The organism is Rahnella sp. 1L-D-7-B-C2, assembly GCF_057290995.1.
The window spans coordinates 1-93,507 of record NZ_JBXAVQ010000016.1 but is presented as its reverse complement, the minus strand read 5'-3'; the positions used below and the strand labels follow the sequence as shown (position 1 = coordinate 93,507).

Genomic DNA, 93,507 nt, shown 5'->3' with positions numbered 1-93,507 from the left:
GAGGGTAATCGCGTTGTGTGCGTTTAACATATTGGTTCATCACATTTTCCTCAGTATGCGAGTTAAATGTGTCAACGTTATTTAGGACGGGTCACCATAAACAAAAAAGGCGCGGCAAAACTGCCCGCGCCCTTCTTCTCACTGAATGCGAATTACGCGCTCAGCCAGCCCAGCTTAATCACAAACAAAATCGACAGCACGATCAGCGCGGAATTCAGCTCACGCCAGCGGCCGGTCAGCAGTTTGCACAGTGTCCAGGTAATAAAACCGAACGCGATGCCGTTAGCAATGGAGTACGTGAATGGCATGGTGAGCGCCGTCACGGTGACCGGCGCGGCGACGGTGATGTCTTTCCAGTCAATCTCTGCCAGACCTGATGTCATCAGCACCGCGATGAACAGCAGCGCCGGAGCGGTGGCGAAGGCCGGAACGCTTCCCGCCAGCGGTGCGAAGAACAGACTCAACAGGAACAGAATGGCAACCACAATCGCCGTCAGCCCGGTACGTCCACCGGCGCTCACGCCCGCAGCAGATTCGATATAACTGGTGGTGGTTGACGTCCCGAGTAAAGAACCAAACAGCGCAGCGGCACTGTCAGCCACCAGCGCGCGGCCCATTTTCGGAATGTTGCCGTCTTCGTCCGCCAGCCCTGCGCGTTTGGTCACGCCAATCAGCGTACCGGAGTTATCGAACACATCCACGAACAGGAACGCGAAGATAACGCTAATCAGCGACACGTTGAACGCGCCTTTGATATCCAGCTGCATGAAGGTTGGCGCGATAGACGGCGGCATCGACATGATCCCACCGAAGGCCGAATAACCCAGCGCGATAGCCAGTACGGTCACGGCCAATACGCCGATAAGCACAGCACCGGTGACTCTGCGCGCTTCCAGTACCACGATCAGAATGAAACCCAGCATGGCGAACAGCGGCCCCGGTTTGGTCAGGTCGCCCAAACCTACCAGCGTGGCCGGATTTGCAATCACGATACCGGCGTTTTCCAGCGCGATCAGCGCCAGGAATAAGCCGATACCCGCGGCAATCGCCGAGCGCAACGGCAACGGGATACTGCGGATGATCCATTCACGGATTTTAAAAATGGATAACGCGAAGAAAATACAGGCGGAAAGGAACACTGCACCCAAAGCGATCTGCCACGTATAACCCATGTGCAAAACAACGGTGTAGGTGAAAAAGGCGTTTAATCCCATACCCGGTGCCAGCGCGATCGGGTAGTTTGCAATGAAGCCCATCAGCGCGGAACCGATTGCGGCAGCAAGACACGTCGCAACAAAAACGGAACCTTTATCCATACCCGTCGCGCCCAAAATAGACGGGTTAACGAACAGAATATAAGCCATTGCTAAAAATGTAGTCAGTCCTGCCACAATCTCCGTGCGCACGTTAGTGCGGTGAGCTTTTAACTTAAATATTTTTTCTAACATGAGAAGGAATCTCTTGGTCGCGTGATCACTTTTCATCTGGCGATCAAATAGCGCACGCTTGTTATTAGTATTGTTTTTCAAAACACGCCCGCGCGCCCGCAGTGAGGGATGCCACAATTCGCCCCACTGCCTGTACTGATAGCGGAACACGAGCTAAAAACGTGTTTTGACGAACCCTGTCATTGCCACTTTGTACGTAAAACAACCTGAGGACATTGTTTTACAAAGGGGCATTGCACAATCTAGGAAAAATGAGTGATGCAGTCCATAATAGATATCTCACTTATTCACTGCATAAATTAGTACACCTATGTCACCCTTCTCCCGTTTTTCGCAATATTTTACGGAAGTGGCCCGAACAGGAAGTTTGCGCAAAGCGGCCGAAGTGCTTCACGTCTCGGCTTCGGCTATCAACCGGCAGATTTTGCAGGCGGAACAGACGCTGGAAACACCGCTGTTTGAGCGTCTCCCCACCGGTCTGAAACTGACCTCGGCGGGTGAAATCTTGTTCGATGACATTCGTCGCTGGCGAAAAGAATTTTCACGCACCCGTGAAAGATTCGATGAGATCCAGGGATTACGTCGCGGGCACGTCACCATCTCAATGATTGCCGCGCTCAGCGAAGGCATGGTGGCGGAGCTGATTGCCGAAGTGGGTAAAGAACATCCCTATCTCACCTTTGATATCCGCATCGAAGACAGCCGCAATATCAGCGAGCAGGTCAGTTCAGCAGAAGTGGATTTCGGTCTGCTGCTCGATCCGGTCGAGCATACAGGGCTGGAAGTGCGCGCCTTCGCAGAATTGCCGATTGGCATCGCCATGCCGGTCGGGCACGAGTTGTCGCGGCAGGTATCGTTGTCGTTCAGTGATATCGCGGCTTACCGGCAGATCATTCCGTCGGAACCGCTGATGGTCAACGCCCGTGCCAAACTGCTGTATAACCGCTATCAGCTGCTGGAAACGCCGTCGATTGTCTGCAATGACGTGCGGATGATGCGTGAACTGATCCGTAAAGGCGCAGGTGTCGGTGTGCTGAGTTTGCTGGATGTCTTACCCGATTTACAAGAAAACCGGCTGGCGTTTGTCCCCTTGCAGGGCCGCACGGCGAAACCGCTGACGCTGGCGTTGTGCGTCGCCCCGCGCCGTCAGCTTTCACGCGCAGCGCAGATAGTCATTCAGAAAGTGATCGTGATGATGGAACGTTTATCGCAGTAGTTTATCGTATTAAGAGTTTATCGCATTAAGCGGCTTTCCAGCCCGAAACGATGATAAGCATTCCTGCCAGTGCTACGCAGGCACCGAGCCAGTCAGTAGTGCTGAGTTTCACGCCGTCGACAAAACGCAGCCACAGCATGGCGGTCATCACATAAACCCCGCCGTAAGCCGCATACACCCGCCCGCTGGCCGCGGGATGCAGCGTCAGCAGCCAGACGAACGCCGCCAGACTCAGCGCCGCAGGCAACAGCAGCAGTGCGCTGCCCCCTTTGCGCAGCCAGAGATAAGGCAGAAAGCAGCCGATGATTTCCGCCAGCGCCGTCGCAAAGAACAGTAAAGACGTTTTGAGCATGATCATTTTCAGGTTTAGAGTCCGAAGTTCAATAAGAAATCAACCAGTTTCCTGTCAGAGGATGACGTGAATTGGCGGGATGTTATACTTGCTATATTCGCCTGAGCGATGTGTAAACTATAAGGATGAGCTAATGAATACAACGTTTATGTCCCGACTGACCCGCAGCGTATTGCCGGTCGCCCTGCTGGTCATGACAGCAGCCTGGCAAGCGCCTGCACTGGCCGCCACCAACTGCGCGGGCGGGACCTGTGTTTTTGGCGGTAGCGGCAATGATGCCATGAGCAACGAAGAAGCACGCCAGAGCAAAGAGCAGTGGAATGAAACCCAGCGCCTGCGCGCGTTAAAAAATCAGCGTGCAGAGAAAGATTATTCCAAATATGACAACTCGGTTGATTTGCGTGATAAATGCAACGCCAGCCAGAACGTCAATGCCTATTGGGAAGAAAACACTGAGCGCTGCCTCGACCGCCGTACAGGCCGTCAGTTACTCGCGCCGTAATCTGCTAAACTCATTAATACTGTGATTTTCATAAAAGGAATGAATGATGAAAAAGACACTATTAGCCGGACTTGCCGTTGTGATGCTGGCTCCGCTCGTCGCACAGGCTTCCTGTGATACGGTGAAAGCGGATATCACCCAGAAAATCGTCGCTAACGGTTTACCGGAGTCAGGTTTCAAACTCGACATCGTGCCAAACGATCAGGCCGATCAGGCCGGTGGACAAGTCGTCGGGCATTGCGGGAATGATAGCCAGAAGATCATCTATACGAAGACCGCTGGCGCAGGGGATGAGAGCAATTCGAATCCTAAAACCGGGACGAGTCAGGACAGTAATTAATTGTGCAGATGCCGCTGCACTGGCGGCTTAAATCTGAACGAGAGTGTTTAAATCTGACCGAGAATATTTATATCTGACCGAGAATATTTCGGTTTCTCACGTGCAGTGATCACTTAGCTCACCCTGCCGAAACCGCCAAAGAGGGAGGAAAGCGCCTCCCTCTTTGATCTCCCACGCTTTTCCAAACACGCGCTATCGCGAAAACGATGGACATGTTCTGTGACTCCCGCGTGTGGCGCAAAACCCTGCCGCTGCGCGGTTCCCTCATTCGGTCCTGAAGCCTAAGGTCTTCAGGCCGCTCCGTTCGGCAGGATTTTTGATCGCGCCATCTCACCATTTTTTAAAGACAAAAAAGAAAATTGGCAAAACGTAGTTGGTTTTTGAAATGATCCGAGTGGGTGATGTTGTGACCTAAAAAGTTTCTGGCCGCGTTCAAAAACACGCCGGAGGAAGAGGTGGAAAACCGCGCGGCTTTTTGCGCGGGTTGTAACCCGACCGGAGGGCACCGCGCAGCGGCGGGATTTTGCGGCAATAACGCAACTATCTGAAACAGAGCCCGTCTGCATGGCACGTGTTTTAAAGAGCCTGGGATTCTTAAGGGCGGCGGCGATAAGCCGCCCTTAAGGCCAGTGTGGGTGGCAACCCACGACCTTGATCTTGACTGTGAATTTAAAACAATCCCACTCATTCCCCCGCCTGGCACCTACTAAGCCGATTCCCTCTCCACCAACTCCGGTGCCACAATAATATTTTGCGCTTCCAGATTCTGTCCGCCGATCCTCATCAATAACCGCCGGGCAGCGGCATAGCCAATTTCCCTCGCCGAGTTAGCGATCGAGGTTAGCGGCGGTTCGGTCAGGGCGGATTCCGGGGCATCTTCCATGCCAATTAGCGCGACTTTTTGCTGGAAGAAGTTGTCTACCGCACCGCCGCCGACCTGCGTGCCGGTGCGCATGACGCCGAAATAGGCCCCCATCGCGACGGAGGCTTTATGGCACACGATGGCGCTGATTTTCGGGTAATGCGATAACAACGCTTCTGCCGCATCGGCGGCACATTTCTGCGGGTAATCACATTCGATAATCCATTCGCTGCGAAACGGCAGGCCGTATTGCAAAAGCGTGGCGCAGAACCCGCCAAGACGTTCGGCACGGGTGAGTGAATTGCTCAGACCACCGAGGTAGGCTATCTGCTTATGGCCGCGTTTGATCAGATATTCGGTGGCCATTTTTGCGGCCAGCATGTTGTCCGGGCGCACGACGTCAACGCCTTCAATACCGCCCGAGCGCGCCGCACAAATCAGCGGGACGCCCTGCTCTTCGGCTTTTTCCTTCAGTCCGGCAATCGAATTCACACCGCCTGCGATAACAATCCCGTCAACACCGTGCGTCAGCAACGTGTCAAAACAGCGTTCCAGGCCTTTGCCTGTCGGGCCGCTTTGCAGCAGGAACAACACTTTGCCCTGTGCTTCAAACATCTCGCTCAGACCGGCGGTCATTTCGGCATAAAAGGGTTCGCAGATATCGCGGACAATCAGCCCGACCACGCCGGATTCGCCACCGCGCAGCGTACTCGCCTGACGGTTTCGTACAAAACCTAACTCATCCACGGCACGGTTTACCCGCTCAGACGTGGTTTGTGAGATACGGCCTTTGCCGCTCAGCACCAGGGACACCGTGGTGACGGAAACCCCCGCGTGCTGCGCAACGTCAATAATCGTTATTTTTTTATGGCTCATCCGACGTTTTCGTTCATTTCAAACTCCGTTTAACGGGTTGCTTCCCGCCCACTTTATTCCAGATTGCAAATAATTAGCGTGGTCAAATAGTTATACCGAATTTGGGTATTTTAGTAAAACGTTAAACCTGATTAAAACCCCTTCAGACTGGTGATGTTCAAATATTGTGATATGTGGCACGTATTAATTAGGTAAAACGTTTTATCTTAGCCGCCGTCAATACACAGCCAACACCAAAAATTTCGGGGAGCAGTTATGCCTGCCAATAAAAAACAAAAAGTCACACTTTGGGAATTCTTCCAGAGCCTGGGTAAAACCTTCATGCTGCCAGTCGCCCTGTTGTCGTTTTGCGGCATCATGCTGGGTATCGGCAGCTCGTTAAGCAGCCACGATGTCATCACGCTGTTGCCTGCATTGGGCAATCCTGTCCTCCAGCTGATTTTCGTCTGGATGAGCAAAGTCGGTTCGTTCGCGTTCAGTTTCCTGCCGGTAATGTTCGCCATCGCCATCCCGCTGGGTATGGCGCGTGAAAATAAAGGCGTCGCGGCGTTTTCCGGCTTTGTCGGTTTCGCGGTGCTGAATCTGGCGATTAACTTCTATCTGACCGCCAACGGTACGCTGCCTACGATGGATCCGCTGGTACTCAAAGCCAACAACATTCAGATGATCCTCGGCATTCAGTCCATCGACACCGGGATTCTGGGCGCGGTGATCGTTGGTATCATCGTCTACATCCTGCATGAACGCTATAACACTATCCGCCTGCCGGATGCGCTGGCGTTCTTCGGCGGTACCCGCTTTGTGCCGATCGTGACGACCGTGGTGCTCGGTTTAGTCGGCTTGCTGATCCCACTGATCTGGCCGTTCTTTGCGGCAGGCATCAACGGTCTGGGCCGTCTGATTCAGGGGGCGGGCGTCTTCGGGCCGATGATTTTCGGTTCCGGTGAACGTCTGCTGCTGCCTTTCGGCCTGCATCACATTCTGGTGGCGCTGATTCGGTTCACTGAAGCCGGCGGAACGATGGATGTCTGTGGCCGCGAAGTGAGCGGTGCGTTGACCATCTTCCAGGCGCAACTGTCCTGCCCGACCACCCACGGTTTCTCTGAAAGTGCCACGCAGTTCTTGTCTCAGGGTAAAATGCCCGCCTTCCTCGGCGGCCTGCCGGGCGCGGCTCTGGCGATGTACCACTGTGCGAAACCTGAAAACCGTCATAAAATTAAAGGCCTGCTGATTTCCGGCGTCGTGGCGTGCGTCGTCGGCGGAACCACAGAACCTATCGAGTTCCTGTTCCTGTTCGTCGCACCGGTTCTGTACGTGATCCATGCAATCCTGACCGGTCTGGGCTTCACCATTATGTCGGTACTTGGCGTCACCATCGGTAATACCGACGGTAACATCATCGATTTCGTGGTATTCGGGATCCTGCACGGCACGGCGACCAAATGGTATCTGGTCCCGGTTGTCGCGGCGATTTGGTTCGTGGCGTATTACGCAATCTTCCGCTTCTCCATTATGCGCTTTAACATCAAAACGCCAGGACGTGAATCTGACACGATGCCTGACACCGCGCCGGTGCCTTCTTCCAGCAAATCCGGTTACAACGTACCCGTCATTCTGAGCGCGCTGGGCGGCGCAGGAAATATCGTTTCTCTGGATAACTGTATCACCCGTCTGCGTCTGTCCGTGGCAGATATGTCGCTGGTCGATGACGCCACCCTGAAAGCTAACCGTGCGATTGGCGTGGTTCATCTCAACGACCACAATCTGCAGGTAGTGATCGGGCCGCAGGTACAATCTGTGAAAGATGAGCTGGATTACCTGATCCGTGAAGCGGCCAGCCAGGCCGTGCCGGAGCCAGTGACGGCGTAAAACTGAACACACAGGGCGACATCGTGTCGCCCTTTTCTGCTTTCTTCAGGGAGTGAAAAATGACCTCAGCTTCTTTTGATTTCTCCACCGTCGTTGATCGCCACGGCAGCTGGTGTACGCAGTGGGATTACGTCGCCGACCGTTTTGGCAGTGCCGACCTGCTGCCATTTACCATTTCCGATATGGATTTTGCCGCTGCGCCGTGCATCCTCGACGCGCTGCAAAAGCGTCTGCAACACGGCGTGCTCGGCTACAGCCGCTGGCATCATGATGATTTTCTCGGCGCTATCGCCCACTGGTATCAGCAGCGTTTTGGCAGCAAGATTGACCGTGACATGGTGGTTTACGGCCCTTCGGTGATTTACATGGTGGCGCAATTGATCCGCCAGTGGAGCCAGCCGGGTGACGGCGTGGTGACGTTTACCCCCGCTTACGACGCTTTTTTCAACGTGGTTGAAGGCAATCAGCGGCAGATGCTTAACTGCCCGCTGATTAAAAATGGCAACGACTGGGCGCTGGATGCAAAACAGCTGGAAAGCCTGCTGGCACAGCCCGCCTGCTCCCTGCTGCTGATGTGCAGCCCGCACAACCCGACCGGCAAAGTCTGGACGCGTGAGGAACTGACACTGATCGCCCAACTGTGCGAACGCCATAATGTGCGGGTGATAAGCGATGAAATCCACATGGATATGGTCTGGGGTGATAACCATCATACGCCGTGGAATGAGGTGGCGCGCGGCGAATGGGCGCTGCTGACTTCCGGCTCGAAGAGTTTCAATATTCCAGCGCTGACCGGTGCTTACGGGTTGATCAGCCATAAAGCACAGCGCGATGCGTATCTGCATCAGCTCAAAGCCTGTGATGGCTTATCTTCTCCGGCGGTGCTGGCTGTCCATGCCCATGTGGCGGCCTATCAGGCGGGCGAGCCGTGGCTGGACGCATTGCGTGATTATTTGCAGGGCAATCTGCGTTACGTCGCCGAACAGCTGAACGCCGCTTTCCCGCCTCTGAACTGGCAGCCGCCACAATCGACCTATCTGGCGTGGATCGATCTGCGCCCGTTGGGCATTGACGATAAACGGCTACAAAAAGAGCTGATCGAGCATCAAAAAGTGGCGATCATGCCGGGTTATACCTACGGCGCCGAAGGTGAAGGCTTCCTGCGGCTTAACGTGGGTTGCCCGCGCTCGAAAGTTGAAGCGGGTGTAGCGAAATTAATCAGCGGCATCAGGGCTTTACTCTAAGCTATGCCCCCTGATATTTCTTTAATCCCCCACCCCAACCCTCCTCTTCGCAGGGGAGGGAGCAAATTCAAAACCATTCTTGTTGCGCAACTAAATACAGTTATAATACCCCGCACATTTCTATAATAATGAGTGCACACCATGATCGATACCCGCCTTCCCCTGACTGATATCCACCGCCACCTTGATGGCAATATTCGCGCTCAAACCATTCTCGATTTAGGCCGTCAGTTCAATCTGACCTTGCCTGCCAATGAAATTGAAGCCCTGCGTCCGCACGTTCAGGTCATGCACGCTGAACCGGATCTGGTGAGCTTCCTGCAAAAACTGGACTGGGGCGTGAAAGTACTCGGCGATATAGATGCCTGCCGTCGCGTGGCGAAAGAAAACGTCGAAGATGCTGCGAAAGCCGGTCTGCACTACACCGAGCTGCGTTTTTCACCCTATTACATGGCGATGAACCACAAATTGCCGGTGGCAGGCGTGGTAGAAGCGGTGATTGAAGGTATCCGCGAAGGCCATAAAAATCACGATATCGACGTGCGTCTGATCGGCATTCTGAGTCGTACTTTTGGCGAAGACGCCTGTGTGCAGGAGCTGGAAGGTTTACTGGCGCACCGCGACGGCATTACCGCGCTGGATCTGGCCGGTGACGAACTGGGTTTCCCTGGCAGCCTGTTCCTTAGCCACTTCAACCGTGCGCGCGACGCCGGCTGGCGTATCACCGTTCACGCCGGTGAAGCGGCAGGCCCGGAAAGCATCTGGCAGGCCATTCGTGAGCTGGGCGCAGAGCGTATCGGCCACGGCGTGAAAGCCGCGCAGGATCCGCAACTGATGGATTTCCTGGCGAAGCACCAGATTGGTATCGAATCCTGCCTGACCTCCAACATTCAGACCAGCACGGTCGCCTCTTTCGAACAGCATCCGCTGGCTGTCTTCTTACGCCACGGCGTTCTGGCCTCGATCAATACCGATGACCCTGCTGTTCAGGGCATTGAGATCGCCAACGAATACAACATCGCTGCACCCGCCGCTGGCCTGACTCAAAACGAAATCCGTAAAGCGCAGGAAAATGGCCTGACCATGGCCTTCCTGACTGAAGCCGAAAAACAGGCGATCCGCGACAAAGTGTCCGCGTAACGGTTTGTGACGTAATAAAAAAGGGCGAGAATCATTCTCGCCCTTTTCTTTTCCTGACAGCAGGTTACGCTGATTTCACTTCTTCTTTCTTCACCTGTAACGCCGCTTCTTCCCGCGCCACACGCTTAGCGTAACGCGACGCCAGCACCGCACAAACCATCAGCTGGATCTGATGGAAAATCATCAGCGGTAACACCATCGCGCCGACGGCCGCGGCAGGGAACAACACATTTGCCATCGGAATACCGTTCGCCAGACTTTTCTTCGAGCCGCAGAAGACAATGGTGATTTCATCTTTAGTATTGAAACCAAACAGCCGCGCCACAAACGTATTAATAATCAGCACGATGGTCAGCAACACAATCGAACAGCCCAGCACCGCCAACAGCTGCCAGCCGTCGATCTGATGCCAGATACCTTCGACTACTGCGGCGCTGAACGCCACATATACCACCAGCAAAATCGAAGAGCGGTCAGTGACGTTGACGATTTTTTTGTGGCGCTGCACCCAGCCGCCAATCAGCGGACGGCACAGATGCCCGATAATAAACGGCACCATCAGTTGCAGAACGATGGATCCGATAGCGTGGAGTGTGTCAGTGGTGCCACCCTGCGTGTGCATCAGCAGGCCGACCAGCACCGGCGAAAGGAAAACACCGAGGATGCTGGAGGCGGACGCGCTGCAAATCGCCGCCGGAATATTTCCGCCCGCAACCGACGTATAGGCGATAGCCGACTGCACGGTGGCAGGCAGCGCACAAAGATACAGAAAGCCGTAATACAGCGTCGGTGTCAGAATCCCGACCGGCACCAGCCATTTCATGCCCAGCCCCAGCAGCGGGAACAGCGCAAAGGTGCTGAGAAATACCACCACGTGCAAACGCCAGTGGCTGATCCCCGCCATAATCGCTTCACGCGACAGCTTCGCGCCGTGCATAAAGAACAGCAGCGCGATAGCAAAGGTGGTCAGATGCTCGAAGACAGTCTTGTAAATCCCTTCACAGGGAAAGAACGACGCAAGCACCACCACGCAGATCAGAATCAGCAAAAACTTATCAATCTTTAACCAGGACATGAACCTTCCTTGCCATATAAACAGGTAGTGAAAAAGTATAGCGGTGACTTATTTTTTGACGTCCAGCGTCGCCCGCTGTTCTGAAGACTGCATGCCCAGCTCGATCATTTCCATTACGCGGATTGCATCCGCCGCCGGAACCGGGTTTTCGCCCTGTCCGTTAATTGCATCACGCACACCGGCATAATAAGCAGGATAGTTGCCGGGCAGCGTCAGCAGCGATTTTTCTGCCAGCACACCTTCGTGGCTCAGCGTCACGACACCGTCGCGCATGTCGTAACCCCAGTCGGTCTGCGGCAAACGCTCACCGGCTTTCAGACGATCTTCCTGCGGATCCAGCCCGAATTTTACGTAGCTGCCCTTTTCCCCCTGCACGATAAAGCGCGCCGTTTCCGCCACGGCATATACGGTGCTGTGCAGTACAACGCGACGACGCGGATAGGTCAGCACGGCATTGAAGTAATCCACCGCTTTGCCGCCGGGACGCAGCACTGCCAGATCGGCCTGCAAAGTGTCCGGCGTACCGAACAGCTGCAATGCCTGATCAAGCAGATGCGACCCTAAGTCATACCAGATACCGCTGCCCTGCGCCGCGCTCTCACGCCAGCGTTCCAGCACCTGCGGTTTGTAGCGATCGTAATGGGATTCGAAATAGACGATATCGCCCAGCGACCCTTCGTTGATCAGCGTTTTAACGGTCAGAAAATCGGAGTCCCAGCGGCGGTTGTGGAACACCGAAAGAACTTTACCTTGCGCCTGTGCCAGCGCGTCCAGCTCGCGGGCTTCTTCCAGGGTCACGGTGAAAGGTTTATCAACGATGACGTGTTTACCTGCTTCCAGCGCCAGTTTAGCCAGCGGGAAATGGGTGGTGTTAGGTGTAGGGATGACGACCAAATCGATGGAAGGATCGGCAAAGATTTTCTCAGATGAATCGACCACCGTGACGTTCGGCCAGTCAGCATGGACTTTACCGGCATCGCTGCTGGATACCGCTGCAAGCTCGAGCCCCGGCGTACCGTCGATCAGAGGTGAATGGAAGGTTTTGCTGGCGAAGCCATAACCGATGAGGCCAACTCGAAGGGATTGGGTCATGATGATTTCCTGTGATTTTTAACGGTCTTGCCCGTCAGGACGCTATTGGTTTGATTTGACACTAGCTTAGGGAGTGGGACAAGGGAAAAAATAGAATTTTATTTTTGCAGATGCCGCTGTAACGATGGACATGTTCTGTCACTTCCGCGTGTGGCGCAAAATCCTGTCGATCCGTTCAGCTGGATTTTTGATCGCACCATCTTGCCTTTTTTCAAATGATCCTGAGCGGGTGAAGTTGTGACCTAAGAAGCCTGTGGCCGCGTTCAAAAATCACGCCGAGGAAGAGGTGGAAAACCGCGCACATGTTTGCGCGGGTTGTAACCCGCCCCGAGGGAACCGCGCAGCGGCGGATTTTGCGGCAATAGGAGGAGTTTCTGAAACATAGCCCGTTTGCATGGCACATGTTTTAAAGAGCCGGAGATTCTTAAGAGGCGCGGCGACAGGCGCCTCTTAAGGCCGGTTTGGGTGGCAACCCAAGGTCTTGACCTTAAAGTCGAAGCCGAAATTGGAAACCGCCACCGCAGGCGGTCTCCTGCAAAAAAATTTCAGCCTTTGCAAAGCCTAAAAATGATATGCAATAGCATTATCCGCCGGTGCCTTATACGGTTTTGCCGGGTAGTTGATCTCCACGCTGCGGCGACGAAAATCACTCGGGCTTACGCCAACCCGCTTGCGGAATACCCGCGAGAAATACAGCTGATCGTCATAGCCTACGACGCGGCCAATGGTCGCAATCGACTCCTGCGTGGTTTGTAAGAGCAACTTGGCGCGAATGACTCGCTGATCTTCACGCCAGCGCAGAATATTGATCCCCACCTGTTCCCGAAATAAATGCGCCAGACGCGACGGCGACAGGCAGACGTGGCGGGCGACTTCGTCGATGCGCAACTCTCCGGCGAGATTACCGGTAATGAACTGACAGGCTTCGATAACGCGCGGATCCATAATTTTTTGCGGGCTCTGCGGGTCTTCTTCCATTGCGCGAAGCAACAGACGCTCCAGCAGATTCATCCCTAATTCTTCGCAGAAACGACGCCCTGACTTCTGCGTTTGCTCGATGTTGGCGAACAGACGGTCGAATTCCAGCAGCAGCGTATTGTTGGGCAGCGAAAGACGCCCCACGTCGCGGGTTTTAGTGTGCCATTCCAGCCAGTCGGCCCAGTAGGCGCGCGGGCGGAAATACACCCAGCGGTGATACCAGCAATCGCTGTTGGCGGAACGGCTGTAGAGATGACGCGCTTTAGGCGGGAACAATAATAAGTCGCCGGGATTGCAGTAAAAGGTATCCTCGCCGTCAAATACTTTGCCCTGACCTTTAACCGTCAGGTTGAGGATAAACCCTTTCATGCCACCCGGACGATCAATAGCGAAGTCCAGCGGCCCGTCAGCGAGGATCGGAGTCATTCCGGCGACCAGATAGGCATTGAAACTGTAACCCGGTAACAGCGGATTTTGCTGCTGATCCTGAATCATGCGGTGGTACATCGAACCTCCTGAAACATCACGTGGCTATGGACTTTTCATCTATTCTAACCATCAGTGAAAACGCTGCCAGCAAACGTTACAAAATTGTGAACAACCACGCGCTTTTACGGCATTTAACCTGTCAAAGCGTTAAATGCCGTGTGAAAGCGTTATCACTAAACAGGGTTAAACGGTCTTTTTAGCTTTCTGTTTGTAACGGTCGAAGATAACCGCCGCCAGCAGGATCAAGCCACGCACCACGTATTGCGAGAAGGGAGAAATGTTCAGCAGGTTCATGGCGTTTTCAACCGTACCCAAAATCAGGATACCGGAAACCACATAGGAAATTTTGCCGATACCGCCCTTCAGTGACACCCCGCCCAGCACGCAGGCGGAGATGACGATGAGCTCAAAGCCCAGCGAGGTCATCGGCTGGCCGCTGGTCATACGCGATGCCAGAATGATCCCCGCTGCCGCCGACACCAGCCCGGACAGCATAAAGATGATGATTTTGGTTCGCACTACCGGCACACCGGCCAGACGCGCCGCATCCTCGTTACCGCCGATCGCCAGCGTGTTGCGCCCGAAGGTGGTTTTGTTCAGCAGCAACCCGAAGATAATCAGGCAGCCGACCGTCAGCCAGATCGGCGCAGGCAGACCGAACCAGTTCGCATAGCCGAGGGCGAAGAAACGCTCGTCCTCGATGCCCACCGCTTTACCGTCGGAAATGATGTACGCCAGACCACGCACAATCTGCATGGTGGCCAGGGTGGTGATCAGCGCATTGATTTTCAGACGGGCGATCACGAAACCGTTGAGCAAACCGGTCAGCATCCCCAGCACCAGACCGGCACCCACACCAATCCACAGGCTTTCGGTCATGTTAATGACTACCGCCGTGGTGACGCCCGCACAGGCAATGACTGAGGCGACGGACAAGTCAAAGTCGCCGGACGCCAGGCAGAACAACATCCCGCAGGCGACCATCCCGGACATCGAAATCGCCAGCCCAAGACCTTTCATGTTGATGAAAGAACTGAAGTTCGGCACGAAAATACTACAGGCAATAAACAGTACGGCGAATACAACTAACATGCCGTAGCTGTCCCAGATACGCATCAGGCCCTGTCCGCCGCGCGAAGCGGCTGAAGGTTGATCCGGTTTGGCGGAATTGGTTGTCATACTGGACATAATATTGTGCTCCTCAGTCAGGCAGCGTCAGGGGCAGAAGTCAGGTCCGGGGTACGCAACATGGCGAGCCCCAGCGCTTTTTCTTCGGTGGCTTCATCATGGGACAGTTCGCCGGAGACAGCGCCTTCGCGCATCACGACAATTCTGTCCGCCAGACCCAGCACTTCCGGTAAATCACTGGACGCAAACAGCACCGCAATGCCTTGTTTTGCCAGAGAGTAAATCACGTTGTAAATTTCATGCTTGGCGCCAACGTCGATCCCGCGCGTTGGTTCATCAAGCAAAATGACTTTCATGTCTTCCGACAACCAGCGGCCAAGAATGGCTTTTTGCTGGTTACCGCCGGAGAGATTCATGATCAGTTGCTGATCGCTGGGGGTTTTGATGTTCAGCGCCTCGATGTGCTTGCGCGCATTTTTGGCTTCCCACGGGTTATTGATCAGGCACCCGGCAAACACCGATTTACGGCGGGCGCTGATATTGATGTTGTCGCGAACCGAATGCACAGGAATGATGCCGTCAGCCTTGCGGTCTTCCGGGCAAAGCATGATGCCCTGCCGGATAGCATCCGCCGGTTTACGGATGTTCATCACCACGCCGTCGAGTCTGAGCGTGCCGCCGGTAATGCGCGTGCCGCCGAATAATCCTTTCATCAGTTCGCTGCGCCCTGCGCCCACCAGCCCGAACAGGCCGACGATTTCCCCCTGACGCACCGTCAGGCTGATTGGCGTTCTAACACCGGGTGCTTTAACGTTTTCCAGCGCCAGTCGGACGTCACCGTGCGGACGCGGCGAGTAACCGTAAATATCATCCAGATTACGGCCCACCATTGCCTGCACCAGCTTGCTGTTATCCACCTGAGTCATATCGTCGAAGGTACGCACATAACGGCCATCCTTAAACACCGTGACAGCGTCACTTAACGCGAAAATTTCTTCCATGCGGTGCGAGACATATAAAATCACCCGCCCTTCAGCACGCAGCTCACGGATAACCCTGAACAGCTGCTCGATTTCACGGGCAGACAGCGAACTGGTCGGCTCATCGAAGGCAATAATTTTGGCATTGCGCGCCAGTGCCTTAGCAATTTCAACCATCTGCCACTGGCCGATGGAGAGATATTTGAGCGGCGTATCGGGGTTGATATCAAGCCCGAGATGCTCAAGCTGAATTTTGGCCTCATAGCGCAGCAGCTTACGGTTCACGAAACCGTGTTTGCTCGGCAACTGCCCGAGGTAGATGTTTTCTGCCACCGTCATTTCCGGTACCAGATGTAATTCCTGATAGATAATCGCCACGCCCGCATCGAGTGCGTCAGTCGTTTTATTGAAACTGACCGGCTGGCCTTTGATGTGAATAACGCCCTGTGAGGGCTGATAGTTCCCGCTGAGGATCTTCAACAGCGTGGATTTTCCCGCGCCGTTTTCGCCCATCAGTGCGTGGATTTGCCCGGCATAACAATTGAAAGAAATCCCGTCGAGCGCCTTCACGCCGGGGAAAACTTTGCCAATGTCATGGAATTCCAGATACGGCATGGCCGCATCAAACTCCGTCAGCGACGGTTTCAGCAAAGGCGTCTTGTTTAAAGATTGCTGAGTCATAGTGGCTACCTGGAAGATAAGTGAAAGGGTCAGACTCGCTGCTGCACCACAGAAAACAGTCGAATGTCTTAACCGTCGTCCGTGGTGCAGCAACTCAATTCAGATCAGGCAAAAAATTACATTAAGCCTTTCTTCTTGAGCTCTTCTTTAAAGTTGTCACGAGTGATCAACACCACGTCAGTCACTTCGGTGAATTTCGGTGGTTCAACGCCTTTGGTGACCCATTCATTCAGCATCTGGATACTTTTGTAACCGTGGATATCCGGGCTAGGTAACAGGGAACCGTAGAAACCGGTTTGCGCGCTTTTGGACAGCTCATTCACCGCATCCACACCGTTGATGCCGATGCCGATGACGTTAGCCGCTTTAAAGCCCTGACCTTCCGTTGCACGCACGCCACCGAGCACGGTGTTATCGTTCATGCCGATGATCAGCCAGTTTTTCACTTCAGGATGTTGCACTAACAGCGAGTTACCGGCATCGAGTGCGCCAGGAATATCGTTAGATTTGGTCGGCACTTTGTAAATTTGTTTTTCCGGGAAACCGGCCGCTTTCAGCGCGTCCATTGACCCGGAGGTGCGGCGACGTGCGGTATCCAGCTCGTCAGCGGTGATGGCCATCACGCCAGTTTCAGCCGGTTTCCAGCCGCGTTTTTGCATTTCTTTGTACAGTTCCTGCCCCTGACGTTCGCCGATTTTGGTCGCGGCCATCATCACTAATGGCACTTCTTCCATCGGTTTGCCTTTGGCATTCACAAACTGGTCATCCACCTGAATAACTTTCATGTCATAGCTGCGGGCTTTCGCCATGATGGCAGGCCCCAGACGCGGATCCGGCGTACAGATAACAAATCCTTTCGCACCGTTCGCCGCCAGGCTGTCGATCGCGTTCAGCGTTTTTTCGCCATCCGGCACGGCGATTTTAATCACCTCGAAGTTCATGTCCTTACCGGCTTTGTCCGCAAACCGCCATTCAGTCTGGAACCAGGGTTCTTCCGGCTGCTTAACCAGGAAGCCCAACTTCGGGTTCTCCGCTGCCATAGCTGAATGTGACATAACGGCAGCTAATCCTACCGCCGCTAACGCCTTAGTGAATTTATGCATGATGTTCTCCGACCTTTTATTGTTGTTTCTCGCGATTCCGGCTTTAAACCTGATGAATTGCCGTTCGCATGAAAACGTTATCAGTAGCGTAAAGAGACAAAGTGAGAGTGCGGCGGTGCCCTGTATTCAGACGATCCACGCCACTCCCTCTTGTAAGACGCGTTAAGTTTTAGCCGTAAATTAGCCACGGAAGATAGAGCGCTATCACACGCCGGGAAAACAGCAGGTTTGTGCATACATATAGCGAATTTAGCCAAACATTAACTTTTGACCAACCTCACAGAAACATCATGAGGAGCAGATTTGTGCATACTTCCAGCTAACGCCTCCTCACTCCCGCTTTTACATCCTCCTACTGTTAGAGCAATTCGATTCGCCGCCGTAATGACTACGGCAAACCTGAAGGAGTAAGAAAGAATGACGCAAGGTGCGATTGCTCTTGGTCTGGATTTTGGCAGCGATTCTGTCCGTGCACTGGCCGTGGATTGTCAGACCGGTGCTGAGATGGAAACTGATGTGGTGTATTACCCGCGCTGGAATGAAGGCCGTTACTGTGATGCGGCCATCAACCAGTTTCGTCATCACCCGCGCGACTATATAGAAGCGATGGAACAGGCGATTAAAAACGTCGTTGCCCGCCTCGGTCCTGAACGCAGCCAACGCGTGGTAGGTATCGGAGTGGATTCCACCGGTTCCACGCCTGCGCCGGTGGATAAGGACGGCAATGTTCTGGCGCTTCTGCCGGAATTCGCCGAAAACCCGAACGCCATGTTCGTGTTGTGGAAGGACCACACGTCGATAGAAGAAGCCGAAGAGATTAACCGCCTGTGCCGCAGCGGCGATTTCCCCGACTACTCCCGTTATATCGGTGGTGTCTATTCATCCGAATGGTTCTGGGCAAAAATTCTGCACGTTTCCCGCGCAGACAGTTCTGTGCGCGACGCAGCGGCTTCCTGGGTGGAGCTGTGCGACTGGGTACCCGCCCTGCTTTCCGGCACCACCGCACCAGATAAAGTCGTGCGCGGCCGGTGCAGCGCCGGACACAAAATGCTCTGGCATCCGTCCTGGGGCGGTCTGCCACCGAAAGCCTTCTTCGCGGCGCTCGACCCGTTGCTGGTCGAAAACCTGCCGTATCCCTTATTTACTGAAACCGTCACGGCCGAACAGGCCGTCGGCACGCTGACCGCTGACTGGGCGGAGCGTCTCGGCTTACCGGCAAGCGTCGTGCTTTCCGGTGGCGCGTTTGACTGCCACATGGGCGCAGTCGGTGCAGGTGCGCAGCCTTATACGCTGGTAAAAGTTATCGGGACATCAACCTGCGACATTCTTATCGCCGATAAAGACCGCGTGAACGACCGCGCGATTGCCGGGATTTGCGGTCAGGTGGAAGGCAGCGTCGTGCCGGACATGATCGGGATGGAAGCCGGTCAGTCAGCCTTTGGTGACATGTACGCCTGGTTCAGTCGTCTGCTCAGCTGGCCGCTGGTGCAGGCCGCGAAAGCGCATCCTGAACTGCAACCTCAGCTGACAGCTTTGCAAAAAAATCTGCTGCCGGATCTGACCGCCGCGTGGGCCGCCAATCCAAAGCTCGATCACCTGCCGCTGGTGCTCGACTGGTTCAATGGCCGTCGTACACCTTTCGCCAATCAGCGCCTGAAAGGGGTGATCACTGACATTAACTTAGGTACCGAAGCACCGGAACTGTTCGGGGGCTTTATCGCCGCCACGGCCTTCGGCGCACGCGCCATCATGGAGTGCTTCGAGCAGCAGGATATCCCGGTAGAAAACGTCCTTACGCTCGGCGGCATCGCCCGTAAATCGCCGGTCATCATGCAGGTGTGCGCTGACGCCATGAACCGTCCGCTGCAAATCGTTGCTTCCGATCAATGCTGCGCGCTGGGTGCAGCCATCTTTGCCGCCGTTGCCGCCGGTGAATTCAAAGACGTGCCTGCCGCTCAGGAAAAAATGGCCTGCAGCATCGAACGCACATTGCTGCCGGATCCGCAGCGCGTCGAGCAATATCAGCGCCTGTACGAACGTTATCAAGCCTGGTGTGCCACTACTGAACCGCTGTTTGCAGCGAAAACGGCGCATTAATCCCTATTTCTCTATCCCGACAATGACATTCAGGAGTTACAAATGGACGCGTTTAAACATCTCGAAGTGTGGTTCGCTATTGGCAGTCAGCATCTCTACGGACCGGAAACGTTACGTCAGGTAAAAGAAAATGCTGAAAAGGTCGTGAATGGCCTGAACTCGGAAGCCGGACTGCCGATCAAGCTGGTGCTAAAACCGCTGGTCACCACCCCGGATGAAATCACCGCGCTGTGCCGCGAAGCCAACTATCACAACCCGTGCGTGGGGATCATTACCTGGCTGCACACCTTCTCTCCGGCCAAAATGTGGATCGCCGGCCTGAGCATCCTGCATAAACCGCTGTTGCAGTTCCATACGCAGTTCAACGCCGAAGTGCCGTGGGAAACCATGGACATGGACTTTATGAATCTGAACCAGACCGCCCACGGCGGCCGTGAGTTTGGTTTCATCGGCGCGCGTATGCGTCAGCAACATTCCGTGGTCGCAGGTCACTGGCAGGATGGCGAATCCCATCGCCGCATCGCACGGTGGATGCGCGTTTCTGCGGCGAAAAACGAAAGTCAGCACCTGAAAGTGGCGCGTTTTGGCGATAACATGCGTGAAGTTGCAGTCACCGAAGGTGATAAGGTCGCTGCGCAGATCCAGTTCGGTTACACCGTCAGCGCGTACGGTATCGGCGATCTGGTCAGCGTGATCAATGAAGTCAGCAAAGGCGACATCGATACGCTGGTGGAAGAGTACGAAGCGACTTACCGTCTGACGGACACCGTGAAGCTCAACGGCGAACGTCGTGAAAACCTGTTAGATGCGGCGAAAATCGAACTGGGCATGACGCGTTTCCTCGAGCAAGGCAAATTCGGCGCGTTCACCACCAACTTTGAAGATCTGCACGGCATGAAGCAGCTGCCGGGGCTGGCGGTACAGCGTCTGATGCAAAAAGGCTACGGCTTTGGTGGCGAAGGCGACTGGAAAACCTCCGCCCTGCTGCGCATCATGAAAGTGATGGCCAGCGGCCTGAAAGGCGGCACGTCGTTCATGGAGGATTACACTTACAACTTCAAGCCGGGCAACGATCTGGTGGTCGGTTCGCACATGCTGGAAGTGTGTCCGTCGATTGCCAAAGAAGAAAAACCGCTGCTGGATGCGCAGTATCTCGGCATAGGCGGCAAAGCGGATCCGGCGCGTCTGATCTTCTCCACTCCGGCAGGCCCTGCGGTCAACGCCAGTGTCATCGACATGGGCGACCGTTTCCGTCTGCTGGTGAATCTGGTAGATACCGTCGAGCAACCGCATCCACTGCCAAAACTCCCTGTCGCCCGCGCGATCTGGAAAGCCCAGCCATCCCTGGCCACAGCAGCCGAAGCTTGGATCCTCGGCGGCGGCGCGCACCACACGGTATTCTCGCAGGCATTAGATATCGACGCGCTGCGGTTATATGCAGAAGTGACGGGGATTGAGTTGCTGGTGATTGATAACGATACGACGCTGGCGGACTTTAAGAATCAGATCCGGTGGAATGAAGTTTATTATAAGCTTTGCGCTCGGTGATGCAGAAGGCCGCTGCAAAGGCGGCCTTTATAAATGACCGGGATTTTTCGGTTTCTTACGAGAATGTTTCGGTTTCTTAATTGCAGTGATCACTTAACGCGCTGTGCCGAAACCGCCAAAGAGGGAGGAAAGCGCCTCCCTCTTTGATCTCCCACGCTTTTTCAAACACGCGCTATCGCGGAAACGATGGCCGTGTTCTGACAATTCCGCGTGTGGCGCAAAACCCTGCTGCTGCGCGGTTCCCTCTCTCGGTCTTCGAGCCGCAGGTCTCGAAGCCGCTCCGTTCGGCAGGATTTTTTGATCGCGCCATCTCACCATTTTTAAGTTTTAAGTTATTGGTTTCTTTTATTTTTTCTGAGCCGGTGAAGTTGTGCCGTAATGAGCTTGTGGCCGCGTTCAAAAATCACGCCGTAGGAAGAGGTGGAAAACCGCGCGTCTGTTTGCGCGGGTTGTAACCCGACCGGAGGGCACCGCGCAGCGGCGGGATTTTTGCGGCAATAGCGAAAGCCGCTGAAACATAGCCGGTCTGCATGGCACGTATTTTAAAGAGCCCGGGATTCTTAAGGGCGGCGGCGATATGCCGCCCTTAAGGCCAGTGTGGGTGGCAACCCACGGTCTTGACCTTGAAGTTGATTTAACAGTCACAAGCCTTCAGGCAAATAGCTGATCGTATACATGCTGCAAATGCCGCCCCATCCGCGCTTTCGCGCCTGCCCCATCCCGCGCCAGAATGGCGTCCAGAATCCCCTGATGGTCCGCATTCATCTCACGCGCGAAATCCACTTCGGTGTAATGGCTTTCAAGTCGCATGAATCGGCGTGACTGACGCTTATCCCACAGGTATCCCATCATGTCGTGCAGCACTTCGTTGCCGGTCATTTCACTGATCATCAGATGAAAACGACGGTCTGCCTCGAGAAATGCATCGTTATTGGCATTCAGCTCATTAAGCTCGCGGGCAATTTCTTTAAGCTTTGCGCGCTGGTCGTCTGTGCCATTGATAGCCGCAAGTTCAGCGGTCATGGCTTCATAAATCTGCCGCGCTTTCACCAGAGATTGCAGGCTGAATTCTTCTTCAGCAGGAACCACGTGAACCACCGGAGAACCGTCGGGCAGCGGATTACTCACGTATACGCCGTTGCCGGTGCGGATTTCCACCCAGCCGGTGATCTCCAGCGCAATCAGTGCCTCACGAATCGACGAACGGCTGACGCCTAACTGTTTAGACAGATCCCGCTCGGAGGGGATCATCGCGCCCGGCGCAAATTGTCCGGTATTAATGCAGTTAATCAGGACATTAGAAATCTGGCGATACAGCCGTTCCACTTTCAGTGTTGGTAATTCCATTGTTCTCTCCGCGCTGGTGCTGAATCCCAGATCTGTTATCGCGATCACATTAATGATCGGGTTGATACTGAATCATATAGCGGTCTGGTGGCCTGACCAGCAGACCACCAGACCATGCCGTGTCCTAAGATTGAACTTATCACCGGTCATGCGTCAACTGTATTGATAACATCAGCAAAAAATTTAAGGAAAACAGATGGAACAGACATGGCGTTGGTACGGCCCGAAAGACCCGGTATCACTTGATGATGTGCGTCAGGCTGGCGCAACCGGTGTTGTCACCGCCCTGCACCACATTCCCAATGGTGAAGTATGGCCGGTTGAAGAAATCAAAAAACGTCAGGCAGAACTTGCAGCCAAGGGGCTGACGTGGTCGGTGGTGGAAAGTATTCCGGTGCATGAAGAAATCAAAACACGCAGCGGCAACGTTGAGCAGCACATTGCCAACTATCAGCAATCCATCCGTAACCTGGCGGCCTGTGGCATCGATACCGTCTGCTACAATTTCATGCCGGTTCTTGACTGGACGCGCACTGATCTGGGCTATCTTCTGCCGGACGGCTCCCGCGCACTGCGGTTTGATCACATCGCGTTTGCCGCCTTCGAATTACACCTTCTGCAACGCGAAGGCGCCAAAGCGGATTACAGCGCTGAAGAACAAAAGCTGGCCGCTGAGTATTTCGCGGCGATGACGCAGGATGAGAAAAACACGCTGGTTGCCAACATTATTGCCGGTTTACCGGGTGCGGAAGAAGGTTATACGCTGGAGCAGTTCCGCGCGCGTCTGGCGACCTACGACGGCATCGACAAAGCCAAACTGCGTGAAAACATGGCGCATTTTCTACGCAGCATCGTGCCGGTCGCCGAGCAGTGTGGACTGAGTCTGGCGGTTCACCCGGATGATCCTCCCCGCCCTATCCTCGGCCTGCCGCGAATTGTTTCCACCCTCGAAGACATGCAGTGGCTGAAAGACACCGTTGACAGCATCCATAACGGATTCTGCTTCTGCACAGGTTCTTACGGGGTGCGCGAAGATAATGACTTAGTGAAGATGATGACCACCTTCGCCGACCGCGTTCACTTCATTCACCTGCGCGCTACCCAGCGTGAAGAAGTACCGGGCAGCTTCCACGAGGCCGACCATCTGGATGGTGATGTGGATATGGTCGCGGTGATCAAAGCCATTCTGACCGAAGAACAAACCCGCCGGAAGGCTGGCAATCTGCGGGCAATACCAATGCGTCCGGATCACGGACACCAGATGTTGGATGACCTGAATAAGAAGACCAATCCGGGTTATTCCGCCATTGGACGGTTGCGCGGGCTGGCGGAGTTGCGCGGTGTTGAACGGGCATTGAAGCAGACTTTCTTCACGGAATGATCGTGCGAGGCCGCGCACCGGGTGTGCGCGGCTTGTTATGGCCTTTCTGCTATTGAAGGGCCATCAGTATCATTAGAAAAACGTTTTTAGAAATTCAGACCGGCGTCATTACCGTACTGTGGCTGAGCGGTCAGCGGCGGCGCAACCGTCAGGGTTATCCAGTTCGACGTCACTTTCTGCGATTTACTGTCCTCCACCGTCACCGACAAGCGATAGCTGTTAGTCGCCTCCGGCGAATCATCCCACTGTGGCACGATCACGCTCCAGCCTTCGGCGTTACGGTTATTAGCAGGCGGCGTAAGACTCAGCGCCTGCGTATCGCCCTGCCAGCTCAGCGCCACCAACGGGTTCAGCGCGCGTAACTGTAATTTCAGCGGCACGGTTTCGCCAGGCTGTAATGTCCACGGCGGCGTGGCGAGGAATACCGACAACGTTTTGCGCTGTTTGAACTCCATCACCGGCATATTATTACGATCTACCATATCCATCCGACTGCCACGCAACGAGTGAGCCGCCGCAACGTTTCGCACCGACAGCTGCTGATCCAGCGGTACCCCGAGGCGGTAGTTCAGCGTCAGTTTCACTAAATCCTGATTGTCACCGTCCTGCCCTGCCTGATGTTCCGCCATCACCGTCACCAGCGGTACCGGCGTATAGTTCAGTCCAAACGATACCGCCGACGGATTACTCTGCCGTGTACCGTTGCCAAACAAATCCACCTGATCGCCGAAGTACTGCTCGTAGCTCAGTGAGGCACCGATCTGGCGGTAAAATGGCAGATAGCCTTTGGTGGTGATGTCGTAACCGCGCGCCTGACGACGCAGCTGGGCCGACGAGCTGCTGTCTGCTTTGTAGGATGAAAACGGATGATAATAGTTGGTGGAGAAGCGCAGATAATCTGACCACGCCTCTGCGCCGAGACTGCCACGCGTGAGCTGATGGTCAAAATCGTTATCGATAAAAGCGTTGTACCCGAGCATCCAGGCGCCAGTGTTGATCCGCTGACCGATGCCAAAATTCCCCACCGTGGCATCGCTCGCACTCTGTAAACCTATCTGGCTGTACACCAGATTGTTTTCGGAATTGTAGAGCGGGCTGAACAGCTGGCCTGAGCTGCCGTCAAGATTATGGCCGGTGACGTCCAGCGTAGTGCTGACGGTGCCGAGCGGTGACAATAAACTGCTGGTTTCCTTTTGCACCAGCTTTGCCGCCTGACTCAGAGCGATGTTTTCCGCCTGCAGGCGCAACGGGTCATCGCTGTCTGCGGTGGTGGTGCCGAGCTCTTTCAGCGTGGTCGCCAGCTGCGTTTCCGTGGCGGTCGGGCCGGTAGTGTTTTTAATGTACTGACTGCCGAGGCTCGGCAACTGCGCAGGTTTTCCGACTGCACCGGTGTTAAACGCGGACAGTTCATCGCTGGCAGGAAGGAAACCGGAAAGATCGTAACTGAGGGCTGAAACCGGGGACTGGGTTTCAGTGGATTCTGCCGTCAGCGCAGACGCGCTTACAGCATAAAAAGCAGATCCCCCTGCGATAAGCACAGAGAGGCAGGATGGCCCCGCGCAACGCTTCAATAATTTTCGAAAAAAATCTGTGACGTTTGTCATGCCTTACACATTTTACCAGTGAACAGTGATCTTACCTGACAGGCAGCATAATTCAACCTTCAGACCACGAAACGCCACATGGCAAAGCCCTGCCCTCTCTTTTATGTTTTTTTTAACGCCCTTTTATCCTCATCATTGACGCGGATAAAATGTAAACAAACATCAAATTAGAGGCTAAAATTACAACATAAAAAACCATTTACACACATTTCATAACATTTTTAACATCCATTGCATTTATCTTTACCGTCAGTTTTCACTTATCCTTAGCATGTTAACCATTATCACAACGCCACCCGACTGCTTTTGCAGCGCGTTGTTGATTGCACCATTTACCGCCCTCTATAGCGTTATATATCCCGAACAGGGAAAACAAACAGGGAAAACAAATGAGCAAAAAAACCTTGCCTGGGGTGACCCGCCGGCAAATTCTCTCGTTCACGGCAGCCTCAGCAGTACTCGGCGCGGCCAAGGCCGCAAACGCGGTGACGCTCAAAGGTACGCCCGTGTGGAGCCCCTTCGACGCCAGCCCGCCACCGCAAATAGACCACGACGGCTGGGCGTTCTTCACCGATGCCGAAGCCGCGACCATGGAAGCCATCGTTGACCGTCTGGTACCTGCCGACGATCTCAGCGTGGGCGGCAAAGACGCCGGATGCGCGGTGTTTATTGACCGTCAGCTGGCCGGTTTTTACGGCACCTACGCCCGCCTCTACATGGAAGGCCCTTTCCAGGAAGGCACGCCGGAACAAGGCGATCAGTCACCTCTGGTTCCCCAGCAGCGCTACCGGCTCGGTCTGGCGGCGCTGGATAAATATGCTCAGTCGCAACATCAGAAATTATTCAAAGATCTGCCCGGCAACCAGCAGGATGAAATTCTGTCCGGTCTGGAAAGCGGAAAAATGGCTCTCGATGGGATCGATTCCAAATTGTTCTTCGCCATTGCGCTGAAAAACACCATGGAAGGATTCTTTGCGGATCCGATTTATGGCGGTAACCGCAACATGGTGTCGTGGAAAATGCTGGGCTTCCCCGGCGCACGCTACGACTACCGTGAATATGTCGGCAAACATAACCAGAAACTCGATCTGGAACCGCTGAGTATTTCAGGCGGCGACGCATGGAAAATGAAGAGCTAAGGGCAGAACACTATTATGGCAAAGAAATTACCCAAAACTGATGTGGTGGTGATCGGGCTCGGCTGGGCCGGATCCATCATCGCCAATGAACTGTGCGACGAAGGTCTCAACGTGGTGGCGATCGAACGCGGCCCGTGGCGCGATACCGCACGCGATTTTAACGTGGCTACCGTAACCGATGAACTGCGCTACAACTCGCGCCAGGAACTGATGTTACGCACCCGCCAGAACACCATCACCATCCGTAACAATCCGGCGCAAACCGCGCTGCCGATGCGCGAATGGGGTTCGTTCCATCCGGGCAACGGTACCGGCGGTGCAGGCAACCACTGGGCGGGCATCACCTTCCGCTTCCAGCCGGATGAGTTCCGCCTGAAAAGCCATCTGACTGAACGTTACGGCGCAAATGCCATTCCCGAAGAGCTGGTGTTACAGGACTGGGGCACCGACTGGGACGAAATGGAGCCACACTACGCGTCATTCGAACGTCTGGCCGGGGTCTCAGGGAAAGCCAGCAACGTGAAAGGCGAGCATCACGAAGGCGGCAATCCGTACGAAGGTATGCGCTCGATTGAATATCCGACCCGCCCGATGGAACAACCTTATGGCCCGACGCTGTTCGCCGAAGCCGCGCGCAATATGGGTTACAAAGCGTTCCCGGTACCCTCTTCGCTAATTTCAGAGCCGTACACCAACCCGCTCGGCGTGAAAATGGGGCCCTGTACTTACTGCGGTTTCTGCACCAACTACGGCTGTGCCAACTACTCGAAAGCCAGCGCCATCACCACCGTGTTACCGGCATTGATCCGCAAAGAGAATTTCGAAGCGCGCACCAACTGTGAAGTCATGCAGGTACTGACCGATTCCACCGGCAAACGCGCCACCGGCGTGGTTTACATCGACTCCTCCGGCGACGAGTGGGAACAACCGGCGGATCTGGTTATCGTCAGCGCGTTCACCTTCGAAAACGTGCGCCTGATGCTGCTCTCCGGCATCGGCAAACCTTACGATCCGGTCAGCCTTTCCGGCACCACCGGACGTAACTACGCCTATCAGACTGCCAACGGTGTGCAGCTGTTTTTCGATGACAAAAACTTCAACCCGTTCATCGGCGCAGGCGCGGTCGGGATGGGCATCGACGATTTCAACAACGATAACTTCGATCACAGCGGTTTAGGTTTCTTCGGCGGCGGCAGCATCCGCGTTACGCCAATCGGCGGCGCGCCAATCGGCTATCGCCCTGTGCCACCGGGTACGCCGAAATGGGGATCCGAGTGGAAAAAGGCCACGGTGGCCAACTATCTCAGCTCGATGTCGATAGGTTGCGAGGCCAGCAGCTACACAACTAAAACCAACTATCTTTCACTCGATCCAAACTACAAAGATCGTCTTGGCCGCCCGCTGTTGCGCGTCACCTTCGATTTCCCTGAGAACGACCTGAAAATGGCCGCATATTGCACCGGTAAAGTCGCCGAGATCGCTAAAGCGATGAACCCGCGTCAACTGGTCGCAAACCCAATGAAAGGCCACTGGAACGGCACGCCTTATCAGTCTTCCCACGTGGTCGGCGGATTTGTGATGGGCGCGGATCCGTCTACCAGTTCGGTGAACAAACACCTGCAAGTCTGGGACGTACCCAACCTGTTTGTGGTCGGCGCCTCCGCCTTCCCGCAAAATCCGGGTTATAACCCGACCGGCACCGTCGGTGCGCTGGCATTTAAAGCGGCTTACGCGATCCGTAATTACTACCTGAAAAAGCCGGGAGAGATGATTGCATGAAGAACTTAACCTCATTCTCACTCGGATTACTGGCGCTGAGCGTGTCAGGTCTGGCGCATGCGGCGGGCGACGGCTCTTTTGAACAGGTTGAACGTGGTCGCTATCTGGCAACGGTCGGTGACTGCGCGGCATGCCACACGGCCTCGACGCCGGACGCCAAACCCTTCGCCGGTGGCGTGCCGATCGAAACGCCGTTTGGCCGTTTAGTCGGCGCGAACATCACGCCGGATGCGGAAACCGGTATTGGTAAATGGAGCTTTGATGACTTCCAGCGCGCCATGTCTGAAGGTATCGGCCACGGTGGCAAGCGTCTGTATGGCGCGATGCCGTTTACTGCGTACACCAAAGTGACCCGTGATGATAACGCCGCCATCTGGGCGTATCTGCAAACCCTGCAACCGGTGCATCACGAAGTTGAAACCAACCAGCTGCCGTTCCCGTTCAATGTGCGCACCAGCCTGATGGGCTGGAACTGGCTGAACTTTAACAAAGGCGAATTCAAACCGCAGATGGATAAATCCGCAGAATGGAATCGCGGCGCGTACATCGTTGAAGGACTGGGACACTGCGGCACCTGTCACACACCGAAAAACATGATCGGCGGTGACAAAGACAGCGAGTTCCTGCAGGGTGCGGTGGTCGAAAACTGGGTCGCACCGGATATCACCAGCAATAAGCACACCGGTATCGGCAACTGGACGCAGGAAGATCTGATGCAATATCTCAAAACCGGTGTAAACCGCTTTGATATCGCCTCCGGCCCGATGGCGGAAGAAGTGACCAATTCGTCGCAACACTGGACGGATGCGGATCTGAAAGCCGTCGCGGTGTATCTCAAAGACAGCGGCCATGACAGCGGCAACCGTGCGCCGGAACCGGTGAAAACCAATGACAGCGCCATGACTGCCGGTAAACATATCTACGCCGACCGTTGTTCTGCGTGCCACACACCAGACGGCAAAGGTCAGGAAGGATTGTTCCCGCGCCTGGCGGATTCTGCTCTGATTAATCAGACCAACGCGACGTCACTTATTCACGTGGTGCTCGCGGGCAGCCGCCCGGTCGCCACCGACACTAAACCGACGGCGCCATCGATGCCGTCGTTTGATGCCAATATGAGCGATGCAGACGTGGCAAATGTGCTGACCTACATTCGTAACAGCTGGGGAAATGCCGCTGCGCCGGTATCAGCTTCGGACGTGAAAGATGTGCGCGCCGATCTGAAGAAATAAAAACGTTTTAATCAACATGACAAAGGCCGCTTTCGCGGCCTTTCTTTTTGTCACTCATTTATCAATTAACTGTTACAGAGTATTTTCTCAATGCTGAGACGGCATCTGCATTATCTGCACAAGTAAATGATCATTATTCTGGCTGAGTTGTACCAGATGTTTACACTCGACTTTAATCGCCGTCAGCTGATCGTCAGTCAGGGAATACGGGAGCGTAATATCGATGTTGTACATGCCCTGCTGTTCTGCCAGTTCTATCAGACGAACGATATTGGTTTCATCGCTGACCTGAGTGGAAACCACCTGAAGTGCCAGCGCCCGCAGAGACTCTTGTTTCGATTTATCTTTTTGAGAGCGGGATTTCAATACCATGCCGAAAAACGGCATCACACCATAAATGGCGTCAACGAAACTCCATTTCTTTTTGCAGGATGCGGACAAATATTCCATATAGTCAAAGGATGCTTTCTGACTGCGCGCATCGGGTACCAGGCGGTTTTCATTCATCCCCTCTTCCTCTTCCTGGTCAGGGTCTAGCCATTGAACGTCTGAGTTGAACGTGCGAAGGTGTGCTCGGATTTATTCCGCAAATCAATGCATATAGACACAATTATTCCTCTGTATAATGGCATAGTTCACCGATACTTTTCCAGTCGGTTCAGGCGCTTTCATTGTGTGACTGTAGTAGGCTGAAAGCACAAACACCCAAAATTCAGATTTTGTCGCCAGAATCCCCCGAATTGTGGAATTCATGCCGCAAGAGTCATTACGTCCCATAGCGTCCGCCGCGCGCTCACGCTATGCTAACCACCGGATTTTTAACAGCAGCAAGCCAATGAATAAAATCGTTTTTGTAGAAGATGATGCTGAAGTCGGCAACCTGATTGCCGCCTATTTAGGCAAACATGATATCGACGTGCTGGTTGAACCCCGCGGCGATACGGCGCAGGCAAGAATAGAGAAAGAAAAACCCGATCTGGTTCTGCTGGATATCATGCTGCCCGGCAAAGATGGCATGACGCTATGCCGTGATTTGCGCCCGGTGTTTCCCGGCCCGATTGTCCTGCTGACTTCGCTCGACAGCGACATGAACCACATTCTGTCACTGGAAATGGGCGCCAGCGATTACATCCTGAAAACCACGCCGCCCGCTGTCTTACTGGCGAGACTACGGCTGCACCTGCGACAGAATCCGTCGCAATCTACGCAAAATGAACAACCGGTTCAGACGCTGACCAGCGGCAACGCCCTGCACTTCGGTCAGTTGTGTATTGACCCGGTCAACCGTCAGGTAACGCTGGTGGATGAAACCATTGTGCTGTCGACCTCTGACTTTGATTTGCTGTGGGAGCTGGCAACGCACGCCGGGCGCATTATGGATCGCGAAGCGCTGCTGAAAAACCTGCGCGGCGTGAGCTACGACGGGCTGGATCGCAGCATCGACGTGGCGATTTCCCGCCTGCGCCGCAAGCTCTACGACAACACCCTTGAACCTTTCCGTATCAAAACGGTGCGCAATAAAGGCTATCTGTTTGCCCCGAACGCCTGGGAGTCACTGACGGAATGAGAAAGCTTTTCGTCCAGTTCTTTCTGTTACTGCTGGTCTGTTTTATGGTCATGGCGATGCTCGTCGGGCTGGTGTACAAAGTCACCGCCGAGCGCACCGGCCGTCAGTCCATGAATGACCTGATGAAAAGCTCGCTGTATCTGATGCGCAGCGAACTCAGGGAAATTCCGATCAAAGACTGGAATAAGACCATCAATACGCTGGATCTTAACCTGTCATTCAAACTGCACATCGAACCGCTCGGCAAACGCAAACTCAGCCCCGAACTGGATAAACGCCTCAAAGACGGCGAAATCATTGCCCTCGATGATGAATACACCTTTATTCAGCGCGTGCCGCGCAGCCATTACGTACTGGTGGTCGGCCCGATCCCCTATCTTTTCTATATGCACGAAATGCGGCTGCTGGATCTCGCGCTGCTGATGATCATCGGCCTGTCGCTGGCGCTGCCGGTCTTTCTGTGGATGCGCCCGCACTGGCAGGATTTGCTGCGCCTCGAGAACTCGGCGTTGCGCCTGGGCAACGGACATCTTGATGAACGGGTGAATTTTGATTCCGCCTCGAGCCTGACGCGGGTCGGCGTGGCGTTCAACCAGATGGCGGACAACATCAGCACGCTGATCGCCAGTAAGAAACAGCTGATCGACGGCATCGCCCACGAACTTCGTACCCCGCTGGTGCGCCTGCGTTACCGGCTGGCGATCAGTGAAAACCTGCCTGAATCTGAACAAAACGCCATTAACCGTGATATCGGCCAGCTTGAAGCGTTGATCGACGAACTGCTGACCTACGCGCGCCTCGATCGCCCGCAGGTTGCGCTGCATCTCGAAAAAGTGAATCTGGCCGACTGGCTTGAAGACAAAGTGGACGATTTCCGGCTCATTAATACCGGGCGCAGCATCGCCTACGATGCACCGCAAAACATCGATTTCGGCGGTGTAGATTTGCGGCTGATGGAGCGCGTGCTGGATAACTTAGTCAACAACGGACTGCGCTATTCGCAGGAAACGTTGCGCATCAGCCTGTGGCTGGACGGCGAAACCGCCTGTTTACAGGTTGAAGACGACGGGCCGGGTATTCCGCCGGAAGCACGTCTGCGCATCTTCGAGCCGTTTGTGCGTCTTGACCCAAGCCGTGACCGCGCCACCGGCGGCTGCGGGCTGGGGCTGGCCATCGTACATTCTATTGCCGTCGCCTATCAGGGCCGCGTCGCCGTCGATAGCAGCCCGCTGGGCGGTGCCAGCATGCGTTTCAGCTGGCCGGTAAAACCGACTTTCAATCTGGCTGTAGAACAGTCCGACTCACACCATGAAGGGAGCTAATAATGACCATCGCGTATAAAAAATTGCACGACACCTTCGCCCGTTTATCCCGTTTCGGCCATTTATCTGCGATTGCCGGCTGGGATGCTGCGGCCATGATGCCGCCACAGGGCGGACAGGCGCGTTCAGAAGCCCTTGCGGAACTGAGCGTGTTGACGCATCAGATACTCACGGCGAAACAAGTCGGTGAATGGCTGGAACAGGCCAGCGGCGAGCAGCTTAACGACGTGGAACAGGCCAACCTGCGCGAAATGCGTCGTCATTACCAGCAGGCGGCTCTGCTGCCTGAAAGTCTGGTGCAGGCAAAATCGCTGGCCGGTGCGCGCTGCGAGCAAGCCTGGCGCATTCAGCGTAAATCCAACGACTGGGAAGGTTTTGCGGAAAACCTGAAAGAGGTGGTGAAACTCAGCCGTGAAGAAGCGCAGTTCCGCGCTGAAGCCGCGGGTATCAGCCGCTACGACGCCCTGCTCGATTTGTACGAACCGGGCATGACGTCGCAGAAACTCGACACGCTGTTCGGGGATCTGAAAACCTGGCTGCCGGATTTGTTGCAGACCGTGGTCGAGAAGCAGAAAACAGAAAGCCGCATTGCACCGCAGGGGCCCTTTGACATCGAGAAACAACGTCAGCTCGGCCTGAAAGTAATGGGCCGTCTGGGCTTTAATTTCGACGCCGGTCGTCTGGACGTCAGCGCCCACCCGTTCTGCGGCGGCGTGCCTGAAGATGTGCGCATTACCACACGCTATAACGAAGATGAATTCCTCAGCGCTATGATGGGTGTGATTCATGAAACCGGTCATGCACGTTACGAGCAAAACCTGCCAAAGGAGTGGCTTGGCCAGCCGGTTTCTAACGCGCGTTCCATGGGGGTTCACGAATCCCAGAGCCTGTTGTTTGAAATGCAGCTCGGTTGCAGCGAACCTTTCCTTAAATCCGTCTATCCGCTGGTCATTGAGCAGTTCGGTCAACGTCCGGGTCTGGATGAAAGTAACTTCATGAAGCTGAACCAGCGCGTCCAGCCGGGCTTCATCCGTGTCGATGCTGATGAACTTAGCTATCCGGCTCACGTGATTCTGCGTTATGAGATCGAAAAAGCGCTGATGGAAGGCGAAATTGAAGTCGATGATATTCCTGGCTTATGGAACAGCAAGATGAAGGAATATTTGGGCATTGATACCGTTGGAAATTACCGGGACGGCTGTATGCAGGATATCCACTGGACCGACGGCGGCTTTGGCTACTTCCCGACTTACACACTCGGCGCGATGTATGCTGCACAGCTGTTCCAGTGCGCCAATAAAGCAATCCCGACCTTGCAAGATGATATCGCCCGCGGCGACCTGACGGCGTTGTTCCAGTGGTTACAGCAGAATATCTGGCAGCATGGGAGCCGGTTTACCACTGACCAGTTGATGAAGAACGCCACCGGGGAAACGTTAAATCCGGCGTATTTCAGGGCTCATTTGGAAAATCGATACCTGTAATGGGTGGGCGGCATGTAGCCGTTTGCTTTGCTCCTCCCCCTGCGAAGGGGGAGGCCGGGTGGGGGTATGGCTGGCAATAAACTGGTTAAAACACTTTAACCTTTTGATTTAACGTTAATACCCCACCCCAACCCTCCCCTTCGCAGGGGAGGGAGCGGCCCGAGTACTGTTTTACGCAGGCACCGCCTGGCGGCGAGCCCAAGGTCTTGACCTTAAAGTTGAAACCCAAAGATAACACCTTGTTGTTATTGAATTCCCCCTTGTACATTCCGTTACACGCCGAAACCAATCACTCACGGACAACCTCATTCCTCACGCCTATTATTCTCTCACCGGCCCCGCAGTGGGGCAGACACATAAACTAAAATTCTTGAGGAATGACACATGAAAAAAGTATTAGCTCTGGTTGTAGCCGCTGCAATGGGCCTGTCTTCTGTCGCTTTCGCTGCTGAAACTACTGCAACTCCAGCGCCAGCTGCAACAACAACGACGACGGCTGCTCCTGCTACCAAGCACGTAACCAAACACAAGACTCATAAGAAAGTAGCTCAGAAAGCTCAGGCTGCTAAAAAACACAAAAAACACGCTAAGAAAGCAGCACCCGTAGCTCAGAAAGCTCAGGCTGCTAAAAAACACGTGAAACACGCTAAGAAAGCAGCACCCGTAGCTCAGAAAGCCCAGGCTGCTAAAAAACACGTGAAACATGCTAAGAAAGCAGCACCCGTAGCTCAGAAAGCCCAGGCTGTTAAAAAACACGTGAAACATGCTAAGAAAGCTGCTCCGGCTGCAAAAGCTACCCCAGCAGCATAAGACGTACTAAGAAGTCTTTGTGAGCGTATCCACTCACCATTATCAAGACTGATGATTTAACACCCGGTTCGCCGGGTGTTTTTTTCTCCGGTTTCTATCTTGAGGTACTGATGGAAGATGCTGCGCCGCTACCTGTTCGAAATCACCCTGTGCTCTCTGATCCTTTGCGGTCTGATCACCCTGTTCTTCTACTTCTGAAGTTTTGAAGCCCGCTGAGATGATGCTCGTTATCTGCTAAAAAGATTGAGTTTTCAGACAAATATATCCATGTCCAAAGATAACCGTCTATAATCGTTCCATAATAACGGGTTTACGGGTTCTCCCTGTTTTCAAGGTCAGAATGTTATGCGCATCGCATTACCTTTGTTTTTGTGCTTTTTCTGTTTTACCGCCAGTTCCCTCGCCCATGCTGATTCCCCGGATGATGCAGACGACGACGCACCTTCCATCTCCGTTAAAGAAAAAACCGCCCTGTTTTTTGGTCACGATCAGCGCCAGCCCGTTGCGAATGCATCGCACTGGCCGTGGCAGGCTATCGGGCAAATTGAAACCGCCAGCGGTAATTTATGTACCGCCACCCTGATTTCCAAACATCTGGCCTTAACCGCCGGTCACTGCGTCCTCGCGCCGCCGGGTAATATCGATAAAGTCATCGCCCTGCGTTTTATTTCTCATAATCAGAAATGGCGTTATCAAATTACTGCGCTGCAAACGCTGGTGGACCCTGCATTAGGCAAAAAACTGAAAGCCGATGGCGACGGGTGGATTGTGCCGCCAAAAGCGGCGTCTTATGATTTTGCGCTGATCCGTCTGACTGACGAAAAGCTGGCATTACCGATTAAGCCGCTGCCTTTGTGGGAAGGATCGCGTGACATTCTCACCGCCCTTCTCAAAAAGGAAGGTCGGAAAGTAACCCAGGCTGGATACCCTGAAGATCATCTGGATGATTTGTATGTTCATCAGGATTGTCTGGTCACCGGATGGGCACAACCGGGAGTATTATCGCACCGTTGTGACACGCTGCCAGGCGACAGCGGTTCACCGTTACTGCTCAAAAATGCTGACGGCTGGTCTCTGGTGGCGATTCAAAGTTCAGCCCCCGCGGCGCAGGACAGATATCTGGCCGATAACCGCGCGCTGGCCGTTCCTGCGATTCGCGATGCGCTGAATACACTCTCTTCCGGCGCCATCGCTGCGAGCACACCGACAACGCCTGCGACTCAGTAATCCTCAGGGTGTACCCAATCTCAGAGACAAAAAAACCGCCGAAGGCGGTTTTTTAATGTATCACTACACCAGCTGTTCCATAGTCTGAAGGATCCTTTTATCAGAAATCGGATACGGCGTCCCCAGCTGCTGCGCGAAGTAGCTGACGCGCAGCTCTTCGATCATCCAGCGCACTTCTTTCACGTCTTCACTTTGCTGTCGCACCGGCGGCAGTTTATTCAGCCACTGCTGCCACTGTTTCTGGATGCTTTCTACTTTGAGCATCTGCGCGCGGTCACGATGCGGATCCATCGCCAGTTTATCCATCCTACGCTCGATAGCGTGGAGGTATCGCAATGTATCCGGCAGACGTTTCCAGCCGTTTTGCGTAACAAAACCACGGTAAATCAGCCCTGACATCTGCGATTTAATATCAGAAAGCGCCAGCGCCATAGTGATATCAATCCGCCCCTTCAGCCGTTTATTGATGTTGAAAACGGTGGTCAGGATCTGCTCGACCTGAATGGCGATTTGTACCACGGCATCGTTGAGATTAGCGCGTACGTGCTCATGCAGTTTTGCGAAATCCTCTTCACGCCAGACTAATCCACCGGATTCAGCGATGAGTTTGTCGATACCGCATGAGATACAGTCGTCAATTAAATCAAGCACTTTACCGTACGGGTTAAAATACAAACCGAGTTTGGCTTTGTTAGGCAGTTTGTCATGCAGATATTTAATCGGTGACGGAATGTTCAGCAGCAGTAAACGGCGCATCCCGCCCCACATGGCCTGTTGCTGTTCAAGTTCGCTGTCAAACAAGCGGATGGCGATACTGTCTTTTTCATCAACAATCGCCGGATAGGCTTTTACTTCATAGCCACCGCGCTTTTGCTCATAACGTTCCGGCAACGTGCCGAAACTCCAGACGTGCAGGTCACGCTGCTCGATGCCGTCATCCGCTACGGCGGAAAGCGTTTGCTGCACCTGTTCTTTCAGGCCGGATTTCAGCGCCGTCAGGTCTTTGCTTTCACGCAACGTTTTGTTTTTATCATCAACGATGCGGAACGTCATTTTAAGATGATCGGGGACCTGATCCAGCTGCCAGTCTTCGCGTGACAACGTCACTCCGCTCATCTTACGCAATTCCCTTTCCATCGCATCCAACAAAGGCATTTCGAACGGTTTGATGCGCCCCATTAGTGCATCCGCATAGTTTGGCGCAGGAACAAAGTTACGGCGTAACGGCTTAGGCAGTGATTTAATCAGCGCCATAATCAGCTCGCGGCGAATACCAGGGATCTGCCAGTCAAAACCTTCTTCGCTGACCTGATTAAGCAGAGGCAGCGGGATATGCACCGTGACACCGTCGGCATCAGTGCCTGGTTCAAACTGATAGGTGACCCGCAGTTTGATGTTGCCCTGATGCCAGAAATTGGGGTAATCATGGGCGCTGATATTGCCCGCGCCCTCTTTGATCAGCATGCTTTTTTCGAAGTTCAGGCTGTCCTGCGGCTGCGTTTTCCACCAGGTATCGAAGTGGCGGCCTGAAACGACGTCCATGCCGACGCGCTGTTCGTAGAACAAGAACAGCGTCTCTTCGTCCACCAGAATGTCGCGGCGGCGGGATTTGTGTTCCAGCTCCTCGACTTCGCTACGTAAACGCAGATTAGCGCGGAAGAATGCGTGACGTGTTTGCCAGTCACCTTCCACCAGTGCATGACGGATAAACAGCTCGCGCGACACAACCGGATCGATGGTGCCATAGTTAACGCTGCGCGCCGCGACAATCGGCAGGCCGTACAGCGTGACTTTTTCCGTTGCCATCACCGCGCCCTGCGCTTTTTCCCAATGCGGTTCACTGTAACTGCTTTTCGCCAGATGCTGCGCCAGCGGTTCGATCCATTCTGGTTCGATACGCGCGGCGATGCGCCCCCACAGGCGGCTGGTTTCCACCAGTTCAGCGACCATCACCCATTTTGGTGGCTTCTTAAATAAACCGGAGCCAGGGAACACCGCAAAGCGGGCATTACGGGCACCGGTATACTCCTGTTTATCCGCGTCTTTCTGGCCAATGTGCGACAGCAACCCGGTCAACAGCGCGCAGTGAATGCTGCGATAATCCGCCGGTTCACTGTTGATTCGCAGTCCAAGTTCTTTCACGACCTGACGCAGCTGGGTGTAGATATCCTGCCATTCGCGCACGCGCAGATAGTTAAGAAAATCGCTGCGGCACAGTTTGCGAAATTGCGCCGAGCTCAGTTCTTTTTGCTGTTCTTTCAGGTAGTCCCACAAATTCACGAACGCCTGGAAGTCGGAATCTTTATCGGCAAACCGGCGATGTTTCTCGTCGGACGCCTGCTGTTTGTCCATCGGACGCTCGCGCGGATCCTGAATCGACAACGCCGACGTAATGATCATCACTTCGCGTACACAGCCGTTTTTCTGCGCTTCCAGCACCATGCGTGCCAAACGTGGATCCACCGGCAACTGAGCCAGCTGACGGCCAAGCGGCGTCAGAGAATAGCGGCCATCGACGGCGTTATTGATAGCGTTCAGTTCTTCGAGCAGACGCACGCCGTCCTGAATATTACGTTTATCCGGCGCTTCGACGAACGGGAACGCGGCGATATCGCCAAGCCCCAGCGAAGTCATCTGTAAAATGACAGACGCCAGATTCGTGCGCAGAATTTCCGGGTCGGTAAATTCAGGGCGCGAGAGGAAATCCATCTCCGAATAAAGACGGATACAGATCCCCTCAGAAACACGGCCGCAACGGCCTTTACGCTGGTTGGCGGAAGCCTGCGATACCGGCTCGATCGGCAGGCGCTGCACTTTGGTGCGGAAGCTGTACCGGCTGATGCGTGCCGTGCCGGGATCGATAACGTACTTGATGCCTGGCACCGTCAGTGAGGTTTCTGCCACGTTGGTCGCCAGCACAATACGGCGGCCGGAATGCGACTGGAACACACGATTCTGCTCGCTGTTCGACAATCGCGCATACAGCGGCAGGATCTCGGTGTGCGGCAAGGCCAGACGGTTCAGCGCATCGGCGGTATCGCGGATTTCACGCTCACCGCTCATGAAAATCAGGATATCGCCCATACTTTCGCGGCCAAGCTCATCCACCGCGTCAAAAATCGCCTGCAGCTGGTCACGGTCGGTGTCATCGGCGTCATCAACAATCGGGCGATAACGCACGTCGACCGGATAAGTGCGGCCTGACACTTCAATGATCGGCGCATTGTTGAAATGGCGCGAAAAGCGCTGCGGATCGATGGTCGCCGAGGTAATGATGACTTTCAGATCCGGGCGTTTCGGCAACAGCTGGCGCAGATAACCGAGGATAAAGTCGATGTTCAGACTACGTTCATGCGCTTCATCGATGATCAGCGTGTCGTACTGCATCAGCATGCGGTCCTGCTGAATTTCCGCCAGCAGAATACCGTCGGTCATCAGCTTGACCAGCGTATTCTCGCTGACCTGATCGTTAAAGCGGACTTTATAGCCGACGGTGTTACCCATCGTGGTATCGAGCTCATCGGCAATACGGTTGGCAACGGTACGCGCCGCCAGACGACGCGGCTGCGTATGGCCGATCACGCCTTTGATACCGCGCCCTAACTCCATACAAATTTTTGGGATCTGCGTGGTTTTACCCGAGCCGGTTTCACCCGCGACGATCACCACCTGATGGTCACGGATGGCGTTAAAAATGTCTTCTTTCTTTTGGCTGACCGGCAGATTCTCCGGATAGCTGATCTTTGGTCGTGACGCTTCACGTGAGCTGACTTTTTTACGGCTTTCGTCGATTGCAGCCTGAATTTCGGCGCTGAGCGCATCAGTCGCCTGAGGATTGGCGTTTTCGTTAAAGGTCTTTTTGGCACCCTGCAAACGACGTTGCAGACGTTGCCGGTCACGTAGCATCAGCCCGTCTAACTGCGCTGATAATGCCGCGAGCGGTGATTTCACGTTCGATATTCCTTGTTGCAAGTCAGACGACCCGCTGTCGATAAAGAGGGGACGGCTGAATTTGAAATGATTTGAGGCGGGTTAACGCTTGCCTGTTTGCTGATATGTTAACACAAGCTGTTGAGGATGAAGAAAAGTCGAATTTTTTAGCCTTTTATAACTTGTTCAAAAAAATCGATGAAGGGTCTCTAAATATTGCGCTATCACTGCATAAGCTTTGTGAATAAAGTAAGTTCCATTCCGGGGGCGGACTGGTTATAACCAAGCGCATCCCTATGTATCTCACAGTTAAGGAACTCTCTCATGAGCAAAGTACTCGTCCTGAAATCAAGCATTCTGGCTAACTTCTCTCAGTCTAACCAACTGGCTGATTACCTTGTCACCCAATATCAGGCTGCCAACAGCGGTTCTACCGTAACTGTTCGTGACCTAGCCGCTGACCCGATCCCGGTACTCGATGGTGAACTGGTTGGCGCACTGCGTCCTTCCGATGCTCCGCTGTCACCACGTCAGGAAGAAGCGCTGGCGCTGTCTAACACCCTGATCGACGAACTGCAGGCGCATGACGTGATCGTTATCGCGGCACCAATGTACAACTTCAACATCCCGACTCAGCTGAAAACTTACTTTGACCTGGTTGCCCGTGCTGGCGTGACGTTCAAATACACCGAGAAAGGCCCTGAAGGTCTGGTGAAAGGCAAACGCGTAATCGTGCTGACCAGCCGTGGTGGTATCCATAAAGACACCCCAAGCGATCTGGTTGCCCCTTACCTGTCTCTGTTCCTGGGCTTCCTGGGCATGAGCGATGTTGAGTTCGTTTACGCCGAAGGCATCGCGTACGGTCCTGAAGTAGCGACCAAAGCACAGACTGATGCAAAAGCAGCCATCGACGCAGCAATTAAAGAACTGGCTGCGGCATAATTTTCACAATCAGAGCGCGGTCTACTCTCTTTAAAATCTGTGTCTGAAACCCGCTTCGATGTTGTTGTGAAAACCCTCTTGCGCGCTGAAAAGCGCGCTTTTTTATTGATAACTAATGTGCTTAACCTTGTCGCTACTTTCCCAAATAATGAAAGATACGGTGTAATAATCAGTGTAAAAATCAGTTTGCTCCCGCTCAGGATCCTGAGTAAAACGTATACTAATATGATAAGCCAATCCTGATTCAAATTTATAACCAAACAACGGCATACAGGTGTCTTTTCTAATTACCCGATATTCACCTGCATTATCAAAATGCTTTGTAAAACCAGGTGGTTCACCCCATTTTTCGATATGTATTGATTTCAGTTTTTGTTTTTCAGTTCTCCCTGGTGTTGTAATACATAATGCTCCCGCGACATAAGACGCTTCAGCTTCAGCTGAAGGGGTGATTCTGTCGCCTAAAAAACACCCTGACAAAGTGAGTGCAATAGCTAATGGGCCTATTTTTTTATGCATTACTCATTCCTTTAATAATGAGGGAAGTTTGTCAAAATCAGTTCATAATATGATTGTACACTTTCCAGAATATCACCATTGTAATTAATATATCGATTATTACTCCAACCATGCTCACCATAAATTTTTAGATAAAAATAATCAGAGATAATGGCTGCTTGTTGTTCCATAGAGTACTCGACTAACCGGCTCTTTCCTTTAAAATCATAATGATAGTCAACAGCCCAACTCATACTTCCTCTGAACTTTACCCACATGCCATTTTGATACTGCCAAACATGCGTCATTTCATGGATAAATAGATGCTTCTTATCTGGATTTGCTGCTGAAAAATCATCTTGATAATTTGCTCCTCTAAAATAAAGCCCACCACTGGGAGTCATTCCCGTGTCTACATTTTGTAACCCAAAGGGAAGATAACTGCCTAAATGGATCCACACCCTTGCGTAGTCGATGTAACTGCCAAAGACTGTCCGGGCAAGCGCTATCTCACCTAGAGTTAATCTTCTTACCTGCCCCTCACGGGTCAGTTTTTTCATCGATAACCTTTCCATAACGACCATAAATACGCTCCCTGTATTTCTTTGATTAGATAGTGTCGCTCCAGATGCTGTAGCCAGACGTTCCGGCGGTATGGTGCTTCCAGGTAATGGTTTCATAGACAACTGAAATCATTTCCTCAGGCTCTTTCTCAGGATTATCCAGAGCATGAGGGGCTCTTATGCTGTGGCGCTCAATGGTCGCACTTCTGACTTCCACGGTGAAATGTTTCTCTTGTGCTCCCACAGAAGAGGTTCTGTAAAAATCAAAGAATAAATCCATTTTTTCATTATTGGAAATTGCCATTCCTATTAGCGGTGTTGACTTATCGATTAACTTAATAAAACTCACAGGCCGATGTTTTACATTCATATTTCTCACAATTTCATGTTCAAAGTGAATGACAAATATTTCGTCACGATGACCAGATTGATACTTGTTACCGATGGAGTCATAGGTAGAACAACCAGCAGAGATTAAACCTTGCTTCTGCCCTGTGATCTTTACGTAAATCGCATTTGCCACTTTCAACATCCTTATATTTATATTTATTAAAGATTCATCAATGTAAAAAACAAACAAAAAACATTCATTAAACTAATGAATCGTTGAGTAAATAAAACCGTTTATATCAAAGCAGACCAAACGTAATAATACAACAGATGTATTAATTACTTTTTTCTGATTCGAATATATAAGTGTGAAACTGTGACAATCAGGAAATTACAGAAAGGGATCAGAAAGGAGTAAGTATCCAACAATACTCATCGAAAAATAGTCACGGAGAGTGATTCACTCTCCGTCAGCCAGTTAAACAATCTTCACTTATTTTTATCTCTTACTTCTGCAACCACTTCCCATTAATCCCTCGCACCCATTCGCCTTTTCCGGCTCTGGCGACCAGCTTTTGTCCCGCGAGTTTGGCGACATCATCGGTGGTGACCTGATTATCCTGGGCGACTTGCTGATACTGCTGTTTGCGTGCATCGTTGATGCGCGTGGCAAATTCGATACTTTGTGCATCCTGCTTCACCGGTGCCAGATAGCCGGACAGCGTTTCGCCGACCAGCCCCTGTTGCTTCGCTTCGCCGAGCGTCAGCGCGTACGCCTGACCACACAGCAGCAAGCCGGTAGTGAGCAGCGTGAGGCTGATTCGTTTTATAAAGGCTCTGGACATATGCGCTCCTAGAACAGGTCGTTCTTGCTTTTCAGCAGATTCTCGACGTCTTTATCCACTTTGATGTGGATCTCGTGCTCGATTTTGACGTTCATGTTGATAGTGATCGGCTCTTTCGGCGCAGCCAGTTCGATACGCGGCACGCAGCCACTGAGCATCATGATGCTCAGTGCCAGGCTCGGGCCGATAAGTCGCAATTTCATTGTTCCTTCCTCAAGGTTTTTTCCTCTTTCTGCCCGATTGCAGCGGGGCTTTTCGATAGCGAATTGGCCGGCAAAGCGATCTGTTGCTGCAACCATTCCTGAAGATTGTCGCCAAAGCGCAAACTGCGCCACAGCTGATAAATATTTTCCTGATGGGTGTAATTGAGCACGATCTCGCGTTTTTCTTTCTCACCACCGTGGCTGTTATCGATGTAATTCACACCGTCCACTTTCGCCGCCATGGTCAGTTCGCCGAGATTATCCAGGCTCACCTGCGCTTCAGAGCGGCTGATTTCCAGGTAGCGCAGCAGACCAATCACCAGCCCATTGGCGAAATTACCACTCGCCATCGCATCGGCGAACTGCTGGTCGAGGCGCAGGGTCAGACCACCGTCATTTTTGATCCAGCCGTTGTGAATAATCCATTTAGGATTATCGACATAAAGAGGGAGTTCGCCGTAAATCAGACCGGACATCGCCAGTTGCTTCGGTTTCAGCGCGGTAAACAATTCGCTGAGATTGATTTTTTCCAGCTTAAGCACCGCCGCATCATGCTGTGGCATCCGCAACGCCGAAAGACTGAGATGCCCGCGCAGCGCGTCCACGCCCAGATTGCTCAGCGTCAGCGGCTGCGCCTCACTCCACGGATAATTGCCCTGCAAATCCGCCGTAATATTGTTCATGGTGATGAGATTGTTCACCTCACCAATGCGCAGCGTAACGGGTTGTTTAACGCCCAGTTGCCAGACCGCGTCTTTCAGCCGATATGGCAGGCTGAAATCCAGCCCGCTCAGATCGCCGTCTTTCAGCCACATGCCGCCTTTTTTTACCACCCAGTGGCCACCAGCGATAAAGCCCTGTCCGCGCGCGGCGGAGAATGCCGACTGCGCGTAGAAAGATCCTTCACGTAATTTGATGTTGAAATCCGGCGTGAGCAGCGTCTGGAAGGCGGTCAGCTGTTGTTTCGGCCACCAGCCTTCACCGCGTAAACGCTCGCCGTCCCAACGGCCGGTAAGGCGGATCGGGCCGATCGGTTTGGCATCCAGCGATCCGTGCATATTGAAATGTGACGGCGTATCGCCGCTGAGCTGTAACGTCAGGGTCGCAGGGGGCAGATAACCGCCGTTATCGAAGGCGATTTTTTTGGCAACCAGTTTGATGTCGCCTTTAAATACCGTCGGCAGATCCGGATACTGCTTTTTGAAACGTTCCGGTATCGGCCTCTGCCAGACAAAGGGTTGTTCAAGCGTCAGGCGCGGCGCCTCCACATCGACGATGCCGTAATGTAAGCGGGCAAATCCGGTAGACAGACTGTTTACGCTTATCACGTTATCATGCCACTGGCCCTTGCCGGACATATCCCAGCGGCCATTCAGCGGCGGCAGATGGCCATTGCCCCAGTAGTTGAAATCCCAGCGTCCGGCGTCCGGCCAGAATTCCTGCGATTTCCCGTTCAGGTGTAAATCAAATTTTCCCCAGTAGCTGTGCCGGGCTTTGAGGATCGCCTGCAACGGCCCGCTAACGCCCTGCGCCGACACTTTCACTCCCGCCAGCGGCCAGCGCGCGTCCGTGATGGTGAGATTCGTCATGGGTTTACCCCATGCACGCAGCAGGGAACCGCTTTTCAGCGCCAGCGTCGGGTTCAGCACCGAGCCGCTGAGCACGCCGGGCAGCGACGCGCTCAGCGACGTCGCCTGTAAATTTGCCTGACCGGTCAGCCGGAAATCCAGATTACTGTCGAGCAGCCCGATGCGCCCCGGCCCCATCGTCAGCACGACGTTGGCTTTGCCGTTGTGCCCCTGGGTCAGCACATTCAGGCGCGCGGTAATATTGGTTTGATCAAAAGTCTTCGTCCAGTCGCTGAACGTGATATTAACGCCGCCTGCCAGCGGTTGTGCAGCATAAGGCCAACGCCACTGGCCTTGTGCAATCTGCAACGATTGGCCATTAAGCTGCCACGGCAACATCGCCAGCGGCTGTTCGCTGCCCTTTTCGGTCAGCGTCAGCACGCCTTCTGTCGCCTGCCAGCTCAGCTGAACATCCAGCGGATTGGGTACCTGCGCAGTGTGCATTTCGGCATGCAGTTCGCCGGATTCGGGCAGGCGGTCGAACGTCGCGGGAAGCAACAATTTGCCACTCAGGGTGATCGGCTGTTCACTGCCCGGCGGCGTGAGGCTGAAAGTATGAATTGCCAGCGTGCGGTCGCCATCCAAAATGGCATCAAGCGTCAGGGACTCGCCGGCAAAGGAAAGATGCTGCACGCCCTCGGTGTTATCAAGCTGCAATTTACCGGCGTAACGCTGCCACGGTGTGACAGAGAAATGGGCGATATTGACGCGACCGGCGGGGATCATCTTCTGTATATCGGCCAGCGAGAGCGCAGCGGATTGCTTCTCCCCGGACGGCAGTTTGGACAGACAGGCGGTATCGACAGTCAGTGTATCGAGGTCTACTGCCCAGCGCCCTGACGAGTTGCTCAGGCGGGCATCTTTCGCGTCAGCCAGCGTGCAGTCACCGGCTACATAACGCAGCCCCGGCAATTGCAGCGCGCCGTTGGACCAGTGAGGAGAACCTTTTAGCGCAAGCTGTGTCCCTTTCGGCAGCCAGTGGCCGGCGACGGACGGCAACCAGCGCGGCACCGTTTTCCATAACAGCCACATCAGCAGTAACAGAATCACCACTATACTCAGGATCACCTGTACGCCTTTCTTAAGTCCGTTGTGCATGACGTGCCTTGTTCTATTCTTCGCTGATTGTCTAACTGCCCGCAAGATATCACAATTAGCGTAACAACTGATGGTTGAAAAGCCAGTATCCCACACCCAAACAGCACGGGATAAATTGTCTGCCACCTCGCGCTCTGTTAGTTTGGTTGCATAGCGCGAATTGTTTCTGAAACGGTTTATTCCTTAGAAAACATCAGGAAACAGTATCGCCAGAGATTCAAACTCACTGCGGAGAAACACCATGAAAGTGGCTGTCTACAGTACTAAAAATTACGACCGGAAATATCTGGAACTGGTGAATGAGCATTATGGCTATGAGCTGGAGTTCTTCGATTTTCTGCTGACGCCGCAAACGGCGAAAACCGCCATCGGCGCGGATGCAGTATGCATTTTCGTGAATGATGAGGGTTCGCGTGAAGTGTTACAGGAGCTGGCAGCGCTGGGCGTGAAGACGCTGGCACTGCGCTGTGCGGGCTTCAACAACGTTGACCTGGAAGCGGCTAAATCCCTGGGGATTTCTGTAGTGCGCGTACCGGCATATTCTCCGGAAGCCGTCGCGGAGCACGCCGTCGGTATGATGTTGTGCCTGAACCGCCACATTCATCGCGCCTATCAGCGCACCCGTGAAGCCAATTTTTCACTGGAAGGGCTGATCGGATTCAATATGTACCAGCGCACTGCCGGAATTATTGGTACCGGTAAAATCGGCGTGGCAACGATGCGGATCCTGAAAGGGTTTGGTATGCGAATTCTGGCATACGATCCGTACCCAAGCCCGCTGGCGCTTGAGCTCGGTGCAGAATATGTCGATCTGGACACGCTGTATGCCGAATCTGACGTCATCTCCCTGCACTGCCCGCTGACGCCGGAAAACCATCATCTGCTCAATGCGCAGTCGTTTGCCAAAATGAAAGACGGCGTGATGATCGTTAACACCAGCCGTGGCGCACTGCTGGATGCCAGCGCCGCCATTGACGCGCTGAAAAACCAAAAAATCGGCGCGCTGGGAATGGACGTTTACGAGAACGAACGCGATCTGTTCTTCGAAGATAACTCCAACGAAGTGATCCTCGATGACGTCTTCCGCCGTTTGTCTTCCTGCCACAACGTTCTGTTCACCGGCCACCAGGCCTTCCTGACCAGTGACGCGCTGACCAGTATTTCCGAGACCACGCTGATGAATATTGATCAGCTGTCGAAAGGCGTGACTTGCCCGAATATACTGACGGCGTAAGCGGTTTCATACAGGTCAAAAGGCTCACTTCGGTGAGCCTTTTTCATGCTAAAAATCTAGAGGCTCAGCACCCTGCTAATCTCCGTCCCGTAGCCATTAATCGACAGCACATCCCCTTCGAGCGTGACCGTCGCAAACGGCAGGCTGTTTTCGCCATCCACCATACCTTTCAGGGTAATGAAGTCGGTATCTTCCACACGGTCGTAACCTCCCCGATGATCGTGCCCGGCAAAATAAGCGCGCACCTGATAACGGCACAGCAGTTCCACCAGCGTTTCGCAGTTCCACAGATTGTGGCTGTTGACCGGCGTCAGCGGATAGTGCCCGAAGACCAGCACCGTTTCGCCCTGCGCTTTCGCCTCTTTCAGGTTGTACTCGATCCACTCCAGTTGCCTGCGCCCTACCGCTCCATTCCACGGCTGCGCCTGCGATTGCTGACATTCGGTCAGTTCATCGAGCATGAATTCCGCCAGCTGACGGTCGTCGCCGTTGGCGTGATTACAGTACAGGCTGACGTCGTTGCCGTCGATCACCAGAAAACGGTAGCCCGGCAGGCTGAACTGATAATAACTTTTCGGCAAACCGAGCGCCGGGGTCTGCGCCCCAAGATGTTGGGATATTACCTGTGCATCGTGATTGCCGATCAACACCGCATGCGGATGGCGCAGCGCACCGTAACGGCTGATGACCGGATCGAAGCTGCACCAGTCGCGGTCTACCAGATCGCCGAGCGTCACTACAAAATCGAGTTTTACATCATTGAGCTCAGTGATGGCAGTGGCCAGTTTATTCAGGCTGTTGCGGTAGTGGCGATCTTTCTCAGCGTCGACGTCCGCATACTGTGGGTCGGCAATCAGACCGAACCGCAACCGCTGGCCGGAAATCATTTCATTAAAGACTTCAGGCGGCTGGTAAAACGTGCTCACTTTACCGAGTGCCTCTTTCTGCTCTTCAGACAGCGTTGATGAGGACGGAATAACGGTCATAACGTGCTCCTGTCGGGCGGTTTAACGAATGCCTGCCCGCATAAAGGATTGAACAAACTGACGCTGGAACACCAGAAATAGCAGTAACAGCGGCAAGACGGTCATCAGGGTGGCAGCGCTGATCAACGCCCACTGCACGCCCTGTTCAGGCGCAGAAAACAGCTGAAGCCCGACCGTAATCGGCCGCACTTTGACAGAATCTGTGATCACCAGCGGCCAGAGGAAATCGTTCCAGTGGAAGCTTATCGACACCAGCGCAAACGCCACGTAAATCGGTTTCGCCAGCGGAATATAGATTTTGCGCAAAATGTAAAAGCGGCTGGCACCTTCAACGATGGCCGCTTCTTCCAGCACCAGCGGAATACTTTTGAACGTCTGGCGCAGCATGAAAATCGCAAACGCTGAGGCAAAATACGGCAGCGCAATGCCCAGCAGACTGTCGCGCAATCCAAGTGCGCCGATGGTTTTATAGTTGTTGAGGATCAGCACGTCCGGGCTAATCATCAGCTGCAACAAAATCAGCGCGAAAATCACGCCGCCGCCTTTCATCTTGAAACGCACCAGCGCGTAAGCCGCCAGCGTCGCCAGCACCATCTGGCAGACGACGATCATCAGCACCAGCAGTGTCGTGTTGAGGAAATACCGGGCGAACGGCGCGGCGTGCCAGGCGTTGATGAAGTTCTGCACCGTCAGCGGCGCAAACAGCGAAAAGCTACCCTGCTCAGAGGCGGGATGAATTGCCACCCAAATGGAGACCAAAATGGGTAAAAACCACAGCAACGCTGCCAGCCAGGTGATCAGGTTCAGGCACATTTTAGAAAAATTGGTCTGCTTCACTGATAGTGCGCCCTTTTGTCCATCAGATTGAATTTAATCAGTGCGATCGATGCCAGAATCGCCAGCAGCACAACGGTCATCGCCGAGGCATACGGCAAATCCCAGTAACTGAAGGCAGTGCGGTAAATGTAAAACAGCAGCAAACTGGTGCTGTTGTTCGGCCCGCCGTTGGTCATGGCGATAACCTGATCGACAATACGAAACGCGTTCATCGAGGCGTTGATCAAAATAAACAACGTGGTCGGCATCAGCAGCGGCCACTGCACACGGCGAAAGAAAAAGCGGCGCGATGCCCCTTCTATTTCGGTGGCTTCGGAGAGGCGCGGATCGATTTGCTGTAGCGCGGCGAGATAAAAAATCATGAAAAATCCGGCTTCGCGCCATACCGATACCGCCATCAGGCTGTAAAGCGCAGTATCCGGCTGGCCCAACCAGTTAACGGCGGGGAGCGAAAACAGCGCCAGCAGTTTATTCAGTAAGCCCAACTGAGGTGTGTAGAAAAACAGCCACAGGTTGGCGATCGCCACCATCGGCAATAAAGAAGGAATGAAAAACGCCGCGCGGGTGATAGCGTTGCCGCGCAGACGGCGGTTGACCGCCAGCGCCATCAGCAGCGCCAGCACCACCGACAGGGGAATAGTGATCGCCGCGTACAACAGGTTATTGCGCAGCGAGAGCAAAAACGTGTCGTCGTCAAGCAACGCACGATAGTTATCCAGCCCGACAAACTGCGCCGGATGTCCGTTGCGCGCGGCGCTGAAGACGCTTTCCCAAATGGTTGCCAGCGCCGGGTAATGGGTAAACAGCAGCAGAAAGCAAAGCGCCGGTAACAGCAATAAATAACCGTACAGCTGCAAAGACAACCCGCGTGTGCGGGGTGCCGGTGCGACAGAGTGCAACGTGCTCATGTCGTTCCTTATTGATAAGGTTTCAGCAAGCGGTCGGCCTGTTTCTGCGCAGAACTCAGCGCCTCGGCCGGGGTTTTCGCCTGGGTGACGGCGGCTTCGATCGCGTGGTTCATCAGTTCCTGAATCTGCACGCTGTTGTAAGTCGATAACTCAGGCTGGGAATATTTCAGCTGCTCGCGGGCAACCAGCGCCTGCGGCACTTTTTTCACGTAATCCTGCATGACCGGCGTTTCCCAGGCGGCGGGCGACGTGGCGACATAACCGGTCGCGATACTCCAGCGCGCAGCCTGCTCAGGCGCAGACACCCAGCGGATAAACTCCATCGCCGCTTTCTGTTGTTCCGGCGTGGTGTTTTTGAAGACGTACAGGTTACCGCCGCCGGTCGGGCTGCCGCGCTGAGTTTTCTCCGGCAGCATCGCTACGCCGAACGGGAATTTAGCGTTGTCGCGTACGGTGGTCAGGTTGCCGGTGGTGGTCACCATCATGGCGGTTTTACCATCGATGAAATCCTGCGGCGTGGTGCCCCAGGCGATCGCGCCTTTTGGTGATACGGCATCTTTCTGTGCCAGATCGGTCAGCCACTGCAAAGCTTCGACGTTGGCCGGCGTGTCAAAGGTCACTGCCGTGCCTTTGCCGTTATCCAGATGGCTGCCGTTGGTGGCGGCTATCCCCTGAAAGTTCCAGTAGCCGTTTGGCGTGGAGGGGATCTCGATGCCCCACTGTTTAACATCGCTGCCATCGCGTACCACCAGCTTCTTACCAAAATCGACCACCTGCTGCCAGTTAGCGGGCGGTGTGTCGCCGTTCAGACCGGCTTTCTCAAACGCCTGTTTGTTCCAGTACAGCACCACGGTCGAACGCTGGAACGGAATGCTCCACACTTTGTCCTGAATGTGGCGGATAAATGCCGGATAGAAACTGTCGATCCACTTTTTGCCGTCGGCATCATTCGCCAGGTCGCTGACCGGCAGGATCGCGCCAGCGTCGATCAGGGAATAAGCCTCAATGTCGCCGATCACAGCGATCTGCGGAGCGTTACCGCCGCGAAAGGCGGTCAGCGCTTTGGTCACTGTGGTGGCGTAATCACCGGTGTAGACCGGCTGAATACTGATATCCGGATGCGTTTTCTGGAAATCTTCCACCAGCGTATCCACCGTGTGGCTGATTTTCCCGCCAACGGCAATCGGGTAATACATTTGTAATTTGACCGGATCGGCCGCGAAGGCTGAGGTGCCGGTAATCAACAGTAAAGCAGTAGCAAGGCGTGACAAGCGATGAGCAGGTGACATAGTTTTCCCTTTGGCATTCATAGTGTGCGAAGTCATAAAAGTGAATAAAATCAAAATATAAAATCAGACGGCGACGCGGGTTTTCGAAGGTAAACAGGCGTGCTCAGCGCGATAACAGCGTTTGCCGCCCGCGCTGAAGAAAAAATACTGCGCGCCGGTGGCCCATTGCAGCCCGACAATCTGGCCTTCGGCAAAACGTTTCATCCCCGCCACTTTCACGGTGAGCGGCTCGGGGTACCCGGCTAACGCGCAGACCACCAGCGTGTCTGCGCCCATATATTCGTGGCTGACGACCTGTGCGGTCAGGCCGGCATTCGCGGCGTCAGTCAGTTGAATGTCTTCCGCACGCAGCCCGAGGCTGATGGCCTCTTCGTCGAGATTTTCCACCACCGGCACCGGCATGTTGGCGAGATAATGATGCGAACCGCGACGCACCAGCGGCAAAATATTCATCGGCGGCGCGCCAATAAACTGCGCGGCGAAAATACTGGTCGGGTTGTTATAGAGGTTGTCCGGCGTGTCGTGCTGTTCGATGTGGCCATCGTTAAGCAGAATGATCTTATCGGCCATGCTCATGGCTTCGGTCTGATCGTGGGTGACGTACACCATCGTCAGGCCGAGCTTCTTTTGAATCGCACGTATTTCACGGCGCATGCTCTGACGCAGTTTGGCGTCGAGGTTGGACAGCGGCTCATCCATCAGACACAGCTTGTTATTGGCGATCACCGCACGCCCCAGCGCCACGCGCTGTTGCTGCCCGCCGGAAAGTTGCGCAGGCAACCGGTCAAGCAACTGTTCCAGCTCCATCAGCTTACTGACTTCGGCTAACCGCGAGGCGAACTGACGTTTATCCTCGCCCCGCGCACGCAGCCCGAATAGCAGATTTTCGCGCACGCTCATGTGCGGAAAGAGTGCATAAGACTGAAAGACCATCGACAGTTTGCGTTCAGATGGCGAAAGCGCGGTGACATCTTCCTGACGAAATAAAATAGCGCCGCTGTCGGCGGATTCCAGTCCGGCAATGGTGCGCAACAGGGTGGATTTACCGCAACCAGAAGGTCCCAGCAATGCAATAAACGCCCCCTCTTCCACATCAAAACTGATGTCGTCGAGGGCGACCTTATTTCCCCAGGATTTCTGGATATGACGCAGTGATAGATAGCTCATGCCCGTAATAATTCTCTCTGACCGGTGATGGGCATAACCTAACGGGGCAAAATGACGGTTTTATGATGAAGAGATGACGGCAGGAAGACAGGCCGGATTCAGCACGAAGATAAGCGCAACTGACGCCAGTTTCCTTGCCTTCATAATCAGCATCGTCTGCGTTAAGACTTCCACGCAACCCGTGAGCTGAGGGCGATGTACAAATTGTAGAACGCATACGGTGCTAAGAATAAAACCTGCCCTACAGTCAAAGACTATAGAGCAGGTTACTGCTATCAGCCGGTCAAACCACCCGCCAATGTCGTGCAGTATTGCCCTGACGTGACTTGCTCAGGATTGCTGCTGGTCATCAAATCGACATAGGTAAAGGATGAAGGGTTATCACGGTTTAAATCCCAGAATCCAAGAAAATTTAACCCGTTGGTTTTCGCGAAACTTGCCAGTTGGAGAGCATCATCCAAATTAAACATCGCACCGTCATCATTTAAACCAATCATCGGAGTGATGGCGACATGTGCATACAATTGTTTGTCGTCATAAGTTGGGTAAAGCGTGGCAAGTTGTGACTTAACCGATTTCGCCGCTTTTATGGCCGAGAACCCCATGTCTGCATCGTCAACCGGGTTAAAATAATCCATCGCCATACCATTCACGATAAAACTCACACCGGCGGCTTTCGCCGTAAGAATAATTTTCATCCCGACTTCCGTCAGTCCGGTGGGCATGACCGGCAGAGTCAGGCTGATGACAACCTGAGGTTTTGATTTCTGCACGTTGGCCAGCGCAGCGAAGATCTTATTCATATCATACAATCCATTCTCTAAATCAAAGTCCAGGCCTTTGGCCTGATACATATTGATCGCTGAGATATAAATATTCTCCAACTCTGCGGCAGAGAAATGGGTTGAGATATCGCTATTTGATGCACCACCAAAGGAAACAATAGTTTTCAGCCCAGCCGCATTAATGTCTTGAGCAAGAGGGATGGCCCAGTTTAACGGCATGGCATCATTCCCCCCCCAGCATGGGTTATTGTTCGGAGATAAGGTAATAAAACCGAATACCAGACCATCCGTGTGCCATGCACTTGCCTCATGAGAATAAAGAGGGTTTGGACGACCTTGCGGATATTTTTCCCAGTCATCCCATTGCGCATTTACAGTAACATCGATGAAAGGCGTTAAATAAGTAGTCATGAGCACTTCCTTTTAAATAAGTAATTTATTAGTGACTGAAAGCCAGTTATCAGGCAAATCAGAAATAAGTGAGTCATCATGAATAGCGGTGCATTGCTGTTCACGAGAAATAGAATACCTATTCAAAAGATCCGTACAAACGAAAATAATATTATTAACGCGATCGAATCGGATTTTATTTTAATAAATTAAATGATTGTTTATTATTTATAATTAATCACAAGGCAACTCTTATTGAGAATCAGCATCCATCAGCGTGATTCAATAAATTCCAGGTGAGGATACGGCAGCGTTTTTAAAAATTTCAATAATATAAAACAGCATCATTGATTTTACCGATGCTGTTTTAGAAAAATGTGTTTACGACATTCCTGTCAATGGTTGCATCTTTTGCATGCAACTCAAAACCAGATATTCCAGTCATGCAGCAACACAATCAACATAAAAAAATGCACATAAACAAAAAAAGCACCATTATTGTCGCAATTACAGATAGTTACATTTACCACGCCTGACTCTACCCTTGCTGCTGTTTCAGTGAAATCTTCTTGCTCATCATCAGCCTGAAGAATTTTTTCTTCTTTGTCATCTTCTTCTTTAAGAATGAGTTTATATCCGCGATTTCTTACTGTGATTAATGAATTACTGAAACCACATATCAACAATATTTTTCTCACACGATGTATCAGTTGAAAAAGGTTATCGAAGTCAATGTGACAGTCATCTTCATTCGGCCATAAATTGCTAATTATCCTCTGTTTATCAAGAACCTCCCCCTCATGCGCTATTAAAAAATTGAGCAGATTCATTTCCATCATGGAGATATGTATTTTCTTTCCATCTGAATAAACACACTTTTCGTTTACATTAACATAACAGTCATCGCTTAATTTAAACATATTTACTCCGACATTTTGTTGCAACCAATACCCTTTTAATATAATCACGCTTAACAATTATTAAAGTAAAGTATTTTTTCAAAACAATACGCATATCATATTCACAGTAATATTTATAACGTAAAGACTTGATTGCATATAAAATAAAAAAATCCGCGATTCTTATTAATATTAACAACCTTTATTTTTCTATAAAACAAGAAAGCGTCAAAACATCACATCCAATTCTGTTATGACATGTAAATTTCTTTAATAAGATCGTAAATGGCGTAACAAAAAAAATAAAATCCACCTGATTTTATCGGAATTTTTATCGTGACATTATGACTAAACGTTTCACAGAAAATTAAAAATAGCGAGACTGCTTTCTAATAAATATTCAGTAAGAAAAAGCTCTTTGCAGAAGAGTTACCAGGTGAGGTGGTGATGCCTGCACATGTGCAAAACAGCTCGAAATGACGCTTTTGTGATCGGGAGATAACGGCAGGAAAACAGGACTGATTTGAGGCCGGAAGGCGCGCAACGTTGCGCCTCCGGCCAGAGGTTAACGATTAACTATTCTTTGATGACATAGGTGATCTGATAGTGCCCGGAGCCGACTTCTGCCGTTAAACCCGTCGCATTGCGGACGAAATCTACTCCGTCGGTTTCTGGCACAGAATCTGCCGCAAGCAGCGAAATTGTCGCCGTCGAATTGGCCGGGATGCTGACGTCCAGCCTCAGGGTTTTGCCTTGCGCATCTTCCCCGGTGACTTTCCATTGCACACTGATTTCACCGTAAACCGAGTGATAACCGGCCCTCACCCAGTCAAGACCGCCGCCCGTCAGCGGGCTGATCAGGGCATGTTTAAAGCCCGGTTGCTGCTCGTCCGCCTCAATCCCTGCCACCACGCGGTACAACCATTCGCCTACTGCGCCATAGGCATAATGGTTGAAGGAATTCATGTCCGCGCTCCACATCGAGCCGTCCGGTTTGATGCCGTCCCAGTGTTCCCAGATGGTGGTGGCACCCGCTTTCACCTGATAGAGCCAGGAAGGAAAATCGTCTTTTAACAACAGTTCCCAGGCTTCCTTCGCCCGCCCATTCTGACTCAGCGCATGGCAGAAATACGGCGTGCCGACAAAACCGGTGACCAGATGACCACCCTGTTCTTCTAACAGCTCAACCAGCGTGTCCGTCGTTCTCTGACGAAAAGCGTCAGGCACCAGATTGAAATAGAGCGCCAGAATATAGGCGGTTTGTGTTCTCGCCGCCAGACGTCCGGTCGGCGTGAAAAACTCCTCCTGAAAACTGCGGACAATGGCGTGATGCAGCGCCAGATAGCTTTCGTGATCGGCCTGACGGTTTAACGCTTTGGCGGCTTTAGCGAACAGCAGCGTGGACCAGGCGTAATAGGCCGTGCAGGTCAGATCATTCGGCGTCGCGCCGAAGTAGCTGCCCTCTTTGGCATCCAGCGCCACCCAGTCGCCGAACTGTAACCGGTAACGCCAGATGTTATTTTCCGCATGCGCCTGCATGAAATCGATCCAGCCTTTCATGCTGTCATATTGATTTTCCAGCACCCGCGTGTCGCCGTACATCAGGTACATCGTCCACGGGTTGATGACCGCCGCATCCGCCCATGCCGATGCAGAATGCGTACCGCCGCCGGACAGCAGACGATCCTCACCGCAACGTCCGTCGAGGATATCCGGGATCACATGAGGAACGCCGCCCTCTGGCGTTTGGTCAAAGCGCAAATCGGTCAGCCATTTGGCGAAGAAATTGCGCGTCTGCATCAGGTAACTGGCGGTGCGGCAGAAGATCTGCGCATCGCCCGTCCAGCCGAGACGTTCATCGCGCTGCGGGCAATCCGTCGGCACATCCACAAAGTTACCTTTCAGCCCCCAGAGAATATTGTGATGCAGCTGGTTGAGGTCCGGATTCGAACAGGCGAAATGCCCGGTTGGTTCCATCGCGGAATGCAGCACGATGGCGGTGAAATTATCCAGATTTACCTCACCCGGATATTCTTCGACTTTCACATAGCGGAAACCCTGCCAGGTGAAATGCGGATGATAAATCTCTTCACCGTCGCCTTTCAGGGTGTATTCGACCCGCTGTTTGGCCGAACGTAAATTATCCAGATAGACATTGCCATTCGCATCCAGTACTTCGAAGTGACGCAATATCACTTGGTCGCCCGCGCGGCCTGTGGCTTTAAATTCCACCCAGCCGCTTAAGTTCTGACCGAAATCAATCACCCTGTCGCCTTCGGGGGTAATGATCATTTCTTGTGGATTCAGTAATTCTATCTGGCGGACTTTACAACTTCCCTGCGCGGTCAGCGTTGTTTTATCGTACCGGACAATATTTACCGGTCGCCATGACGTTGCCGGATAATCTTTATTATCCCAGCCGCTCAACTCTTTTCTGGCATCGTAAATTTCACCGTCGTAAATTTCAGAGAAAAGAATCGGAGAATTATTTCCTTTCCAGCCACTGTCGGAATAAATAATATCTTTTTTGCCGTCGTTGTAGTGGATCACTAACTGGCATATCAGCGCCGTCTGTTCGCCATAATAATTACGATCGCGGGTAAAGCCCATATCGCCTTTGAACCAGCCTGCGCCTAAAATAGCACCCATCACATTCTCGCCGCTTTGCAGCAGACCGGTCAGATCATAGGTCTGATAAAGTAAATGGTGATGATAGCTGGTCCATCCCGGCGTCAGTTCATCGTTGCCGACTTTCTGGCCGTTTAAATGAAACTCATACAGCCCCAACGCGCTGACGTGTAAAACAGCAAAAGCAATATCACCGGCATTATTAATTGCGAAAGATTTTCTCAGTGACGTGGTGGCCGAACTGTTTTTATCTGCGGGGGTTTCTGCGGAGATAAATTCCGCCTGCCAGCCGCTGTTGAGTAAGCCAGTGATGAAATATGCAGCAGAGCACCAGTCGCTGGTTTGACCATGATTATCCTGAACCTGCACGCGGACAAAATAACGCGTCGAGGGTTGTAATGATATTTCACCAACATCCAGGTTATTCGACGTTTCACTGTTCACTTTCCCGCTGTCAAAAATAACGGTGCTAAAATTCTCATCCGGAGAAATTTGCAACCAGTAAGAGACTTGCTTTACGTTGCGGTTGTGACTTTCAATTTCCCAGCCAATGACCGGCATCCGATCCACACCTTGTAATACCGGCTCCAGATCCAGGGTTAGTTTTGCAATGGACAACATAATTCAGCACTCCTTAATGACGGCATATTATTGAAGGGTGAGAGGGAGAGTGTTCAGATTTTTCTGCGGACAAGCCCGGAGAAAGGTAACGGTTTTCTTCAATATAATTTTCGGACTCGCTCTTAAATTCATTTCGCTGTTTGCCGTGGAAACATAACCAACCGACAAATAACCCCAAAGCGACAATGGTAGATAAAATTGAATACAGCGCGACAGGTCCGGCATCGAGTAATAATGGCGTGACAAACGCCAGCAGCCCGCAGGAGAGTCTGGAAATCGCCACGATGACGCCCTGCGCCGTTGATCTCAGCATGGTCGGGAAAGATTCCTGCGACCAGACTTTCATGATCCCTTCGAAAGCCAGGCCGCTGCCGAGCGCGGTAAAGAACAGGCAGCAGAACCAGGAAAGTGGCGAGAAGTTAAAAATGACCGGCAGGAAAAAGCCCCCGGCAAAGCAGAATGCGCCGACGATAAAGGTCGGGATACGTTTAGGCGTATCGACGAAGCGCATGAACAATAGCCCGGCGATCACGCCGACCGGCAAGGTCAGCAGATTCCACAAAGAGTTTTTCTCGACGCTGATACCGACCACATTGACGGCGACGTAGGTGCCGAACTGCCCGCCGGTATTGGCGGCCAGGTTGGTGAAAATATAGAAGATGCACAGTGAGACAAAGGGCAGCAGATACTTGCCTTTGACCAGATCCCGGTACGCCACTTTCTGCGCGCGAACGGTGGTCAGACCTTTTTTGAACTCACTACGGGCGGTGAGCCACATCGGGGATTCCGGGATCGTACAGCGCAGTGCCAATAAAATCACCGCCACGGCGCACACGTGCAGATACATCAGCTGTCCGCCGACATGCCCCCAGCCGCCGACCACGGCGGAGATCGCCATCGTGGTGACGATACCCAGAAACCACAGCAGGTTAGACAGACCAATAATTTTGCCGCGATTTTTATCCGTGGCGGCTTCGGAAATGGTCGCCAGCGAAACCGGTAAATCCGCGCCCGTGGCCAGACCGACGAAAATCGTACCGGTTAACAGCATCGGAAAATGATTACCGAACGCTAATAACAGCGTGCCAACAATAATCATGATCATGGTGGCAATAAATACCCTTCGCCTCCCGTAACAATCCCCCAGCCTGCCACCGAATAATGCGCCAAGTGCAATACATAAGGTTAATATTCCGGAAAGAACACCTATTTCAAAGGATGAAGTACCTATTGCTTTTTGATATATCACCAGTGCGGTACCGTTTGAAACAATGGCGGCTGAATCAATATAAGATGCCATCCCTGATACCACACCCACGTACCAGGGATTGGGTTGTTTGATTATAAACATAATGATTCCTTTAGAGGTTATTGTGATGATTAGCACTTCATCTCTTTATTCCCTGTGATTTATCTAAATATGTTATTTGTTGTCATCAGATCACACTATTACTCACACGTGCGCGCTCCTGAGAAGGCGTTCGCGAGAATTGCTTTTTATAGGCTTCCGTCAGCCTGGCGTGATGGGTAAATCCGCACATCAGCGCAATTTCACCAATGGCGTAATCCGTGGTGCGTAATAATTCCTGGGTTTTAAGCAAGCGGTAGCGTAACTGGAATTTCTCTGGTGTATATCCGGTGGTCTGTTTTATAAAACGAAACATGGTTCGCTTAGTAATACCGCTGGTTTCGCACAACCCCTGCCAGCTGATAGCGCAGTGGTAGTTTTCAAGAAGATGGTTGAGCAGGTAACGCTTGCCGTTTTCTGTCCGGCCTGATTTTTCTTCTTTTTTCGTCGCGCAGCAATAAAGTAAGCTGATGATGGAAAGCAGCGCTGACTCGGTAGAAGAAAAATAATCCGCATCGGAATCGAGATCGCTTTTATTATTCATCACGCCCGCCAGCCGGATAACAGCTTCCAGTTCAATCTCACTCAGCGCCACCCGTTTATTTTTTAGCGGCGATGTTCGCTCCCTTATCCCTTCTTTTAATACATCAATATTTTTAATAAAATGAAAAGGCCGGGTCCGGTGCAACAAAATATTAATCACGGACAATTCATTTGCCGATTCATAGCAGTGTATATCACTGGCAGACACCAGAAAGAAATCACCCTGACAAATAAACTGCACCTGATCGTTAATAATATGAAATCCGCTGCCGTGGCGGACAATGACCAGTTCATCAAATTCGTGCGCGTGGACATCCTCCATCATCTGATGGTGCATATCAAATAAGCTGAACGCATGTTCGTCTGAAAGAAAGAAATCATCGACGCGTAATATCTTCATCTCTTCACCGGTTAATTGTGAAAATGGCGTATTCCTTTATATCCTCACGCATATTATAAACGATAATTTTCGATGTAATGATTAGACCGTAATAACGATGACAAGTCCATATAGCGCGGTGGCACTGTGGCGTAAACGACAGTGATGTTAGTTTCACTTTCGACAATCGTATTGGGTTCAGGGGTGAATAACGCGGTCGCGGGAGGCGATAAATTGCACAAAGGTAAAGGGTTAACGCCTTAACCTATTCACGCTATAATGGACGAGAAAATGACGCATTTGTCAGGTGAATCTATCGACAAGACGGATGCGGATGGAATATATCTCAGGAGAGAAGATGAAAAAGGCACTGTTTATTCTGGCTACGGCCATGGCTCTGAGCGCATGCAGCATGAATCAGAACACGGCGGTTAAACAAACCGACTTACAGCATCATCGTTTTGAGCTGCTGAGCGTTGACGACCAGACCGTTCCCGTCGCGCAGGGGCGCATTCCGGAGATTGAGTTCGGTGAGAAAATGCACGTTTCCGGCAAGATGTGTAATAACTTCTTCGGACAGGGTGAACTGCAAAACAGCGTGCTGACCGTCAAAGGTCTGGCCTCAACCCGCATGCTGTGCAGCGACGAAAATCTCAATAAATGGGATCAGGTGATCGGTGAAGTGCTCAACAATGGCGCGGCATTAAACTTACAGGATCATAAACTGACCCTGACCCAGGGTAAACATACGCTGGTATACCGCCTGAAAGACCGCATGTAATCACCCAACTTACCTGCAAAAACGCCAAACCTGAGTTTGGCGTTTATCCCGCAGTACAGCGGCCTTGCATTAATGCCGTTTCTGAACACTGGCGACCATTTGACATGGAGCACATCCCGACGCGGCTGCCATCAAGCTGCGGTGCCAGTCGCAATTGCCCGCCCGCCATCGAACAGGCTGCATAAGCCGGGCTGTCCATATTCACGGTACGCGCGCCGACATTCACGCTGTTGCCTTTTTGTGGAACATCAGCCGAATCTTCATGGCTGCTGCAGGCGGCTAACACCAGCACGCCGGTGGCCAGTAACACGCGAAACGCAGTGATCATCTGTCCTGCTCCTGAAAAGTAGGTTGTAGCGGGGAATTTTTTAGAACGGTCATCATATCCGACGTTTTTCATCTGCGTCGAGTCCTCCTGCGAAAGAACATCAACTTTTTCCTAAAAAACGGGCTTTTGTTCATAAACCGAAACACTTTTCTTTCCTGCGCAAGCCAAATCATTCACCTGACTAATAAAAACCCATGCACACAATCAGGATAAATTGATTATTCCGCCCTCTGCTAAGCTTTTATCATTCTTGCCAGCATAACCAAAAGTTTGCTGGCCTGTTTTTGTGAGCAAGCAAAGGGTATTCCATGATCACCACTGACGGTAATAACGCAGTCGCTTCCGTGGCTTATCGTACTAACGAAGTGATTGCTATCTACCCGATCACGCCGAGTTCTACCATGGCCGAAATTGCAGGCGCATGGTCTGGCGAAGGGAAGAAAAACGTGTGGGGCGATGTCCCGACGGTAATGGAAATGCAGTCGGAGGCCGGGGCGATTTCCACTGTCCACGGCGCGTTGCAAACCGGCGCGCTGTCCACCTCTTTTACTTCGTCGCAGGGTCTGCTGCTGATGATCCCGTTACTGTACAAACTGGCCGGTCAACTGACGCCGTTTGTGCTGCATGTTGCTGCCCGCACCGTCGCAACGCATGCGCTGTCAATTTTTGGCGATCATTCAGATGTCATGGCCGTTCGCCAGACCGGTTGCGCCCTGCTCTCTGCCGCCAGCGTGCAGGAAGCCCAGGATTTTGCGCTGATTTCACAGGTCGCCAGCCTCAACAGCCGCGTGCCGTTTATCCATTTCTTCGACGGTTTCCGCACCTCGCACGAAATCAATAAAATCGCGCCGCTGAGTGACGATACGCTCCAGCAGATGCTGCCTCAGGCGCAAATCGACGCCCACCGCGCACGCGCACTTTCGCCCGATCATCCGGTCATTCGCGGCACGTCCGCCAATCCGGACACCTACTTCCAGTCGCGCGAAGCCACCAACCCGTATTACAACGCCACCTGCCAGCACGTCATTGACGCCATGAATGCTTTTGCCGCCCTCACCGGCCGTCAATATAAGCCGTTCGAATACGTCGGCGATCCGCAGGCTGAACGCGTGATTGTGCTGATGGGATCGGGTATCGGCACCGCCGAAGAAGTCATTGAAACCCTGAACGCACGCGGCGAAAAAGTCGGTGTATTGAAGGTGCGTCTGTATCATCCGTTCAGTGCAGAACATCTGCTGGCCGTGCTGCCACAAAGTGTTAAAAGCATCGCGGTGCTCGATCGCACTAAAGAACCAGGCGCACTGGCGGAGCCGCTTTATCTCGACGTAATGACCGCGCTGGCGGAAGCCTATTCACGCGGCGAACGCGATTCGCTGCCAAAAGTGATCGGCGGACGCTACGGATTGTCCTCGAAAGAATTCGGCCCCGACTGCGTGCTTTCCGTGTTTCGCGAACTGTCGCTCAGCCAGCCGCGTCCGCGCTTTACTGTGGGGATTTATGACGACGTGACCGGCCTTTCATTGCCGGTAATTGAAGAAGAGTTGCCTGAACGTGCCTCGCTGGAAGCCTTGTTCTACGGGCTGGGGAGCGACGGTTCCGTCTCAGCGACCAAGAACAATATCAAGATTATCGGCAACAGCACACCGATGTACGCGCAGGGCTATTTCGTTTACGACTCCAAAAAGGCCGGTGGCCTCACGGTATCGCACCTGCGTGTCAGCGAAAACCCGATCAAATCCGCCTATCTGGTGACACAGGCTCATTTCGTTGCCTGTCATCAGTGGCAGTTTATCGACCTGTATCAGATGGCCGAACGCCTGCGCCACGGTGGGATCTTCCTGCTGAATACGCCCTTCAGCGCCGAAGAAGTCTGGGCGAGACTACCGCTGGAAGTTCAGGCTACGCTGCATCAGCGCGAAGCGCGTTTCTACGTCATCAACGCCGCGAAAATTGCTCGCGAATGCCGCCTCGGCGCGCGTATCAATACCGTCATGCAGATGGCCTTTTTCCACCTGACCAAAATTCTGCCAGGTGATGAAGCGCTAAAAGAATTGCAGGGCGCAATTGCCCGCAGCTACAGCAGCAAAGGTGAAGACGTGGTCACCCGCAACTGGATGGCACTCGGCGCGACGCTGGAACAACTGGTTGCCGTACCGTTGGAGCCGATCCCACAAAATCCGCATAAACGTCCGCCGATTGTGTCCGATGCCGCACCGGATTTCGTTAAAACGGTGACTGCCGCGATGCTGGCAGGGCTTGGCGATGCGCTGCCGGTTTCCGCTTTCCCGCCGGACGGTACCTGGCCGACCGGCACCACGCAGTGGGAGAAACGCAATATTGCCGAAGAAGTACCGATCTGGAAGCCGGATTTGTGTACTCAGTGCAACCACTGCGTCGCCGCCTGCCCGCATTCTGCGATCCGCGCCAAAGTGGTTCAGCCGCAGGAAATGGAAAACGCGCCGTCGGCATTGCATTCGCTGGACGTGAAATCCCGCGATATGCGTGGTCAGAAATACGTGCTTCAGGTCGCACCGGAAGACTGCACTGGCTGTAATTTGTGTGTCGAAGTCTGCCCGGCGAAAGATCGTCAGGATCCGTCGATTAAAGCCATTAACATGGCCGACCGCATTGAGCATCTGGAAGTCGAACGCGCCAACTACGATTTCTTCCTCAAGCTGCCTGAAATTGATAAAACCACGCTGGAGCGCATCGATATCCGCACCTCGCAGCTGATCACTCCGCTGTTCGAGTATTCCGGTGCCTGCTCCGGTTGTGGCGAAACGCCTTATATTAAGCTCATCACCCAGCTGTACGGCGATCGTTTGCTGATTGCTAACGCTACCGGTTGCTCCTCGATTTACGGCGGTAATCTGCCGTCAACGCCGTACACCACCAACGCCGAAGGCCGGGGCCCTGCATGGGCAAACTCGCTGTTTGAAGACAACGCCGAGTTCGGTCTGGGCTTTCGCCTGACGGTCGATCAGCACCGTCGCCGCGTACTGCGTCTGGTGGCATCACTGGAAGAACATATTCCGGCTGAATTGCTGGGCGGCCTGCGTGACGACACCGTCACGCCGGAAGTAAAACGTGAAAATGTCACCGCGCTGCGTAAAATTCTGGCGGATATCGATACTCCTGACGCCCGTCAGCTGGCGACCGACGCCGATCACTTAGTGGATAAATCCATCTGGCTGATTGGCGGTGACGGCTGGGCTTACGACATCGGCTTCGGTGGTCTGGATCACGTCCTCAGCCTGACTGAAAACGTCAACGTGCTGGTACTTGATACCCAGTGTTATTCCAACACCGGTGGTCAGCAGTCGAAAGCCACGCCGCTCGGCGCGGTCACGAAATTCGCCGAACAGGGCAAGCGCAAATCGCGCAAAGATCTGGGCGTCAGCATGATGATGTATGGGCATGTGTACGTTGCACAGATTTCGCTTGGCGCGCAGCTGAACCAGACGGTGAAAGCCATACAGGAAGCCGAAGCCTATCCGGGGCCGTCGCTGATTATCGCGTACAGCCCGTGCGAGGAGCACGGCTACGACCTTGCGCTCAGCCATGATCAGATGAAACAGCTGACCACTACCGGATTCTGGCCGCTGTACCGGTTTGATCCGCGTCGCGTGGAGGAAGGTAAACCGGCACTGGCGCTGGACTCCCGTCCGCCGGGCGCAGGGCTGACGGATACGCTCAACAACGAACAGCGTTTCCGCAGGCTCAACGCCCAGCAGCCGGAAGTCGCTACCGCGTTGTATGCGGCGGCAGAGAAAGATCTGAAGCAGAAGTATGAGTTTTTGGCCATGCTGGCGGGGAAAAGTGCTGACTAAGGTCAGCTTTTAAATCAACGTCAAGGTCAAAGTCGTGGGCGCCGGCCCACACCGGGTTAAGGGGCGTAAACGCGCCCCTTAACAATCCTGCGTTTATTTTAAAAAGCGCTATCGCGGGAATGATGGACCTGTTCTGCGGCTAAGGAGGGTGGCGCAAAACCCTGCCGCTGCGCGGTACCTTCTCTCGGTGCTGGAGCCTAAGGTCTCCAGCCCGCTCCGTTCAGCAGGATTTTTTGATCGCGCCATCTCACCATTTTCAAAGACAAGACCAAGTCATTTTCTATTTTTCTATTTTTCTATTTTTCTATTTTTCTATTTTTCTATTTTTCTATTTTCTTTTTTCGTCCTGAGTCGGTGAGGTTGTGACCTAAAAAGTGTCTGGCCGCGTTCAAAAATCGCGCCGTAGCGAGAGGTGGAAAACCGCGCGTCTTTTTGCGCGGGTTGTAACCCGAGCGAAGGGCATCGCGCAGCGGCGAGATTTTGCGGCAATAGCGGTAATACCTGAAACATAGCCAGGATGCATGGCACGTGTTTTAAAAAACGCGGGTGTCCAGAGGGCGCGCGTTTACGCGTCCTTTGGGGCGGTGTGGGTGGCAACCCACGGTGTTGACCTTGACCTTGAATTTGAATTTAACTTGAAGTGGCATTACCCCCCCGATCCAAGCCGATGCTTATGCCCCTTCATCAAACTCAATGATGCTGAATAAGCTTCCCCCTCGTCCCCCGCCATGATCGCTTCGTAAATCCTTTTATGTTCGTTCAGACACATTCCGCCTTCCTTTGAGGAAAATTCGAAAAACCATTTGAAAATGGTGGTCAGCACATTGCCGAACGGGACGTAAAAACAATTGCCGGAGGAGATGAAAATCATCCTGTGAAACTGGGTGTCGATGTCTACCCACGCCTGTGCGTCGAAATTCTCCGCGACGTGACACATCTGGCGATAGATCCGCGAGAGCTCGATCCGCTGTTCTTTGCTGGCGTTGACGGCAGCAAGCGCAGTGGCGTGCGGTTCGATGGCTTTGCGAAATTCAAGAAACTGATGATAAATCTCTTCGGTCGCTTCCATGCCCTGCATCCACTCCAGCAGTTGCGGATCGAGCATATTCCATTGCGGACGCTCTTTTACGCGTGTGCCGATTTTCGGGCGGGATTCCAGCAGACCTTTCGACGTGAGCAGTTTCAGCGCTTCGCGTAAGGCCGTGCGGCTGACGCCAAACTGCTCGCCGAGCTCGATTTCACTCGGCAAAATGGCACCGCAGGCCAGTTCGCCGGAGAGAATTTTACGGGCGATATCACGGGCAATATGAGTATTAAGGCCGCGCGTCATACCAGCGGCGGTTTCAAACTGCATCGTCATGCTATTCCCTTTTTATGTGCAGATTGCCGACAGCATAGTTCAGGCGGCGAAACGCTGCATGCGTCCGCCGCGAGGAAACTCACGAACTGTGCGCTATGGCGCCATCTGGCCGCCGTTAACGTCCAATATCTGACCGGTGATATAGCCGCTGCACGCATGGGAGGCGAAAAACAAGAAGCTCGGTGCCAGCTCTTCGCTGGTACCGAAGCGGCCCATGGCGATGCTGCCGGCGATTTTCTCGCGCACTTCCGGGCTTTTATCGGCGTGGAAAACGGTGTCGATGGTGCCCGGTGAGACCACGTTGAAACGGATATTGTCTTTGGTGAATTCCTTCACCCAGTTGCGGTGTACGTTGTGCAGCCACGCCTTCGAGGCCGCGTACAAACTCGCGCCCGGCCCGCCGCCTTCACGTCCGGCGATGGAGCCGGTGCTGATAACCGACGTCGTTTTGCCGCTCTGTCTGGCAGAATGACGCAGATGCGGGATGGCGAATTTGGTGACCATCAGCGCCGAACGGGCGTTGAGATCCATCACATGATCGTAAAATTCGTCGTCAATGTTTTCCAGCCCCTGACGTCCGCCGAGACCACCCGCGTTGTTGATCAGCACGTCGATACCGCCAAAGCGTTCAACGAAGTTCGCTACCAACGCCTCGCATTCGGCAGATTTCGTGACGTCCGCGCCAATGTACGCGACTTCACCGCCGTTTTTGGCGATTTCCGCCGCCAGTTGTTCGAGGCTGGCATCGTGACGGTGACCATTAATGCCTACTTTCGCGCCTGCCGCCGCGAAAGCTTTTGCTGCCGCCAGACCGATGCCTTTCGTTGAACCGGTAATCAAAACTCGCTGGCCTTTCAGATCGTTAAACATGCGTGCTCCTTCATTTTTCAGGGATGTTCAGAGGTGAAACGGATTGCCACACCACGCTGAAAGCGTTTTCCGCTGTCGGCGCGGCGCGGTTATTGATGCGGACGTTCAGCGTCCGGTTTTCCGTGAAGAGAATGTTAATTTCAGTTTGCTGATCATCGTGGCTGACCACGCTGACGCTTGTGACGTCGCCACGCGCATCGAGTGAAGTTTCGGTGGCTTCATCGAAATAACCGTGTGTTTCAAACACGCTGGCAAAAATGGCATTAGAACCGTGAGTACGCAGTATCAGCGCCGGTTCATTGCGAAGGTTGAAATGCGGATCGCTGGCGCCGGTGCGGGCCACGATCAGTTCGCCGCCCTCAGGAAAGGCGCTGACCAGCGTCCGGTAACCCTCACCGTCGAGCCAGCTGAATAACGCCGAGTCTCCCGCCGCCACCGTGCCGCGTGCGCAGTCCCAAAGATGCTGATACCCGTGGCTGTCGCCCAGCGGTTTCAGTACTTTCGCGACATCAAGCACCACGTCGCTGCGCACCAACTGACCGAGGTGATGCAGGCAATAATCGTAACAATGCGGCTGCTGGCTGGTCAGGCGGAACACATCGACGATAAGCGGCGAGCCAAGCTCCGGTAAATCCAGCATCAGCACGCTGCGCTGCTGCGCCACGCCGGGATAATAGTCATTCAGTCGCGCGCTCATTCCCTGTCCGACCGGACTGTCTGTGACGAAGAAATGGCGTTCGCCCCAGCGTTTTTCGGCTTCAAGACTTTGCCCGCCATGCTGACTTTGTTTATCCACCACCACGGTGTTGTGCGCGACGGTCTGTTTGCAGTAGCTGTTGTTTTCTGGAATGTAGCGCCCGCCAAACTTGGGTTCGACATTCACCCAGCGGCCAAACCCGTAATCGCGTAAAAACTCACGGCCACGGTTGAACAGGCTGAGGTGCAGGCCGTCGAAATGCCCGTGATTGAGCGCCGAGTGCAGGCGCGGAATGCTACCGTGCTGGCCGTACCACATCAGCGCCATGTCCTGATCTGTGCTGCGCAATATTCCGAGACCGCCCTGCGCGCCCTCCGGCCCGTCGCGCAGTTCGACGCTTCCCCAACTGCAGAGTTGCGGCGGCGTGCTTTGCAATGCCGCGGATAATGCCAGCGCCGCCGGGCTGACCCAAACGGTCCGTTGTTGCCGGGCGACGGCGATCCACTGCGGGTTATGCAGATAGCGGTGATAGCAAACGCTGGCGGCGATAACTGCGCCGTCATCGCGGATATTAATGGTTTTGGAGGAGTCGTTGAGCGCAGGCCAGGTCCCGTCGGGGAAAGCGGTCTGCATCAGCGCTTCGCAGGTTTTACGGATGATCTGATCACGGAACTGATAAATCTGTAATTCCGGCTGACGGCGTTCAATCGCCTCGCTCAGCAACAGTAAAGGCCGCAGCGCAAAGCGGTGATAATACGGCCCTTCGATGTAGTAACCGTCCGGTGAAAACAGCTGGCGGAGTTGGGCAAAAAATCCGCCGCTTTCGCTGTCGCCCTTCATGCCATAGAGCGCTTTTTCGACCAGTGATAAATCGCCGAGCACATAACCGCTGATAGCTGCCGCCGCCACCGACCAGATGCCATGGTTGTGCACGATATCGAAATCCTTGCTGTGGCGGTTAAGCGCATCATCCGCCATCACGCGAAACAGATTGTTTTCAATGTGCGCGCAGGATTCCTGACTGAGCGATGGGATCAGGCAGTGGTAGCCTTCGACGGCGTACAGCCAAAACATATTTTCATTGAGCGTCTGATGGAAAAGCCGTCCCGGCGCATTGCTGTCTTTGCTGACAGCGCTGCCGAGCGAAGGAAAAATGTCGGCATAACCGGTCAGCAACGCCAGCGCGAAATCGCGGTAGCGCGCCTCGCCAGTAATGAGGAACAACCGCCCTGCCAGATTGATATAAAGGTAGTTTTGCTTGTGCCGTGTATGCTCGGAGCCCCCCGCTTCACCGTGACCGGGAATGCTCTGCGGTTGCGCCATATAACGTTCCAGCGAGAGGATTTGCTCGCGCAGCGCCGCGCCCAGCAGGGAATCAGCATCCATCTGCCCGCGCAGTTTTTCAGCGTCGGCAACGGATATCAGTAACGGCTGCCAGTGACTCATTTTCCACTCTCCTGCGGTGCAACGTAACCCGTGGCAAATGACGGTAGCGAAAGCAGCCAGGTTTCGCGTTCGGCTTCCATCACCGCGCCGCGTGTTACGTCTTCGTGATAGCCACCGGCCATTTTTTTACTTTTATCCGCAGGCGGCACTGTGAAGGTCGCACTACGGATCTTCTGCTGATAGCGCAGCTGGCCGGTAGAATTATCTGCCCAGGACAGCAGTGGCAGCGGACGAACGCGGATCTGGTCGATGGTTTTATACGGCCACGTCACGGTCGGATCGGTGAACCGCGCCATGAAATCCAGCGAGGTCAGCAGACTGCCGCCCTGCGGCGTTTTGTAGTGCCAAAGATCGATACCGTTTTTCTGCGCCAGCACCGCCATCATGCTGACCGCCTGCAAATTGAAATAGCTGTAATGGAAAGAACGGGTGCGCGCCAGTTCGGCAGGCTGCGTGCCATCGGGCTTAAGCTGCACGTCGAGCTTACTTTTCATCAGCGTGGCCATATCGCGGATCACGGCTTTAGCGCCGAGATACCACGCGATGCCCGACACCTGCGTCACGTACCAGTTGCCGTGATTGTTCTCGGTGCGCCCTTCTTTCTTCGCGATTTTGCTGCCCTGAAGCCAGTGCAGATAGTCGGTCATCCACGCGTGGAGTTGCTGTTCGTCGTTGTCGCTCCACGCAGGATTACCGCGCAGTAACACCAGTGAATCCACAATGCGCGTGGAGAAATAGCGGCCATCCAGCACACCGGCGTTGCGACCGGGCGAAATTCCCGGCACACCCTGCGCAAAATTCAGATTCGGATTCATGCGCGTTTCCGGGGTGATGAACCAGGCACGCAGCAGGCTGGCTGCTTTATCGGCGTATTTCTGTTCACCGGAGAAATACCAGGCCAGCGTCAGGTTCTGCACCCGCGCGGTAAAATCCGCCAGCCTTACGCCATCGCTTTGATCGTTTTTACTGGCCGGATTGACGCGCCCGTCCTTGCGGATCCACGGCAGACCATCGGGTTTGCTGTCGTCCGGCCACCAGTACGCGCTCAGGCTGAGATAGTCGTGTTTCGAACCGCTGGGTGGCGTCATACCTTTGTCGGTCACGCTGAGATTGGGCTTGTTTAGCGCTGAATCCGCGGCCGCCAGCAGATGACGGTATGCGTCTGAGGTCTGCGGTGCAGCCGTATTGTTGTGCAGTTGCTGGCGCACCACTTCCATTTGGGCGGTATTGAGAAATGCCGGTTCAGCGGCGAATGCTCCCGCGCTGCCAAACATCATAATTAACGCTGCAGCTAGCTGTTTCACCTCAACGGTACGGCACTTAAATAACGTCATGCGTTCTCCGGTTACAACGGTTTCGTTCTCTTTAGTACTACTAATAAAGCAACGAACGCTCATAAGCGCCAGTCAGAATTGGCTGAAAAAGCCACAAATTGCCCAGCAAGTGACCGACTTCACAAATCGATAACAAACTAAGCATTTCTTATTTGTCGGACTTTTAATTCCATTAGTCTCTTCTACTCTTGCTCAATACATAACCAAAAATACCTCACCTACAAATGAGAGAGTAACGACAATGGATATCAATGTTCTGGTCATGATCGGTTACTTCGTCTTAATGATTGCTATCAGTTATGCCTTCAAAAAGATGGCGTCCGGCTCCTCGAGCCACTATTTTCGCGGCGGCGGGCGAATGCTCTGGTGGATGGTTGGCGCAACGGCGTTCATGATCCAGTTCAGCGCCTGGACTTTCACCGGCGCCGCCGGGCAGGCCTACCGCTACGGTTTCAACGTGGTCAGCGTGTTCGCGGGTAACGTTTTCGGCTATCTCATCGCCTGGTGGTGGTTCGCCACGCGTTTTCGCCAGCTGCGGGTCGATACGGCCACCGAGGCCATCAACCACCGCTTTGGCAAAGGTAACGAACAGTTTTTCACCTGGATGATTATCCCGCTCAGTATTCTGAGTGCCGGTGTGTGGCTGAACAGTCTGGCGGTATTTGCCAGCGCGGTGTTCAAGCACGACATCACGCTCACGCTGTGGGTAACCGGCGTGGTGGTGCTGGTGATTTCATTACTGAGCGGCGCATGGGGCGTGGTGGCGAGTGATTTTGTGCAGACGCTGGTGGTGGCGATTATTTCGATTGCCTGCGCGGTGGTGGCGCTGTTTAAGGTCGGCGGACCGGTCAAACTGGTGACCGAGTTCCCGTCAGGCTTCTTTACCGGGCCGGACGTCGGGCCACATTACATCTCACTGCTGGTGGCCTGCTTCCTGTTCTTCTTCATCAAGAACGTGCAAAGCATCAATAATCTTCAGGATTCCTATCGTTTTCTGAATGCCAAAGACAGTTTCAATGCCAAAAAAGCGGCGTTGTTCGCGCTGGTGCTGATGTTTGTCGGTACTCTGATTTGGTTCATCCCGCCTTGGGCGGTCGCCGTTCTGTATCCGGACGCCGCCACCGCACACCCTGAGTTGGGGAAAAACGCTACCGATGCGGTGTATCTGATTTTTGCAGAACGCGCCATGCCACTCGGCACCGTTGGCCTGCTGATGGCCGGACTGTTTGCCGCAACGATGTCCTCCATGGATTGCGCCCTGAACCGTAACTCGGGGATTTTTGTGCGCAGCTTCTGGACGCCGATCGTCAACCGTAACGGCGCGCGCAGCGACAAGTATCAGCTGCGCGTCGGACAGATAGCCTGCGTGGTGAACGGTGTGCTGGTGATCCTGGTCGCGCAGTACATGCACACGATGCAGACCGTCAGCCTTTTCGATCTGATGATGAAAGTCGGCACGCTGATGCAGGCGCCGATTGTCGTGCCCCTCTTCCTTGGCGTATTTATCCGGAAAACGCCGGACTGGGCGGGCTGGGCCACCGTACTGTTCGGGCTGTGCGTGTCATATGTAGTTGCCAACGTGTTTACCGCGCCGGACGTCGCCCACCTTCTCGGTATCACGCTGACTGCGCGTGAATTGCTGGACGTGGCGATCATGTGGAACATTTTCGCGCACATGGTATTCACCGGCGGATTCTTCTGTCTGACCCGCCTGTTTTACCGCGAAGCCAATACCGCACGCGAAGCGCAGCGCAAACAGTTCTTCATCGATATGGAAACACCGGTATATGCCGATAACGAACAGGATGAGTTCGACCGGCTGCAACGCGATAAAATCGGACGTATTTCGATGTACATGGGTGCCGGTTTACTGCTGATGGTGCTGGTACCGAACCCGCTGTGGGGACGATTCCTGTTCCTGCTGTGCGCGCTGGCGATTCTGATCTTTGGCTGGTTCTTACATCACAGTGCGGAGAAAGGCATGTCTGCTGCCAATGCAAAAAAAGCCGCGACGGCGGATAAAGCGAAAATCGTGACGTCGCAGAGGTAATTGCGGGGGTGAGAAAAACGATGCAGGGCTTTGCGGTGCAAAGTTCTGCATTTTTATTTACCACTGGCCAGGCTGTTTCAGCGGGACGCGGGTCAGGTCTGCGGTACAAGTCCATAAAAAAACCCGCTTGTCAGCGGGTTGAGATGTCGGAAAAAACAGACAAAAAGCGATATTATTTTGGAAGCTCCGTTACCTGCTTAACTTCAGTTTTACTGATTTGCTGTTTCACACCGTTAGCATCGGTATATTCCAACAGGCCAGTTTCGGCTTCTTTTGGTTTACCGTCGCTGATGATGGTTCGCGCATCATTCGTCTGAATGGCATAGCTGGTACGGGTGCAGCCTGACAAAGCTGCGACACTGATTAATGCGGCTAGTGGCAGAATCAATTTCCTGTTCATCGTTCTCTCCTTTGTCACGTTGATTGGATAAATTAGTTATCCAACTCGCTCATGTTTTTAACCTGATCGCGGTTAATTTGCTCTGTTTTACCAGTCTCAGCATTTTTGTACGACACCAGACCGGTATCGTCATCGACCTGAGGTTTACCGTCCGTTACGATGGTTTTTCCGTCCGTCGTTTTTATTGCCTGATTCGATGCGCAGCCTGCAACAAAAAGTATGGAGACGGCAGCCAGCGACGCGGCAATAAGGTTTTTCCTTTTCATATCTTCCCTCCTGAATTGGGGTTTTTACTTAACAATGAGTCTATTAACTATAGTCAGAAATTTCACATTCAGGAGAGATTCAGACAAATGGAAGTTTTTTGGCTGTTTTATACGCACAAAAAACCCCTGATTTTCACAAAATCTACCTGACAGCAGGCGGCAAAATCCGTACCCTACTGCGCATAGACACTGGCGGCCTGTGCGCCGCGATTTTGCGAAAGAGAAATTTGTGACAAGTCCAATTCAGAAAGAAAAGTATAACATCGACAAGCTCCAGAAACGCCTGCGTCGTGATGTCGGTAAAGCCATTGCTGACTTTGGCATGATCGAAGAAGGTGACCGCATTATGGTGTGCCTGTCAGGCGGTAAAGACAGTTACACCATGCTGGAAATTTTGCGCAATTTGCAAAAAAGTGCACCGGTGAACTTCTCACTGATTGCCGTTAATCTTGACCAGAAGCAACCCGGTTTTCCGGCGCATATTCTGCCCGCGTATCTGGAAGAACTGGGTGTGGAATACCAGATAGTGACCGAAGATACTTACGCTATCGTGAAAGATAAGATTCCGGAAGGCAAAACCACCTGCTCCCTGTGCTCTCGTCTGCGCCGTGGAATTTTGTACCGCACCGCGACGGAACTGGGCTGTACTAAGATTGCACTGGGCCATCACCGCGATGACATCCTGCAAACCCTCTTCCTCAACATGTTCTACGGCGGCAAGCTGAAAGGTATGCCACCTAAACTGATGAGTGACGACGGTAAACACATCGTCATCCGGCCGCTGGCGTACTGCCGTGAAAAAGATATCGAGCGTTTTGCGATTGCACGCGAATACCCGATCATCCCTTGTAACCTGTGCGGTTCACAGCCAAACCTGCAACGTCAGGTGATCGGCGACATGCTGAAAGACTGGGACAAAAAATATCCGGGCCGTATCGAAACCATGTTCAGTGCGATGCAAAATGTGGTGCCTTCACACCTCAATGATATGAATCTCTTCGATTTTAAAGGGATCCAGCACGGTGGCGAAGTCGTTGACGGCGGGGATCTGGCGTTCGATCGTGAAGATATTCCTATGCAACCGGTCGGCTGGCAGCCGGAAGACGATGAAACCGTCGCCCCGGTGGAGCGCCTGAACGTGCTGGAAATTAAATAACATCTCGCGAAACAGCCGTGAAGATTTGAAAGCCCGCTCATGCGGGCTTTTGCTTTTCAGGAAAGAAAAAACGTGTCGGTCCAGTTGTAGTTAGTCATCACCAGTTTTACAGGCAGGCTGATTGAGCCAAAATTCTTATGCTGATTTTCGCGAAAGAATGCCCGCAGCGGTTCAGGCATAAACTCAGCGCTGTAACGCAGCAGCGTGCTGTGCCAGAAGATTTGCGGAATGGCAGCGTTGGGGTAGCGATCTTTAATTTTTCCCGCCCATTTTGTTGCCAGCAGATGCTCCACCAGGGACTGCCTGACGCGCAAACTTTCACTGTCGGGAATACCGGCCAGTAGCAGTTGATTGGGCAGCGCGACAAGTTTTAAATCGCTGATTTGCATCACATGTTCGGCACAGTGCTGTTCGAAAATACTCACCAGCCCGGCGAGACCTTCGGCGTCTTCCGGCCGTTCATAGAGCGCCTGAGTGATCGCAAAAAACGTAAAATGCATGCCGTCTGGCGGGGCGACATCCGCCCGTTTATCGCTCTGTGCAGCGGTGGTTAAATCAGACAACAGGCCTGCCATTACGGCCCCTGCGCGATTACCGCTGGTGATGGCCAGTCTGGTCGGATGATAGAAGGGGTCGGTTCTGACTGCACCGGTTTCTCCCTGAGCTTTCCATAAATTCAGCGTCCTTTCGGTCGTATTTTCATACGCCTGATGAATCATTTCTCCGGTGTGCAAAACAGACTCCTGATCGTAAGTTTTGAGATCCGCGTGGCACAAATCCACACAGACCGGGCTGACAGCACAGAAACCTCAAAAAGATTGAGCCAAATCAACATTAGCAGCGCTGAATCGGTGCACTATCCATTCCGCAGGTGAATGCAACGTCAAGCGATGGGCGTTGTGCTCCATATTGTCTTATTTCCAAATTTTTAGAATTAATGCATAGCACTTTTTGATTCGAACGACGCCGGTCTTCTGACCGGCTTTTTTTTTGTTTTTTTCGGCAGCTTTCCGCCCTACAGCCAGCGGCTTTTCTTCAGCCACCATGCGACGCCGCCCACCAGCACCACCAGCGACACACAGAAAATCCCAAACCCCAAATGTGATGAATTACCCGGAATACCGCCGAGATTGACACCGAACAGGCCAGTCAGAAACGTTGTCGGCAGGAAGACCATGGCCAGCATCGACATGGTGTAGGTGCGGCGGTTGAGGGAATCGGCCATCAGTGAACTGATTTCATCCGAAAGCACCGCTGTGCGGGCAATGCTGCCGTCCAAATCGTCCAGTCCGCGCCCTAAGCGGTCCGAGATTTCCTGCATCAGACGACGCTCATCATCGTTCATCCATGACAAACGCTCGCTGGAAAGACGCGAGAACACGTCGCGCTGCGGCGCCATATACCGGCGAAGGACGATCAGCTGTTTACGCAGCAGTGCCATCTGACCGCGTTCCGGCACCTGTTGTTCCATCAGGTCGTCTTCGATATCAATGATTTTATCGTGCAAATCTTCGATGAAATCGCTGGTGTGATCGGTCAGCGCATCGCACATTTCCACCAGCCAGCTGCCGGTATTCTTCGGCCCGCTGCCCTGCTGCATGTCGTTAATCATCTCTTCCATTGAGAACACTTTGCGATGGCGTGTGGAGACGATCATTTTATCGGTGAGATAAACGCGGATGGTGACCAGTTGATCCGGGCGTGAATCGGCGTTGAGATTGATGCTGCGCAACGTGATCAGCGTGCCTTCGCCCATGCGGATGACTTTCGGTCGCACGCTGTCACCGGCCAGTGCCTCGCGCACGGTGTCCGGTAAGACAGGCGTGTTGGTTATCCAGTTTTCGCTTTCCGCTCGGGTGTAATCCAGATGCAGCCAGCAAGGTTTTTCGTCCGTCGCGACACACTGCGTGCTGATGTCAGTGACGCCGCTCTGACCGTCCAGCTGGAAGGCATAAACGGCGTCAGCTACCTGTAGTTCTTTTCCCTTAATGACGTCCACAACGTTCCTCGCTTTTTAATTCGTTCATTCTTTTCAGTTTAGCGTTAAGCCTTTGAAGTTCAAAAACCAAAGTCAGCAGTAAATTGTACAAGGGTGTGATCATGTTATACGGCTTCGCAAAAATAAAAAGCGCCCTTGAATCAGCGGCGCTTTTTTATCTTTTTGGAAAGTCAGAAATTAGTGTTTAATAATGTACATTTCCTGGCTATAAGCCACGTCTTCAGGATTTTCAATCGGATAGCCTTTCACCCACGGTTTGATCAGTCGTCCGTTGGTGTACTGATAAATTGGCGCTATCGGTGCCTGTTCGGCGATGATTTGCTCGGCTTTGTTGTAGTCAGCGTTGCGGCGTGCGTCGTTAGTTTCACGGCTGGCGTCGGCGATGGCTTTATCATAATCGGCATTGCTGAATTTACTGATATTACTGTTATGCGTGGACGTCAGCAGCGACAGGAATGTCGAAGCTTCATTGTAATCACCCACCCACGAGGCGCGGATCACGTCGAAATTGCCAGTGTTACGGCTGTCGATATAGGTTTTCCACTCCTGATTTACCAGCTTAACGTCCGCGCCCAGGTTCTTTTTCCACATCGAAGCCACCGCGATGGCAATCTTTTGGTGGCTTTCGGACGTGTTGTACAACAACGTCAGATGCAGCGGTTTAGACGGGCCATAACCGGCTGCCGCCAAGAGGCCTTTCGCCTGTGCATTCAGTTCATCCTGAGAATATTGCTGCATTTCACTTTTGGCCGGCTTCCAGCCGTTGGTCACGTCAGGCGTAAAATGCCATGCTGGTTTTTCACCGGTGCCCAGCACTTTATCGGCAATTACTGCCCGGTCGATACTCATCGACAGTGCCAGACGCACGCGGGCATCGTCGGTCGGCGCACGGCGGGTGTTAAACGCGTAGTAATAGGTGCCGAGTTGATACGGTGTGTAGACCTGCCCCGGAATATCGTGCATCAGCTTTTTGTACTGATCTTTCGGGAAAGACTCGGTGATATCGATGTCATTCGCCAGATAGCGTTTAGTGGCGTTGGACTCTTTGTTAATCGGCACGAACGTCACTTTGGTCAGCACCGTGTGGGCGTGGTCCCAATAATGCGGATTCGGTTCCAGCACCAGTTTTTCATTCACCACGCGCTCTTTAAGTACGTACGCCCCGTTGCCGACCAGATTGCCGGGCTTGGTCCAGTCTTCACCGTATTTTTCCACCGTGGCTTTATGCACCGGGAAAAGACTGAAGTTGGCCAGCAGGCTGACAAAATACGGCACCGGTTTGTCGAGCGTGACACGCAGCTGCGTCGGGCTGACGGCGGTGACGCCCAGTTTATCCACCGGCATTTTCCCGGCAATGATCGCATCTGCGTTCTGGATCCCGGCAAGTCCGGCAAACCACGCACCGCTTGATAACCCTTTAGGATCCACCAGACGCTGCCAGCTGTAGACAAAATCCTGCGCAGTCACCGGATCGCCATTCGACCATTTGGCATCTTTGCGCAGTGTGAAGAGAAATACCTGATTGTTCTGGTTCTGCCAGCTTTCAGCGACACCCGGAATGCTTTTACCCTGTGCGTCCTGATTGACCAGCCCTTCGAACAAATCACGCGCGACCTGCGCTTCAGGCAGGCCGATGACTTTTATCGGGTCCAGTGAGGCAGGCTCGTCCTTGATATGGCGGACGATTTCCTGTTTGGCGGCAAGCGCAGTACCGGCAGGCACTTGTGCGGCGTTGGTCTGACCGAGACTCAGTGCAACCAGCACAGCACAGACGGAGTATGAGAGAAGCGGAAACGATTTTCCCTGCGGCATAAATTTCTCCAGACATTCATAAAAACTATGAGCAATGAAGGAGTTGTATCATTTCTTCAATTCATACCCTATAAGAATTCGCTCCAGTGTTGCCTCCGCGCACAAAACTGCGACATTCGCCGTAAAATCAGACCGAACCGGCCACGTCGATCCCACCGCAGTGGAACTTCATCGGCGGTTCGACGTCCTGTGCCAGCCACGTAGGACCGTCGAGATCGATAAACTTTGCTCCGGCGGTCAGCGGCAAGGCAGCGCGAACCGCCCGCGAGGTGCATAACATGCAACCCAGCATAATGCCGAAACCCAGCTCACGTGCCTCCTGCGCCAGTCGCAGTGCGCCAGTCAGTCCGCCGGTTTTATCCAGTTTGATGTTCACCATCTCATAACGCCCCTGAAGCGCAGGCAAACCCTCCACCGTGTGGCAGCTTTCATCGGCGCAGATCGGCAGCGGGTGGATAAAGTTCTCCAGCGCCGAATCTTGCCCGGCGGGCAGCGGCTGTTCAAGCATCAGAATGTCGAGATCCGCCAGCAGCTGACAGCGCTCTGCCAGACCGTCGCTTTGCCAGGCTTCGTTGGCATCAACAATCAATGACGCATTCGGCACGGCGGCACGGATTGCTACCAGCCGTTCGGCGATCAGCCGGTCATCGAGTTTGATCTTCAGCAGCGTCGCGCCTTTTTGCTGCAATCCAAGCGCCGCTTCAGCCATCTCTTCAGGCGTACCGATGCTGACGGTTTGCGCCATGCTGATCGACGCCAAAGGTTCGATGCCGGTGAGCTGCCACAAATTCAGGCCGCTGGTTTGGGTTTCGAGATTCCACAGTGCGGAATCCAGCGCATTGCGGGCAGCACCGGCGGGCAGCAAATGTTGCAATTGTTCGCGACTCGCGCCTCGTTCGATAGCAGTGACCACGCTGGCGATTTGCGCCATCACCGAGGCTTCACTTTCGTCATAACGCGGATACGGCGTACATTCACCTACCCCGCGGACGCCGTTTTCCTCTATTTCTACCGCCACCACCCTTGCTTCGGTGCGGCTGCCGCGAGAGATAACAAAGGCCGTGTGCAGCGGCCAGGCTTCCGGATAAAAGCGAACACTTCTCATAGCGGCTCCCTAAATTGATCAATGCCCGACGGCATACATTCAATGTATACAACTATTTAGCAAATAATCTATATCCAACCTACAATTGTTACCCTAAACTGAAAGCCGTTTGACTCCAATGGAAATAGGAAAACATCATGACCCAGACCGTACACTTTCAGAGCAACCCGGTAACCGTTGCTGGCAAAATCCCACAAAAAGGCGACGTCGCCAAGCCTTTCACACTGGTCGCCAAAGACCTTTCTGATGTCAGCCTGAGCAGCTTCGTGGGCAAGCGTAAAGTCCTGAACATTTTCCCAAGCATCGATACCGGTGTTTGCGCCGCATCCGTGCGTAAATTCAACCAGCTGGCTGGCGAAATCGACAACACCGTGGTGCTGTGTATTTCCGCTGACTTGCCGTTTGCCCAGTCCCGCTTCTGCGGCGCGGAAGGCCTGACCCACGTGGTCACGCTTTCCACCCTGCGCGGCGGCGACTTCAAATCCGAGTACGGCGTTGCCATCGCTGAAGGCCCACTGTCTGGTCTGACTGCGCGCGCAGTGGTTGTTCTGGATGGTCAGGACAACGTGCTGTACAGCGAACTGGTGAATGAAATCACCACCGAACCGGACTATGAGTCTGCGCTGGCTGTTCTGAAGTAATCTCTTGATGTAAAAGATTTTCAGATAAAAAAAGCAACGGCTCAGTCCGTTGCTTTTTTATTGGCTGCGACCGGAAGGTAAAGAATTACTCTTCACCTTCTGCCGTTTCACCACGACGACTGCTTAAACCATATTCGCGCAGTTTATTGGCAATCGCTGTGTGCGAGACGCCCAGACGTTTTGCCAGTTTTCGCGTACTTGGATAAGTACGATAAAGACGGGTCAGCACCGAGCGTTCGAAGCGCTTGCTGATGTCGTCGAGCGAACCGTTCAGTGCTTCTTCGCCAATCGTCACTTCAGCATCAAAGTCTGGTAAGACGATATCCTGCGGGCGCAGTTCACCGCCTTCGAGCTGCGTAAGCGCACGATAAATGGCGTTTTTCAACTGACGGACGTTGCCCGGCCAGCCATAGTGCGTCAGATAATTGGCCAGTTGCGCAGAGAGTTTCGGGCGCGGCATCCCCTGCTCGTCAGAGAAACGCGCCACAAACAACTCGGTGAGCGGCATGACGTCAGCCGGCCTGTCGCGCAGCGGTGGCAGCGTCAAACTGAGTACGTTCAGACGGTAGTAAAGATCTTCACGGAATTCACCGCGCTGCACCAGCTCCACCAGATTCTTTTGCGTGGCGCACATCACGCGCACGTCGACCTTCACCTCATGCTCTTCACCTACGCGGCGGAATGTTCCGTCGTTAAGAAAGCGCAGCAACTTGATCTGCATTCTCGGTGACATTTCACCGATTTCATCGAGCAGCACCGAGCCGCCGTTGGCCTGTTCGAAAAAGCCTTTTTTGCCCTCAATCGCGTTCGGATAAGCACCGGCGGCATAGCCGAACAGCTCGCTTTCTACCACGTCATCCGGGAGTGACGCACAGTTCAGACCGAGGAACGGTTTTTTGCCGCGCGCGCTGCGCAGATGGCAGGCATGCGCCAGCAAATCTTTACCGGTGCCGGTATCGCCGACAATCAGCAGCGGCGCATCAAGCATCGCCAGCTTGCGCGCCTGATCCAGGACCTGACGCATTTTGCCGCTTACCGCGACAATGTGATTGAATTCGCTGTCGTCATTGACGGTAAGATCCTGCAACTGACGCCCCATGCGCGCAGCGGACTTGAGCATAATCACGGCACCTGCCATCACACCGGTTTGTTCTTCGTCATCCATGTGGATCGGCGTCAGGTCCATCAGGAAATCCTGACTGCGGATCACCACGCGTTCGCTGTGCGGCTGCGTGCTTTCATTTTCCAGCCAGCGCGTGACGTTGTAACCGGGGATCAGGTTTGCAGCGTTGTAGGTATGGATTTTTTCTTCATCGAGTTCGAACAGCGCCATCGCCGCCGGATTGGCCTGCTCGATTTTGCCTTTCATATCAATGGAAAATACCGGCTCCGGCATGGAAACCAGCAAAGCTCGCAGCGCGCGATGCTCACGCTCAGAAGGCATAAACGGCACGGTGCGGACGTCAGTCACGCCATCGATGCGGCGGATCTCCGCCATCAGGGCGCGAAAAGTATCAAAATCCAGTTGGGAAAAGTTCAGGTAAATGCGGCCAATCGAGGCAATCTCGATACCGCGCAAATCAATACTGCGTAAAACCAGTAAATCGAGGAGTTCACGGGTGAGACCCAGGCGGTCTTCGCAAAAAACTTCCAGACGCATCAGTGTTAACCTTTATTTGCCGGTGCGGAAATCGCTGAGTGGCATAATACTCTTTCGTGTACAGCGTAAGAAGAGACTGTCACGAAAAGTTGACAAAATAATTGTACAACTCAATGCGGATTGTCACAAAGTTTGGGTACGCTTTTTGCCGGATAAATTGCACCTGCTGTGTTTTTCAGCAACGTGCCGGTTTCGCCATCCGCGCCTTTATCTGCTACTATCGCCCTTCTGATTTCATCGCCAAATGGTTCCCGACTATGAAGTTTGTCTCCTTTAATATCAACGGATTGCGCGCCCGCCCGCATCAGCTCGCGGCAATCATCGAACAGCACCAGCCTGACGTCATTGGTTTGCAGGAAACCAAAGTTCATGACGATATGTTCCCTCTGGAAGAGGTGAGCCAGTACGGTTACCACGTTTTCTACCACGGACAGAAAGGCCATTACGGCGTTGCCATGCTGACGAAGCAGGAACCGGTCGCTGTACGCCGTGGTTTCCCAGGCGATGACGAAGAGTCTCAGCGCCGCATCATCATGACCGATATTGACACGCCACAGGGCATTCTGACCGTCATCAACGGTTACTTCCCGCAGGGCGAAAGCCGTGACCATCCGACCAAATTCCCGGCCAAGGAAAAGTTCTACCGCGATTTACAGGATTATCTGAACACCAGCCTGTCGGTGAATAATCCGGTTGTGGTGATGGGTGATGTAAATATTAGCCCGACCGATCTCGACATCGGTATTGGCGAAGATAGCCGCAAACGCTGGCTGCGCACCGGAAAATGCTCCTTCCTGCCGGAAGAGCGCGAGTGGATGGAACGCCTGAAAGGGTGGGGATTAATCGACACTTTCCGCGCGGCAAATCCGGACACCACGGATAAATATTCATGGTTCGACTACCGTTCCCGCGGCTTTGATGAAAACCGTGGTCTGCGTATCGATCTGATCATGGCGAGCACATCACTGGCGTCACGCTGCATCGAAACCGGTATCGATTACGATATCCGTGGTATGGAAAAACCCTCTGACCACGCCCCAATCTGGGCGACGTTTGACCTGAAATAATGCCAGTGAAAACGGTCGATGTGGTGGCGGCACTGATTGAGCGGGACGGGAAATTGCTGCTTGCGCGACGGGACGCTTCCAGCGACCAGGCCGGTTTGTGGGAGTTTCCCGGCGGAAAAGTGGAAACCGGTGAAAGCCATCAGGCCGCGCTGGTGCGGGAGTTACAGGAAGAGATGGGGATTACGGTGACGGTGGAAGATTTCGTCGCCACCAGCGTACTGCAACAACCTCAACGTCTGATCCATCTGCACGGGTGGCGTGTCAGCGGCTTCACCGGAGTGATTACGTTACAGTGTCACTCTGAAGTTCGCTGGGTATCGCCTGCCGACGTGACGTCGTTTGAACTGGCACCGGCAGATATTCCGCTTATCGACGCCTATCTGAAACGATTTTCCGGCTGACGGATAAATCGAATAAAAAAGGCGCGGACTGATTTCAGTACCGCGCCTTTTTTATCTGCGTGCCGAATCTACTTTTTCAGCACTTGCCACTTCAGTTCGTTGGTGCCGACCACGTTGGGATCGCGCACGCATTGCAATACTATGCTGTCGGCAGTGACGACCGCACCTTCGCTGTAGGTCTGGTTATTATAAACGCAGCAGTTGTGGCAGGTTGGCGCACTGTTGTTATTATTGCCGCTGTTATCCCAGATTTGGGGCGGCAACGGCACCACGACATCTGCGCCGTTATTGAAACCGGTGCGGTTCGCCATCGCCGGTGTCGCCAGCAACGCAGAGCCCGCCAGTAAAACCATCAGCATTTTTTTAAGGTTATTCATCACTGTTTGCTTCCTTCCCTTTGGTGCTCGCTTTACGGCGTTTAGGGGCGCTTTTGCCTTTCGCCGCCGCGCCCGCCGGTTTGGAAGGCAGACTGCGGAACGCCGAAGACACCCGATTGGTTTTGGCCTGCATAATGAGATTCTGCAACGTCGCGACCAGCGGTTGCATAAAATCCTGATAACGGCAGTTCTTTTCGCTGATGCGCGTCAGGGTTGATTCCCAGTCGGCGGTCATGTCCGGCCGCCCGGCGATGTCCGGCAGCGAGTGAATAAGCGCCCGGCCGGTATCACTGGAATGAATATAGCGCCCTTTCTTATACAAAAATTCACGACGGAACAGCAGCTCGATAATCCCGGCGCGCGTTGCTTCCGTGCCCAGCCCGTCGGTGGCGCGCAGGATTTTCTTCAGCGCTTTATCCTGCACAAATCGCGCAATCCCGGTCATGGCAGACAGCAGTGTCGCATCGGTGAAAGGCCGCGGGGGCTGCGTCTGACGCTCCACCACTTCACCGCGCTCACAGAGTAATTCATCGCCCTTCGCCACCACCGGCAGCGGTGTTCCTTCGTTCTCTTCATCACGCTCTTTGCTGCCGAGCAGCGTGCGCCAGCCCGCTTCGGCCAGAAAACGCGCCTTGGCGATAAACTTGCCACCGGCGATATCAAGATCGATAACACATTTACGATAGACGGCATCAGGGCAGAACTGCATCAGATACTGACGCGCCACCAGGCCATAAATCTTTTGTTCGTTGTCGGTCAGATTCACCTTGCTGCTGCGTGCAGTCGGGATGATCGCGTGGTGGGCATCGACCTTTTTATCGTCCCAGCAACGGTTACGAATATCCGTGTCCATCAACGGCTGCGGCATCAGATCCGGCTGATGGATGCCGATGGCGTTAAGTACGGCATGACGTCCGGCAAAGTGCTCTTCAGGAAGGTATCGGCTGTCAGAGCGCGGATACGTAATCAATTTGTGCGTTTCGTACAGTTTCTGGCAAATATCCAGAATCTGCTGCGCGCTCAGGCCAAAGGCTTTAGAACCTTCGATCTGTAAGGTGGAAAGTGAAAACGGCAGCGGCGCAATGTCATTTTCGCGCTTGTCATTATAACCGGTGACCATCGCCGGCTGGCCGCCGATGCGCGCCACCACGTGATCGGCCAGCGGACGGTGCAGCAAACGCCCTTCTTCGTCCTGATAAGGTTCGCAGGATTCGCTCGGCTGCCACAGCGCCACAAAACGCTCATCGGCAGGCGTCACGATGTGCGCTTTCACTTCGAAGAAATCTTTCGGCACGAAGTTTTCAATGTCTTCGTCACGACGCACCACCAGCCCGAGCACCGGCGTCTGCACGCGGCCAACGGACAGCACGCCGTTGTAACCGGCGTTGCGGCCAAGAATGGTGTAAGCGCGGGTCATGTTGATACCGTACAGCCAGTCGGCGCGGGCGCGGGCTAAGGCGGAGACGCACAGGGGAATGAAATCGCGGTTATCACGCAGACGATCGATCGCCCGTTCCACCGCCTGCGGGTTGAGATCGTTAATCAGGCAGCGCTGAGTGGCGTGGCGTTTTTCCGGCGTGAGTTCAAGATAATCCAGCACCTCATCCACCAGCAGTTGCCCTTCGCGATCCGGGTCACCGGCGTGAACCACCTGCGAGGCTTCCTGCAATAGGCGTTTGATGACGTTAAGCTGTTTGGCGACTGAGGAACGCGGCTGGAGCTGCCATTTTTCGGGGATAATCGGCAGATCCGCCAGCGACCAGCGCGCATAGCGACTGTCGTAGGCGTCCGGCTGAGCCTGTTCGAGTAAGTGGCCGACGCACCAGGTGACCACCTGATCGTTGCCACAGGCAATATAACCGTCGCCGCGACGATGAGGTTTCGGCAGTACGTCCGCAATCGCGCGGGCAAGGCTGGGTTTTTCGGCAATGAACAGGCGCATTACATTGCACCCGTCAGCGGCGCAGCGCCGTTCAGTGTGATCGCCACTACCATTTTCATCGTCCCATCCTTCATTCACTACGTCCTCATCATAAAGATGGTGGCTATGTTAGCCGCTGCTGGCAGAATTAGTAAGACGGATAGAGACATCTGAGAACGCGGTCGCTCATTAAGGCAGCAAAAAACCGGTTTAATCAGAAAGCGCTGAAGAAAACCGGTGATTGCGTGAGCTTTTACTTTTAAAAATGAGAAACGAACGGCGTGCTGTCGACCGGGATAATTTGCAGGCTGGCTTTCAGCTGCGGCGTGCCGAGGTACAGGAAACCGACAATTTTGTCGTTCTCACCGCATTTAAAAGCTTTGCGCACGTCAGGATGATCGGTCCACGCGCCGCTGCGCCAGATACCATTGAATCCTTGCGCCAGCGCCGCCATCTGCATTGCCTGCACCGCACAACCGGCGGACAGCAGCTGTTCCCACTGCGGGACTTTCGCGCTCTCTTTGCAGGCGGCGATCACCGTGATTATTTGCGGAGCGCGAAGCGGTGCCTGCGTGGCTTTTTCGACAGCCTTTTCATCGGCACCGTCTTTAATGGCGGCCGCGCGCAGCAGTTCGCTGAACCTTACCAGCCCGTCGCTTTCTGCGATCACAAAACGCCATGGCTGTAAGGCGCCGTGATCCGGCGCGCGCATCCCGGCATTGATGATATTTTGCAACGCCTGCCCGGTCGGCGCAGGCGCGGCCAGACGGGAAGCAGAACGGCGGTTAAGTAATAAATCTAAAGCATCCATTGAAATCTCCTGAGCAGAACTGAGAATAATTGCTATTAACCTTACGTTAACATAGGCGCCCCGCCATTTTCCAACTGCCTTTGGGCTTTAAGAGAATGACGCACCGCCAAATTCTGAAATGATTTAAAGCTGACTTTTTTCCGGCGGGTCATTAGGATAGCGATACTTTTCCCGTCTTGTTGGAGAGACCATGCGCACATTGTGGCGAATTATCGCCGGTTTTTTTAAGTGGACCTGGCGTCTTCTTAATTTCGTCCGAGAATTTATTCTCAACGTATTTCTTATTGTGATCATTTTGGCCGGTGTTGGCATCTGGTATGCAGTGCAGGATAAACCTGTTGATGCGACCAAAGGCGCGTTGCTGGTTGACCTTAGCGGTTCCGTGGTCGATAAGCCTTCGGTCAATAATAAAGTCCGCCAGTGGGGACGTGAACTGCTGGGCACCTCGAGCAGCCGCCTGCAGGAAAACGCCCTGTTTGATCTGGTCGATACTATCCGTGCCGCGAAAGACGACAAAAACATCACCGGTATGGTGTTGCAGCTGACGGACTTCACCGGCACCGATCAGGCCTCGATGCAATACATCGGCAAGGCGCTGCGTGAATTCCGTGATGCGGGCAAACCGATTTACGCTATCGATGACAGCTACGATCAGGCGCAATACTATCTGGCCAGCTACGCTAACAAGATCTATCTGTCACCGCAGGGCGCGGTCGATCTGCACGGTTTTGCCACCAATAACCTTTACTACAAAACGTTGCTGGATAAGCTGAAAGTCACCACCAATATCTTCCGCGTCGGGACGTACAAATCCGCCGTAGAACCGTTGATTCGTGACGATATGTCCCCGGCTGCCCGTGAAGCAGACAGCCGCTGGGTCGGCGGATTGTGGACCAACTATCTGAACACCGTTTCCGCCAACCGTCAGATCACGCCAGAACAGCTGTTCCCTGGTGCAGCAGGCGTTCTGGCTGGTATGCAGGCCACCGGTGGCGATATGGCGCAGTACGCGCTGAAAGCCAAACTGGTGGATTCGCTGGCGTCCCGCACCGAGGCGGAAAACGACATGGTGAAAGCATTTGGCTGGAATAAAACCACCAAAGACTTTAATTACACCAGCATCTACGATTATTCGCCAAAACCAAAACCGGACAATAACGATCCGCAAATCGCGGTGATCTTCGCGACCGGTGCGATCAACGACGGTGAAGAACAGCCGGGCGCGGTTGGCGGCGATACCACCGCACAGCAAATTCGCGATGCCCGTCTGGATCCGAAAGTGAAAGCGATTGTGTTCCGCGTCAACAGCCCTGGCGGCAGCGTGAGTGCTTCCGAAGTGATCCGCTCTGAACTTGCCGCCGCGAAAGCCGCCGGTAAACCGGTAGTGGTTTCCATGGGTGGCATGGCGGCCTCAGGCGGTTACTGGATATCCACGCCAGCGAACTACATCATCGCCAGCCCGAGCACCCTCACCGGTTCCATCGGTATCTTTGGGGTAATCAACACTTATCAGAACACGCTGGATTACGCCGGTGTGCACACTGATGGCGTGGCGACTTCCCCGCTGGCAGATATTGCGTCTACCAAAGCGTTGCCGCCTGAGTTCTCGCAGATGATGCAGCTGAACATCGAGAACGGATATAAAACCTTCCTCGGCCTGGTGGCAGACTCGCGCCACAAAACGCCTGAGCAGATAGACCAGATCGCACAGGGTCATGTGTGGATTGGTTCTGACGCCAAAGCCAACGGACTGGTGGATGAGCTGGGTGATTTCGATGACGCCGTGAAAAAAGCCGCTGAACTGGCGAAACTGCCAAAATGGCAGCTGAACTGGTACGTCAGCGAACCGAGCCTGAGCGATTTGGTGTTCTCGCAGGTGAGCGCCTCCGTTCACGCCATGCTGCCCGCCGTGGTTCAGGCTTATCTGCCTGCGCCGGTGAGTAAAATGGCGATGGAATTGAAATCTCAGGCAGACCTGTTCAATAACATGAACGATCCGCAAAACCGTTATGCGCTTTGCCTGACCTGTGGTGATGTGAAATAACGTTCATTTAAACCGCTAACAGCCAGCCCGGAGCCTCGCAGAGAGCCTCCGGGCTTTTTTATGGTGGGACACCGGCGGCGAAATCTTTATACTCAGCGCAGTGGCTTTCATCTTTCTGAATAAGAACATCTTCGATGACTAAAAAATCTATTTACGTGGCCTACACCGGCGGCACCATCGGTATGCAGCGTTCCGAACAAGGTTACATTCCGGTTTCCGGCCACCTGCAGCGCCAGCTGGCGCTGATGCCTGAATTCCATCGCCCGGAAATGCCAGAATTCACCATTCAGGAATACGCACCGCTGATGGATTCCTCCGACATGACGCCGGAAGACTGGCAGCACATCGCCGACGATATTCAGGCGCATTACGAAGATTACGACGGTTTTGTCATCCTGCACGGCACCGACACTATGGCGTTCACTGCTTCCGCGCTGTCTTTCATGCTGGAAAACCTGAGCAAGCCGGTAATAGTGACAGGGTCACAAATTCCCCTTGAGGCTTTGCGTTCCGACGGCCAAATTAACCTGCTTAATTCGCTGTACATCGCGGCCAACCATCCGGTTAACGAAGTCACCCTGTTCTTCAACAATCGTCTTTATCGCGGCAACCGCAGCACCAAAGCGCATGCCGACGGTTTCGATGCATTCGCCTCGCCGAACCTGACGCCGCTGCTGGAAGCCGGGATCCACATCCGCCGCCTTTCCACGCCGTCATTGACTGTCGACCCTGCCGCCAGACTCATCGTGCATAACATCACGCCACAGCCGATTGGCGTGGTGACGATTTATCCGGGGATTTCCGCCGAAGTAGTACAGAACTTCCTGATGCAGCCGGTGAAAGCGTTGATCCTGCGCTCTTACGGCGTCGGCAACGCACCGCAAAAAGGGGATTTGCTGAAAGTGCTGAAAGACGCGTCTGAGCGTGGCATTGTGGTGGTAAACCTGACGCAATGTATTTCGGGGCGCGTGAACATGGGCGGATATGCCACCGGCAACGCGCTGGCGCATTCCGGCGTGATCAGCGGTTTTGATATGACCGTCGAGGCCGCGCTGACAAAGCTGCATTATCTGCTTAGCCAATCGCACACGCCGGAAGAAATCCGCGAACTGATGCAGAAAAACCTGCGCGGCGAGCTCACCGAATAAGGGTCAATATGAAATCTGCATTGTTGCTGGTCGATCTGCAAAATGATTTTTGTCAGGGCGGCGCGCTAGCCGTCGCTGAGGGTGACGCCACGATTACGATCGCTAATCAAATGATGGCGTGGTGTAAGAAAAAGGATGTCGCCGTCGTGGCGTCACAGGACTGGCACCCCGCCAAACATCGCAGCTTTGCGGCAAATTCCCATACTGAAGCCTGGACCGTCGGCGAGCTGAACGGACTGCAGCAGGTCTGGTGGCCGGTGCACTGCGTGCAGAATGAACCCGGCGCCGAGTTTCATCCGGCGTTGGAAACAAAACGTCTGGATTTCGTGGTGCAAAAAGGCACGAATATGGATATCGACAGCTACAGCGCGTTTTATGACAACGGGCATCTTGCCGCTACCATGCTCAATGACTGGCTGAAAGCCGCTAAGATCACCCATCTCTACGTCATGGGTCTCGCGACGGATTACTGTGTGAAATTCACCGTACTCGACGCGCTGGCGCAGGGATATAAAGTTACCCTGCTCACCGACGGCTGTCGTGGCGTGAATCTGGCACCGCAGGACAGTGATGAAGCCATAAAGGCGATGCAACTGGCGGGCGCGAAAGTGAGTACCTCAGCAGCAGTGTTGGGGTAAGTCATCACTGATTTTTAATGTTAAAAAAGGCGCTATTGAGCGCCTTTTTCATAGGTAACGAAAACCGAAGATCACTCCGGTCTTAGCCGGATCAGTGTCTCTTGCACAAACTGCTGCTTCAGTTCCTGCTTACTTTTGGTGACGATTTGTCCGTCGGTGCCAATGCTCATATGTTGAGCATCAACGTTATGACGCGACTGGTACAACATCACCGCCTGCAGGCTATGTTCTTTTTGTTCCGGGGTCAGTGCAACGCCGTCGGGCCATTTGCCCAGTTCTACTGCCAGTGCCAGACGCGCATAGATTTCCGGCGTCATCACATCAATGAGTTGGTTAATTTCCATCTGCTACCCCTTGCTCGCAGCAATTATTCAAGGTGTTTTGAATAATTGCTGAATCGATTTTGTCGGTAAAATTACGCACTACAGCTGCTGCATTTAGCCTGCAGTTTTATTGCCATTTTCGCCATCGATAAAACTCATCGATGCAGAATTCACGCAATAACGCTCACCGGTTGGCTGCGGACCATCCGGAAAAACGTGACCTAAATGCGCTTCGCAATTAGAACAACGAATTTCCACACGCGCCATGCCATGGGTGTTATCCGTCAGGTATTTGATCGCATAATGATGCACTGGCTGATAGAAGCTGGGCCAGCCGCATCCGGAATCGTATTTGGTATCTGAGTAGAACAAGCGCGCGTTGCAAACCAGGCAGTGGTAAATACCTTCACGTCTGTTATGCAACAGTTTGCCCGTGTACGGAGGTTCAGTACCGTGCTCCTGCGTCACATGACGTTGAATTTCAGTAAGTTGTTCGAGTGAGGAAGAGGATTCAGGTTCATTGCTCATAATTTTCGTTCTCTGACGAATAGAAAAATCAACTAAAATAACAGTTTATAATAACAAAAAATTAACAACGAATCTGTCTGTTTTGTCCTAAACTGTAGGGCATCAGCGTTAGCCAGCTCCAACTTGTGATGGCGATCACACTCCTGATGTTCCGACTCTTTATATTCTGTTTTTCGCCCCCATGTGGTTGTGAGCCGATTAAAAAAACGGAACGTGCAATTAGCGAACAAAAGTAGGTCGTCCCTTTGACTTACAGCAATAATTGACACGATTCCGCTTGACGCTCAGCAAGGTTTTTGTAATTTTACAACCAACCTTTTATTCACTAAAAAAATAGCTGGTGGAATATATGACTATCAAAGTAGGTATCAACGGTTTTGGCCGTATCGGTCGCATTGTTTTCCGTGCTGCTCAAGAACGTTCTGACATCGAGATCGTAGCAATCAACGATCTGTTAGACGCAGAATACATGGCATACATGCTGAAGTACGACTCAACTCATGGTCGTTTCAACGGTACCGTAGAAGTGAAAGACGGTCACCTGGTTGTTAACGGCAAAACCATCCGTGTTACCGCTGAGCGTGATCCAGCTAACCTGAAATGGAATGAAGTTAACGTTGATGTTGTTGCTGAAGCAACTGGCCTGTTCCTGGACGACGCGACTGCACGTAAGCACATCACTGCTGGCGCTAAGAAAGTTGTTCTGACTGGTCCATCTAAAGATGACACCCCTATGTTCGTTATGGGTGTGAACCATAAAGAATACGCTGGCCAGGAAATCGTTTCTAACGCTTCTTGCACCACTAACTGCCTGGCACCACTGGCAAAAGTGATCAACGACAACTTCGGTATCGTTGAAGCGCTGATGACCACTGTTCATGCAACTACCGCTACTCAGAAAACTGTCGATGGCCCGTCTCACAAAGACTGGCGCGGCGGCCGCGGCGCATCCCAGAACATCATCCCTTCTTCTACCGGTGCCGCTAAAGCAGTGGGTAAAGTAATCCCAGCTCTGAACGGTAAACTGACTGGTATGGCGTTCCGCGTTCCTACCCCTAACGTTTCCGTTGTTGACCTGACTGCACGTCTGGAAAAACCAGCAACCTACAAAGAAATCTGCGCAGTAATCAAAGCAGCTTCTGAAGCAGGCGATCTGAAAGGCGTTCTGGGTTACACCGAAGACGACGTCGTATCTACCGACTTCAACGGCGAAAAACTGACTTCAGTATTTGATGCTAAAGCAGGTATCGCTCTGAACGACAACTTTGTGAAACTGGTTTCCTGGTACGACAACGAAACTGGCTACTCTAACAAAGTATTGGATCTGATTTCTCACGTTTCCAAGTAATTGGCAATGTTGATGAACTGATTAAAGGGCGACGCGAGTCGCCCTTTTGCTTTCTGTCAGATGCACTTTTTTATCAGGCACATGAGTGCGATCAATCTTAAAGCTTTGGTTCATCTGTAGTCTTGGTTCTTATCATCGTAATTATTTATCTACCCGATATAAAATCAACAGGACACCAGATAATGATCGAGCAACTCTTTTCCCTACCCGTTGTAAACCAAATCTCAACCACCATCAGCCAGCGTCAAAAAGATGAACTCCCGGTGATTGTGGTTTCTCATCCTAAAGTTCGTGCAGCCGTTGCCTTACAGGGCGCGCATCTGTTGACATGGCAGCCTGAAGGCGAGGAACCTGTTTTATGGATGAGCAGCGCCAGCGCATTCAAAGAAGGCGTGGCAATCCGTGGCGGTATCCCAATTTGCTGGCCGTGGTTTGGTCCTGCCGGTAAACCTTCGCATGGTTTCGCACGTAACATGCCGTGGGAACTGACTGATCACAAAGAAAACGATCAGGGCGTGGTATTAACGCTGACGCTGAAAAGTTCAGAAGAAACACTGGCACTCTGGCCGCATGATTTCACGCTCACCGCACGGTTTACGTTGGGTGAAATCTGCCATATTGAACTGGAGTCCACCGGTGACTTCGAGGCGAACAGCGCCCTGCACACTTATTTCAACATCGGCGATATCGCAGATGTCAGCATTAAAGGCCTGGGCGGCAGCTTCATCGATAAAGTCGACGGCGCGAAAGCCAAGCAGGAAACTGGAGATCTGACCTTCTCCGGTCAGACTGACCGCATTTACACCCAGCCGCAGGCGACCAGCGAAATCATCGATCCCGTGCTTAAACGTACGCTGGTGATAGCCCATGAGAATAATGCAGACGTGGTGGCGTGGAACCCTGGCGCGCAACTGTCTGTCAGCATGGCCGATATGCCGGATGACGGCTATAAGACTATGGTCTGTGTAGAAACCGCACAAGTTTCCCATACACATACGTCTTCGCATGCTGCACCTGCGCGTCTGGCTGTGACGTTCTCACTGCGTAAGTAGTAAACGCGTATACCAATCAGTTTGCATCATGCAGACATGACAAAGGGGCCTTTTGGCTAATGCCGATCGTTTAAGGATCAGTTGACCGATCCAGTGGCTCGTGTAAAAAGGGTTCATGCTCAACATGGACCCTTTTTAAATGGAACTTTCA

The 93,507-nt window shown here is 53.2% G+C and carries 79 protein-coding genes; 33 read left to right on the top strand and 46 right to left on the bottom strand.

What is annotated here, in order from left to right; all coding sequences use genetic code 11:
- Positions 1-152: 152 nt before the first annotated feature.
- Positions 153-1,448: an NCS2 family permease gene (locus tag AC0Z7K_RS19960; protein ID WP_413528902.1), complete on the bottom strand. Its 1,296-nt coding sequence runs from the start codon at positions 1,446-1,448 to the stop codon at positions 153-155.
- 310 nt (positions 1,449-1,758) lie between these two features.
- Between AC0Z7K_RS19960 and AC0Z7K_RS19955 the strand changes: the two genes are divergently transcribed.
- Complete coding sequence (locus tag AC0Z7K_RS19955) at positions 1,759-2,664, top strand: LysR family transcriptional regulator (RefSeq protein ID WP_413528903.1); 906 nt, start codon at positions 1,759-1,761, stop codon at positions 2,662-2,664.
- A 25-nt stretch (positions 2,665-2,689) separates the two neighbouring features.
- Here AC0Z7K_RS19955 and AC0Z7K_RS19950 read toward each other — a convergent pair whose 3' ends face one another.
- On the bottom strand, positions 2,690-3,016 hold the full coding sequence (locus AC0Z7K_RS19950; RefSeq protein WP_485615615.1) for a YnfA family protein: 327 nt from the start codon (positions 3,014-3,016) through the stop codon (positions 2,690-2,692).
- Between the two features lie 133 nt (positions 3,017-3,149).
- Between AC0Z7K_RS19950 and AC0Z7K_RS19945 the strand changes: the two genes are divergently transcribed.
- Both AC0Z7K_RS19945 and AC0Z7K_RS19940 read left to right on the top strand, forming a co-directional pair.
- Positions 3,150-3,518, top strand: coding sequence for a DUF1283 family protein (locus AC0Z7K_RS19945; protein WP_413528905.1), 369 nt, complete (start codon positions 3,150-3,152; stop codon positions 3,516-3,518).
- A 46-nt stretch (positions 3,519-3,564) separates the two neighbouring features.
- Positions 3,565-3,858 carry a DUF1161 domain-containing protein gene (locus tag AC0Z7K_RS19940; RefSeq protein WP_413528906.1) on the top strand — a complete coding sequence of 98 codons (294 nt, stop codon included), beginning with the start codon at positions 3,565-3,567 and terminating at the stop codon, positions 3,856-3,858.
- Between the two features lie 706 nt (positions 3,859-4,564).
- On the opposite strand, the gene malI is transcribed toward AC0Z7K_RS19940, so the two are convergent.
- Positions 4,565-5,596 (bottom strand): Mal regulon transcriptional regulator MalI, encoded by a 1,032-nt coding sequence (gene malI / locus AC0Z7K_RS19935; RefSeq protein WP_485615614.1) that lies wholly within the window; start codon positions 5,594-5,596, stop codon positions 4,565-4,567.
- A 255-nt stretch (positions 5,597-5,851) separates the two neighbouring features.
- Between malI and malX the strand changes: the two genes are divergently transcribed.
- From malX to add, 3 genes are all read left to right on the top strand, one after another.
- Entirely contained in the window at positions 5,852-7,465 is a 1,614-nt protein-coding gene (malX, locus tag AC0Z7K_RS19930) for a maltose/glucose-specific PTS transporter subunit IIBC (RefSeq protein ID WP_485615613.1), read from the top strand.
- Positions 7,466-7,524: 59 nt separating this feature from the next.
- The gene (locus tag AC0Z7K_RS19925) at positions 7,525-8,709 is read left to right on the top strand and encodes a MalY/PatB family protein (RefSeq protein ID WP_485615612.1); all 1,185 of its coding nucleotides are present in this window, start codon (positions 7,525-7,527) and stop codon (positions 8,707-8,709) included.
- Positions 8,710-8,850: 141 nt separating this feature from the next.
- A complete protein-coding gene (gene add / locus AC0Z7K_RS19920; protein ID WP_485615611.1) occupies positions 8,851-9,849 on the top strand; it encodes an adenosine deaminase in 999 nt (332 codons plus the stop codon).
- A gap of 64 nt (positions 9,850-9,913) precedes the next feature.
- On the opposite strand, the gene AC0Z7K_RS19915 is transcribed toward add, so the two are convergent.
- The 6 genes from AC0Z7K_RS19915 to AC0Z7K_RS19890 form a co-directional block, all read right to left on the bottom strand.
- Positions 9,914-10,924, bottom strand: a complete 1,011-nt coding sequence (locus AC0Z7K_RS19915) for a bile acid:sodium symporter family protein (protein WP_413528911.1) — start codon at positions 10,922-10,924, stop codon at positions 9,914-9,916.
- Positions 10,925-10,972: 48 nt separating this feature from the next.
- On the bottom strand, positions 10,973-12,016 hold the full coding sequence (locus AC0Z7K_RS19910; RefSeq protein WP_485615610.1) for an oxidoreductase: 1,044 nt from the start codon (positions 12,014-12,016) through the stop codon (positions 10,973-10,975).
- 561 nt (positions 12,017-12,577) lie between these two features.
- Positions 12,578-13,501 carry an arabinose operon transcriptional regulator AraC gene (gene araC, locus AC0Z7K_RS19905; protein ID WP_120078288.1) on the bottom strand — a complete coding sequence of 308 codons (924 nt, stop codon included), beginning with the start codon at positions 13,499-13,501 and terminating at the stop codon, positions 12,578-12,580.
- 165 nt (positions 13,502-13,666) lie between these two features.
- Positions 13,667-14,671: an L-arabinose ABC transporter permease AraH gene (araH, locus tag AC0Z7K_RS19900; protein WP_120078287.1), complete on the bottom strand. Its 1,005-nt coding sequence runs from the start codon at positions 14,669-14,671 to the stop codon at positions 13,667-13,669.
- A gap of 17 nt (positions 14,672-14,688) precedes the next feature.
- Positions 14,689-16,272, bottom strand: coding sequence for an L-arabinose ABC transporter ATP-binding protein AraG (araG, locus tag AC0Z7K_RS19895; RefSeq protein ID WP_413528913.1), 1,584 nt, complete (start codon positions 16,270-16,272; stop codon positions 14,689-14,691).
- Between the two features lie 116 nt (positions 16,273-16,388).
- Positions 16,389-17,375, bottom strand: a complete 987-nt coding sequence (locus tag AC0Z7K_RS19890; RefSeq protein ID WP_120078283.1) for an arabinose ABC transporter substrate-binding protein — start codon at positions 17,373-17,375, stop codon at positions 16,389-16,391.
- A gap of 417 nt (positions 17,376-17,792) precedes the next feature.
- On the opposite strand from AC0Z7K_RS19890, the gene AC0Z7K_RS19885 reads away from it, so the two are divergent.
- From AC0Z7K_RS19885 to AC0Z7K_RS19875, 3 genes are all read left to right on the top strand, one after another.
- The gene (locus tag AC0Z7K_RS19885) at positions 17,793-19,472 is read left to right on the top strand and encodes a ribulokinase (protein WP_485615609.1); all 1,680 of its coding nucleotides are present in this window, start codon (positions 17,793-17,795) and stop codon (positions 19,470-19,472) included.
- 42 nt (positions 19,473-19,514) lie between these two features.
- Positions 19,515-21,020, top strand: a complete 1,506-nt coding sequence (araA, locus tag AC0Z7K_RS19880; protein WP_485615608.1) for an L-arabinose isomerase — start codon at positions 19,515-19,517, stop codon at positions 21,018-21,020.
- 143 nt (positions 21,021-21,163) lie between these two features.
- Positions 21,164-21,475: a hypothetical protein gene (locus tag AC0Z7K_RS19875; protein ID WP_485615607.1), complete on the top strand. Its 312-nt coding sequence runs from the start codon at positions 21,164-21,166 to the stop codon at positions 21,473-21,475.
- A gap of 196 nt (positions 21,476-21,671) precedes the next feature.
- On the opposite strand, the gene AC0Z7K_RS19870 is transcribed toward AC0Z7K_RS19875, so the two are convergent.
- Positions 21,672-22,367, bottom strand: coding sequence for a FadR/GntR family transcriptional regulator (locus AC0Z7K_RS19870; protein ID WP_485615606.1), 696 nt, complete (start codon positions 22,365-22,367; stop codon positions 21,672-21,674).
- A gap of 196 nt (positions 22,368-22,563) precedes the next feature.
- On the opposite strand from AC0Z7K_RS19870, the gene uxuA reads away from it, so the two are divergent.
- Complete coding sequence (gene uxuA, locus AC0Z7K_RS19865; protein WP_413528917.1) at positions 22,564-23,748, top strand: mannonate dehydratase; 1,185 nt, start codon at positions 22,564-22,566, stop codon at positions 23,746-23,748.
- 86 nt (positions 23,749-23,834) lie between these two features.
- Here the strand turns inward: uxuA and AC0Z7K_RS19860 are convergent, their stop codons facing one another.
- On the bottom strand, positions 23,835-25,352 hold the full coding sequence (locus AC0Z7K_RS19860; RefSeq protein ID WP_485615605.1) for a YchO/YchP family invasin: 1,518 nt from the start codon (positions 25,350-25,352) through the stop codon (positions 23,835-23,837).
- A 389-nt stretch (positions 25,353-25,741) separates the two neighbouring features.
- Between AC0Z7K_RS19860 and AC0Z7K_RS19855 the strand changes: the two genes are divergently transcribed.
- From AC0Z7K_RS19855 to AC0Z7K_RS19845, 3 genes are read left to right on the top strand one after another with little or no spacing between them, the layout of a single operon-like run.
- Positions 25,742-26,491 (top strand): gluconate 2-dehydrogenase subunit 3 family protein, encoded by a 750-nt coding sequence (locus AC0Z7K_RS19855; RefSeq protein ID WP_485615603.1) that lies wholly within the window; start codon positions 25,742-25,744, stop codon positions 26,489-26,491.
- 15 nt (positions 26,492-26,506) lie between these two features.
- Entirely contained in the window at positions 26,507-28,270 is a 1,764-nt protein-coding gene (locus AC0Z7K_RS19850; protein ID WP_413528920.1) for a GMC family oxidoreductase, read from the top strand.
- Positions 28,267-29,502 carry a c-type cytochrome gene (locus tag AC0Z7K_RS19845; RefSeq protein ID WP_485615601.1) on the top strand — a complete coding sequence of 412 codons (1,236 nt, stop codon included), beginning with the start codon at positions 28,267-28,269 and terminating at the stop codon, positions 29,500-29,502. The genes AC0Z7K_RS19850 and AC0Z7K_RS19845 overlap by 4 nt, the downstream gene beginning before the upstream one ends.
- 87 nt (positions 29,503-29,589) lie before the next feature.
- Here the strand turns inward: AC0Z7K_RS19845 and AC0Z7K_RS19840 are convergent, their stop codons facing one another.
- Positions 29,590-30,009, bottom strand: a complete 420-nt coding sequence (locus tag AC0Z7K_RS19840; RefSeq protein WP_485615600.1) for a hypothetical protein — start codon at positions 30,007-30,009, stop codon at positions 29,590-29,592.
- A gap of 328 nt (positions 30,010-30,337) precedes the next feature.
- Here AC0Z7K_RS19840 and rstA point away from each other — a divergent pair, with 328 nt between their 5' ends.
- The 6 genes from rstA (at position 30,338) to AC0Z7K_RS19810 (ending at position 35,912) form a co-directional block, all read left to right on the top strand.
- Positions 30,338-31,069: a two-component system response regulator RstA gene (gene rstA / locus AC0Z7K_RS19835; protein WP_413528923.1), complete on the top strand. Its 732-nt coding sequence runs from the start codon at positions 30,338-30,340 to the stop codon at positions 31,067-31,069.
- On the top strand, positions 31,066-32,391 hold the full coding sequence (rstB, locus tag AC0Z7K_RS19830) for a two-component system sensor histidine kinase RstB (RefSeq protein ID WP_485615599.1): 1,326 nt from the start codon (positions 31,066-31,068) through the stop codon (positions 32,389-32,391). Before rstA ends, rstB begins: the two co-directional genes overlap by 4 nt.
- A 2-nt stretch (positions 32,392-32,393) precedes the next feature.
- Positions 32,394-33,875 (top strand): carboxypeptidase M32, encoded by a 1,482-nt coding sequence (locus AC0Z7K_RS19825; protein ID WP_485615597.1) that lies wholly within the window; start codon positions 32,394-32,396, stop codon positions 33,873-33,875.
- Between the two features lie 384 nt (positions 33,876-34,259).
- Positions 34,260-34,685, top strand: a complete 426-nt coding sequence (asr, locus tag AC0Z7K_RS19820) for an acid resistance repetitive basic protein Asr (protein ID WP_485615596.1) — start codon at positions 34,260-34,262, stop codon at positions 34,683-34,685.
- A 117-nt stretch (positions 34,686-34,802) separates the two neighbouring features.
- Positions 34,803-34,883 carry a small membrane protein YdgU gene (gene ydgU, locus AC0Z7K_RS19815; protein WP_455567028.1) on the top strand — a complete coding sequence of 27 codons (81 nt, stop codon included), beginning with the start codon at positions 34,803-34,805 and terminating at the stop codon, positions 34,881-34,883.
- Between the two features lie 147 nt (positions 34,884-35,030).
- Positions 35,031-35,912: a trypsin-like serine peptidase gene (locus tag AC0Z7K_RS19810; protein WP_413528928.1), complete on the top strand. Its 882-nt coding sequence runs from the start codon at positions 35,031-35,033 to the stop codon at positions 35,910-35,912.
- A gap of 63 nt (positions 35,913-35,975) precedes the next feature.
- Here AC0Z7K_RS19810 and hrpA read toward each other — a convergent pair whose 3' ends face one another.
- On the bottom strand, positions 35,976-39,863 hold the full coding sequence (hrpA, locus tag AC0Z7K_RS19805; protein WP_413528929.1) for an ATP-dependent RNA helicase HrpA: 3,888 nt from the start codon (positions 39,861-39,863) through the stop codon (positions 35,976-35,978).
- A gap of 303 nt (positions 39,864-40,166) precedes the next feature.
- Here hrpA and AC0Z7K_RS19800 point away from each other — a divergent pair, with 303 nt between their 5' ends.
- Positions 40,167-40,784 carry an FMN-dependent NADH-azoreductase gene (locus AC0Z7K_RS19800; protein WP_485615595.1) on the top strand — a complete coding sequence of 206 codons (618 nt, stop codon included), beginning with the start codon at positions 40,167-40,169 and terminating at the stop codon, positions 40,782-40,784.
- Between the two features lie 102 nt (positions 40,785-40,886).
- On the opposite strand, the gene AC0Z7K_RS19795 is transcribed toward AC0Z7K_RS19800, so the two are convergent.
- The 6 genes from AC0Z7K_RS19795 to AC0Z7K_RS19770 form a co-directional block, all read right to left on the bottom strand.
- Positions 40,887-41,303, bottom strand: coding sequence for a putative T6SS immunity periplasmic lipoprotein (locus AC0Z7K_RS19795; RefSeq protein ID WP_485615594.1), 417 nt, complete (start codon positions 41,301-41,303; stop codon positions 40,887-40,889).
- Between the two features lie 11 nt (positions 41,304-41,314).
- Positions 41,315-41,842, bottom strand: coding sequence for a type IV secretion protein Rhs (locus AC0Z7K_RS19790; RefSeq protein WP_485615592.1), 528 nt, complete (start codon positions 41,840-41,842; stop codon positions 41,315-41,317).
- A 49-nt stretch (positions 41,843-41,891) separates the two neighbouring features.
- Positions 41,892-42,377: an Hcp family type VI secretion system effector gene (locus AC0Z7K_RS19785; protein ID WP_485615620.1), complete on the bottom strand. Its 486-nt coding sequence runs from the start codon at positions 42,375-42,377 to the stop codon at positions 41,892-41,894.
- 304 nt (positions 42,378-42,681) lie between these two features.
- Positions 42,682-43,020 carry a YdbL family probable chaperone protein gene (locus AC0Z7K_RS19780; protein WP_413528931.1) on the bottom strand — a complete coding sequence of 113 codons (339 nt, stop codon included), beginning with the start codon at positions 43,018-43,020 and terminating at the stop codon, positions 42,682-42,684.
- Positions 43,021-43,028: 8 nt separating this feature from the next.
- Positions 43,029-43,223 carry a YnbE family lipoprotein gene (locus AC0Z7K_RS19775; RefSeq protein ID WP_485615589.1) on the bottom strand — a complete coding sequence of 65 codons (195 nt, stop codon included), beginning with the start codon at positions 43,221-43,223 and terminating at the stop codon, positions 43,029-43,031.
- Positions 43,220-45,949, bottom strand: coding sequence for a YdbH family protein (locus tag AC0Z7K_RS19770; protein WP_485615588.1), 2,730 nt, complete (start codon positions 45,947-45,949; stop codon positions 43,220-43,222). Before AC0Z7K_RS19770 ends, AC0Z7K_RS19775 begins: the two co-directional genes overlap by 4 nt.
- Positions 45,950-46,190: 241 nt before the next feature.
- Between AC0Z7K_RS19770 and AC0Z7K_RS19765 the strand changes: the two genes are divergently transcribed.
- Positions 46,191-47,183: a 2-hydroxyacid dehydrogenase gene (locus AC0Z7K_RS19765; protein WP_413528934.1), complete on the top strand. Its 993-nt coding sequence runs from the start codon at positions 46,191-46,193 to the stop codon at positions 47,181-47,183.
- 56 nt (positions 47,184-47,239) lie between these two features.
- On the opposite strand, the gene AC0Z7K_RS19760 is transcribed toward AC0Z7K_RS19765, so the two are convergent.
- From AC0Z7K_RS19760 to AC0Z7K_RS19715, 10 genes are all read right to left on the bottom strand, one after another.
- The gene (locus AC0Z7K_RS19760; protein WP_485615587.1) at positions 47,240-48,169 is read right to left on the bottom strand and encodes a metallophosphoesterase; all 930 of its coding nucleotides are present in this window, start codon (positions 48,167-48,169) and stop codon (positions 47,240-47,242) included.
- 21 nt (positions 48,170-48,190) lie between these two features.
- Positions 48,191-48,982, bottom strand: a complete 792-nt coding sequence (locus AC0Z7K_RS19755) for a carbohydrate ABC transporter permease (protein ID WP_485615619.1) — start codon at positions 48,980-48,982, stop codon at positions 48,191-48,193.
- Between the two features lie 20 nt (positions 48,983-49,002).
- Entirely contained in the window at positions 49,003-49,914 is a 912-nt protein-coding gene (locus AC0Z7K_RS19750; RefSeq protein WP_485615586.1) for a carbohydrate ABC transporter permease, read from the bottom strand.
- A gap of 8 nt (positions 49,915-49,922) precedes the next feature.
- Positions 49,923-51,203, bottom strand: a complete 1,281-nt coding sequence (locus AC0Z7K_RS19745; RefSeq protein WP_485615584.1) for an ABC transporter substrate-binding protein — start codon at positions 51,201-51,203, stop codon at positions 49,923-49,925.
- A gap of 63 nt (positions 51,204-51,266) precedes the next feature.
- The gene (locus tag AC0Z7K_RS19740; RefSeq protein ID WP_413528939.1) at positions 51,267-52,370 is read right to left on the bottom strand and encodes an ABC transporter ATP-binding protein; all 1,104 of its coding nucleotides are present in this window, start codon (positions 52,368-52,370) and stop codon (positions 51,267-51,269) included.
- A gap of 275 nt (positions 52,371-52,645) precedes the next feature.
- Positions 52,646-53,566 carry a chitinase gene (locus AC0Z7K_RS19735; protein WP_485615583.1) on the bottom strand — a complete coding sequence of 307 codons (921 nt, stop codon included), beginning with the start codon at positions 53,564-53,566 and terminating at the stop codon, positions 52,646-52,648.
- Between the two features lie 401 nt (positions 53,567-53,967).
- A complete protein-coding gene (locus AC0Z7K_RS19730) occupies positions 53,968-54,465 on the bottom strand; it encodes a winged helix-turn-helix domain-containing protein (RefSeq protein ID WP_485615582.1) in 498 nt (165 codons plus the stop codon).
- A gap of 555 nt (positions 54,466-55,020) precedes the next feature.
- Complete coding sequence (locus AC0Z7K_RS19725) at positions 55,021-57,693, bottom strand: alpha-L-rhamnosidase (RefSeq protein WP_485615581.1); 2,673 nt, start codon at positions 57,691-57,693, stop codon at positions 55,021-55,023.
- A 13-nt stretch (positions 57,694-57,706) separates the two neighbouring features.
- Entirely contained in the window at positions 57,707-58,993 is a 1,287-nt protein-coding gene (locus AC0Z7K_RS19720) for an MFS transporter (RefSeq protein ID WP_485615618.1), read from the bottom strand.
- Between the two features lie 136 nt (positions 58,994-59,129).
- Complete coding sequence (locus tag AC0Z7K_RS19715) at positions 59,130-59,984, bottom strand: helix-turn-helix domain-containing protein (protein ID WP_485615580.1); 855 nt, start codon at positions 59,982-59,984, stop codon at positions 59,130-59,132.
- Positions 59,985-60,321: 337 nt separating this feature from the next.
- Here AC0Z7K_RS19715 and hslJ point away from each other — a divergent pair, with 337 nt between their 5' ends.
- Positions 60,322-60,744 carry a heat shock protein HslJ gene (gene hslJ / locus AC0Z7K_RS19710; protein WP_485615579.1) on the top strand — a complete coding sequence of 141 codons (423 nt, stop codon included), beginning with the start codon at positions 60,322-60,324 and terminating at the stop codon, positions 60,742-60,744.
- 43 nt (positions 60,745-60,787) lie between these two features.
- On the opposite strand, the gene AC0Z7K_RS19705 is transcribed toward hslJ, so the two are convergent.
- On the bottom strand, positions 60,788-61,072 hold the full coding sequence (locus AC0Z7K_RS19705) for a putative hemolysin (protein WP_413528944.1): 285 nt from the start codon (positions 61,070-61,072) through the stop codon (positions 60,788-60,790).
- A 308-nt stretch (positions 61,073-61,380) separates the two neighbouring features.
- Here AC0Z7K_RS19705 and nifJ point away from each other — a divergent pair, with 308 nt between their 5' ends.
- The gene (nifJ, locus tag AC0Z7K_RS19700; protein WP_485615578.1) at positions 61,381-64,902 is read left to right on the top strand and encodes a pyruvate:ferredoxin (flavodoxin) oxidoreductase; all 3,522 of its coding nucleotides are present in this window, start codon (positions 61,381-61,383) and stop codon (positions 64,900-64,902) included.
- Positions 64,903-65,548: 646 nt separating this feature from the next.
- Here nifJ and AC0Z7K_RS19695 read toward each other — a convergent pair.
- The 4 genes from AC0Z7K_RS19695 to AC0Z7K_RS19680 all read right to left on the bottom strand — a co-directional run bounded on the left by AC0Z7K_RS19695 (position 65,549) and on the right by AC0Z7K_RS19680 (position 70,609).
- Positions 65,549-66,262, bottom strand: a complete 714-nt coding sequence (locus tag AC0Z7K_RS19695; RefSeq protein ID WP_112167994.1) for a FadR/GntR family transcriptional regulator — start codon at positions 66,260-66,262, stop codon at positions 65,549-65,551.
- A gap of 93 nt (positions 66,263-66,355) precedes the next feature.
- On the bottom strand, positions 66,356-67,132 hold the full coding sequence (locus AC0Z7K_RS19690; RefSeq protein ID WP_485615576.1) for an SDR family NAD(P)-dependent oxidoreductase: 777 nt from the start codon (positions 67,130-67,132) through the stop codon (positions 66,356-66,358).
- Between the two features lie 10 nt (positions 67,133-67,142).
- Positions 67,143-69,275, bottom strand: coding sequence for a heparinase II/III domain-containing protein (locus AC0Z7K_RS19685; protein WP_485615575.1), 2,133 nt, complete (start codon positions 69,273-69,275; stop codon positions 67,143-67,145).
- Positions 69,272-70,609, bottom strand: a complete 1,338-nt coding sequence (locus AC0Z7K_RS19680; RefSeq protein WP_485615574.1) for an alginate lyase family protein — start codon at positions 70,607-70,609, stop codon at positions 69,272-69,274. Before AC0Z7K_RS19680 ends, AC0Z7K_RS19685 begins: the two co-directional genes overlap by 4 nt.
- A gap of 241 nt (positions 70,610-70,850) precedes the next feature.
- Here AC0Z7K_RS19680 and AC0Z7K_RS19675 point away from each other — a divergent pair, with 241 nt between their 5' ends.
- Positions 70,851-72,659 carry a sodium:solute symporter family transporter gene (locus AC0Z7K_RS19675; protein WP_485615573.1) on the top strand — a complete coding sequence of 603 codons (1,809 nt, stop codon included), beginning with the start codon at positions 70,851-70,853 and terminating at the stop codon, positions 72,657-72,659.
- 172 nt (positions 72,660-72,831) lie between these two features.
- Here AC0Z7K_RS19675 and AC0Z7K_RS19670 read toward each other — a convergent pair whose 3' ends face one another.
- Both AC0Z7K_RS19670 and AC0Z7K_RS19665 read right to left on the bottom strand, forming a co-directional pair.
- Positions 72,832-73,059 (bottom strand): YgdI/YgdR family lipoprotein, encoded by a 228-nt coding sequence (locus AC0Z7K_RS19670; RefSeq protein ID WP_056770375.1) that lies wholly within the window; start codon positions 73,057-73,059, stop codon positions 72,832-72,834.
- Positions 73,060-73,091: 32 nt separating this feature from the next.
- Positions 73,092-73,325 carry a YgdI/YgdR family lipoprotein gene (locus AC0Z7K_RS19665; protein ID WP_056770372.1) on the bottom strand — a complete coding sequence of 78 codons (234 nt, stop codon included), beginning with the start codon at positions 73,323-73,325 and terminating at the stop codon, positions 73,092-73,094.
- A gap of 229 nt (positions 73,326-73,554) precedes the next feature.
- On the opposite strand from AC0Z7K_RS19665, the gene ttcA reads away from it, so the two are divergent.
- The gene (gene ttcA / locus AC0Z7K_RS19660; protein ID WP_414064884.1) at positions 73,555-74,481 is read left to right on the top strand and encodes a tRNA 2-thiocytidine(32) synthetase TtcA; all 927 of its coding nucleotides are present in this window, start codon (positions 73,555-73,557) and stop codon (positions 74,479-74,481) included.
- A 56-nt stretch (positions 74,482-74,537) separates the two neighbouring features.
- Here ttcA and AC0Z7K_RS19655 read toward each other — a convergent pair whose 3' ends face one another.
- The 4 genes from AC0Z7K_RS19655 to ycjG form a co-directional block, all read right to left on the bottom strand.
- Entirely contained in the window at positions 74,538-75,215 is a 678-nt protein-coding gene (locus tag AC0Z7K_RS19655; protein WP_485615572.1) for a hypothetical protein, read from the bottom strand.
- Positions 75,216-75,496: 281 nt separating this feature from the next.
- Positions 75,497-76,480 (bottom strand): zinc transporter ZntB, encoded by a 984-nt coding sequence (gene zntB / locus AC0Z7K_RS19650; protein ID WP_485615571.1) that lies wholly within the window; start codon positions 76,478-76,480, stop codon positions 75,497-75,499.
- Between the two features lie 177 nt (positions 76,481-76,657).
- Positions 76,658-78,292 carry an ABC transporter substrate-binding protein gene (locus AC0Z7K_RS19645; RefSeq protein ID WP_485615570.1) on the bottom strand — a complete coding sequence of 545 codons (1,635 nt, stop codon included), beginning with the start codon at positions 78,290-78,292 and terminating at the stop codon, positions 76,658-76,660.
- A gap of 127 nt (positions 78,293-78,419) precedes the next feature.
- A complete protein-coding gene (ycjG, locus tag AC0Z7K_RS19640) occupies positions 78,420-79,397 on the bottom strand; it encodes an L-Ala-D/L-Glu epimerase (protein WP_485615569.1) in 978 nt (325 codons plus the stop codon).
- A gap of 137 nt (positions 79,398-79,534) precedes the next feature.
- On the opposite strand from ycjG, the gene tpx reads away from it, so the two are divergent.
- Complete coding sequence (tpx, locus tag AC0Z7K_RS19635) at positions 79,535-80,038, top strand: thiol peroxidase (protein WP_122095227.1); 504 nt, start codon at positions 79,535-79,537, stop codon at positions 80,036-80,038.
- Between the two features lie 85 nt (positions 80,039-80,123).
- Here the strand turns inward: tpx and tyrR are convergent, their stop codons facing one another.
- Positions 80,124-81,698, bottom strand: coding sequence for a transcriptional regulator TyrR (gene tyrR, locus AC0Z7K_RS19630; protein WP_413528956.1), 1,575 nt, complete (start codon positions 81,696-81,698; stop codon positions 80,124-80,126).
- 257 nt (positions 81,699-81,955) lie between these two features.
- On the opposite strand from tyrR, the gene xthA reads away from it, so the two are divergent.
- Complete coding sequence (xthA, locus tag AC0Z7K_RS19625) at positions 81,956-82,765, top strand: exodeoxyribonuclease III (RefSeq protein WP_485615568.1); 810 nt, start codon at positions 81,956-81,958, stop codon at positions 82,763-82,765.
- Entirely contained in the window at positions 82,765-83,166 is a 402-nt protein-coding gene (locus tag AC0Z7K_RS19620; RefSeq protein ID WP_485615567.1) for a pyrimidine (deoxy)nucleoside triphosphate diphosphatase, read from the top strand. The genes xthA and AC0Z7K_RS19620 overlap by 1 nt, the downstream gene beginning before the upstream one ends.
- 68 nt (positions 83,167-83,234) lie before the next feature.
- Here AC0Z7K_RS19620 and AC0Z7K_RS19615 read toward each other — a convergent pair whose 3' ends face one another.
- The 3 genes from AC0Z7K_RS19615 to AC0Z7K_RS19605 all read right to left on the bottom strand — a co-directional run bounded on the left by AC0Z7K_RS19615 (position 83,235) and on the right by AC0Z7K_RS19605 (position 86,275).
- Complete coding sequence (locus AC0Z7K_RS19615; protein WP_413528959.1) at positions 83,235-83,543, bottom strand: DUF1496 domain-containing protein; 309 nt, start codon at positions 83,541-83,543, stop codon at positions 83,235-83,237.
- Positions 83,536-85,485 (bottom strand): DNA topoisomerase III, encoded by a 1,950-nt coding sequence (locus AC0Z7K_RS19610; protein ID WP_485615616.1) that lies wholly within the window; start codon positions 85,483-85,485, stop codon positions 83,536-83,538. Before AC0Z7K_RS19610 ends, AC0Z7K_RS19615 begins: the two co-directional genes overlap by 8 nt.
- A gap of 238 nt (positions 85,486-85,723) precedes the next feature.
- A complete protein-coding gene (locus AC0Z7K_RS19605) occupies positions 85,724-86,275 on the bottom strand; it encodes an NAD(P)H nitroreductase (protein ID WP_413528960.1) in 552 nt (183 codons plus the stop codon).
- 190 nt (positions 86,276-86,465) lie between these two features.
- Between AC0Z7K_RS19605 and sppA the strand changes: the two genes are divergently transcribed.
- The 3 genes from sppA to pncA all read left to right on the top strand — a co-directional run bounded on the left by sppA (position 86,466) and on the right by pncA (position 90,105).
- Positions 86,466-88,319 carry a signal peptide peptidase SppA gene (gene sppA, locus AC0Z7K_RS19600; protein ID WP_413528961.1) on the top strand — a complete coding sequence of 618 codons (1,854 nt, stop codon included), beginning with the start codon at positions 86,466-86,468 and terminating at the stop codon, positions 88,317-88,319.
- A gap of 134 nt (positions 88,320-88,453) precedes the next feature.
- The gene (gene ansA, locus AC0Z7K_RS19595) at positions 88,454-89,467 is read left to right on the top strand and encodes an asparaginase (protein ID WP_413528962.1); all 1,014 of its coding nucleotides are present in this window, start codon (positions 88,454-88,456) and stop codon (positions 89,465-89,467) included.
- Positions 89,468-89,475: 8 nt separating this feature from the next.
- Positions 89,476-90,105, top strand: a complete 630-nt coding sequence (gene pncA / locus AC0Z7K_RS19590; RefSeq protein ID WP_485615566.1) for a bifunctional nicotinamidase/pyrazinamidase — start codon at positions 89,476-89,478, stop codon at positions 90,103-90,105.
- A gap of 71 nt (positions 90,106-90,176) precedes the next feature.
- Here pncA and AC0Z7K_RS19585 read toward each other — a convergent pair whose 3' ends face one another.
- Both AC0Z7K_RS19585 and msrB read right to left on the bottom strand, forming a co-directional pair.
- Positions 90,177-90,449, bottom strand: coding sequence for a YeaC family protein (locus AC0Z7K_RS19585; RefSeq protein WP_413528964.1), 273 nt, complete (start codon positions 90,447-90,449; stop codon positions 90,177-90,179).
- 93 nt (positions 90,450-90,542) lie between these two features.
- On the bottom strand, positions 90,543-90,956 hold the full coding sequence (gene msrB, locus AC0Z7K_RS19580) for a peptide-methionine (R)-S-oxide reductase MsrB (protein WP_485615564.1): 414 nt from the start codon (positions 90,954-90,956) through the stop codon (positions 90,543-90,545).
- Between the two features lie 349 nt (positions 90,957-91,305).
- Here msrB and gapA point away from each other — a divergent pair, with 349 nt between their 5' ends.
- Together gapA and AC0Z7K_RS19570 are read left to right on the top strand one after the other, a co-directional pair.
- Positions 91,306-92,304, top strand: coding sequence for a glyceraldehyde-3-phosphate dehydrogenase (gene gapA / locus AC0Z7K_RS19575; protein WP_056770313.1), 999 nt, complete (start codon positions 91,306-91,308; stop codon positions 92,302-92,304).
- Positions 92,305-92,486: 182 nt separating this feature from the next.
- Entirely contained in the window at positions 92,487-93,356 is an 870-nt protein-coding gene (locus AC0Z7K_RS19570; RefSeq protein ID WP_485615563.1) for a D-hexose-6-phosphate mutarotase, read from the top strand.
- Positions 93,357-93,507 lie beyond the last annotated feature (151 nt).

Bases quoted from the DNA above. Each gene is read 5' to 3' on its own strand.
- AC0Z7K_RS19960 (WP_413528902.1), bottom strand. From the start codon at position 1,448: ATGTTAGAAAAAATATTTAAGTTAAAAGCTCACCGCACTAACGTGCGC.
- AC0Z7K_RS19955 (WP_413528903.1), top strand. From the start codon at position 1,759: ATGTCACCCTTCTCCCGTTTTTCGCAATATTTTACGGAAGTGGCCCGA.
- AC0Z7K_RS19950 (WP_485615615.1), bottom strand. From the start codon at position 3,016: ATGCTCAAAACGTCTTTACTGTTCTTTGCGACGGCGCTGGCGGAAATC.
- AC0Z7K_RS19945 (WP_413528905.1), top strand. From the start codon at position 3,150: ATGAATACAACGTTTATGTCCCGACTGACCCGCAGCGTATTGCCGGTC.
- AC0Z7K_RS19940 (WP_413528906.1), top strand. From the start codon at position 3,565: ATGAAAAAGACACTATTAGCCGGACTTGCCGTTGTGATGCTGGCTCCG.
- malI (WP_485615614.1), bottom strand. From the start codon at position 5,596: ATGAGCCATAAAAAAATAACGATTATTGACGTTGCGCAGCACGCGGGG.
- malX (WP_485615613.1), top strand. From the start codon at position 5,852: ATGCCTGCCAATAAAAAACAAAAAGTCACACTTTGGGAATTCTTCCAG.
- AC0Z7K_RS19925 (WP_485615612.1), top strand. From the start codon at position 7,525: ATGACCTCAGCTTCTTTTGATTTCTCCACCGTCGTTGATCGCCACGGC.
- add (WP_485615611.1), top strand. From the start codon at position 8,851: ATGATCGATACCCGCCTTCCCCTGACTGATATCCACCGCCACCTTGAT.
- AC0Z7K_RS19915 (WP_413528911.1), bottom strand. From the start codon at position 10,924: ATGTCCTGGTTAAAGATTGATAAGTTTTTGCTGATTCTGATCTGCGTG.
- AC0Z7K_RS19910 (WP_485615610.1), bottom strand. From the start codon at position 12,016: ATGACCCAATCCCTTCGAGTTGGCCTCATCGGTTATGGCTTCGCCAGC.
- araC (WP_120078288.1), bottom strand. From the start codon at position 13,501: ATGTACCACCGCATGATTCAGGATCAGCAGCAAAATCCGCTGTTACCG.
- araH (WP_120078287.1), bottom strand. From the start codon at position 14,671: ATGTCCAGTATGACAACCAATTCCGCCAAACCGGATCAACCTTCAGCC.
- araG (WP_413528913.1), bottom strand. From the start codon at position 16,272: ATGACTCAGCAATCTTTAAACAAGACGCCTTTGCTGAAACCGTCGCTG.
- AC0Z7K_RS19890 (WP_120078283.1), bottom strand. From the start codon at position 17,375: ATGCATAAATTCACTAAGGCGTTAGCGGCGGTAGGATTAGCTGCCGTT.
- AC0Z7K_RS19885 (WP_485615609.1), top strand. From the start codon at position 17,793: ATGACGCAAGGTGCGATTGCTCTTGGTCTGGATTTTGGCAGCGATTCT.
- araA (WP_485615608.1), top strand. From the start codon at position 19,515: ATGGACGCGTTTAAACATCTCGAAGTGTGGTTCGCTATTGGCAGTCAG.
- AC0Z7K_RS19870 (WP_485615606.1), bottom strand. From the start codon at position 22,367: ATGGAATTACCAACACTGAAAGTGGAACGGCTGTATCGCCAGATTTCT.
- uxuA (WP_413528917.1), top strand. From the start codon at position 22,564: ATGGAACAGACATGGCGTTGGTACGGCCCGAAAGACCCGGTATCACTT.
- AC0Z7K_RS19860 (WP_485615605.1), bottom strand. From the start codon at position 25,352: ATGACAAACGTCACAGATTTTTTTCGAAAATTATTGAAGCGTTGCGCG.
- AC0Z7K_RS19855 (WP_485615603.1), top strand. From the start codon at position 25,742: ATGAGCAAAAAAACCTTGCCTGGGGTGACCCGCCGGCAAATTCTCTCG.
- AC0Z7K_RS19850 (WP_413528920.1), top strand. From the start codon at position 26,507: ATGGCAAAGAAATTACCCAAAACTGATGTGGTGGTGATCGGGCTCGGC.
- AC0Z7K_RS19845 (WP_485615601.1), top strand. From the start codon at position 28,267: ATGAAGAACTTAACCTCATTCTCACTCGGATTACTGGCGCTGAGCGTG.
- AC0Z7K_RS19840 (WP_485615600.1), bottom strand. From the start codon at position 30,009: ATGAATGAAAACCGCCTGGTACCCGATGCGCGCAGTCAGAAAGCATCC.
- rstA (WP_413528923.1), top strand. From the start codon at position 30,338: ATGAATAAAATCGTTTTTGTAGAAGATGATGCTGAAGTCGGCAACCTG.
- rstB (WP_485615599.1), top strand. From the start codon at position 31,066: ATGAGAAAGCTTTTCGTCCAGTTCTTTCTGTTACTGCTGGTCTGTTTT.
- AC0Z7K_RS19825 (WP_485615597.1), top strand. From the start codon at position 32,394: ATGACCATCGCGTATAAAAAATTGCACGACACCTTCGCCCGTTTATCC.
- asr (WP_485615596.1), top strand. From the start codon at position 34,260: ATGAAAAAAGTATTAGCTCTGGTTGTAGCCGCTGCAATGGGCCTGTCT.
- ydgU (WP_455567028.1), top strand. From the start codon at position 34,803: ATGCTGCGCCGCTACCTGTTCGAAATCACCCTGTGCTCTCTGATCCTT.
- AC0Z7K_RS19810 (WP_413528928.1), top strand. From the start codon at position 35,031: ATGCGCATCGCATTACCTTTGTTTTTGTGCTTTTTCTGTTTTACCGCC.
- AC0Z7K_RS19800 (WP_485615595.1), top strand. From the start codon at position 40,167: ATGAGCAAAGTACTCGTCCTGAAATCAAGCATTCTGGCTAACTTCTCT.
- AC0Z7K_RS19795 (WP_485615594.1), bottom strand. From the start codon at position 41,303: ATGCATAAAAAAATAGGCCCATTAGCTATTGCACTCACTTTGTCAGGG.
- AC0Z7K_RS19790 (WP_485615592.1), bottom strand. From the start codon at position 41,842: ATGAAAAAACTGACCCGTGAGGGGCAGGTAAGAAGATTAACTCTAGGT.
- AC0Z7K_RS19785 (WP_485615620.1), bottom strand. From the start codon at position 42,377: ATGTTGAAAGTGGCAAATGCGATTTACGTAAAGATCACAGGGCAGAAG.
- AC0Z7K_RS19780 (WP_413528931.1), bottom strand. From the start codon at position 43,020: ATGTCCAGAGCCTTTATAAAACGAATCAGCCTCACGCTGCTCACTACC.
- AC0Z7K_RS19775 (WP_485615589.1), bottom strand. From the start codon at position 43,223: ATGAAATTGCGACTTATCGGCCCGAGCCTGGCACTGAGCATCATGATG.
- AC0Z7K_RS19770 (WP_485615588.1), bottom strand. From the start codon at position 45,949: ATGCACAACGGACTTAAGAAAGGCGTACAGGTGATCCTGAGTATAGTG.
- AC0Z7K_RS19765 (WP_413528934.1), top strand. From the start codon at position 46,191: ATGAAAGTGGCTGTCTACAGTACTAAAAATTACGACCGGAAATATCTG.
- AC0Z7K_RS19760 (WP_485615587.1), bottom strand. From the start codon at position 48,169: ATGACCGTTATTCCGTCCTCATCAACGCTGTCTGAAGAGCAGAAAGAG.
- AC0Z7K_RS19755 (WP_485615619.1), bottom strand. From the start codon at position 48,982: ATGTGCCTGAACCTGATCACCTGGCTGGCAGCGTTGCTGTGGTTTTTA.
- AC0Z7K_RS19750 (WP_485615586.1), bottom strand. From the start codon at position 49,914: ATGAGCACGTTGCACTCTGTCGCACCGGCACCCCGCACACGCGGGTTG.
- AC0Z7K_RS19745 (WP_485615584.1), bottom strand. From the start codon at position 51,203: ATGTCACCTGCTCATCGCTTGTCACGCCTTGCTACTGCTTTACTGTTG.
- AC0Z7K_RS19740 (WP_413528939.1), bottom strand. From the start codon at position 52,370: ATGAGCTATCTATCACTGCGTCATATCCAGAAATCCTGGGGAAATAAG.
- AC0Z7K_RS19735 (WP_485615583.1), bottom strand. From the start codon at position 53,566: ATGACTACTTATTTAACGCCTTTCATCGATGTTACTGTAAATGCGCAA.
- AC0Z7K_RS19730 (WP_485615582.1), bottom strand. From the start codon at position 54,465: ATGTTTAAATTAAGCGATGACTGTTATGTTAATGTAAACGAAAAGTGT.
- AC0Z7K_RS19725 (WP_485615581.1), bottom strand. From the start codon at position 57,693: ATGTTGTCCATTGCAAAACTAACCCTGGATCTGGAGCCGGTATTACAA.
- AC0Z7K_RS19720 (WP_485615618.1), bottom strand. From the start codon at position 58,993: ATGGCATCTTATATTGATTCAGCCGCCATTGTTTCAAACGGTACCGCA.
- AC0Z7K_RS19715 (WP_485615580.1), bottom strand. From the start codon at position 59,984: ATGAAGATATTACGCGTCGATGATTTCTTTCTTTCAGACGAACATGCG.
- hslJ (WP_485615579.1), top strand. From the start codon at position 60,322: ATGAAAAAGGCACTGTTTATTCTGGCTACGGCCATGGCTCTGAGCGCA.
- AC0Z7K_RS19705 (WP_413528944.1), bottom strand. From the start codon at position 61,072: ATGATCACTGCGTTTCGCGTGTTACTGGCCACCGGCGTGCTGGTGTTA.
- nifJ (WP_485615578.1), top strand. From the start codon at position 61,381: ATGATCACCACTGACGGTAATAACGCAGTCGCTTCCGTGGCTTATCGT.
- AC0Z7K_RS19695 (WP_112167994.1), bottom strand. From the start codon at position 66,262: ATGACGATGCAGTTTGAAACCGCCGCTGGTATGACGCGCGGCCTTAAT.
- AC0Z7K_RS19690 (WP_485615576.1), bottom strand. From the start codon at position 67,132: ATGTTTAACGATCTGAAAGGCCAGCGAGTTTTGATTACCGGTTCAACG.
- AC0Z7K_RS19685 (WP_485615575.1), bottom strand. From the start codon at position 69,275: ATGAGTCACTGGCAGCCGTTACTGATATCCGTTGCCGACGCTGAAAAA.
- AC0Z7K_RS19680 (WP_485615574.1), bottom strand. From the start codon at position 70,609: ATGACGTTATTTAAGTGCCGTACCGTTGAGGTGAAACAGCTAGCTGCA.
- AC0Z7K_RS19675 (WP_485615573.1), top strand. From the start codon at position 70,851: ATGGATATCAATGTTCTGGTCATGATCGGTTACTTCGTCTTAATGATT.
- AC0Z7K_RS19670 (WP_056770375.1), bottom strand. From the start codon at position 73,059: ATGAACAGGAAATTGATTCTGCCACTAGCCGCATTAATCAGTGTCGCA.
- AC0Z7K_RS19665 (WP_056770372.1), bottom strand. From the start codon at position 73,325: ATGAAAAGGAAAAACCTTATTGCCGCGTCGCTGGCTGCCGTCTCCATA.
- AC0Z7K_RS19645 (WP_485615570.1), bottom strand. From the start codon at position 78,292: ATGCCGCAGGGAAAATCGTTTCCGCTTCTCTCATACTCCGTCTGTGCT.
- ycjG (WP_485615569.1), bottom strand. From the start codon at position 79,397: ATGAGAAGTGTTCGCTTTTATCCGGAAGCCTGGCCGCTGCACACGGCC.
- tpx (WP_122095227.1), top strand. From the start codon at position 79,535: ATGACCCAGACCGTACACTTTCAGAGCAACCCGGTAACCGTTGCTGGC.
- tyrR (WP_413528956.1), bottom strand. From the start codon at position 81,698: ATGCGTCTGGAAGTTTTTTGCGAAGACCGCCTGGGTCTCACCCGTGAA.
- xthA (WP_485615568.1), top strand. From the start codon at position 81,956: ATGAAGTTTGTCTCCTTTAATATCAACGGATTGCGCGCCCGCCCGCAT.
- AC0Z7K_RS19620 (WP_485615567.1), top strand. From the start codon at position 82,765: ATGCCAGTGAAAACGGTCGATGTGGTGGCGGCACTGATTGAGCGGGAC.
- AC0Z7K_RS19615 (WP_413528959.1), bottom strand. From the start codon at position 83,543: ATGAATAACCTTAAAAAAATGCTGATGGTTTTACTGGCGGGCTCTGCG.
- AC0Z7K_RS19610 (WP_485615616.1), bottom strand. From the start codon at position 85,485: ATGCGCCTGTTCATTGCCGAAAAACCCAGCCTTGCCCGCGCGATTGCG.
- AC0Z7K_RS19605 (WP_413528960.1), bottom strand. From the start codon at position 86,275: ATGGATGCTTTAGATTTATTACTTAACCGCCGTTCTGCTTCCCGTCTG.
- sppA (WP_413528961.1), top strand. From the start codon at position 86,466: ATGCGCACATTGTGGCGAATTATCGCCGGTTTTTTTAAGTGGACCTGG.
- ansA (WP_413528962.1), top strand. From the start codon at position 88,454: ATGACTAAAAAATCTATTTACGTGGCCTACACCGGCGGCACCATCGGT.
- pncA (WP_485615566.1), top strand. From the start codon at position 89,476: ATGAAATCTGCATTGTTGCTGGTCGATCTGCAAAATGATTTTTGTCAG.
- AC0Z7K_RS19585 (WP_413528964.1), bottom strand. From the start codon at position 90,449: ATGGAAATTAACCAACTCATTGATGTGATGACGCCGGAAATCTATGCG.
- msrB (WP_485615564.1), bottom strand. From the start codon at position 90,956: ATGAGCAATGAACCTGAATCCTCTTCCTCACTCGAACAACTTACTGAA.
- gapA (WP_056770313.1), top strand. From the start codon at position 91,306: ATGACTATCAAAGTAGGTATCAACGGTTTTGGCCGTATCGGTCGCATT.
- AC0Z7K_RS19570 (WP_485615563.1), top strand. From the start codon at position 92,487: ATGATCGAGCAACTCTTTTCCCTACCCGTTGTAAACCAAATCTCAACC.